The following is a 104,048-nucleotide window of genomic DNA, read 5'->3' as shown; positions in this document are numbered from 1 at the left end:
CGACACGAGGCCGGAAGCACCATCGCCCTCGAGATCGACCGCACATCCTGCCACCTCTTCAAGGCTTCGGGAGAAGCGCTGCCGTCCCGTGCCGGCAGCCCGAGGCCAGCGCCATCCTCGCCGGACCTCACCAGGGTGGCGTGAGCCCCGGCTTTCGGGGCTCTACCCCTGTCATGGCCGTCCCCGGACTTGATCCGGGGATCAGTCCCGGCCATCCCGATGCTGTGGAGCGCTGCGCCTTTCCGACCGGATCACCGGCACGAGGCCGGTGATGACGTCGAGGAACATAGCCAACACGGCTTCCCCGTCTCGACGCCGGGCCACTTCCCCTATACTGGCTGGAACAAGGCAGGGACGACGAGGAGGCCGCCCATGATCTCACGAGACGACGAACTGGTCGCCTTCATCGACGGACTGTCGCCCCGCGCCCGCCTCATGGGCCTCGATCTCGGCACCAAGACCATCGGGCTCGCCCTCTCGGACGTGGAGCGGCGCATCGCGACGCCTCTGGAGACGATCAAGCGGGTGAAGTTCACCCCCGACGTGGGCCGCATCAAGGATCTCGTCGCCCGCTACGAGGTCGGCGGCCTTGTCTTCGGCCTGCCGCTCAACATGGACGGCACGGAGGGCCCCCGCTCCCAGGCGACCCGCGCCTTCGTGCGCAACATGAAGCCCCTGCTGCCCCTGCCCGTCCTGTTCTGGGACGAGCGCATGTCCACCATGGTGGTGACCCGCACACTCCTCGACGCGGACACGTCCCGCGCCAAGCGAGCCGACGCCGTCGACAAGATGGCCGCCGCCTACATCCTCCAGGGCGCCCTCGACCGCTACGAGCGCATCGCGGCCGACGCGGAAGACGCCGCCGACGAAGCCGCCCTCCGGTCCGGCCTCGACCTGGATACCCCGCCGGAAGGTGGATCGCTCGATGATTAGCCGGAGACCCGTCCAGACCCCAATTCAAGGCTTGACGCGCCCCGAAAAGCCCCCTATCTCACCGCCAACCGCGACGCCGGTTTCGAATCCCCGCCTCCGATGCTGAGACAAAGCCTCAGGAAAGGCTAAGGGTTCGATGGCTTCGGTGGGGGATAGTTTAATGGTAGAACAGCGGACTCTGACTCCGTTAGTCTTGGTTCGAATCCAGGTCCCCCAGCCAGCCCTTCTTTCAAGCACTTAGCGGCAGTTCCTCACAAATCAGACTCGCGGGTTAGACACTCTGATCCGCGAAAGTTAGACAATCATGCCCCTCTCGCTTCTGGGAGGACGGCATGATCGGGCACAGCTTTGACGGCATAAGCTCCCACAACTTCGGCGGCGTCCAAGTCAGGACCGATGAGACCCTCGTCAACCTCGTGGAAGATTGGTCTAGGGTCCGCTCGCCTTCCCGGGCAGCCCGCCGCCGCAGGCAGGGTCATCGCCAGAACATCGCGCGCGTTCAGGTTCCGAAGCCGGATGTCTTCATGGTCGGCAACATCATGGTCGGCCACCCTGAGACGATAGCCAAGGTACTTGCTGCGGCTTCTCCCCGCCCCTCTCATGGCTTGGAGGAGGTGGAATGAGCGAGATGATTGAACGAGTGGCAAGGGCGATCCACGCCGGGGTTGGGTTCCACGGCGAGTATGGGCAAAGCCCGTTCTCGAAGGAGCAGTGCGACAGGGCGGCCCTAGCCGCCATAGAGGCCATGCGGGAGCCGACAAATGAGATGGTGGGGGCTGGTGTGGAGGGCTGGAAGGTCAACGGCTATGCCTCCATCCAGTTTGTGTGGCCCTTCATGATAGACGCCGCCCTCAGCGTCAGCGATGAGCAGCCGTAAGGCCGAAGACCCGGAGGGGCTGAGCCTGCAAGGTGCCAGCGCGGTGACCGCAGGTCAGACGCCCCTTCCCCAATCTCCTTCTCTTCCAGAGGAGGATAAGACACACTCCCCCAGAAAGGATTGTCCATGACAGAAGAAGAGATCGAGATCGTAGCGAGGGTTATTGCACGGGGCCTTGAGGGCATGCGGCAGCCGTTCTAGCTTCACCTGTCGGACAATGGAGATCGATAAATGACCGAACGCCCAGAACTGTCTTTAGCCGCGCTGGCCAAACGGATCGAAGATCTTGAAGCCGAGATGGAAGAACTTAAAGAGGAGGTGAAAGAGTTGCAGGAAGCAAACAGAGACACCAAGAGTACTGTGCGCTCCCTGAGACCCAAACCCGACCTTATGGACTAACTCTCTGCTATGAGGGCAGAGCCCTCCAGCGTTCAGCGCAAGAAAGTTGAGAGGCCTTGACGGAGCGGGATAAGGCCGCTACCGTAATATATAGATGCCGAAGTTTTAAGAGCATCGATTCCACCCCGCCGCGAGCGGGGTTTTTTGTGCCTAAACCTCAAGTCTTATTTTCATCCAAGCCGCTCCCGCCCGGGGCGGCTTTTTTCATTTCAGGATTACAAATGAAGAATTCTCAGCACGTAGAGATCGTGAACGCATACGCGCGTCTTATAGGCAACGTTGCCAAGGCCCTGGGGTATCTCTACCTCGCGGGGCTGCTGCACCCCGAAAGTCTCTCTTCACTTCTCCGTCTTATATCGTCCCCATGACCTACTCCCGCGAAACCACCACTATCTCCGAACTCACCGGTGAGGCCATCAGCACTTGGTCTGAGGAATGGCGGATTGAGACCGAAGCTCGAACCGTCCTGAAGATGTCCAAGCAGGAGCGGGATGTGTTCTTCAACGGCCGGAAGGACGAGAACGGGAAAACCATCGACCGGGGCGTGGTCGGCATCCGCGGGCCTCAGGCTGCCGAGGCCATTCTAGAAACGGCCCGGCGCCTCCAGGAAGCTCGCGACGCGAAGCGGTAAGCCCTTGCCATCCACTGTTTCCACAGCCTATCCCGGCCCTTCTTCCTAGGACTCGACTTCACTCCTGCTAAAGGCTCATGTTCGCCGTTCGTTCTCGTTGAGTCGAATACGGATGAGCAGGCCAAAAAAGAACTCCCACAAGCTGACCGTCGAGCAAGTTCTCGACATCCGACTGCACTATGCCGTCGGTGATCGCGAGTGGGCCAAGATTGGTCGGCTTCATGGCGTGAAGGCAGATGCCGTCCGGAATGCGGCTTTAGGCGTGTCCTATAAACAACTGCCGATGCCTCCAGGCTGGAAAGAATAAGGGCCCTGCCAGCCTAAGCCAGCGAGGCCTCACCAGCGGCAAGGCCGGTTAGTGCATCCGGTCGAGGATCCGCCCCAGCATGCTTTCGATCCTGCCATGGCTTTCCTTGATCGATCGGAGCTCGGCCAGGATCTCCCAATCGTGCTCCCGGTGATCGCGGGCGATCCGGTTCGCATCCTTCAGGGTGGCCGTGGCGTCGGCGATGACGGCATTGTCTGCGATGGTGAGTGAAGGGACCAGAACATCCTTGGAAGCCGGTGGGGCGCTTTCCTTTCGCCTCCCGAACCATTGCCCGAAGGCAGCCACCACGCCGAGGAAGCCGAGGCCGATGAATTGAAGAAAGGCAACCGTGTTCGGAGAGGTGAAGTCGATCATGCTGAACGTGCTGCCTTGATTGCCCCGACATCAACCCAGGCCCGCAGCAGGTTCCATGTCTCGAGGAGCATGAAGCCGCTGTAGGCCCAGAAGCCCGTCATGACGCCGCCGTTGTTCGCGACGGAGACGAGGATCCCCAAGGTGATCTGTCCCCAGAAGATGCAGATCACGAGCGAGGCGAGCCCGCGGAAGTGGGGCGAGTACGGGAAGCGAGCCTTGAAGGTGCCGTTGACTACAAGAGCGGCCAGCCGGAGGAAGGCGGCCAGGAAGCAGATCCACGACCATGTGATCTCGTCCGCCCACCGCGCCATCTCCGTAAACGAGGTGGACTTGTCGAAGGTGAGCGGGTCCAGCAGGAGGGTCCAGGCCCACCCCAGGAGCGGGACGAGCATGATCCATTCGGAGACGCGGACAGGGAAATGCTCGGCAATCCCCTGCCCGATGCGGAGAACGATGCGATGCGGCAAGGGTCAGCTCGACTTCTTCGGCAGGACAGTCTCTGCGATCGCGCGCTCGGCAATGGTCCGGACGGCGTCCCCGCTGCGCTTGGAGCCAGAGGAGCTGCCCAGCCAGTAGTTGATTACCTGGGTCATGCAGGCGCCGAGGACACCGAGAAGGATGTTGGCGACGGTCGCCTGCCGCTCATCGAGCGTGAGAGGCCTGCCGAGGACGAGATACAGGGCGCCGCCGAACATCAGCGTGACGAGGATCGAAACGGCCGGGGCACCCCAAGCCATCGAGGACCCGGTCTGAGCGAGGGTGATGGTCTGCTGACGGGCATCCTGAACGTCTTGGATCTCCAGCCGGAAGACCTCCAGGGCAGAACGGGACTGCTCGACGAAGACCTCGGCCAGTTTCGGGTCGGCCTCGATCTGCGCCTGGGCAGCCTTGGGGTCGTCCGTGCCGAAGATGACCTTTGCTGCGTCCACGACCTTGCCGGCAGCGGCTCCGGTCTTGTCGCCGGCGAACATGCCAATCAGCTCGGGGGCATATTGCAAGAGCAGTCCAATGATAGGAGGCATCATGCTTTCCTTCCGAAACGGGCTTCCAGGAAGCCTTTGAGGGCAGCAAAAAGCCCGCCTGATGTGGCGGGCTGGGAGACGGGAACCGGAGATGGTTCGATATCGGGAGGCGGCGGTACCGGTTCGGGCTCGGCCACCGGGATCGGGTTGAACGCCGGCGCGACGGCCGCCGCCAGTTCCTTCTTGACGCTGATCCGCTTGGCGCTGGCCCAGACCGGGGTGCTCTTCGCGGTGAGCCGGGTGTATTCCGTCATGGTGCCGTCGTTGCACCACTTGCCGTCGAAGAACAGATCCCGCTCCTTCTCCCGGCGACCGATGATCGAGGCCGGCTTGTTCCAGTCCATAAAGGCCTTGCGAGCCGCCGCGATGCTGCCGGCCTTCCACAGTTTCACCCAGGATGCGCGCTTGATGGCGCCCGTGTTCCAGTGGAACGACAGTGCCGCCGTGAACTGCGCCTTGGAGAGAGCAAATCCCTCGAAGGCCGCCAGGACGTCCTGGGCGTATTTGTCCAGAGCCCAGGCATAGACTGCCAGGCAGTGCTCAAGGGGCTGCGGCTTGCCGATATAGCGCGTCACGTTGTGGCCGGTGGCGCTGGTGAGGCCCACGCTCCAGGTCCACACCCCCTCGCTGTCCTTATAGGCTTGGCGGATGATGGACTCGTGGGAGGCGATCTCCAAAGCCACCTCATAATCGACGGTGGTCCAGCCGTGCGGGAGCGCCCGCCCGAGTGTTTCGGTGGTCATGATGTCCTCGTGATGTGCAAAAAGTCGCGTGAGTGCGCACCTGAACCGAATTGCGCTAAGCTCTCAGGAAGCTTAAAAAGCCGGGGCAACAGGGGGCTTCTATGGACGGTTCAGGATATTCTATACAGAGTGACAGAATTCGCGGCACGATGACTGTCGCGGACGTTCTTAAGCGCGAGAACAATAACTTCAATCTCGCCCGCCTGATCTTGGCCGTGAGCGTTATCGTGGGGCACGCCTATGCGCTCGCGCCTTCGCACAGGAAAGATATTATTGGTGTCTTACTTGGCTTTGACTATTCGGGATCTCTCGCCGTCAAGGGCTTTTTCTTCTTGAGCGGTCTTCTCGTCGCGAACAGTCTCTTGGTTCGGGCCGATGCCGCTGAGTACGTCAAAGCACGAGCCTTCCGTATCTTCCCCGCCCTCACCGTAAATGTCCTGTTCTGCGCACTTCTTCTTGGCCCCATCGTCACGGCCCTGCCGCTTCAAGAGTACCTGTCTTCGCCGGGAACCTTCCGGTTTATCTATGACAATGTCACCTTGAGCCTCTCGTACCGCCTGCCTGGGGTCTTTGATGATGTCCCATACAAGGGCGCTGTGAATGGCTCCCTTTGGACGTTGCCCTACGAGGTGGCTTGCTATCTCGTCCTGCTTGGTGCGTATCTCTGCGGGCTCATGCGCTCGCGCTACATCATCGCCGCCCTTTGTGTGGCCGTCATCGCGGACGGCTTCTTCCTCAAGGTCCTGTTCTCGTGGTCCAAGAACACGCAGATCTCAACGCTGCCCGCCTGTTTCGCCCTCGGTGTGCTGGCAGCTTGCTTCAAGGAGCGCATTACAGTTCAAAGTTCGGCCCTGATCGGCTTGGTGATCCTGGCCTATTTCGGCTGGGCCTCCCCAGCCAAGGTGCCGCTGTTCTATCTGGCCTTCTTCTATGGCCTGCTCGTGTTCTCATCGCAGGGGTTCGTGCGAGCCTTGGTCCTAAAATGGGATGTCTCCTATGGTGTCTACCTGTACGGTTTCCCGGTGCAGCAGGCCTTGAAGTGGGCCTTCCCTTCCATGGGAACACGGGAGAACATGCTCGCGGCCATTCCGATTGCGTTGGCTCTAGGGCTGGCATCATGGCTCTGGGTGGAAAAACCGGCCATGCGCTTATCCAAAGCCAAATTCAGGCGGACCGCCATGCGCGTCGGCGCCTGACGCCTATGGGTGGGCTGTGAAGTCAGTCCAGAAGCCAACCCCTGCGTTCGTCGTGATGCTGGCGATCACATCCCAATTCCCGGTTCCGGTGTTGTAGTTGATAGCCGTCACCGTAACATCCAAAAGGCTCGGAAGGACGATCGCGCCCCCGTTGATGGACCATCCATTCTCAGTGATGGCGTTTGACCGTTGCGTGAGGCCGCCGATCGCATCCACCGTGACAGTGCCTTGAGAGGAGCGGTTAGCCGCCCCCGGGTTGACTGAATGGATGCGCAGGAGAGACGGGCGGAAGGGGAAGGAGGCAATAACCTTGCCCGTTCCGGTCCCAAGTGTCCCGAGATTGGCGCGCGCCGTAACCGTGGCCTTGCTCGCTGCATCGTTTCGGGCGATTGCAACCGCGTCCGAGATCAGACCCGAGGCGCGATCAAGATAAATGTTGCGAACGACTGAGGTCGTGATGTGATTGTCCGAGAGGTCGCAGTCGGTGATCAGCCCCCCAGTCCCAACCTTGTAGATATAAAGGCCGTAATCCGAGGAGTTGGTGATCGTGTTGTCCTTGACTGCGCCGTAGCGGGGTGGCTGGGCGCTCGATGTCGAGATGATGCCGACGCCATATCGGTTGAAGCTAAGGACATTGCCCGAGACGTTGAAGAACTGCGTATCCTGAACCGATACGCCAAAAGCCCCGCAGTTCGTGATGGTGTTGCCGACGACTGTAATGTAGTTGCCGCCCACCTCCACCCCGGACGCCGAGATGTTCTGCATAGTCGTGCCGTCGATTGTATTGCCGACGACTGACACCTTCAGCGCGTTCGGATTGATAAAGATCGTACTCTCGCGTGTGGCCCTGAAGGAGTTGTCCACAATGCGGATGCGGATGCCGCAAGCATAGATGCCCGACCAGTACATGTCTTCGAATGAACAACCCTGGATGAGCAGGTCCGAGGTCGCCGTGTAATTGCCTGCGGAAGCATCGCTGATCCAGATCGCCGGATAGCTGGTCGCTCCCGAGGGGGTGTTGAGTTGCGCCGTGCGGGTAAAGCGGCAGGCGAGGATCTCGCCCCCCTTGAGCCCGCCCAGAACCAGGGCCATGCCGCCGAAATTGTCGAAGCTGCAATTCCTCCAGACGATCTTGTTCCGGTACGTGGCCGCATTATTATCAAGAATAACGCATGCCCCCGATGAACTGGTTGGGCGGCCGATGAAGTCGATGCCGTCAAAGGTGATGTTCTGGGTCCCCGCGGCCAGCGATACGATAGGCGAAGCGTCAGCGTCTTGAACAAGCGTAACGTTGCCGCGCGGCGCCTGATAGGTCGTGCCACTTTTCGGCACAAATCCTCGAAGCCTGTAAGTGCCGGGAGAGATCAGCACATTGCCCGATGGCAATGCGTTGAAAGCTGCGGTGTCGTTGGTAGCGTTGTCGCCTTTGGCGCCGAGCATGCGCGGATTGACCTGCACCTCGGCTAGATCCCACCAGGCCCCGTCAGCGCTCTGGAAATGACGTGCGGTCGGGGACGACGGCGCGGCGCCGAGGCGCTTGTAAAGCGCCCCACCTCCGTCTCCTACTGCGGCATAACCCGCCGTGCGGAGGTACTGGACAGGAGCCGGGATGTCCGCCGCCTGCGCAGCGGCTCGGCTGTCCCAGAGGGATTGCGTGGAGCCGGCAGCCGAGACGGCAACGTCGCGCGCCGCGACCGCCTCGTCACGCGCTTCTAGGGTCGTGACTTGGGCGGCATCGATAGCCGCCGCTGCGACGTCGACCGCCTGTCGGTTCGCATCGACGTCGCTGGCCGCCTGGGTGATGGTGGTCAGAGCCGAAGCGACTGCCGCCGCATCCGCCGCCACCTGTCCGCCGATTTCCTCGATGTTCTCCGGGATGGCCTTCAGCCTCGTCAAATAATCGGAGAGGCGAAGGGCATAGACTTTCGGGTCCGTGTGCTTGGTCCAGCGCACCATGAAGTACGGCACGTCCGTCAGCGTCGGCCCCGACCACGGCTTGGCAAGCCGGATCTGGTTCATGCCGAGCACTTCCTTGATCACGGACATTCCGGCCGTGCCATCGTTCGGGTAGACAAAATCAAACGGCAGGACAGCCGGATCCCAGGCGGTGAAGGTGCCTGTCGCGATATCCGAGCCGTTGGTCAGCGAGATCGTGCCGTCAGAATAGAAGAAATAGTCAGGATCGAGAGCCATCGGGGAACCTGCTCAGAGAGTGATGCCGTTTTGCGCGAGGATCTTGCGGATCTTCTCGGCCGTCAGGGCTTTGCGGATTTTCAGCTTCAGGGCGATGCGGTCGTCTTCCGTCGCCTCGTCGGCCTCAGCGAGCGCAACCACCTGGCGGGCGATGTCATCCGCCTTGATGTGCCGGCGCTGGGCCTCCTTGTTCAACATGGCGGACGGGCTGCCCGCGAGGTGGCGCCGCGCTTCGGTGACCTTGCGGGTGTAGAGCGCCATGCGCTCCCGCACCGGTTCGAAGTGCCGATCGACGGCGTCTTCGGCCTGCGCCCGCAGCTGCTCGAGGTTCGGGCCGAGTTCAAGCCGTGCCATGGGCCGCCTCCGCGCGCACATCGAACTCCTGCGGCTGGTAAGGCTCGGCCATGACCGTCACCCGGTAGCCGCCCGGCTGCTGGAACAGCAGTTCGACCGCCTCGCCATCCGCCTCAAGCTCGCCGCTGTCGGGGCCGGTCACGCGCACCATGGCGCCGGCCGGAATGCCCTCGATGACGAAGAGCTTGCCGCCGCTCTCGCTCTTCTCGCGAGTCGTCAGATCCAGGCGCGGACGGATCCGCAGCCCCTCGCCCGTCCGGTGCCAGTAGCGCGGCTCAAACGGCGGCACGTCCTCGACCGAGGCCGCCGTCGTCAGGGCCAGATCCAAGGTTTCTTGCGGGGCAGGATAGCCGACCGATGTGATCGAGCCGATCAGGCTCCCGTTCTCGTCAAATTGCAGGATCATCAGACCTCCAGCGCCTGCCAGCGCAGCCAAACGCCATTCGCGCAGTTGTTCGTCACAGTGATGCTTGTAGAGTTCCACGACAGCCACCAGCCGCCCCAGTTCGGGAAGCCGGCCCCGTCGTCGCCGGAGAACCGGAACGGTGTGCAGTAGCGGTCCCGCATGGTCGAATTGCCGAGATCCGTAAAGACGACGACGCGCTGCGTGCTCGGCGGGGCAAAAAGCGTATATCGCCAGTAGCGCCAATCAGACGGAGTCGAGCCGTCCGAATACTGCGCCTTCCCGATTGCCACGATGATGAAGGAGAGGCCTGCCGGGACGCCATGGGCGAACGTGGTGGTTTCGGGCTGGTTGGGCTGGCTCGTCTGAAACTGGTTCCACTCGCAGTAGCGCGCGCCCTGGGTGATGATCCTGCCGGGGATCGCATCGGCATCGAACAGGATCTGATCGAGCGGCGCGGTGTCGACATCATAGCCGGCTGCGCAGGAGCGGATGCGGAAGTCCCCGCCCGCGTCCCGGCCGATGAGAATACGTTTGCTCATTCGCTCTTCAGGAAAGCAAAATACTGCACGAACTTGCCGGCTGCGGGGTATTGCCCCTGCCAGTCGGCGGCCGGGTAGGCGGTGAAGCCGGTCGTATCGACGACAGCCCGCACAGGCGTCATTGACGGGCGCGGGTTGAAGTCTCCGCAGAGCACGAACGGCTTCTGCCCCGGACGCTGGGTGAAGTTGACCCGCACGCCGCTCCCCGGGTTGGTGAGCGAGCCGGTGAGCTGGATGCTGCCGGATTGCAGGATCATGAAGTGCCGACGCTGGTCCGAGAACAGCAACTGAGCCTCGGGCGCCGTATAGGCATCGATCCCGGGCTTGGACACATAGATGCCGACCCGCCCGGCGCTGTTGGCTCCGAAGATGACACGCCGCGCCATTACGCCACCGCCATGTAGACGAACTTGTCGCCGCTCGGGAGCGGCACGCCGAAGGGCGCCGCATTGGTCACCCGGATCGCGGTCGTCGTCACCACGGCGCAGTAGGGCGTGCCGTCCTGATAGCGCCCGCCGTTGCCCTGGATGCGTCGGTACTCGTCGATATAGGTGCCGCTGCTGCGCACGGTCCCGAACAGGACGGGCGGCTCGGCCGGGAAGACCTCAGAGAACGACACAGCGCTGTCGAGCGCATTGACGCTGCCGGCCGAGGCGACCCGCCCCATCACGTCGCGCGAGAGCGCGAAGCTGATCTGCGTCCGATCCGCCACGTTCGCCGTCATGGCGTCGACGCCCGGCCGTGAGATGCGGAAGTCGACCACGCCGCCCCCGAAGTGGCCTAGAACCATGCGCCGCGCCATCAGTCGTAAATCTCGATGCGGCCCGAAGCGCCGGTCAGGGAAATCACGCCGGCCGTGAGCGTCCCCATATTGGCCGAGAGCGCCGAGAGGCTGACAACGTTGATCTGGTTCGCATTGATGCTTCCGTCTGCGATGAAGTCGCCGCGCAGGACCATGCGCCCGATGCCGTTGCGGGTGCCGATAGAGAACACGGCCTCTGCCCCAAAGCCCGAGCCAGGAGCGCCGATGAGGAACTTGTCGGTGGCGATCTTGAACTCGCTGATCGGCTGGCCTTCGGGGCCCGTCGCGCCAACCAACTGGAAGCCGCCGAAGAAACCGTTGGTGCCGTTGATCTCGACTTTGTAAGCCCCGACGAGTTGCCCGGTGACATCCGCAACGGCCGTGAATTGCTGCCCGACCGTGATGCCGTTGTTGTCGAACTCCGCAATGACATCCGTGCCAAAGACGGCGAGCGCCTTATCGGCGGTGACCTTGACCAAGGCGGTTTCTTTGATCGCGGCTCGGGCGCGGTCATCTGCCTCTTCGGCCACGACACGGCCTTCGCCAGCCAGATCTGCAATCTGGTCCAGCAAGCCCATTCCGTCCAAGTCCCGGCTCAGTTCCGGCACAAGGTCATCCGGGCGGATCTTCATGATGAAGAACTTATCGTCCAGCACGAGCGGCGGCGGGTCGATCTCGATGATGCTGAAGACGCCCGTTACATTGCTGCCGGTGACACCGGCCACGCGCAGCCGGATCGTCTGAGCGCCCGCGACGATGGCTTCAAACGTGGTCGCATCGCCCTCATAGGCCCGCACCCACGTCCCGCCGCCGTCATAGGACACATCGGCAATGTACCGGATAGCGCCCTTGGCCGGCTGCCAGCCCGCCTGCAGGACGAGGTTCATGCCACGCTGGTAGACCTGGCCGGAAAGGGTCGTGACGATCGGGATCGCCTGCGAGAACACGTCGGGCGTGGTCGGCAGCGGCGTGACGCCCGTCTCGGTCACGTCATAGACGAGGGGATCGTCCAAGACGCCGGTCAGGGTGATGTGCTCGCCGTCCGTGTCGGGCGTGCCTTCGGTGATGAGCACGCGGAAGGAGCGCGGCTCGCCCGGGGAGAAGGCTGCGGTCGGGAAGTCCGCCTTCGGTGCCCGCGCCATGGCCTGGGCGAGGCTCCGGCCCTGCAGCGTGGCCTCGCTGGCGAAGTCCTGTGCGTTGACAATGGCGATGCGGGCCGAGGTGCCCCGCGTGACCCGTACTGGGCCCCACGGCTGGCCGTCCGCCGCGCGGATCTCGACATAGTGGTTGAGCGCGTTCGCATCCCAGTCGAGGTCATGGTCGAAGGTGATGCGGCGCGTGGCGTCGTCATAGGCCACGACCTCGGCCGACTGGCCCCAGGTTTCCGGCTCCTCGCAGGACAGCTTCACGAGGTCGCCGCGCTTGAGCAGGCGCCCTTCCGCGCGGGCCGTCCACGACACCGTGACACGCCGATACTGGTTCTCGCCCGCCATGAAGCGCACGAGGCCGGCCGCCTGCGACCGCTTCTGCACGCCGGGGAGCTGCACGCGGGCGGGCTTGGCGAGCGTCACGCCATCGGACGCCGAGGACACCTCGGCCAGCTTGAAGGTCGTCTCGTCGATGTACTCCCCGACGATGCCGTCCGCGATGTCGTCGTCGGCCAGGGTGTAATCGATCGTGAGGCTGTCGCGCACGATGTCGTAATCGGTGAAGATCATGCGCGGGATGCCGCGGGGCTCGTCGCGTACGATGGTCAGACGGTCGCCCACCGGTGCCGGCACTGCGCGGCCCGCCTTGAGCACCGTCTCGAGCGCGTCGTCCAGGCTCTGCGGTTCCTTGAAGGTGTAGTCGAAGTGATGGCCAAGCGAAGCCCAAAGCTGGTCGTAGGCGTAGAATGACTGGAAGTCGACCTGCTCCAGGCCAAGCCCTGCGCCGTAATCGGCATTGCGCCACATGTCGAGCGCCGCCCAGGCAATCGAGCGCGACGGCTGATCGACAAATCCCGAGCCGTTCCAGACCGGGATGATGCGGGTCGCGATGACGCCGATCTGCCCGTTCATCAGGCCCTGGAGCGCCTCGCTCGCCTTAACCCGGATGGCGATGGTCGTCACGCGCGGGAAGGCGTTCGGGCCGTCGATATGAGCCCGCAGCGCCGACCAGACGATGTCGTCGACACCGGAGACTTTGCCGCCGTTCAGCTGCTTGCCGGTGATGCTCTCGCTCGTGCGCCGCGCCCTGATTTCATAGCGGCCGGGCGGCATCTCGACCCGCTCGGTGACGCGGATCTGGCTGTTCTTGGTGTAGGTGAACGTCTTGTCGAGGATGCGGATGGACTCGCCAATCGGAGCGCCGGCATCGTCGACCGGTCGGGCGTGCACGAGGACCCGCACCGAGGCCGGGTACATCTCGCCCTTGTATTCCTGATACAGGCCAGACGGAAACACGAAGTCGAGCAGCAACTCCTTGGCGAGCGTGCCGGCCGCGTTCGCCGTGAAAGCGGGCGTGTCCGTCGTGTTCAACTCGATGCCGGTGACCTCGGAGGCCGTCACCACGTTGACCGGGAACAGCGTGACCTTTTGCCCGGGCTTGCGGATCTGGATCGTGATGCCGGGAAAGGACGGGTTATAGCCGCCGCTCTTCGTCCAGATGCGGGTGTCCGAGATGCGGACCTCTTCCACGTCGGCATCGCCACAGGTCAGGGCGAAGAGCCCGTATTCCGTCATCTTGTCGCCGTCGAACTCGGAATAGCGCGGAGCGGCGAAGTCGGGGAAGGACAGGGTGCGACCGTACAGGACCGGGATGGGCTGAAGTGGACGCGCTTGGTTGCCGCCGAGGCCAAAGGAGTAAAGCTCCTCCTTGCTGTCGGTCTTGCCGCCAGCCTTGGGCTTGAGGAAATGGCTGATCGCCATCGCCCCGCCCGCAATGAGCAGCGAGGAGCCGATCGAGGCGGCAATGCCCGTCAGGCCGATCGCGCCCATGGCCCAGGGAGCGAGTGCGGTGAGCGCCACCATGGCGACGATCGCGCCGATGCTCTTGGCCGTCGAGCCGCCGCCCTGCCCGCCCATGCCGCCGAGCGGACGGCTGACGAACTCGACGTTGTCGTTGGCGGTGAGCCGATGCGTGGCCCATTCCGTGCGAGAAAGGTACGCCCCGTTCACCTTGCAGACGGTCGGCAGATTGAATTGCCAGCCGGTCTCGGTGATGAGCTGCTCGATCGTCGGCTTGCGCTTGCGGGTCTTGTGCTCGGCAATGGGGAGCACAAGGCCAGCCTCGGGCACGCGAACGTCATCGCGCTCCGGGTCAAAGACCAGAAGGGAGTGTTTGACGGCTGATTTCATGGTCAGGATTTACGGCGCCAGAAACGCAAAAAGTTGAAGCCAGATGCCTTGAGGGCGGGGATGTCGTCCACGACCACGCCGGCCGCCTTGTCGATGTGGATCACCGCGCCAGCCGTGGCAGGCACGATGTAGGTGCCGAGATGAAAGTCCCGCTTAGCGACATTGCCCATGAGGACGAGATCAAGTTCACGCGCCTCGGCTTCGGGGATCTCCACCCATGCCTGGCGCTCGGGATGCGAGAGCATGGCCTCGGCCTGCGCCCGGGTCGTGGGCTCGGCAAAGGCGACATCCGGCATGGCAACGCCGGCCAGCTCAATCTGGATATGACGGGCGAGGCCGTAGCAATCGAAGGCCCCATCCTCACCACGCGCCCCGATCTTGTAGGGCTTGCCGATCAGGCTCTCATAGAAGGCGAGACGATCCATCACGACACCGCCAGGAGGCTCGGGAAGCGAACCATGTCATAGACCTCGCGCATCACGCGCATGTTCTGGGGTCGGGCAATGGCAAGCTGCCCCTCAAGCTGCCGCGCCGTACGCTTCACGTTGCGCAGGATCAGCTTGTAAGGCCCCTGCCCGACCGTGTTCGGGTCGGATGCCAAATAGCCGCGGAAGATCGCCTGAATGGGCGTGTTGAGCTTCACGGCCTCGCCCAGGTAGCGGGAGGCCTCACGGTTGACGTTGTCGAGCCGGATGGTGGCCTCGGCGCCGAGGTTGCCGATCCGGGGATAGTCGATCTCGAAGGGAATGGCCTTGAACGGGACGACCGTGCCGCCGCCAACCGGTGCGCCATCCTCCAGACGGAAAGACATGTCGACCGTGTTGCGGACGGCCCGAATGGGAGCAGGAGCGCCGTTCTCGACAAAGACGGGATGGATCAACTCAATCGTGATGAGCATGACCTCATCCTTGGGCGCGGAGGCGGCGGCCTCGGCCCAGGCTTGCGTTGCGGAAATCGGCACTTAGAGATCCCACACGTCGAGGGAGAAGGAGACGTGAATTTTGTTGCCCATGCGGTTCGCGGTGTATCGGCCGCCCTCACGGAGCTTGACCCGCTTCACCGGGCAGGCGGTCAGATCCCAGACCGGCATTTCGAACTCGGCCGAGCCATGCGAAAGGGTATCGCGCACGAAGGCCTTGAACGTGAGGAATTGAGCCGTGGTCATGGGGATCGTGCGCGGCACAGTGCCGATGACGGTTGTGAACTGACGCCGGCTGCGGGTGTTGCCGGCCGTCATTTCGCTTTCCAGCACGCCGCGATGCGGTTCATCGATCCCGTTGTCCGCCAGCGGCTTATGCGGAACCGTAGGGGGCCAGACAGGAAGCGCCATCAGCGGCCTCCCATGGGAGAGACGCCGAACCGCCCCTTGAGCGACTTGTCGAGCCGCCCGCTTGAAATCATGCCGCTGAGAGCCTGCTCAAGCTGCACCTCAAGGCGCGGCCCCTGCGGGCCGTTCGTCTGTCGCGTCTGCACTTCGGCGCCTGCGTTGTTGTTGATCACGACTTGCATGCCGCCACCGGACCCACCACGCGGGAGAGCATGGTTCGGGATCACTGTGCCATTGCGGCCGAACTGCACGAGTTCAGGGCCGTTCTCGCCCACGAGATAGGTGCCGCCCGACTGCACAGGACCACCCATTGCCCGCTGCCCAGTGAGACCGCCGAGAAGAGACGAGAAGATGTTGCCGCCGCCCCCTGCCCCGCCAAGGATGCCCTTGAGAGCGGAGTCGAGAGCCAAGTCGAGGAGGCGGTCACCTACCCTCTTGAGGGCATTCTGCAGGGCGTCGGCCGCGCTCACGCCATCCATGAGGTCGGAGACGAAGCCCTTGAGGGTGGAACTGGCAAGCTGCTGGAGTTCCTGCTGAGTGGCATTGGCCTCCTTCAGCTTCTCGCTCATCTGAGCGTAGGACTCGGCCAATTGCTCGACCGTGGCCCGCTGCCCCCCCGACAGCGTCACGCCCTCACGTTGGAGAGCGTTCTCAATCTGCATGATCTGGCGGGCTTTCTCCCGCTCGACATTGCTCTTGCCGCGCATCTCAAATTCAAGCTCAAGGGCGCGGGTGGCATTCTGGATGTCGGTGATCTCCTGGGCGTAGGCTTCACGCTTGCGCTCAGCATCGCTCTCAGCCCGTCGCGCAGCCTGCTCGGATTTCCGCTCAGCCTCTCGACGCGCCTTCTCGGCCGCCTCTTCGGCCTCACGGTCGCGGAGGCGCTGCTGTGCCTCAAGATAAGCGTTATCGGCCTGCGCCCGCTCGCCTGGCGTGCGGGCATTCTCCAGCGCTCGCTTGTAGGCCTCTTCGGCCCTGAACTCGCCGGTCGTCGGGAGCCCGATCCGTGCCAGGTCAGACAGAGCGTTCTTGAGTTCCTTGACGGAGCCAACCTGCCCCGCCGCCACGTCTCCAATCAGGCCAATGGCGCGGCGAGCCGTGGTGAGCGCGTTCTCAACGTCATAGGCTTGCTGCGACATGGCGAGGAGCTCGCCCGCGAGCTTCTGGATCTCCTTGTCGGATTGGTTGGCGTTGGCGATGGCCGAAATTGCCGCCTGGAAGGCCCTGATGTTCGGCTCGCCGTTCTTCGCCTCGTCCTGCAGCTTCCGGATGGCATCGGCAAAGGCCTGATACTTCGGCACCGCCTGATCGACGGTGCTTGTATCAACATCCATGATCCCGGCTGTCGGGTTCGTCGGCAGAAGCGTGGGCGACTGCATCAGCGAGCGGGACAGCGTCTTGGACAGCTTCGTGAGGTCTTCCTGAAGCTTCAGGATGGAGGCGCGGGTCTGCACCTCGAGGACGGCCGTGCTCTGCTTGGCATAGTCCTCCAGCCCCTCGGCCGCCTCGCCATAGGCGTCCTTGATCTGCTTGATCAGGTCAGCATGGATCTTCAGCCGGTCATCGAGCGTCTGAGTATCGCTCACCATGCCGGCGACATACTGGATCGCGGCACCGCCGAGCGCGATGATGCCGATCGTGGCAAGGCTGATCGGGCTCACCACCGAAGCGAAGGCGGAGCCAAGGGCCTTCACGGCGCCGGCTGCGCCACCCTTCGTCTCACCGAGAACCGCCGAAATCTGCGTGCCCTGCTGAAGGGCGACGGTGAGCGGAGAGGTGCCGCTCGCCAACTGCACGCCGATATCCTGAAACTGCGCCGCCAGGTTGGCCGTCTGACCCTGAAGGTTGTCGTTGACCGACTTGAAGCGGTCCCCGATCTTCTTGGTCTCTTTCTCGACCGATCCTGTAAGCTTCTGCAACTCCTTGTTGAAGGTCGTAAACCTCGCCTCCATGGAGACGACAAGGCGCTGCATATCGACGGCTTCAGCCATTGGATCCTAGCCTCTCCACGAGGTCGTAATATTCTTCAGCAGATGGAGCATCGATCGGCTCCTCGGCCCCTTGCGAGGTGTTCCAGCCATCCACGCAGGCGGCGAACTCCCAGAGGGTCATCGCCCGTACTTCGGAGGGCGTGAACCCTACGACTGCGCCTGTTCCGTAGAGGGCGGCGGCGGAGAGGCGTTCTGCCCCGGCGCTTCCGTCGCCGCGTCGTCTTTTCCCACTTGCTCGCGGGTGTCGCCTACGAGGGCCTTCAGCAGGATGGCCCGCGCCAGGACGGCCGCCTCGAGGAGCCGCCCGGGGGCGACATGCTCATCGACGAGAGCCTTGGCCCGCTTGGCATCCGTGCCGCCGCCCATGAGGCCGAGCCGGATAGGCTCCTTCAGGTCGGCAATGCGCCATTCGCCGGCGCCGATGCGGTTGAGCACAGACGCGCAGCCGCAGTCGAGTTTCTCTTCCAGGGCGAGCAACTCGCCAATGCCCAGGCGGAAGACGCGCTCGTCTCCCGCCCAGACCTGTTCGAACGATGCGTCGGAACTCACGGAGTGGTCACCACGTCGACAGGGCCATCCGAAACAAGCTCAATCTCGTACTGGATCAATCCGTCCTGCTCGCCAGTGAGGTTGAATGTCGTCATGTGGTACTTGCCCTGATAGGTGCGCGGCCCAACGGCATAGTCGATCTTGACGCGGATATTGCGGGACTCGACATCCTCGAAGAAGTCTTCCCAGAGGTCGATGCTCTCCTTGGCAAGAGTGCCCGAACCGCTGATGCCGGACGACAGCGCTCCCTTTGCCCGTTCCGTCCAGACGGGAGCGTCGGGGTCATCACAGTCCGGCACGTTGAACTCGTTCGTCGATGCCGACCGGTTGAAAGACTTCGTGCTCAGCGCGCACGGCGCAGCGAACACCTCGGGATCGGCACCATCACCGATCATGATAAGCAGCTTCGAGCCGCGCAAAGTCGTTGGGCGAGCCATAGCAGTTCTCCGTTTGAAGTGGGATCAGTCTGCGGGCTGGGTGAGAGCCCGGAGGGTCATTCGGGCGCGGCTCGTCAGGCCGTCAGGATCGCGCTCGAAAGTCGTGCTGGTGACCTTGAGGAGTTCCAGCGTATGGCCGATGAGGCCGATGTCCTTGTTGTGCAGCGCTTGGCGCACGGCCCAGGCAATGCGCTTCACCTGCGGGTAGCCTGGCTCTCTGGACCAGACATCGACCTGCATGAAGGTCTCGCTGCCTTCATAGCAGTCCTCGTCAGCAGGTATCGTCTGGCCGGACCCGACAGTGATGCGCGGGAAAGGATCGCGGGCAGGAACGGTATCGAAGACATCCTGGCCCGCTTCAGTTCCTGCAGCGCGTAGCGTGTTGATGACAGCCCCTTGGAGGGCAAGGCTTGGGTCGCTCATGGCGCTGAGGCTACCTTCTGGGCTGCTTTCCTGGTCGCCCTGGTGAGCCTCCCCCTGATCCGGCGCTTGTTTGCTCGCCACGCTGGATAGAAGAATGGGCGGGGAGAGCCGCCAGGGTGTGAAACCTGTTCGATCAGACGGCCATTGATGTTCAGCAGCCCGCCCGGTCGTTTCGACCTGATCGTATGCGCCGCGGTCCCGAACTCGACCAGGCGCGCGTACCAAGCCTTTTTGTCCCCGGCATGGATTGTGACGGTCAAATCTGGGTCGCCGTCACTTATCGTCGCCGACATGCCTCGGACATTGGAATTGTCGGGCCGGTATGTTCCGAACGTGTACCCTATGCTGTTGCGCAGATCGCCGCTTTCATAGGGAGCAAGCTGCTTCGCCATTCGGACAACTTCGCCCGCGCTCTTCTCAAGGGCTTCGCGAATTTCCTTTTTCGCCTCCTTGGGGAGCGCGCGGAGTTTCGCCCTCAGACGATCCATGCCCTTGACCGTGGCCATCGTCGCTAGTCCTTGGGCTTGGTCTTGTTCTCGGCCTTGACGATAGGCGCGGGCTCCTCGAGCGCGCCGGCAGCCTTGGCCGCCTCATAGTGGGCATCGGGGATCAAGCCCTCGTAGCCCCTCCGATAGGCCTTCTCGACACTATTGGAGATGCGGAAGGTATAGTCCCGAATGAAGCGAACTTTCTGAGCCATTGTGCTTCTCCTTAAGTGGCGGTGCCGAGACTGCATGTGAGGATGTTCCACTGCTTCCGGCCGTCAGGGTCGCGGGTGTCGTGGATGTTGTAGATCTCTGCCGGCCGCCTCGTGTTGATCAGGCGCCAGCTGGGGTCGATGGCTTGCGTCTGCTGAGACCAGCGGACGGTGATCTCCACTGGCCGAACACCTTGCAGACGCTGCGCGAGGACCTCTTCACGGCCGCGCGCAGGAGCAATGTTCGCCGCGATGGTGAACACATTCTCCCAAGCACCGGTTTGCTCGTTCCCATATTCATCCTGGGTTGAGCCCCGACGTTGCAGGGTGATGCGCTCGCGAAGTTGGCTTGCTTTGGGCATCAGACGCGCAGAGCCCTATACGGGTCGATCAGGTCCCGAGCGCCAAGCGTCCGCTCTCCAGTCGCGGAAGCATCGAATAGATCCTCCAGCTTCAGGAGGGCAGCCGTCTTGAACTGCTCAAGCGCTTCAGGATCGGTCGGCACGGCCAGCAAAGCGCAGTAGTCCAGCGTCCACCGCTGAGCCGCCCGGAGCAGGATGCCGAGCCGTGCGTCATCGTCAGTATGGTCAATGCGGAGGTAGGTTTTGGCCTCCTCCAACGAGACAAACGGCTCGGCCATTGGTTATTCGCCCTTCTCGCCGGCCTTGTAGCCGAGGTTCTTTGCGACAGCCTCAGATCCGCTCATGGTCGGATCGTTGAAGTCGATGCGGTTCTGGTCCTCGGTCGTGTCGGCACGCGGATTGTCATCGACGGCAGGATGGGACGGGTCCACGTCCGGCACGGTCTGAACCGGAGCGCCAGACGGAGCGAACTCGGTCGCAGGAGCGATGTTAGCCTTCTTCGCCTCGGTCTCGGCCGGGGCAGCGGTCTTCTTGGTAGCCATGGTTTTTCTCCTTCGAAGGGGTGAAAAGTCCACCTACAAAAAGGGCCCCGCGAAGGGGCCCTGATTGTCGTTGCTATGAGGCCGATTAGGCTGCGACCACGAGGGCGCGCATGGGCTCCGGGTTGTAGACGCCACCACCGACGCGCTTCGTGGTGTAGAAGTGCACGAAGGGCTTATTGGTAAACGGGTCGCGCAGGACGCGGATGCCGATGCGATCCACCACGAGGTAGGTCGCGTCCATGTCGCCGTAGAGCGCCGAGACAGCGCCCGCGCCGACAGCCGGCATGTCTGGGATCTCAACGATCTGCTCGCCTGCGAGGGTGGCGGGCTGACCGGCCGCGAAGGAAGGCTGCCAGAGGTAGTTGTTCTGGCCGTCCTTCAGCTTGCGCATGGCGGCCTGTGCGCCGCGGCTCGTGTAGAGCTTGGCATTCGCACGGAACTCGCTCGGCAGGTCGTAGATCAGATTGATGATGCCGTCCGAGGTGAGAGCCGCAGCCGCGCCGCTGTTCACGGTCTTGATTGCGCCCCAGGGGTGGCGAGCCGCGTTCGCGGCGCCCGTGACATAGGTCAGGATGCCGTGAGGCTTGTTCACGCCATCGCCGGAGAGGAAGGCAATGCCCTCCTGACGGGCGAACTCGGTGTCGACCTCATCAGCGAGCCACTGCTCAAGGTCGATGGCGGCGTCATCAAGGAGCTGCTGCGAGATTGCCGGGTTGGCGTAGATCTCGCCCAGCGGGAAGTCGAGCTGACCGATCTGCGGGGTAGAGGTCGCAGGACGGGCGGCCGTTTCACCCACCCAGCCGGAACCGACCGCGCGATCAGTAAACAGCTTCTTGAAGCCTGCCGAGGTGATCTGGATCACGCGGGCATTGGCACGGATCGGAGAGACCTGCTTGAGCTTCCCGGTGATGGTGCGGTCCCACTCCACCGGAGCGAGATAGCCACCATCCGGGTCGGAGCCCTTGGTCATGGCAGCCTGAACGTCGCCCTTGCGCATGTGAGCCTTGAAGGCCTTCACATACTCAGGATCAGCCGGCAGGTCGCCGATCACGCTGTCACCGAGGCCCGATGCCGCGATCTTGGCGTTCATCTCATCGATAGCCGCCTGGAAGTTGCCGACAGCGGCGTCGATGCGCTGGACCTTCTCGTCCAGAACGACGTCGGCCTTGGCCTTCAGCTTTTCATCATGGCTCTTCTTGAACTCCTCGAAGGCGTTCTGAAGGGCCGCGATCATGGCCTTGGGGTCGGAGGTGTCGGCGCGGACGGTGCCCGCGATGGCACGCGGCGTCACAAGCGCCGTCGCGCCCGCCAGAAGGGCGAGGGAACGAGTGTGCTTCATCTGAAGCTCCTTACGATTTCAGGGTTGCTAAAAGCCCGGCTAGGCCGGAGTAGTCTTCGCCGTCAGCGCCTGGCGTAACAGCGGGGTCAATGGCAGCGCCGGGCGTGCCCTTGATCTTGTTGATGCGGTCCCGCGCCTGAGAGCGCGTGAGGCCCGCCGAAACGAGTTGCAGCTCCATGGCGCGGAGCTCGTTGACGCGCCGGTCTTCCGCCTGCGCATCGGTGTCGGTCGTCAGCTTGTCAGCCGAGAGAAGAGCGTCAGCGAAGCCGCGCTCGATCGCCTGGGATCCGGACATGAAGGTCTCGGCATCCATCCACTTCGCGATATCCTCCGGCTTCTGACCGGAACGGGCTGCATAGACCTCGACCATGGCCGCATCGAACGGCTCCAGGAAGTCGGCGGTTTCCCGCATGTCGTGGCGGTTGCCGATCGCCAGCACCCAACAGTTATGGATCATCAGGAACGAGGCCGAGCCGATCTCGACCGTATCGCCCGCCATCGCGATGATGGAGGCAGCAGAGGCCGCCATGCCCATGATCTTCACCGTGACCGGCTGGGGGTGCTCCCGAAGGACGTTATAGACTGCAATCCCCTCGAACATGTCGCCGCCAGGCGAATTGATCTGCACTTCCACCGGGCGATCACCGATAGCCCGGAGTTGCGATGAAACCTTTTTCGCCGTGACACCGCCGCCGCTCCAGTAATCCTCACCAATGGCTTCGAACATCGTGATCACGTTGTCGCCGCGCTCCAAGGCGCGGATGCCGGCCGCATCCTGGGCCCATCTATCGAAAACCTGGGGCTTGGTGAGCGCCGATACGTCGCGACGGGCAGGCAGGGGCATCGCACCGGGGCGCCCTTCGCACTTCATCTTCATGCCGTCGTGCTTTTTCTTCTTTTTCTTGGCCTCCGGGTCATCCATGCCAGGCATGTCGTCACCGTCGCCTGTGCCAGAGCCAACTCGCTCCAGTTCGTCGGTCGTATACCATTTATGAATGCCCATAGATTCCATCCCATCGATCAGCACGCCGTAGGGCGTCTCTCCGCTGATCGTCTGGATGGTCCCGGTGGAATGCTCCGCGTCGTGCGGGTTCAGAATATTGACCCGATCTCCGATCTGGAAGGTTCTCCACGTCCCATCGGCACGAGGGCGTGCCATGGCAAACACGCGAGGACTACGCTGCTTGATCATTGCTGTTCCCGTCATCGAGAGCAGGGCCGCCGTTATGGCCCAGGAGTGAAGGAGGGATTTCACGCTCCGGAAGGTCCATGACATCGCGGACCTCATCGACATGCATCCAGGGCTGATGTCCGCCCGATCCGAGTGCCTTGGCGAGGAAGTCGGCCTGATCCTTGAGCGAGCCGCGGAGCAGAGCGCCCGGATTGAACTTGGCCTCATAGCGTTCGGCTTCCTCATCAGTGAGGAGAGAGCGCTCGATCGACTGCTGCCATGCCTCAAACCAGGGGTTCAGGGCATAGGCGACGAAAAACTGGCCGAGGGCCTCAATGCCGGAGCCCCAGGAGGTCTCATCGACCATCAGAAGCGGGCGCGGAACACCCGAAACGCGGCCGATTTCCTCGACCTGAAGCTTCCGAAGCTCGGTCATCTGCGCATCGCGCGCATTCTGGCCGAACTGCAGGTAATCCATCCCCTCTTCAAGGATGAGATTTTTCCCTGCGTTCTCGGCGCCTTCCTTATCTGAAAGGCTGGCCTTGAGCCGGTTGAAGGCTTCGTCGGAGAGCTTGCCCTTGTGCTTCAGGGCCCCGCCGACGAAAGCACCGTTCTTGAACAGGCGGCCAGCAGCAAGCTCTGCGGTCAATGCGAGGCCGATGGCCTCCTTCGCCTGCTCCACCAGAGAGAAACCATTGAGGCCATCAAGCGACAGGCCGCGAAGATGAAAAATATCCTTAGCCTGATAGACAATTTGGCTGCCTGTCTTGGGCTGGTACTTGTAGGAGACGGTCCAGTTATCGTTGAGGATGATCTCCATCCGCCTAGGGTCCAGCGGCACGAGCCGGATGATCTTTTCCCCGCGCGTGCGGATATCCCGAGAACGGACGATCAGGGCGAAGGCGTTGCGGTGGACCAGGGCCCGGAGTTGCATCAGGGCCCGGAAGTCGAAGGCGCTCTGCCAATCGTTCGGCTTGCGGTGCAGGAGTCGATGCAGCGGGTGCTCCGTCGCCTTCTCCTTGGTCTCCTTCTCAATCAAGTTGAGCGGCAGCATGCCGATCGAGTTCGAAATCAGGCTCACGGCGCGGAAGAACGCCGGGTTGCGCAGGGCCGTCTCCGGATTGACCGTAAAGCCGGCTGCCGAGAGGAAGCCGTCCCGCAGGATCTCAATCACGCGGGGATCGTCTAGCGAATAGACAACCGTTCCGCCGCTGATGTCGGAGCGAGGGCTTGCACCCTGCCCGGCCGCCTCCGGAGCGCGGCGGAATAGGTCCCAAAAGCTCATTCGCTATACCATCAGAATGCCGCGCTCTTCGTAGACGGAAGGTCCACCAGAGGCCTCGGGGTTACGGCTCATAAGAACGACAGCGTTGAAGCTGGCGACGAGCGGGTCGATTTTGGCCTTGCCGGCCGTCTGTTTGGTGATCAGCACGGCATTGCCGCGCTGCTCCGTCTTCGCATTGCCGACGCACCAAGCCATCATGTCCTGGCCCGAATGCCAGAGGGTGCCGTCCTTCAGTTTGCGTTCCATGCCCCAGACCGCCGACGACAGCCGGAAGCCCTGGGGAACGCCGGTCATCTGCTCGTCGGTGATCTCGCGGTCTGCAAGCTCGTCCACCATGGCTGCGACGCCCTGGGGGTCGAAGCCGACTGCATGCTTCTCCGGCAGAAGCCCCACCTTTGCGATCCGCTCCACGATGTCCGCGACCTCGCGAACGTCTTGGGTCGGGTCCTCGCACAGCGTCAAGGTGCCAGCCGCCATGAAGTCCTTCAGCCGCGGGGCGATCTCCTTACGCTCCTTGAACACATCGTCATGAGCCCAGGCGTGGTGCCAGAACAGCCAATCTCGCGTCACTTTGCACCGGCCAACGACTGCCATCCCGAGAAGGTCATCAAGGCCACCGCCGTCGATGCCGACCACCACGACTTCAGACCGCTCAAGCACTCGCTCTAGGGCCTCATCAGAGGAGAGCGAGGCTAATTCTGGATCTGCGGCACCTTGCCAGTACTTCGCCCCTATCCATGCGTTGTTGCGCATGGCGAGGCCGATCTCGACGTTCAGATGCTTGGCGTAGAAGGTCCACTTGGCCCCTTCATCGCCGGTCTGAGCCTTGATCAACTCGTCCTCAAGCCATTCCTGGCTCACTGACCTCCCGAGGTTCGGGTTGGTGATGTAGAGGTTCGCTGGATGGAAGCAGGACTTGTCTTCCACCATATGCGGCGGGAACTCGAAAAGGACGCCAAGGCTCTTCTTGTCCTTAATCAGCCCGTCACGGACGTTCCTGAAATACTCCAGTTTGGCCTTAAACACGCCAGCAGGCGGCTCGTCGCTCTGCGTGGACAGGTAAATCACGAAGCCTTCCGGCCTGGACACCAAGCCGCCCGTCGCCTCGCGGAGCATGGCATCGGCATTTGCCTTCTTGCCGAACACCCAGAGCTCATCGACCAGCACGAAGGCGGCTTTCTTGCCCGATACCGTGTCCGAGTCGGCGGCCACCACCTTCAGGAAGGCTTTTGTCGTCCTGTGGGTGATCGTCCGGACGTGATCCTGCACATGCAGGAGGGTCGATAGCTCCTCGTCGTGCCGCACCATGTCGGCGGCCGGCTTGAAGGAGTTGTCGGCAACCTCGATGGTGGGCGCCAGGATCAGCAGCTCGGCGGAAAGCCTCCAGTTTCGGATCAGGGCCGTGAGCATGATGCCCGCGGCGATGGTGGACTTGGAGTTCTTCTTGCTGATGAGCAGAAAGAACTCGCGGATCAGGCGCCGGGCGCTCTCGTGGTCATATGCCCCGAAGATCGCCGCGACGAAATCGAACACCCACTCTTCGCAGGCCTCTCCGAAGGTCGGAGGCCTGGGATCGCCCGTCTCAGGGTCGATGACATGCGGGGCGTCAACGATCTTGAGCGACTTGAAGACCGCCAGAGCCGCTTCGGCCTCGTCCGGAAAGAGCGGATCGAAGGGGATCAGCGATCGGCGGGCAAGAATGCGGCTCTCCCAATCAGGGCAAGCCGTGCTCCACTCCATCATCGGTTGTTTACGACCAGTTTCGGTGCGCTCGGGACACTGAACTTGCCGCCGACCTTCTCAGCCGCCGACTGACGCTGAGCCTTCTTGCCTTCCGGCATCGCCGTCTCGTTGAGGGTCTTCAGCGACATGCTGAGCGTCCGGAGCGTGTTGGCCCTCTCCCCCAGGGAAAGAGCCTTGAGGAGTGCCTGCCGGCGCCGCGGGTCGCTCTCCTCGGAATGGATCATCTCCTCGAGCTCGCCCACGTTCGCCGTAACCGCATCGAGTTCGTTCATGAGGCGGGCCGCCAAGCCTCGGCCGCGGTCGGCCAAGTCGGCCGGCGATACAGGCTCCGACGACGCAGGGGCCGGAACCTCTGCCTGGGCAGGAGCGGCACCCACGAGGGTCTTCTTCTGCTTCGGGCGAACCCAGCCTTCCGCCTTGGCCTTCTTATGGACAGCCGTATCCGAGATACCGTACCAGCGGGCGATCTCACGGACCCCCATGACGCCAGCGCAGTAATCCTTCTCAACTCCTTGCCAATCAATGGTTTTGTTACCGTTTTTCATGAACTGGTTTGCAAACTGGTTTGCAGTTGCAACCTCCAAACCGGAAATAATCTGCGAATGAGGGGGGCGCGGGTGCAGGGGCTTGAGCCGATCCTGAACTTTTGACGGGGGGTGGGGTCTCAGGCCTGCCCTCTTGCCCTTCGCGCTCTTGCCTGTGCCGTCTTCTTCTGATGGTGGGTGTGGCACAGGAGTTCGATGTTGTTCTCGTCTAGATCGGCCCCGCCGTCCTTGCGCTCGATGATATGGTCCGCGATCACTCTGTCACTAGATCCGCAACGCTGGCAGAAGTTGCCGCGCTTTGCCTTGATCCTCTTCACGAGGGCTCGCCACTCAGGTGATGAGTAGAACTCCTCTACGATCTTGGGCGGACTCTTCAGCCTGGGAGGAGTAGAGGAAAGCCGAGGCTTGATGTTGGTGAGCTTGCCCATTCAGGCAAGGGCCAACCGACGCCGATGCTTCGGGGTGAGCACCTTGGTCTTTGCCAGCATCATGTAGACTTGGTTGCGGCGCATCTCGGACAGTTGGAGTTCCGTCTGGTTTCCCCTGAGTGTCTGGGTGAGGAAGCGGTAGAGGATGTCCATGGCTAGGCGGCCTGTTCCGCCTTCGTGTCAGCATAGACCTTGTGAACGATCTCTAGCCATCTGGCGTCGTCCACCTTGGCGAGAGCCTCAAACATATCACCCAGCGCAGAGAGCGTGCCCTGCGTGAAGAGAGCCATGCCTGGGGCTATGGCATCCATCGCGCCGGACTGTTCCAGCATGGTCGCGTCTTCCGGGCTCGCTGCCGTGATGAACTCCCGAATGCCCTCTTCGGTGTAGACCTTTGCAGAGGAACGGAGGATCAGGCTTGCCACGAGGAGAACACCCTCGCGGTCGGTGAATAGGGGCGGACGCTCGGTCATTGCTACCTCAGGATGCCCATCCGCTCAGCCAGCGCCCTCGAGACCGGGTAGTCAGAAGCATGCTCCCCGACGAGATAAGGCTTGCCCGGGCCAACGATGCCGCCTGTTGCGGGGCGCAGAAGCCCTTGCCTCTCGGCGTAATCCTTAGACACCCACACGCCGGGGCTGATCTCGACCATGACGACGCCATCGTCTCGGGTGTATGTCTTGCGGGATTTGTGGGGCATGGGGCCGCAAAAAAGCCGCCTCGGGAGTGAACCGGGCAGCGGGTGTTAGAGACGCTAACGCAGTCCGGGTGCGCGGGGCTCTCGGACTGCTATGACGCTATAACTAGCGCAATACCCTATTCGTTGCAAGAGTCTTGCAGGTAAGCGATTGCCCTTCCTAACTTATCCACATCGTCACAGAACATGCCGATGCCGATGTTGCACTTCTGGCAGAGCAAGCCGCGCACCTTCCCGGTATCATGGCAATGGTCGATGTGCGCCGTGCGCTTGTACTGGTTCTCCTCGGATTTCAGGGCAATCGGGTCGTCACAGATGGCGCAGAGCCCTTCCTGCTCCTTGTGCATCTTGTGGACTTGCCACTCCTCAATGCTGTACTTCGGGAACCGACCTCGCCCTCGCGCTTGCTGCTTGGCGTCAGCCTCGCTGCACGCAAGACACTTGCCCGTCTTGGTCTCACGCTCCGAAACATACCCTCTGTTGCAGGGGTAGCCCGTGAAGAACCGTGGGAGCCCGTTTCGCAATGCCTCCCATCGCTCAACGATGCCATGGCGATCCCGAACCGCCTTACGCAAGACGCCCCTTGAAGTATCCGGCGACATTACGCTTTCCTCCATGCAGGCAGGCCATAGGAGAGCGCAGCGCAGGCATAGCCGACATATAGCGGCGCACCACCCTCTGACCAAATACGGATCTGATTAACTCCGCATCCGAGTTGCCTAGCGCACTCACGAGCGGACCATTTGCGGGTGGCTTTCATGTGCATCACCCATGCGGCGAAATCTTCAGCGCTCATTGCAATCATTCCGGTTTGGCTGTGGATTCTGGCGGGGACGGAAGCGCCATCCAGTGGGTGACTTCCCATGTGAGTTGCCCACCGCAACGGAACTGCCCCTTCCCGGCATCGTAGAAGCCGAGACGGATACCCCAGCCGCCACCATCGCGGGCGTCATAGTCGAGCAGGCCGCAATGTCCGTTGAGGAAGCACAACACATCCTCGCTGTCCTGCCCCTGCTCACCAGGGAGCCTGTCGTTTACGTCGATCCAAGCGGTCATCTTCTGCTCCTTAACGAGGAAGGCCGCTTACGCGGCCATCTTCAGGACTTCGAGGTAGGAGCGGATGCTGCTCATTTCGTTCTCCACCACCACATAGGCCGTTTCGCCTTGGGTGTAGTCACCGCCAGGACCGGGAACGAAGGTGGACTTTACAACTTCGATGCCCTTCTTCTTGAGAGCGGTCAGGGTCTTGCGGTTGAAGTGGCCGTGGATGATGTCCTGTGCGACGCTGGTCATTTGCTTGCTCCGTTGTTGATGGAGCAAATTTGTCACTGATTAGAGTCATTGTCAACACTGATCAGTGACGAATATGCATGTTTTTGTATTTTTCTCGTGCTACTCAGCAGCCTCCAGCCGCTGCAACTCCGTGGCCTTCAGTTTGACCCTCGCTCCACGCCCGAACATGTCGATGAGCACCTCTACCCTGCCCTTTGAGAGCATGGAGAGGACGAGGGCTTGCCGCCGTTCAAATGCCCAAGAGGTAACCACGACGGGCTCTCCGGGCTCAAATGTCGGCCCCTTCTCAGGCTCTCGGGCAAAGTCGAACTCTCCTGCCAACTCCCGCTCAAGCAGCCTTGCCAGCGGATGGGGAGGCGTTTCCTGCCCTTCCCGTGGCTCAGGAGCGGGGATGCGGGCCGGGACGCCGTAGCCATCCCTGACAAGGCCCTCAACGCCGTCCACGCCCCGCATCTTGAAGAAGTCCTGCCCCGGCTTGATGCCGATGAACAGATACCGCGGGAAGAGCGGGTTCTCCCGTTCCTCCTTCTTGCGGGCATGGACGACCCAGCGCTTGGTCTGGGGCAGATACGTCTGATACCCGGCACGACGGAGGCCGAGCTGCGCCCTCCTCTCGCACTTGGGATTGCAGACGACTACGAACCACGTGAAGCCTTCGAAGGTCTCCGGAGGCTCATGGTTCAGGATCGGGGCGGTGAAGTAGTGAGCCTGACCGGGATCGGCAGACAGGGCGAAGCGGGGGAGGTTCGTCATGCTGCTGCCTTCCATTCCATGCGGGCGAGAGCCTTAGAGACGGCTGGGGACGACACGCCGAGCTCCTGGGCTACCAGTTTCAGGCTCATGTGAACGCCGTAGAGGCGTAGGACTTCCGCATCGTCCAGTTGCTGGCTGGCCTTGAACCGGATCGAGGGCGGGAGCTTCTTGGCGTGATAGGCAACCGTCTGAAGCGTGACGCCGAAGTCGTCCGCGATCTGCGTCAGGGTTTCCTTTGTCTGCCGCCTGGCGGCGAGGCGCTCGTTGAGGCTCTTGATCCGAAGGCTGTTCAGTTTGTTCGGCTTGCGCTCGCGGGTGCTCATGCGGTGAACTCCGGAAAGGTGACGGGAGAGGAGCCCGCCTCCTGCATGTCTTCGTAGAGGGCCTTGCGCAGAGCCTTCCAGAACTGCGCTTGCATGGTGGCTTTCCTGCCTGGGCGGATCCTCATGACCGGGCCCCGTTGTGAAGGGCGTAATGGATGGCGCCATAGGTGACGCCCAGACGGGCAGCCGCCTCGCGGTAGGTCATGCCTCGCCCATCAACGAGAGCGGCGGCCTTCCGCCAGTCGAAGCTCTGCTTGCGGCCCATTGGCGGCTTGTTCGGCAGATCCAGATCGCGGACGTGATAGCGGACTGCGTTGTCCGTCACCCCGTAGTGGATCGCTAGATCCGTGATGCTCTCGCCGCGGAGGGCTGCGCGCCGGATGTGAGAGACCGCGCGGGCGGTAAGCTTGTTTGGCTCGCTCATGCTGCTTGCTCGTTCTTCTTGATGCCGAGGATTTTGGTGAGGGCGGGGCTGATTTGGACTGAGCCCCATCCTTCGGACTTGATGCGGGCGAGAGCGACTTGAGGGTCTTCAGGCGGGGCCTTCTGTTCCCTGGTAGCCATCTGGGGGCGGATCACCTCTTCCCAGTGCTTCACGGCCTTCGCCCTCTGCTCGGTGGTGGCTTCGTCACTGGGCTGCTGCACGTTCCGTCTCCTGCAATTCGCGAAGCCCTGCGAGGATGCCCTTGCCTGGGCTGTTGAGGATCTGATCCTTGCGGGCCTGCTCTTCAGGCGTCTCAGGCCGGCGCTTCAGGCTTCCAGGACCGCGATCCTCGGGGCTGACGCCCTCCGCGATGCTCCGGATGACCGTCTCCAGGCGCTGCCGTCGCTCCTGCATCTCGGCCTCGCTCGGCGGGCGATAGGCTTCCGCGTCGAGAACCATTTGCAGCCCGATGCGCTGGCCCATGGCGGCCATGGTGAGGTTCTTGGCGCAGTCATGCAGGACGCGCTCCGGAGGCGGGAACGAGGCGTCATACTCGCGGCCGATCTCGCCCTTGAGCCAGCGGGCGTAAGCCTCCCGAACAGCCCAAGCGGGGAAGTCCCGCAGGACAATCCGGTAGCCCTCGACACGCGCCCGCATCATCTCGTCGTCCTGGCGCGCGGTCATGTAGCGAAGCATCAGGGCGCCAATGGTCGCGTCGATCTCCTTGACCGGACCCGGCTGGGCCATCAGGTCGAGTTCTGCGACCCTACGCTCGATAAACGCCCGCTGCGTCGGGTTCGGCATCGAGGAAGCCGGAAGCGTGACGACCTTTCGGCCATGCGGCCCGATCCGATACGCGTCGTTCTTCCGCTGGGTCATCGCCTCCGTGTTCATCGTCGTAGCCCATGATGGCAGCGAGGCGAGATCCGGAGCTGCGGTGCTGAGCGGCGGAATGGGTTCGACCGTTGCGATTGCCTTGGTGGTCATTTTGGGGGCCTCGGGAGTTGAGCATCACGCTTCGGGCGTAGCTGAAGGGGTCGCGGGTTCCGGCATGCAGGGCGGCGTCGATGCCCTGCTTCACCACGTCGGGGGGATGGTCTTTCAGCGCCTTGCCGATCCACTTGCCGACAGCCGTCTCGGATTTTCCCGAGAGGTCGGACAGGGCGGCTTTCGAATTCCAGATTTGGTCGTTGATCGAAACTTCTGCCGGGTCGCTGACGGCAGGCAGCGCCGATGCGTCAGCATCGGAACTGGGGGAGGTAGGAGGGGGGTTAGAGTTATTATCATTGGGGGGAACCTTGGAGGGGGTGTCACGCTCCGTCACGCCCTGTAACGCGTTGTCACGCGTGACATGCGTGACAGGCTTGCGATCACGCTCTCTCTTCCGGCGCTGGCGCTCGGTTGCCTGCTCTCTCTTCGCTGCGCGGCGGGCTTCATCAGCGGCAGCCTGGGCAGCAAGTTGAGCCTTCACGAGGGCTGCCATTTGCTCAGCCGTCAGACCAGCAGCAACCATGGCGTCGATCATCTCGGGTGACAGTCCGCTCATGCTGCACCTCGCTTGCTGGCGACGAATGCGCGGACCTCTTCCTCGTTGGCCTTCAGCCAGCGGAGAGTTTCGACGGCGGCCTCAAGAGCCGGCTGCGACTTGAGGGTGTTCATGCGATCAAGCTCGATCGTCTGCCGCTCGTTGTCCTTGAGCTTGGGGCTCATCAGTCGACGCTCTGAGGCGTCGAGGAAGCCGCGCCGAGACAGCATGTCGGAGGCAACCGCACTGATCTGCTGATCGAGGCTCGGCTTCTCGCTCATTCGGCGGCTCCCAGGCGGAAGTCGGCGTACATGGTCTCGGCGGCATAGCGGGCGATCAGGGCGGCCTCGGCGCGCCCGTGATCCTTCTTGCGAGAGAAGCACGTGGCAGCCGGCCAGAGACGGGTTGCAAGCGCCCTCGCCTCTTCCTTGTCAGACGACAGGCGGAAGTGCTTCTTCCACTTGCCAGGGGTGACGAGGTGCATGGGGATGAAAGCGGCCCCAATCACGCCACGGACCAGACCGTAGGCAACGCCGAACTTAAAGGTGGAGGAGACGCCCTGCTTCGGCATGGCGCCGACGAGTTCGACCATCGCAACCGAGGGCCGGGCCTCTTCCAAGCGCCGGGCAAGGGCGGCCGGATTGATCGCGCCGTCAACGGTCGGAACGTCTTCGGCAATGATCGTGTGCGGAGCGGAGGGCCAGTACAGGGCGATTGCGCCCGAGGAGCCTGGATCCACGCCGAGAATGCAGATCTCGCTCATGCTCAGCCCTCACGCGTATGCGTATGCGCGTGAGGCGCGTTCGTGTAGGCGTCGAGATACAGATCGAACAACGACGAGCGCTCGGCCTGCTTCTCAGGGTTTTTCGCCTGCTTGCGGAGATGCGTGACGAGATCGCCCAAAGCAGTCTTGTCCAGGCCGTTGCCCTTGGCCTCGGCGTAAATATATTTGATGTCAGCCTTCAGCGTGTCCTCTTCCTCCTTGATGCGGAGAATGCGGTCCACGTAGGAGCGGATTAGATCGGGGGCCATGTCGCTCATGCAGCGCTCCTGCCAGTCTTGAGAGTGCGGTAGACGGCGGAATGTGCGCAGCCGAGGCGCTTGCCGATCCCGCGGTAGGTGAGGCCCTGGTCGAAGAGCGCCTTGCAGACGTTGAAGGCGATCTTCTTCTTGCCGCCCCGCTTGAGAGGACCGAACGGAAGCTGGATGCCCTGCACGTGGCGGTGAATGGTGCCCCTGCCCCGCACCTTCGTGAGCGCAGCAACTTCACTGATGCTGTGTCCCTTGGCGCGAAGGGTCTTGATGGTGGCAATCGTGTCGGCGGAAAGCGGCAGGCCTGGCATCAGCGTCCACCCTTCGCAGCGCGGGCCTTTGCAGCCTCTGTGAACTCATGCACCTCAGCGCCAGCCCTTAGACCAACAGCGGCGAGGCCCTCGGCTTCCTTGGGAGTGATCACGCCGTCCTTTGCGGCCTCGTAGAATGCCGACGCCATCTGACCAACCGCACCGATTGCTTCGACGGCCGCCGTGTCGAGAACAGGGAGCGGGTTCTCAACGGCCGCCTTCGGAACGGCGACGAAGCCAAGCGCGTCGGCATAGGCCATCAGGAACTCAGGGCGCCCGCCAGCGTCGACGACCGCCTTCTCGATCTCGTACATGATGTCGATCGGCGTGAAGACGCTCTCGTGCACCTGCCCGTAGCGCGACAGGAGCGACGCGCTGCCCCGGGTGATGTCCGCGCGTTCGACCGCCGAGACGCCGCCGAGGGTGTCGAGCAGCATGCGCCAGGCGGCTTTGAAGCCTGAGAATGGGAGGATGCGACCGCGATCTTGGGCCATGCGAGCGTTCCGTAACTGTTCTAGTTTCGATTGAAGATGAAATTCCCACCCAGACCGGCGATAACGGTAGGCGTGGAAGCGGGGGCTGAAACGAAAGCGCGGGCGGCTAAAGGATTGGCGTTTGAGCCGCCCGCGCTCTTCTCATCGGCAGCAAGGGAGGCGGTGCCGATGGAAGGGGAAAGGGACTGGAAAGAGCTCAAGCGGCCCTCTCCGTATTAGCCGTGGTCCCAGGCTCGTTGGCAGCGCTATCCTGATGCGGGGCAGAGGGACGAGCATGGGCAGCTACAAGCACCGCATAGGAGATCCCCTTGATGCGCCGCTTTTTGGCGGCATCCACCAGGGCTGGCCAGTGCTTCACTGGGATGGAGCCTCGGTGCTTCATCACCGTGGCATGGCTTTCCCGCTTCAGTCCGAGATCTCTGGCCAGTTCCGAAGCGGATGGCCACAAGGCGATGATGTCGTGAACAGTGCTCATACAGAACTAATACAATCTGTATTAGTCGAAGTCAACACCCATAGTAAGAATGATTTCGATACAACGGGTGTTATGAAAACACGTGGGGAACGCCTCCGGTGGGCGAGGCAACAAGCGGGGTATCGGTCGGCTCTAGCCGTATCGAAGGAACTCGGGATTCCCTATTCGACGTACAATACCCACGAACGAGCTGGCGAACCTGGCGGCCGTGATTTCACCCCAGAGCAAGCGGAAAGCTATGCCCGGAAGTTCCGCGTAGCCCATGCCTGGCTACTGACGGGGAAAGGCGACCCGAAGGCGGGCGGCGACCAAGTGCCACCTCAACTCCGCCCGGTCGATATGTCAGTGACGCAGTACGTTGTGGCTGGCTCCGTCGCGGCGGGGACCTTCCGCGAGGTTGCTGAATTCTTTGATGAGGAGCCGCCAAAGATTAGCGCTCCTGTTGATATGAAGTACCCGGACGCCCGCCATATGGCCTTCATCATCGAAGGCGACAGCATGAACAAGGCCAAGCCCCCCATGTTCGAGGGAGGCTATGTCCTCTGCGTCGATTATGAGGATCTGGAGAACCGCGTCCCTTTGCGGGACGGAATGAAAGTCGTCATTGAGCGTACAAAAGACGGCGGGCAGCTCCGCGAATGGTCGGTCAAAGAAGTTGAGCTCTACGAGGACCGGGTTGAGTTTCATCCCCGCTCCGACAACCCCAAGCATCGAGCTATCGTCGTGCCGAGAGACTTTCAACCGGATGACGGAACTGAGGTGAAAATCCTCGGCTTGGTCCGAAGCGTTCACTACCCTGCCGACTAATAGGGAACGTCGATCCATTCGACCTTCACTCCCGTAATCGTCCCAATCGGGCACTCACATTTCCCGCAAAGAAAAGCCTGCTTCGCCAGCAGGCCGCTCTCAATCAGATCATCCTCTGTCGTGATGTGAGATGGCACGGCCTGAAGGTATCGAGCGGAGGGACGCTGGCAATTGTAGCACGTGAGGAATAGCTGGAAGCGAGGCACTTCGCTTCGGCAATCATCCCCATACTCTGGAATCATCTGGCTCGACATCCGGGTCTCCTGTTCGCCCCGGTAAGCTGTCGCGCATTCTGGAACAAAGCAAGAACATGCCCCTGTGGATATCGGGGACTGTCACGTCTTTTAATCCTAAGTCACTGATCTCTCGCGCTAATACTTTTTGTAAAAATAACGCTTGACGTGTCACTAATACAGTTTGTATGAATAATCATCCAACGCCAATCGGATGACCCTTCATGCCCCTCCTCAAATCCATTGCCGCTACTGTTGGTGAGTTAGCCTGCCTCGGTATGTTCGCCGGGGCCGTGGCCCTCTGGTCGATGGTGGCCTGAGATGCGCCAGCGCTCCATCAATTTCGCTGCCGCGATGCGCGATATGCGCACCTACCGCAGCCCCGAGCAGATGCTCATCCGCGAAATGCTGGAGGTCCTGAAGGTCGTTGAGACCGACGTGCAGTGGCACGACGGCAGCCCGACGCTTCGCATGATCCGCAAGGTCATCGGCAAGGCGAAGGGGCACACCAATGGCTGATGTGATCTCCTTCCCCGCGAAGAGCCGCCCACGTCTCGTCTGCTCAGAGGTAATCCAGCAGGTGGCGCAGGATGTCGCCTTCCTAAACAGCGTACTTCAGCGCGGGGCAACCATCTCCTGCCCGACCTGCGAGGGCCGCGGTCACTTCGTCTACAAAGATCGGAATACGGGCCTTCTCGACTCTGCCCCCTGTCCTTGTGGCGGCACGGATGAAGACCGGCTCTCTCCTGATTTCGGAGGGGCTGCGTGATGCCGCACTTCTCCAAGGAAGAGCGCCAGGTGCTCATCCCAGCTGTGCATGCATTCGCTGAGCACTCGCCCGACCCAAAGGTTCGCGGCCTGTTCAAGAGGATCCTCAAGCGCCTTGAGGCCTCCGACCGCCACCACGCCAAGAAAGACGCCGAAGGGAGGAAGCAATGAGCCTCTCCAACTCTCGCTGCAAGGCCTACTGCCAACGTGTCGAGCAAGCCCTTTGGGTTCTCATGGCTCTCGTGATCTTCGGCCTCTGGTGCTTCTCCATCTTCAAGCTCGTGGAGGTCCTATGAAGCGCGTCCCGATCACCCTCAAGTGGCGTGGCCCCGAAACCAAGCGCGCTTCGCGCATCAAGGCGGACAAGACCGCTCAACTCTCTCGCGAATGCGGCTGGCAAAAGCCGCTCGTCAAAGTGGCGGGCAAGGAGAACCAGCGATGACAATCATCACCGCCTTTGAGCAGCAGGCGCGGGAGATCCTGCACAAGACGGAGCAGTTCCTTCGGTGCACTGAGATTGCATGCGCCTATGCGGCCGGAACCATGAACTCCCCCGGCGCCGAGGAGGGCAAGCTCCTCCTAGCAGCCGCCAACCTGGAGACCTCCGCCAGGAACCTTCGGCAACTCTGCACAGGCGTCCACGCCATGCGGCAGCAAGCCGAAACCGCTCAATCACTCCCCGTTCTCACTGTCGGAGCCTGAAATGCCCCAGACCCAAGTATCCACCGTCTCCGAGGCGGAAGTCATGGACCGGCTGCCGCAGCCGATTTCCGAAAGCGCGACCATCCTTCAGGTAATCGAGCGCGCCGCCCTGAACCCGAATGTCGATATCGACAAGATGGAGCGTCTGCTCGAGATGCAGCAGCGCATTGTCAGCCGCAATGCCCAAGCCGACTTTGCCGCGGCACTGGCTGACATGCAGGCTGAACTCCCGGTCATCAAGGAGCGCGGGAAGAACGCGAATACCGGCAGCCGGTATGCCCTCTGGGAAGACGTGAACGAGCAGATCAGACCCATCCTCGGCAAGCACGGCTTCTCCATCTCATTCCGGACAAAGACGGAGGGTGACTTCGTGGCCGTGACGGGCGTCCTGACCCATCGGGGCGGCCATTCCGAGGAAACGACCTTCAGTCTCCCTGTCGACAAAGGGCCCGGCCGGAACCTCGTGCAGGCTCACGGCTCGTCTATCTCCTACGGCAAGCGATACACGGCCGCCGCCCTCCTGAACCTGACCAGCCGGGGCGAGGATGACGACGGCAACGGGGCCGGCGCTCCTGCGGCCATCAGCGAGGAGCAGGTTCTGCAGCTGCGCGAACTGATCGAGTCGGTGGAAGCCGATGAGGCCAAGTTCTGCAAGTTCCTCAAGGTCGATAGCCTCGCAGCCCTGCCGGCGAAGAAGTTCGACACCGCCGTCAAAGAGCTTCAGGCCTTCGGCCGCAACAACGGCAAGAGGGTCTGACCATGGATGAGATACTCCAAGGCACACCCGAATGGTTCGCCGCTCGCCTCGGCAAGGTCACGGCCTCGCGCGTGGCGGATGTGATCGCCAAGACCAAGACCGGGTGGGGCGCATCTCGAGCAAACTACATGGCCGAACTGGTCGCGGAGCGGCTGACCGGCGCCAGCGCCGACAAGTTCAGCAATGCGGCCATGCAATGGGGTACGGAGCAAGAGCCGGAAGCACGTGCCGCCTATGAGTTTCGCGTCGGCGTCGACGTGGTTCAGGTCGGCTTCGTACCCCATCCTAGTATCCTGATGAGCGGGGCAAGCCCTGACGGGCTGATCGGAGAGGATGGGCTTGTCGAGATCAAGTGCCCGAACACCGCTACCCACATCGACACGCTCATCAGTCAGACAATCCCCGGCAAGTATGTCACGCAGATGCTCTGGCAGATGGCTTGCACCGGCCGTCAGTGGTGCGACTTCATCTCGTACGATCCGCGCCTTCCGCCGTCCATGCGTCTCTTCACGAAGAGGCTGGAGCGGGACGAGCCTCGCATCAAGGAACTTGAGAAGGACGTGTCCGAGTTCCTCGCCGAGGTTGAGCACAAGGTCAGCCAGCTCATGAGTCTCTATGAGCAGGAAGCGGCATGAGCACGGCCCCGATCGTCTTCCAGTGGTCAGGAGACGCGATGGTCCCGCATCATCGCTTCCAGCGGGAGTGTGATGCCTCGTTCGTAGTCGGGGAGAGCTACCGGCTTGCCGTGCAGGAACATCGTTCCCAGGCGAACCATAACCACTACTTCGCGGCCATCAACGAAGCATGGATGAACCTGCCGGAAGTCCTGGCTGAGCGGTTCCCCACATCTGAGCACCTCCGCAAGTACGCCCTTATCAAGGCTGGCTACCGCGATGAGCGCACCTTCCCGTGCGCATCAAAGGCAGAGGCGCAGCGTCTGGCGGCCTTTATCAGGCCCATGGATGACTTCGCCATCGTCACTACAGCGGAGGCCGTGGTCACCGTCTGGACGGCAAAGAGCCAATCGAAAGCAGCGATGGGCAAGCAGGTCTTTCAGGAAAGCAAGAACAAGGTTCTCGACGTGCTGGCCGAGATGATCGGCATTCAGCCTGAGACGCTGACGCGGAATGTCGGGAGGGCTGCCTAATGGCCTTCATTCACGAGGATGTCGGCACGACCAAGCGCAAGAAGATGACCAAGAGCCGCGCCCTCAAGATCTGGGAGGCTCACAAGGGCATCTGCGTCACCTGCAAGCAGGCCATCGACGCCACCCGCGAGGATTGGTTCGTTGAGCACATTATCGCCTTGGAACTCGGCGGCAAGGACGAAGACCCGAATTGTGGCCCCGCTCATCTGAGCTGCAAGAAGGACAAGGACGCAGCCGATCACAGGGCCGCAGCCCAGGCCAAACGGCGGAAGCAGCACCAGCTCGGCATCAAAGATCCAAGCCGGAAGCGCATTCCCCAACCTCCCCGCGCTCCCAAGAAACCCAGCCGGGAAATGCCGGCCCGTCGATCCCTCTACAAGGACGCATCCTAATGCCATCCGATACATTGGCCTCCCCCATGAATGATACTCATGGAATGGATCAGGGCGCATCCCTGACGGGAACGGGCTCTTGTCGTGCCGATCAAGACGCCTCCGGCGTCTTGCCCCTTACGGGCTGCGATCCCTTGCGCGGGGAAGCGTCTCACCCGGCTACCACGGAGGTGCTGCCGTGAGCTATTGGGATACCCCCGGCAAATCCGATGAATGGTACACCCCGGCTTACATCTTCGAAGCACTCGGATGCCGCTTCGATTTGGATGTCGCACATCCGAAAGATGCTCAGACGTTTGTCCCTGCCGACCGGTTCCTTTGCGAGGACAGCCTATCGCAAGAGTGGAGCGGATTTGTTTGGATGAACCCGCCCTTCGGTGGCCGCAACGCTCTGGAGCCGTGGCTAGACAAGTTCTTCGCTCATGGCAATGGCATCGCCCTTACGCCGGATCGCACCTCCGCACCATGGTTTCGATCCGCCTGGGTCCGCTCGGACGCAGTGCTCTTCATGCCGAAGGTCCGGTTCATCCGGCCTGATGGAACAGCGGGCAAATCGCCATCCAATGGAACATCTCTCTTTGCTGCTGGAGACCGCGCGGCGGCAGCACTTTCGCGTGCAGCTCGGAAAGGTCTTGGCATCCTCGGAATGCCGCTCCCGTCATCCCCAGTTCTTGAGGCAGCAGAATGAACCATAACCCATGCGTCAGCGATCAGCGCTGCGAAGCAGTCAAGACCGAAGGGCTTGATCCGAAGGACGCGAGCGCGGTCGGCATTCATGCCGAGACGCCCAATCACACTCCCCAAAATCCCCCTCCCACAGGAGAAGGAAAGGATCTGGTGGAGAGGCTGGCACAAGAGATCCAAGGCATTGCCGAGCAGTGGAAAGGCGCGAACGGCGGCATCTACGCGATCCGCGCGATGTCTCTTGATCTGGCCCGCGTCCTCTCCTCCCGTATCACTACACTAGAGGGAGAGAACGAGAAGCTCGAACGGGCTGTTGCCGCTCAAATCCAGCGGGGCAACGCATGGCGCACGGACAGCGAGATTGCGAACCGCCGCATCGCCTCCCTCACCACCACCCTTGAGGAGGTGACCAACATCCTAGACACCTTCGGCAACCTACCCGACGCCTTGATGTCCCCGGAGGCGTGGCGTCTGCACGATGCAGAAGGGGCAATTGCCCGCGCCCGCTCCGCTCTCCATCAGCCCAACAAGGAGGAGAGCCATGGCTAACCATTGCATTGATTGTGACTACTGCGGCGAGGACATGAGGAGCACGACCATGCGCATGTGCAAGAGCCATGAGGAGGCAAAGGATTGCTACCTCTTCAAGCGCATGAACGATGAGCCATTGTCGGACTCATCGACAAACCCTTCAACGACATTCGCCTTCGACGCGGCGACAGGCAAGCCGGTTGTGCCTGTCACGATTGTTCCCAATAGCGGGGCGGCTCAGTATCTCCGCCCCGAGGTTCTGGCCTTCGCCCACCTCATGGAGCAGCAGCTTCGCGCCAACGACCACAAGCCGGGGTGGAAGAACGACCGGCCTAAGCCGCTGGTCGACAGGCTCCGCGAGGAGACAGAAGAACTCATCGTGGCCATCCTTGATCATGGGCCTGAGCAGATCGGTAAGGAAGCCGCCGACGTGGCGAACTTCGCGCTCATGATCGCGGACGTGTGCGGGTGCTTGGGGGAGACGAAATGAACAACGTTATGGATCGTCTGTATCTGGAATTGGCCAACGTCGTCAGCCCCGAAACGAAAACGGCCCGTGAGTTGGCGCTTGAGGCCGAGAATGAACGGCTGCGAAAGGCGTTGGAGGCGGCTGACAGGGCGCTCTCCTTGCACGGTATCACCACCATAACCGAGCCGCGCCCTCAGATTTACGACGCCCTCAAGGGAGAGAAGACATGAGCATGCTGGACGCCCACTCAACCCAGATCCGGGATCTGGAACGTGACAACAAGCAGCTGCGCAAATCCCTGGAGGAGTCCCATAAGATAATCCGAGCTTATGAAGACGCGCGGCACGAATGGGGCGGCCAACAGTACGTCGAGGCCATCGCGAAGCTGCTCTGGCATCGCTTTGCACCCGCTCAACACATCGGCTGGGAGGATGAGCCTAACAAGGCTGAGTATCGCCTAGCGGCAGCCGACGCATTGGCCGTCGTGGCCGGGAAGATAGAAGTGTTGCCTGTCCGCTCCGCTCTCCATCAGCCCAACAAGGAGGACAACGCACCCTGCGCCTGGGCGGGTGGCAATGACACGAACTACTGCCGCATCTGCGGCCAGGAATACGACTACCGCACAGCAGAGCGCCCGCCATGCCCTCGCGCTCTCCATCAGCCCAACAAGGAGGAGAGCCGATGAGCTGCGTCCACGAACTCAAGACACTTGCGCCCTATTGGGACGCGGTAGAGCGGGGCGAAAAGACCTTTGAGGTTCGCCGCGATGATCGCGGGTTCCAGAAGGGGGATGTCCTCAAGCTCTACCGGATGGACGAGCACAACAACATTGCGTGGAAGACCGGACGCATGATCGAGCGTCAGGTGTCCTACGTCCTGACGGGCGGTCAATACGGCATCGAACCGGGCTTCGTCGTTATGGGACTGTCGTCCACCCTCACCCACACCAAGGGAAAAGACAATGACTAAGACGCTCAGACCCTACGACGTTACCGATACGGCACGGTTTCTCCAGATGGAGAGCGATAACCACCCGCAGGAATTCGGGCACTGGTCCATCCTACACAACGGCGATCATGTCAGCCTGCACGGGCCTGATGGTGGGTGGATCGAGATACCCCGCGATCAATTCAACGCCATCGTAGATTGGTACATGGCCCCGCAACCGCTGAAGGGAAAAGACAATGCAGACTGAGACCGCGATCAGGGAGGCACTGGAGGCTGTCGTCAACGACGCTGTTGTGATCCTCCAAGGCAAGGCCATAAAGGAATACGCCATTAGCGTTGAAACACTTCGGAAGGTCGAAGCCACCCTCTCCCAATTAAGCGGAGAGCGGGAATTTGATGTGCCCTCCGTCGCCTCTGATGAGGCTCCTAGGGAAAGCTCGATGGCAGGCGCAGCCAGTCGCTATGTCGCGCCGCCTAAGGGAGACAAGTAATGGACGACCTTTTCGCATCATCGGCTCTGCCTCCAGAGCGAAAGCACTACGACTTCTGGAGCATACATGCTCGCGAGAAGCTCGGGCTGCCGGACGACTGGCGCTGGTATCGGCTCGAAGCCAAGGGCGAGAACATCACCGTTGTGACCGGCGCGGTCTGCCATGAGGTCTACAAGGCCGGTAAGCATAAGGGACAGATCAACTGGGCAAAGCGGGACAAGGAAACGGACATTCCCGTACCGATCCGCAGGGACGAGCATAAGGCTTGGCTCCTGTCGTGGGAGTGCCGCTCGGGCGAGTGCCACGTCTGTCACGGCAATGGACAGCAAAGCGTCGGCTGGTCCCTCAAGGACGGCAGCAAATACCGGACCTGCACTCGCTGCAACGGCACAGGCGCCAGCGTCAGCGATGGAAGCCCCGAAGGGGTCAAGACCGGAACGGGCTTGATCGAAGACGACAGCGCGGCTGCGAAGCAGGACGCCCTTTCCACCCTTTCCAATCCCCTCCCCAAAGGTGAATAGATGAGCGCTCCAGCGATCAAATCAGATTTCGCCCTATTGGACGTTTTGGGAAAGAAGGCTTCGGAAGCCCTACTCCGCAGGATCAAGAAGAATGGGCCGGTCGATATCGTCATTCGTGGGCGGATCACGGGCGAGTTTGGCGGCTTCGACGGAGTCAGCCAGGAGTTCGAGGTTCAGGTTGCTCACCTCGATCTGTCGCCAAGCCCAAAGTCCTAACCCCCTAACCCACAACCCTTCTAGCGCAGAGCCTGAAGAGATCTGCGCCTTACCTACGGTCATGGATGATTGAGGAAGATGATGGGACAGGCACAGGTAAAGCCACCCGCAAAACGACTGCTCACCCGGGCAGAGGCCGCCGCCTATTGCGGCCTTGGTTCCTCCCTGCCTCCGGTGCGGCCAAAGCGCATTCGTCCCGGCAAGCAGGGGCTCCGCTACGACGTGCGGGATCTGGACGCCTGGATCGACAACCTAGACCGCACCGATGAAGCGGACGCTAACGATTGGCTGAACAGGCTCGATGACAAGGAAGATTAAGGTCCCGGGGATCAAGGCGTATGTGTCGAAGGGGACCGCCTACGCCTATGACCGGATCACGGGCACACGCCTGACCCCTCCCCACGCCATGTACTCCGAGGAATGGTTTGCGGCACTCAATGCCGCCCGTGCCAAGGTGAAGCCCATTAAGGAGAAGCCCGGTACATGGGGCGGCCTTGTGGTCCTCTACCGGGAGAGCGCCCGCTTCAGCGACTTGGCTCCGCGCACCAAGGCCGATTACCTGAAGGTCCTGGACTGGACGAAGCCGCTCCACGACATGCCGCTGGAGAAGTGGACGCGCGGTTTTGTGGCCGGGCTTCGGGACAAGGCCAAACTGAAGAAAGGCCGGCGCTTCGCCAACTATGTGCTCAGCGTCGTATCCGTGGTCTTCGAGGTCGGCATGGAGCGGGAATTCGAAGGGATCGACATCAACCCAGCCGCCAAGATGAAGAAGATCCGCAAGCCCAAGACCGAGCCGAGGGCGAACCGGCCTTGGGCGCCGGAGGAATGGGACGCTGTGCTTGAGGCGGCGCCGGATCATCTGAAGGCCCCGATCCTGCTCGGCGGCATTCTGGGCTACCGGCAAGGCGAGATCCTGTCCGCCCCTCGCACCTCCTACAACCCGAAGACCGGAATGCTGACCCGCATCTCGGCCAAGAGCGGCAAGGAGGTCAAGGTGAAGGCACCGAAGGCGATTGCGGCGGCCCTGGGCGCCCTGCCATCGCACGAGGAGAAAACGCTTTTCGTCAACTCGCGGGGCAAGCCGTGGACCGAGGACGGCTTCCGGTCGGTGTTCTTCAAGGTCATCCGCAAGCTGGAGGCGGCGGGCAAGGTGGACGCCGGACTGACCTTCCACGGGCTGCGCCACACGGCAGCGACCAAGATGCGCCAGCTCGGGTTCGACACCCGCACGATTGCCGACATGCTGGGGCAGGAGACAGAGGGGATGGCAAGTCATTACTCGCGCCAGGCCGACCTCGTTCCGAAGCTGCAAGGTGTCGTCGAAAAGCTGGATCAGGAAACGCAGGAAAAGGAGGCTAAATCGTTAGAAAAGATTGAAAATTCCTGAATAGTTCTGTAGCATGTTAGACATGAAAGAGAGAGGTTAAATGCTTACAACTACTGTAAAAACATCTGCCTCTGACTCCGTTAGTCTTGGTTCGAATCCAGGTCCCCCAGCCAAACTAAAGACTTGAAAAACAAAGATTTATTTTTGCTGTGTCACACGCACTTGCGGTTGTGTCACGCTGGTGTCACCGCTCCGCACAGCCTCGATCCTGCGCTGGAAACGTCGGATCCTTACCACTTGCAGGTTCGATGGACTGCCCTTAGAGGCGCGCGAGGAGTCTGGTACCAGGTCGACTCGCCACCAAAATGCAATACCTAAGCACTCCGAACACGAGAATCGAAAAGCGACATACGGGCAACCGTATCGGGAGCTCGAATCTCCGCCTCTCCGCCGTTTCAGACTGAAAATTAAGACCTTTTTGGCGCACCGGAAGTGCAGGCACTCATTCAGTCCCACACCTTGTGTGACATACCTCTACCCCTGCCCCCGAAGAGGCCCGCGTTCATACACAATACCTAAAATGCTGCTGGGGTAGACCGAGCGAGCCCTTCCACTGTGATTCGGCTAAGCCTCGAACGCTCCTGCCAAGCGTGGAAAATTCTGTCCGGCCAGACCTTAGATCAAGCCGAGTTGTTAGAAGCGCCTCATCGTTTCGGTGCTGTTAGTCCGAACAGGCTTGGTCTGGGAATGCTGTTACGCTTCAGCTATAAACCTTGGCGGCCAACAAATCGCCGTATTATGAATGTTATATAGGGGCTTTCAGGCATGGATAGCGAAGCTCAGCGCCGAGCGTTTGTAAATGCGCTATTCGGAATGGGCGGGTCGTCCAGTAGCGGCAAGCTCCGCGAGGTACTCGGCTGGGACGAGAGCGCCTATAGCGCTGTGAAGCAGGCGCTCGTGGACAGCGGTGTCGTCCGAAACGGGCGCGGGCGTGGTGGCTCTGTGGTGCTGGCCATGACCGAGGCGCCATCCATGTGGAGCGAGGAGGAGGCGAATACCGACACCGGGGTTAAGCGACAAGGCGCAGCGGCCGCCAGTGCAGATCGCCGAGTAAGCGCTAAACGAGACGAACTCGCTATCGAAGTGGAGCAGCCTCAGAACGGGGTGTCGAACCAGGTAGTCACGCTCGAAGATGGACGAGAGTTGAGATCTGCCCTTTGGGACGCTGCGAACACGCTGCGCGGGTCTGCTGTCGATCGAACGGATTGGAAGGGCTATATCCTTCCATTGCTCTTCTTCAAACGAATCTCGGATGTTTGGGACGAGGAGACGGCCGAGGCTCGCGAGATTTTCGGTGAAGCTGACCCGGCCCTCTTTCCGGAGGTGCACCGCTTCGTGCTTCCTGACGGCTGTCACTGGAGCGACGTTAGGGAAGTCCCGGCCAACGTTGGTGCCGCACTGCAAAAGGCTATGCAGGAGATCGAGCGGGCCAATCCCGACACGCTGTTCCGCGTCTTCGGGTCTGCTGATTGGGGCAACAAGGAAAAGTTCTCCGACGAGTTGCTGAAAGATCTGATCGAGGGGTTCTCAGAGGTCCAGCTCGGCAACCAGGCAGTTAGCACCGACGTACTCGGCGACGCCTATGAGTATCTGGTCGGCAAGTTCGCCGACGTGACACGCCGAAATAAGGCAGGTGAGTTTTATACCCCGCGCAGTGTAGTGCGGATGATGGTCGAGATCCTCGACCCCCAGGAAAGCGAGAGTATTTACGATCCAGCCTGCGGCACAGGTGGCATGCTGCTTGGAGCGATCGAGCACGTTGTCCGCAGGGGCGGCGATCCGCGAACCTTCTACGGCAAGATCTATGGTCAAGAGAAAAACCTAACGACGGCCGCAATCGCGCGGATGAACCTCGTCCTACACGGGATTGAGGATTTCCAGGTTGCCCGTGAGGACACCCTGCGCAACCCGGCCTTTACGGATTCCAGCACAGGCGGCCTCGCCACCTTTGATTGCGTGATCGCGAATCCGCCTTTCTCGCTCAAGGAATGGGGACGCGATCTCTGGGAGGCAGATCCATGGGGCCGCGCTCAATACGGCCTCCCGCCCGAGAACTACGGCGACTACGCCTTCGTCCAGCACATGATCGCCTCAATGGGGTCTACCGGAAACAGCCGCATGGCGGTTGTCCTGCCGCAGGGTGCGCTGTTCCGGAAGTCGGCCGAGGGGGCGATCCGGCAGGCCCTGCTAGAAAAGGATATGGTCGAGGCAGTTATCGGCCTCGCACCGAACCTGTTCTACGGCACGCAGCTGGCAGGCTGCGTGATGGTGCTGCGCCGCAAGAAGCCCGAAGCCCGCAAGGACAAGGTCCTGATCATCGACGCCTCCAGCCTGTTCCGCAAAGGTCGGGCGCAGAACTTCCTCGAACAGGAGCACAGTGACCAGATCGTCGCGTGGTATCGCGCCTTCGAGGATGTCGAGGATCGCGCCAAGGTCGCCACGCTGGACGAGATTAAGAAGGAAGGCTGGACGCTGAACATCTCGCGCTACGTCCTGCCGCCCATCGGGCAGGACATCCCGCCGCTGCCCGAGGCCGTGGAAGCGTTCAAGACCGCGCTGGCAGATGCCCGAGCGGCCGAGGATCACCTGCGCAAGGTGCTGGTCGAAGGGGGGTGGCTGCAATGAGCAGGCTGACACAACGCGAACTTGAAAACTATCTCTGGGGCGCGGCCACCCTGCTGCGCGGACTCATTGATGCCAGCGACTACAAGCAGTACATCTTCCCGCTGATGTTCTTCAAGCGCCTGTCCAATGTGTGGGACGAAGACTACCAACAGGCGCTCGATGAAACGGGCGACGAAGGCTATGCCACCGCTACGGCAAATGACCGCTTCGTAATCCCCGAAGGCGCGCACTGGAACGACGTGCGCGCCGCGCCGCGCGATGTCGGTCGGGCGCTGCTTTCGGCATTCCTTGCCATTGAGGCGGCGAACCCAAAACGCCTTCAGGGCGTATTCGGCAATGCGAACTGGACCGACAAGGCCCAGATGCCCGACAGCACGCTGAAGAATCTGATCGAGCATTTCTCCAAGCACGACCTCACCCTTGCCGCCGTGCCTGAGGACGAGCTTGGGAACGGCTACGAATACCTCATTAAGAAGTTCGCCGACGACAGCGGCCACACTGCGCAAGAGTTCTACACCAACCGCACACTCGTCCACCTAATGACGCAGATGCTGGAACCCCAACCGGGCGAGAGTATCTATGATCCGACCTGCGGCACCGGCGGCATGCTGGTTTCCTGCTTGGCCGAGGTGAAGCGGCGCGGCGGCGACACGCGCACCACCGGCCTTTATGGACAGGAGTTGATCACCATCACCGCAGCCATCGCGCGGATGAACCTGGTCATCCATGGCGTGGACGATTTCCACATTGCCAGTGGCAACACCTTGGCCACGCCCGCCTTCGTGAAGGGTGACCGGCTGCGCACCTTCGACGTGATCCTCGCCAATCCTCCCTATTCCATCAAGAAATGGAACCGCGGCGCATGGGAGAAGGATCCGTGGGGCCGCAACTTCCTGGGTACCCCGCCGCAGGGTCGGGCGGATTACGCTTTCTTCCAGCATATCCTGTCGTCGATGGACCCGAAGACCGGGCGTTGCGCGATCCTGTTCCCACATGGCGTGCTGTTCCGCAACGAAGAGGCCGAGATGCGGCGCAAGCTGGTTGAGGCCGATCTGCTGGAATGCGTGCTGGGGCTCGGTCCAGGGCTATTCTACAACTCCCCGATGGAAGCTTGCGTAGTGATCTGCCGGTCGCGGAAACCCGCGGCGCGGGCCGAGCGCATCCTATTCATCGATGCGCTGGCCGAGATCGCCCGCGAACGGGCGCAGAGCTTCCTGCGCCCTGAGCATCAGGCGCGGATCCTGTCGGCCTATCGCGCCTTTACGGATGAGCCGGGATTTGCCGCGGTGGCGCGGGTGGCCGATGTGCTGGCGGCTGACGGCAACCTGTCGATTGCGCGCTATGTGAAGCGACCTAAGGTGGCACTGGCGGGCGGGGACGCGACGCTGGCGGCAACCTGGACGAAGTTTGACGAGGAAGGACGCGACTTCTGGTCGGGCATGGATGCTCTGGTGGACATGCTCGATGGCCTGATGCCCGTGGAGGACGCCGATGCTTGAACGACCGATATCCAGGGCGGGGTGGTCGCGTGTGGCGTTTGGCGACGTGGTGCGCCTGTCGAAAGCGCGCGTGGCCGACCCGGAGGCAGCCGGCATCGAACGTGTTGTCGGGCTGGAGCATATCGAGCCGGGCGATCTGCGCATCCGCCGCTGGGGTGATGTGGCCGATGGCACGACTTTCACGACTCTGTTCAAGCAGGGGCAGGTTTTGTTCGGCAAGCGCCGCGCCTATCAGCGCAAGGTGGCGGTGGCGGATTTCGAAGGGGTCTGTTCAGGGGACATTTATGTGCTGGAGCCCGCGAATGACCGGCTAATCCCTGAGTTACTGCCGTTCCTATGCCAGACAGACGCCTTCTTTGATCATGCTGTCGGCACCTCGGCAGGGTCGCTGTCGCCGCGCACCAACTGGACCAGCCTTGCCAGCTTCAAGTTCCTCCTACCGCCCATTCAGGAGCAGGCGCGCCTGTTGGAGGCGCTTGTGGCGGCGAATGAGGTTCAGGATGGCCTCAGGAGTGTCGCTGATTCTGCGGCGATGGCAATGCGTTCGCTTTGCAAGAGTCTGTTCATTGAACAGCGGGAAGAGAGCGCAAGAACGCGCATTGGCGAGGTTGCAACAGTCCGAAATGGAACGACGCCCAGTCGTAAGAACCCGGACTTCTGGAAAGGCAATGTCCCGTGGCTGCCGACGGGAAAGGTTAATGAACGTTACATTGAATCCGCCGATGAGTGCATAACTGACCTCGCCTTGCGAAAATCCTCTCTACGAATGATCCCGGCTGGCTCGATCCTTGTGGCGATGATCGGCGAAGGAACGACGCGAGGAAAGGTAGCACTGCTGAGGATTGACGCGACGATCAACCAGAATTTTGCCGCGGTCTCACCGGGTGAATCCGTTGTTCCGGAGTTCCTCTTTTATCAGCTCGAGTCCTGCTACGAGCCGCTTCGCCACTGGAGCCACGGCACAAACCAACAGGCATTGAACACGAAGCTGGTATCTGATTTCCCGATCTGGGTTCCGTGCATCGACGAACAAAAGGAAATTGTTGCCGAGATAGCCGCGCTCGAAAGCCAGCGCATCTTAGCAGAAAGACGGCGCGATAGCTTCCAAGACGTCTATCGGAAGATTTCTGACAAGGTGTTGGGGGCGTGCTGGAAATGAAATTCAACGAGTCCAATACTGTCGAAGCCCATCTGCGCGACCTTCTCGCTGGCCCCGCCTCGACCCGCCCGTCGCACCTCTCGCCAGGTTTCGCCCGCATGGGAGGCAAGATCGCTGGCCTCGGCTGGCACTTTGTCGCCCCTGCCGACCTTCCCCGCCAGCCGCAGGAGGTGCTGGTCGAACCCTATCTGCGCGACGCCCTGATCCGCCTGAACCCCGAGATCGCCGCGAGCCCCGGCTGGGCCGATGACGTCCTCTACCGCCTGCGCGCCATCGTCATGGGTGCGCGGTCGGACGGGCTTGTGAAGGCGAACGAGGAATTTGCGGCGTGGCTGCTGGGCGAACGCTCCATGCCCTTCGGGGCGAACGGTGAACACGTCACCATCCGCCTAATCGACTTCGAGGGTATCGAGAAGAACAGCTTCGCCGTCACCCAGCAGTTCACAATTCGAGCCGGGAAAACCGAGAAGCGGGCCGATCTGGTTCTGCTGGTCAACGGCATTCCGCTGGTCCTGATCGAGGCTAAGACGCCGGTACGGTCCAGTCAGAGTTGGCTTGACGCCGCGCTGCAGGTGCACGACGACTATGAGAGGAATGTGCCAGAGCTGTTCGTTCCCAACGTCTTTTCAGTGGCCACCGAGGGCAAAGAGTTTCGCTACGGCTCGGTCCGGATGCCAGTCGACATGTGGGGCCCCTGGCGCGATGGCGACGGGCCGCAGGGGCTCGGTGCGGTGGAAAAGGCGGCCGCCTCGATGCTGCGACCGGCGATGGTGGTCGACCTGCTCGGCAGCTTCACGGCCTTCGCGACGCAGAAAGGCAAGCATCGCATCAAAATCATTGCCCGCTATCAGCAGGTGGACGGCGTCAATAAGATCGTGGCGCGCGTGGTGGCGGGCCAGCCGCGCAAGGGGCTGATCTGGCATTTCCAGGGGTCGGGCAAGTCCCTTCTGATGCTGTTCGCCGCGCGCAAGCTGCGGCTGCACCCGGCGCTGAAGAACCCCACGGTGCTGATCGTGGTCGACCGGATCGACCTCGACAGCCAGATCTCCGGCACCTTCTACGCCGCCGACATGCCCAACATGGTGCGCACGGAAAGCCGCAAGGAACTGGCTGACCTCCTGGGCAAGGACGCGCGCAAGGTGGTGATCACCACGATTCACAAGTTCGCCGAGGCCGACGGGGTGCTGAACGACCGCGACAACATCATCGTGCTGGTGGACGAAGCGCACCGCACGCAGGAAGGCGATCTGGGCCGCAAGATGCGGGAGGCGCTGCCGAACGCGTTCCTGTTCGGCCTGACCGGCACACCGATCAACCGTGCCGACAAGAACACCTTCTACGCCTTCGGCGCCGACACGGACGAGGGCGGCTACATGAGCCGCTACGGCCTGAACGACTCGATCCGCGACGGCGCTACAAAAGAACTGCATTTCGAGCCGCGTCTGGTGGACCTGCACATTGACCAGAAGGCCATCGCGGAAGCGTATGCCGAACTGACGCAGGGCCTGACCGACGAGGACAAGGATCGGCTGGGCAAAGCCGCGGCCAAGATGTCGATCCTTGTTAAGGCACCCGCGCGCGTCCGCGCCATCTGCAGCGACATCGCCAAGCATTTCCAAGAGAAGGTTGCCCCGAACGGCTTCGGCGCGCAGGTGGTGACCTTCGACCGCGAGAGCTGCCTGCTTTATAAGCAAGAGTTCGATCGGCACCTGCCTCCCGAAGTATCGGATATTGTGATCTCGGTAAACAGCGGCGAGCCGGAGTACGCGCCCTACAAGCGCGACCGGGATGCTGAGGAAAAGCTCCTCGACCGCTTCCGCGATCCCAAGGACCCGTTGAAGATCATCATCGTCACGTCCAAGCTGTTGACTGGCTTCGACGCGCCGATCCTGCAGACAATGTACCTCGACAAGCCGCTGCGCGACCACACGCTGCTGCAGGCCATCTGCCGGACGAACCGCCCCTATGGCGAACAGAAGACGCATGGTTTGATCGTTGACTACCTCGGCATCTTCGACGATGTCGCGCAGGCGCTGAAGTTCGATGAGGAGGGCGTGCAGAAGGCGGTGTCGAACATTGCCGAGCTGATCAACGCCCTCCCGACCGCTTTGCAGAAGTGCCTCGCCTATTTCGCGGGCGTGGACCGCAGCTTGACCGGGTACGAAGGGCTGATCGCCGCGCAGGAGTGCATTCCGAACAACGACCTACGCGACGCCTTCGCGGCCGATTTCAGCGTGCTGGCCCGGATCTGGGAGGCGCTGTCGCCTGATCCGGTGTTGACGCAGTACGAGACCGATTATCGCTGGCTGGCGCAGGTCTATGAGTCCTTGAAACCCTCCAGCGGCACAGGTCGGCTGCTTTGGCACCGGCTGGGCGCCAAGACCATCGAACTGATCCACGAGAACGTCCATGTCGACGCAGTCCGTGACGACCTCGACACGTTGGTGCTTGATGCCGATCTGCTCGAAGCAGTCCTCGTCAACCCAGACCCGGAAAAGAAGGCCAAGGAAATCTCCGTCAAGCTGGCGGGCCGCCTGCGGAAACACGCGGGAAATCCGAAGTTCAAAGCATTAGGCGAGCGCTTAGAGGACCTGAAGAACCGGCATCAGCAGGGCTTGCTGCTATCAATCGACTTCCTGAAAGAGCTTCTGGCACTGGCAAAGGACGTGGTGAAGACCGAACGCGAAACACCAGAGGAAGAAGACATCGACCGCGGCAAAGCGGCGTTGACTGCACTTTTCGAGGAGGCTCGGAACGGCGATACGCCTGTGATGGTGAAGCGGGTGGTGGACGACATCGACGAGATCGTGCGCGCGGTGAGGTTTGATGGCTGGCAGACCACGCATGCCGGCGAGCGCGAGGTCAAGAAGGCGCTGCGCCATACGCTTTTCCGCTATAAGATGCATCAGGATGCGGACCTGTTCGAAAAAGCGTACGGTTACATTCGTGAGTATTATTGACAATAGCGTTTGCGGATACCGTCTCGCTCGGAGAATGAGCAACCGTATCGGGAGTTCGAATCCCTCGCTGCCATTTGATCCTCAAGTTAATAATGCGCCCCATGGCAGAATTTGTCTCTTCCGCTCCAGTCGCACGTCGCAGTAGATATGCGCACCTGCGACCTGGGAATGTCGATCGCAAAGACTGAGCGGTATACGCAATGGCAAAGGCGAAATTCACAGCGGAGCAATGGCAGAAGCTCGGCGAGGAATGGTCTGCGGGCTCTTCCGTCTCTTCACTGTCCCTGAAATACAATGTTTCCCGCAAGGCTATCGACAATGCCGCCAGGCGTTATGGATGGGTCAAAAATCCGATCATCCGCGAGGCGCTGACTGTCGTCAGGCGCGGGAAGGCCGAGGGCGATCCTCGCACTGCAACCGAAAACGCGAGAGTCGTGCATGTCGCATGCGACCGGGCAACCCTGATCCTGCAGCATCAGGGGCAGTGGAGCGACATCTACGAGCTGCGCCAGGACGCCTTCCGCATGCTGCGCGGCGAGCCGATGCGGTTCGTCTCCAATCGGGACGTCCTGGACGAGAACGGCGACATGATCGAGAAGGCCGAGGCGCTGTCCCTGACCAAGCGCATCACGCTGGCGCACAAGCTGATGGCGATCTTCGAGGCCGATGCCCGCTCGATGATGACGGCCCAGGAAGGTGAGCGCCGCGCCCATGGCTTCGACTACAGGACGCAAGCCGAAGGCAACAGGGTCGACGAGGCCGAACTGCGCCGCCGTCGTGAGCTGACCGATTCCCTGGCTCAGATGGGCTCAAAGATCGCCCAGCTCGCCAACAGCGCAGGCCTTGGGGGCATGGCCGGTGTCTCGACGCCATCGCCGCAGCCGCCCTCGCAGCCGCCAACGATTGACGGAGAGGTGGCATAGCCGGCCATCGCTGGAATTGGCACACGAACACCTGCGAGGCCTGCGGCGTGACCAAGCAGGACATTGCTGAAGGCAAGGCCAGCGCGACCTGCTGAATCGTTCTGCCATGGTAAGGCGAGCATGAGCGATGACGTATGATGGTCTGGCAAGCTGGGCGATCTCGGCGATATCAAGTATGCCCTCTACTTCGAGGATCCGACGCCTGATCAGATCGCGAAGATGCCCGCAGAAATCGCACTCCTCCGCACTCCTCCCGCTCTTGAACGGTGGAGGCTAAACGCACTTCGTGCCCATAATCGTGGCAGGATAGCAGATGAGATCCAGTAGGCCCGGCCAATTCTGAGGCTGAGAGTTATGGCATTGGCAAGCCTCATCATTGGACTGCGGTGAAACTTGCCTCGGCCAATCTACCAACGGAAGTCGCGTGGCCGGCACGAGGCATAAGCGCATCGAAGGTCGGCTTAGGATCTGAAAAGCGGACGTTCCAGAAGCGCAGGGAATCTCGGCTCCTGACCCGTTCCGGACCTTCAGCGGCCATCGTATGAAACCGTACAGAGCGGCGCCAGAGGCGCTTATTCGCGTGACTGCACTCCCTATCCCCGCTTAGGGCATTCTCAACTGCTTGACCGATCAGTGGGGCAATAGCAGCCGAGGGACCAATGACCTTCCGCCCCGTTCCTGTGTGGCAGCCGTGGTTCAACCCGATCAGTCCTCCCTGCGCAATCAACTGCTCCGGGCCTTGGCCCCAGAGGACTTTGCGCTGGTCGGGCCGTACCTGGAACCAGTTGCGCTGCCCAAGGGCAAGGTCCTGATCGAGCCCAACCAGCCCATCGAGTACGTCTACTTTGCCGAGAGCGGGGTAGCCTCGGTGGTGGCTCTCAACTCAGACCACCGTCCGGTTGAGATCGCCATTGTCGGCTGGGAAGGGCTCGTTGGCCCGTCCATTGTCCTGGGCGTTGACCGCACGCCTCACCAGAGCTTCTTCCAGATGGAGGGAGGAGGCTACCGCATTGCCACCCCGCACTTGATCCGGGCTCTGGAGGCGAGCCGGACCCTGCATGATCTACTCTTGCGCTACATCTATGTGGTGACGGTGCAGACCGCCGCCACCGCAATGTCGAACGGCGACAGCGTCTTGAGCGAGCGGCTCGCCCGCTGGCTTCTCATGTGCCACGACCGTGTCGACGGCAACGAGTTGGCGCTCACGCATGAGTTTCTGTCCCTCATGCTGGCGGTCCGCCGCCCTGGCGTCACCGAAGCGATCCATCTGCTGGAAGGGACCGGCATGATCAGGGCGCGGCGCTCTCACATCACCATCCTTGACCGCGAGCGGTTGGAGGAGACGGCTGGCGACAGCTACGGCGTGCCGGAAGCAGAGTATGAGCGTCTCATCCCGAATCCTGAAGTGTCAGGTGGCAGCCATTCCAGGCGAGATCCACGCGAGATTGAGTGACCGCCTCCATGACCAAGTAAGGGCAGGCGAGCCTTAGGCGGCTTCATCGCCGGGTTCCTGGTGCAGGTAGGTAGGATCGAACTCGCCCGCTTGCTTGAGCCCCTCCCAGTCCAGGATTTTCAAGAGGTGCCCCTGCTCGCCAATCAGCCCTCGTGCCCGCAGCTCTTGCAGCGTGCGGTTCACATGGACGTTCGAGAGCCCCAGGGCGTCGGCCATTTCGCTCTGGGTGATTGGAAACTCGAATGCGTGGTCCGTCACCAGCCCAACAGCTTTGTGGCGCAGGAAGAGCTCGCATAGTAGATGCGCCATTCGGGCCGGCGCCGGACGTCGCCCGACATTGACCACCCATTCGCGGAAGATCGCCGCGTCGATCAGCGTTTCGCGCCAGAACACCTCGGAGAGGCGCGGGTGCTGCTGGAACAGACTACGTAGGCTCCGATGGGAAATGAAGGCAAGCTTGCAGGGAGTAAGCGTACTCAGTCCATGGTCCATCGTTCGCAGATGAAGGCTCTGGAGGTCCGGGATCTCGCCGGCGATATGGAAGGACATGATCTGTCGCTTGCCGTCTTCGGTCATCTTGAAGCGAAATGCCATGCCGCTGATGACGAGGCAGGACTCGGACGGGTGATCACCCTCGCGCACAATCACCTGATCGGCAGCAAACTCGCGGAGCATCAAGGGCAGATGGAGAAGAGCGTCCTTTTCCGACTGGGATAGATCGGTGATGCTCTCCAGCCTGCGGATCAGAGGGTGCGGTTCGTAAGCAAGGTTCATGGGGCACAGTCCAAGAGCATCAGGTCGGAACTGTACATTCGATCCGGACTCACCTCTATCTGTAATCCTGATCCGGCTAAACGTTGAGGCCGCTACGCTGCCAAAGTGAGAACCGTCCGATACCGTACAAAGGCAGCTCCTCTTAGGGTGTCCGCCGCTGGACCATGCGCTCACGCCCCAACCAACGAGGGCGTTGTGACCCAAAGCATTTCTTTTCAAATTCTTCCGATCCTGATCGACGGCCATGGCACGCAGGAACTGCTGGTCCTGTTCGATAGGCAGCTCGTGGCCGTGTTGTCCCGGGTTGACGGTGCAATCCATGATCAAGGGCAGAGAGGCCGCTGGCACCTGAAGCAGGGTTCGGCTACCGCCAGGACACAGGGCTGCTGTTCCTGAGCCATGAGGAGGTCGCTGCTTGGGTGAGACAGCAGACCCACGGCAAATCCGACATCGGCCTTACGCACCCTCGTGAGCGCTAGCGGAATGGGCCGATCAGACGTTCGTACTCGGCTTCCGGAACGCCATACGCATCTCCGGCGGTCTCTTCGAGCTTGCGCCGATCGAGCACGACAATGTTGCGGCGCTCGGTCCGGATGATGTCCGCTGTCTCGAGCTCCTGAAGGGCCTCTGTCACCCCGGGCCGGCGCACGGCGAGCATGACGGCAATGAACTCATGCGTCAGGGGCAGTTCATCCCCGTCCAGCCGGTCGTGGCACATCAGCAGCCAACGGGCCAATCGCCGGCTTACCTTCTGAGACCCGTTGCAGGCGGCGGTCTGAGCCGTCTGAAGGTGGAATACCTGGACGAAGCGCAACAGAAGCTTCTGTAGAGCAGGGCTCTGCTCCAAGGCCTGATGGAAGGCCTCAGCCCGCATGCGCAGGGCCGAGCCGCCCACCTGCATGAAGGTCTCATGCGGCGTCCGGTCGGCGCCCAGGAGGACCGGCACCCCGGCGAAGCCGTCCCGTCCGACCAGTCCGATCTCAATCCGACGCCCGCGAACCGTGCGGGTGACAATGGAGGTCACACCGGCCTCGAGGAAGTAGACATGCTCAATGGGTGCATTGGCCTCAACGATCACGTCGCTCCGGTTCAGGGTGACGGGATCAAGATGGTTCCGGATCCGGGCGAAATCGTCAGCCGGAAGAGCTGCCAGGAGCCGATTGCGAACAGAGCATTGGGAGAACTTAGACATAGAACCGCAGTAAATCGGAAAGCGCAGCCGAGCCGGCTACGCCAGTGTTGAACCCTGACCACAGCGAAGGTGGCGCAGGGAACAGCGTCCTTCAAGTCAGATGGAAAAGATGTTCATGAGGGGCCAGCGGCAAGAGGCAGAATCCGCCCGGGATCAACGCCCTAGCGATGCCTGTAACAGGATCTGCCGCTGAAGCTTGGCCAAGTGGTGGTGGAAGGGCTCACGGGCCAACCGGCACCGCCGGTCGCACTCGGCGAACCGGCGCTCCTGATCCGCCAAGGACCCAGGCCAAGCCTGGATCTTCTCGCGTTCGACCTTATGACGCAGCTCCACGTCGGCCAGTTCGGCCAAGGTATGCTGCAACTCACCCAGAAGATGGTCATCTTCTTTATCTGTCGCAATGACACTCGCCAAGCTTCGTCGCATCGGGTCGCTCCCTGCCTTCAGATCTCGTTCCAGCCGTCTTCGGTAGCTCACAGATTGCGGGGGTGTCGGCTGAACGGCCATGGGCCAGTCGTCGACCAGCGACCGCATGGGCTTGGAAACAGGCGACGCCTACAGCTCCGCGTCTGGCTGCAACCGGCGCTGCACGGGATTGGTGCTCTGTTGAGCCGGACTGGCGTTAGGCTCTGGTAAGGGAGCCATTGGGCTTCACACCATCTCCGGCCTGCTGAGGATGTCCTGCTCGGTCATCAGCGTGCCCCTGGCTGTTCCGGGGCATCGGGTGGCGCCGGCTTTTGTCGTCAACGGCTGGTGATTTGTACGGTTCCGTACAAAATGTCTGTTTACTCTTTAGAGGAGGCGCTGCAACCAGGAGCGAAATTGTACGTTCCCGTACAATGAGCAATCAGCGCCCCAATGGCCGTCCTGTCATTCTCCTGGTGGAGGATGAGCCGCTACTGCGCTTCTTCGTGTCCGACGTGCTGGAGGAAGCCGGCTTTGAGGTGATTGAAACCGGCAATGCCGAAGAGGCCTTGACCTGGCTCGAAGTGCGAGACGACGTGCGGGTGATCTTCACCGACATCCAGATGCCAGGGTCCCTGAACGGGCTTGATCTGATCAGTTGCGCCCACCAGCGTTGGCCTGAGGTCCTTGTCCTGGTTGTCTCAGGCGGGATCCGGCCGAGCGCGGCGGAACTCCCGGAGGGCGGCCGCTTCGTCGCGAAGCCTTATGAGGAGAGCTTGGTTCTGGGCCACCTGAGGGAGATGGTCGCCTCCGCGCCATAATCCGGTTCCGCGAGCGTTGATGGGCCGATCCATCACCTGCCAAGTCCCAAGACGGTCTCAGTCAAACGTCTTATGGGGGAGTGTCCGCGTATATTCCAGCGGCCTCAGATCCTCGGTCTGCGCGGGTCCGGCCAAGCGCTTTGGATATTTTCTCAGCGAACCGGGGCTCCGCGGCAACAGGGGGCCTCCTGTCCGCACAGGCGGCGAACTCGGCTTTGAGAACCAGACGCCTCCCTGGTCGTCATGCGTTTCGGGCGAAGGGCGAACGAGCCCAGCCAGGAGATCGGCACCCCAAAACAGCAGAAGCCTCTCCCGGTCGGGCGTTCCCTTAGCAAACGGGACAGGTTGATAGCTGAACATGGTCGTCATGACGATGTCTCCCCGTGCATGGCAGCGCACGTCGAGCGGCGTCTCCCCACCAGCAGCCGCAGAATGGGTAATTGTACGAAATCGTACAATGCAGCTCCGGGACGCGGCGTTCTCAACGCGAAAGGCCTGTCCTTCACCGTCCCGAAGGAGTAGAGTGCTTCCATCGCTTGCATGGTTTAACCAGGGCGCAAGCGACTGAGAGGAACGTGTTCTCCCGCCCCAACATGGGAGGACACCATGCAGCTTCAGCAGGTTCCCATCGGCAACCGGCTTCTCGCCTCCCTTTCCGCAGACGACCTCGCGCGCCTCCAGCCTCATCTGGAGCCAGTGTCACTCGCCCTGCGACAGGTTCTGATCGAGCCCAATATGCCCATCGAACACGCCTACTTCCCCGAGCAGGGCATGTCGTCGGTGACCAACAACAGCTCCGGCGGCAAGATCGAGGTCGGGGTGATCGGGCAGGAGGGCATGATCGGCTTGCCGATTGTGCTCGGGATCGACCAGACGCCTTACGAGCACTTCATGCAGATCCCGGGGCACGGCTGGCGCATCGCAGCGCATGATTTGGAGCAGGCTATGGCTCAGAGCCGGTCTCTGCACCGCCATCTTCTGCGCTATGTGCAGGCGTCCCATGTTCAGGCCTCCGAGACGGCCTTTGCCAACGCCAACAGTGACATCGAAGCCCGGCTGGCCCGTTGGCTTCTGATGTGCCACGACCGGGTCGACGGCGATGACATCCCGCTCACCCATGAGTTCATTGCCATGATGCTCGGCGTGCGCCGACCCGGCGTGACGGTGGCGCTCCATGTGCTCGAAGGCATGCGGGTTATCAGGGCGAAACGGGGATTGATCACCGTGCTTGACCGGGAGAAGCTGGAGGAACTGGCCGATGAAGCCTATGGTCTCTCGGAAACGGAGTACTCGCGCCTGATGAAGACGGAGGCGTGAGATGCCGCGTTACTTCCTCCACCTCCGGTATCCGGCATCCGAGGATGGCTTTGCTCGGGACGATGAGGGCGATGAACTCACCGATCCCGACGACCTGCGGCAGCACGTCGTGGACACCGCCCGTGACCTGATGAGGAGTGCGCGCCTGAAAGCGATTCCCGACTGGCTCCGATGCTCGTTTGAGGTGACGGACGAGGTTGGCGCGGTTGTGCTGACGCTGCCATTCTCAGAGGCGGTCAAGTAGCCGCTCGAAGCCCCTCCATTGCCTGATAATCGGTAAGCTCGACTGGAAGGCCCGAAAGGGCGTTAGCGCCTGGCCAGAGGCGTCAGGCAGCTTCGCCCCCTCTGCTCGGTCCGGATTTCCGCAACAGTCGTCTCAGCCTTACGCACCCCACCCAGAAAGCTGTCCGTCGTCCAATGTTTGCTCTCCCGATGCCGCTACACGGTCGAGCTCTTGTCGGATGACGCGCACTGTTATAGGGCCGAAGCCTTCGAACTGCTCAAGCTGACTGGCGACAGCCCTGAGCTGAGTGATTGTCTGGATGTTCTCTCGAAGGAACACGTCCCAGGCAAGCTGGGGCAAATAAAGACCCTCGATGGGTCCTGCGTAGGGTTCGAAATGACGGGGCATGTGCTGATCCTAGCCTTACAGGCGGGAGCGCACGCATCTCTCAGCCGTCGGTGCCTGGTCTCTCATGCCGGCGATGGCTGATTGTACGCCCACCCTAAACCCACGGCCAGCACTATCCCATCAAGGGACCTTAGGCGAAATCCGCGTCGCTTAGCGGATATAAGACGCGCTCTGGGAGCGCCTCTTTCACAGACACTGAATGCAGGTGGCGGCCCTGGTGATCCGTGACCACGATGGCCTCTACGGCGATGTCACGACCGAACTTGATCGCGTTGGCCACCAGACACCGAATGCCCCGCATGGCCTCCTCCTGGGCCGCCTCGAGGCTGGCCAATTCCGAACCCTCCCAGTCTTCAATCACAGACTGATCAGCGTGCTTCAGGTGCAGAAAGTACCGGGGCATCGCCAAATGCCTCCTTTGGACGATCCATCAACTCCGAACCGATTTCATTGTTGCTATACGAAATCAGACAGTCAATGTCCCGTGCCAGAGGCTCTCTTGCAAGAAACTCGGGACAGCCACAGTTACTTTGCTATCGCGCCCCGTCTGGGAGCAGGCGCTGATAGATCAGTCGGACCTTGCCGTAGCATTCGCAGGCTGTCTTTTCGAGGCCAGCCCGGTTGAGCACCGTGATGCTGCCTCTGGACTGCCGGATCAGCCCCGCCGTCTGAAGCGTGCGGGTCACCATGCTCACGCTGGAGCGCTGCACCGCCAGCATTTCAGCCAGAAACTCATGCGTGAGCGGCAAGGTATCCTGATCCGCCCGGTCGCGCATGCTGAGGATCCAACGGCAGCAACGGGATTCAACCGGATGAACCGCGTTGCAGGAGACGTTCTGAAGGGCCTGGGCGAGCAGAACCTCGCCGTAACGCATGAGCAGGTGTCGCAGGTTGGGGCGAGCGTTCCTCATCTCGTCCAGACGCTCGCATGAGATCCGCGAGGCCGCACCCGCCAACTGCACGACATAGCGTCCGAAGGCCTCGCGAGTGACCAGTGCGCTCAGCAGGCCCTCGCACCCAAACACTCCCACCTCAACCGTGCCGCCATCCTCCATGACATTCACGAGCGACACGATGGCGTCGTCGGGGAAGTAGGCGTGGCTGATAGTGCCGCCTGTGTCATAGAGCACTTGGCCCTGTGTCAGATGGACCGTTTCAAGGTGGGGCTCAAGGAGCGCAACATCCTCGGGCTCCAGAGCGGCGAGAAGCCAGTTCGTACGATGACTGGCGTTGGGAGGCTTGGCCATAGCGACGCTACCACTTCATCCAGATAACGCGGCTCGAGGAAGACGATCTCAGAGTGGTTAGGGCCCGAAAGAGCTCTGTCGGTCTGCCGAGAACGAGCTAAACGTCAGTTCAGAACTTCCAATTTTCGTCAGGCGCAATGCCTTGATCGTCGGCCGAGAAGCGGAGCTTGAGCACAGACTGTCCTGATGCATCGGTGACGTTCATCTGCCACTCGGTGCCGTTCCAGAACTGGTCGCCCTCATCGCGCAGGATGGAACCGGCCGTCCGGATTGCCTCGGCGCGGGCTTCTGTCAGGCCGGGAAGCACCGTCCCGTCATTGTCGATGATGTTACGCCCGTCGATGACGTGGAAAAAATAGCGGGGCACTAGGCGCTCCTTGTCCCTGTAGGCGGGAGCACACGGATCTCTCAGTCACCGACGCCCAGGTCATCCATGTCGATGGTAGAACTCAACGGCTCAGGAGGAGAATTGTTCGAAATCGTACAAATCTTTGTTGGCCTGGGTACCGTCGTTTCATAGACCGCTTATCAGCGAGGGAGCCTTTCGACGGGGCCTCCCCACAGGAACCGAGGTTGGTCTGACCCCAATACGGGTCTATGCAGGTGATGTCGGGCGCCAATTTCGGTCGATTGCTCATGAGCACCCGGCGGCTCAGTTTGACCCTGAGCAGACCTTGGCCGATCCGAGTTGAATGGCCGATGTGCAGAGCAATCGCGGCGGCGGGAGGCATCTGCGGCTCTGAGAACCGGCAACGCGATTCCCGCATTCCCCATTCAGTGCTCATGGAGCTTGGTTAGGGAGAGGACTCATTAATTACCGGTGAGAAATGAGTTCTGCTCGGGGCCTTCCGACGCAGCCTTGTTGACCTGTAGAAAGCAAAGTACATCTTGTCTCAAGCAGCCATGACAAGACCGACGGCCAACCGCTCACCCAGTCACGTCTGTCTCGGGCCGATCCTTTCCCAGAGACATCTCTTCGTGCCAGTCTCCGGCTTCGTCCTGGTACTCGATGTCTTCAGTCACGCCCGGCAGCCTCTGTTCAGCGGCCGCCCGCTCCGCAGCCTCGCGGGCTTCGTCATGGGTGGCGTAGCGCTCCGAGAATACATCTTCGAGTTTGTAGGCCCACCCACCCTCGTGCTCGACAATCCTGTAGTGAACATTGGCCATAGCTATTCTCCCGTTGAGCCGCGTTGAAACGGACGATAGGCGAGGAGAGGCAGTTGCATGCTCAGGTCCTGCGGTCCTCTGGGCTCCAGACAAACACCTCTTCACCACGCTCATCGACCACTCGGAGCGCATCCGGCTTTTGCGGCATGTCCAAGGTCTCGAAGAGCGAACGGGCTCTCACTTTCGCGTCCTCCAGCTCGGTGGTGTCATGTTCAACCCGGCCGAGAACGGCATGGGCCTGGTCCGCGTTCCGGACCCGAAAGAATTCGATGATAAACATTTCAGATGCACCACCTTGCTAGAAGAGTCGATAAGCCGTCCATGCCGCCTGTTCCTCAGCGACGATGTGATATTCCACCTCGATTAGCCCAGCGGCGCAGCCACGTAGGATGCCAACAGATTGCCGGAGTATTCTTAGAACTGGGAACTCATGGACTGCGTGCCTCCGCATCCGGCAGAGCCGCCGCATCGGCATCGTTGCGCGCGAGGAGCGCCTGCAAGACCGCCAGAGTGGCCTCATCCGCGGCTGCTGCCGCAAGCTCAAACACCGCAATAGCATACTCCTCCGCATCATGGGCGCGGACTTCCAGCAGATGTGGCTTATGGCGTTCTGTCCAAAGATCCACGCCTGAACCAGAGCCAGCCTTTGTCTCTGCGAGCCAGGTCTTGACCCGGATATTGGCCGCTTCAACGGTCACGCGGTTGTCGTAGATGCGCTGCTCGACGCGGTCGAGTTGGCTTTCAAGGACTTCCTGAGATTGGTCGAAGGTCGCTGCGCCGTTCGATTTCAGCGCCCCAAGGCGGCGGTCTATCCCGTGAAGTTTGATCCGGAGCTCGTCACATAGACGGCCCATCCGCTCACTCATACGCGTCTCCTGTAGGATCGTGCCGTGATGATCATGGCGAGGGCGAATTGGGACCAGCTTTCGACTGCCACTCCTGGCTAAACTGACTGACAATCCCTGTGCTGAAGACCTTGGCCCCTGGCCCGGCAGCCTGGGCTTCGGTCACTGCGGCGTTGATGGCCAAAAGGCGGGATTCATAGTCTCCATGGTGTTTGCCATTGACCCGGATGCGCCAGGAACCCTGATGTCGGACGACGTAAAACTCGTTTGCCATCAACGTCTCTCCACTGATTGTCAGTCCCGACTCGAAGGCACTGACATCGAATCCTGATCCAACAAGGGGGTAGAACGGCTTGCCTGCCCTTCAGCCTTCTCAAAGCTGCTTATCCAGGGCCCAGAACTCGACATCTCCGGCTGCCTGCTCGTGGGAGAGGCCGTAGCTCTCTTCAACCTTTTCGATGAGCTCCGACGTGGTTCGGACCCCGATCACCTCGACCATCGTGAGCCGATCCCACCTAGCCTGCATCATCGGCAGCGCGTGGAGCGTCAGTCCCGGACCGTCGCGGGCTTGATATTGCTGGAGATCAAACATGAAGCGGCTGTTCAAACACATGGGAACCTCCGCAATCGCTCTCGGATATCAACCTTGGCCGATTGCGAAGATCGCAAAGCCATAAGTCTATCTCAATTCTATATGGGGCAAATGGGCTTGTTTACATCGGGTGTAACAAATAAAATTCAAATAATTACGATTTAAGTATCTAAATTTTACACAAGCGATTACCGTGTATTTCATCAGGTTCTACAATAGGCAAGACTATTAACTTATCAGGAGCGATAGATTTTTAGGTGAGGAACAGAAAGATGCGCAGTCAAGCCGTCATCTCGGTTCTGCTCGCCGACGTGCGCGACTGGTCCCGGTGACAGATCAACAGGACCACCGGCTTCGCCCGAGTACAGGAAAGGATCCTGTCATGAGAACGCATCGCTACGCCGTCGGTCAGCATGTCAGCTATGCCGAAGACGCTTCGCGCACCAGGATTTGGCTCAGCGGGTACGAGATTGTTGTCTTGCTCCCCGCCGGCAACCGGGAGCCCCAGTATCAGATCCGAAGCGACGATCAGACCTATGACCAAGTTGTCTGGGAGTCCCAGTTGCGGGAGGAGTTCGGCAGGCGGACGATGCGCTTGAGCGAGCTTGGTATGCAAGCGACGACGATCTTGGCATCACCACCCCGGCGTGCTCGCCATCCGAAAAAGCCAAGCCAGCGCGAGGATCTCACAAGGTGGGATGATGAGGGTGGTGCGCCCCGATCAGGCCACCGCTTCAGTGAGCCACTTCCAGCGCGGCTCAAGGCAGAAACAACTCTCTACTATCTCAACATCCGGACTGAGAGCAGCCTTATGGAAGACCCCGAAGGAAACAGGTACCCTGACCTTCAGGCTGCGCGGGATTTTGCTAGTGTCATGGCGCGTGACATGATTGCGGAAGGCGATCAGAATGGCGAGGATCGACGAGGCTGGCACGTCGAAATTACCAACCGAGCCAATCAACCGGTACTGACGGTCGCGTTCGCGGAAGTCCTCGACGCTACAGCCGCCGGCTAGCGGCGACAAAGCGATTGCCGCAGCGCGGCCTCGGGGTCGGCAAGGGAGCCAACCATGAGCAAGAGCCCTCTCACCGCCACGCAGAAAATGGTGAACTTGGTTTGGAAAGCCGTGAGGATGCTGGACGATCGCCCTGAACCGCCCCCGAAGGTCAAACTCGACGGCCGACGGGGTTATGGGGACGGCGACATTCCCACGCCGCATCAAACTCCTGGCCGCGAATGATCCAAAGCCCGCGCCGAAACGAGACGCGATATGCCGAGGTCTCGCGTTCACGCTGGTATTGGCTCAGGGGTAAATGGCGAGCGCTCTACCAGGAGAACTTTGGCAGTCACGCCGAGGGATCGCAAGCCATCCAAAACCTTCCGCAACTGCTCGGATGCTTGCGCCCTGCGCGCGTCCTCCACGGTTCGGAACTCCAGCATGGTGATCGTGTCCGGGCTGGCCCCATCGGACGTGCGATAGGCCACAAACGATACCGCACCCGGGATTTGCAGAAGCTGCGTGATCCAATCCCGGACATGCTGGTTGTAGTCGTTCCAGTGATGCGAGTCGGTTGGACGGTCATACTGAAGCATGATGTAGGCCATGGGATATCTCCCCGAGGGCTCGTGCCATCACAACACACAAGAGCGAGCGTTCATAGCAATCGGATTGATACCCTCCATCCGCTTGCCTGAGCCTGGGTCAGTTGAAGCGACGGCTCGCCTTGAGTTCGTTGGCGTTGATCACGCGGGCCAGGAGATCTTGCAGGGTCTCCCGCTCGCGCTCCGAAAGCGACGCCATGACCTGATCCCGCACCGCAAGGATGGCTGGGTGGAGTCGTTCGAAAAGATCGAGCCCCGCCGGGGTGAGGCTCAGTAACCGCGTCTCGCTGCCGCGTTTCCCCCGTGTCCTGCTGACGAAGCCGCGGCGCTCAAGGTGCCGGACCATCCGCTGGGTGCTTGCAAGGTCAGCGCCGATCCGCTCGGCCAGCCGCCGCTCGTCGATGTCAGGGGCATCGTGAAGGGAGGCCAAAACCGCAGGCTCGACCAGCGTCAGGCCCTCCGGCCGCGTAACCTCCAGCAGCGCACGGTTCAGGATCGCGTGAAAGCGTCGCCCCAGGTTGAACTCGCTGCGGCGATGAACCGGAGGCAGGAATTGGAATGGTGGATGATCGGAGCCGTGGACGATATAGGCCCGTACGGGGGTGTCGAGACTTTTCACGGGCTGTGCCCCCAGGTCGTCGAAGGTCAGCGGCAACACCCTGGCCACGTAGGCGTGAGCGGCTTCCGACAGGCAGACGAATCCTGGCAGCGCCAGTTTCTCCATGCGGGCTGCAATGTTCACTCCATCCCCGAACATGTCGCCGTCTCGAACCATGACCTCTCCGACATGCACCCCGATCCGGAAGGTGACCCGCCGCTCCTCGGGCGTTTCCTCACTCGCCGCGGCAATCCTCTCCTGAACGCCGAGCGCGCATTGAACCGCCTCTATGACGCTTGGAAACTCAGCCAGGATGCTGTCGCCTGCGGTGTTGGCCGTGCGGCCTCTGTACTGGATGATCTGGCGATCCATGATGGCCCGATGGGAGTCGAGCAGACACAACGTTCCAGCCTCATCGGCATTCATGAGGCGCACATAGCCGGCCACGTCAGCGTAGAAGATGGCTGCGAGGCGGCGTTGCATGACTGAGGCGCGTTTGTTCATCTTCGAACACCGCCCTTCATGAGGCTGCCCAGACGCACGCGGTGCCCATAAACCCTTTGGGTTGTTAGCATCGCCGGCAGTGGTGGGTTTGACGCCCAGCGGACAGGCTGCGCCGGCCCGTTGCCCAGATTGGTGTTCTCTCACACGTGGTAGCGGATCGTCAGTGTGTAGATGGCGACAATGCCGGCCATCAGGAGGAATGCAATCAGCGCCTGGGAGAGCATTACATCACCCCCAAGATCACGGCCCCACAGAACAGAAAAGCCAGGGCTGCTGCAAAGAGCGCTTGGTTTTCGAAAGAAAATTGGGACATTATTTTCTGAAACATGACCTACTCCCAACTTTATCCAAGTATATACCTGCGGAGGACGTGAGTATACGATTATTTCGAGGGCAGAATTATTTATATTGGCCTTTCTAGTGGCATTCCATGTCGCTACCTAAATGAGTTACGCGCCCCACGCAGAAAGCTGTCCGTCATGAAACAATTGCTCTCCAGGTGCCGCTACGCGGTCGAGTTCTTGTCTGATGACGCGCACCGTTGTGGGTCCGAAACCTTCGAGCCGCTCGAGCTGGCCAGCAACTGCCCTGAGCTGAGCGATCGTCTGGATGTTCTCTCGATGGAACACGTCCCAGGCAAGCTGAGGTAAATAAAGATCCGCAATGGGGCCGGTGCAGGTTTGAGAATGACGAGGCATGTGCGGTTCCAAGGCCTTACAGGCGGGAGCGCGCGCATCTCTCAGTCGTCGGCGCCTGGGGCGTTTATACCGGCGATCCCTTTGTCTACACCCGACCCGAACCCACCGCCAGCGCTATTCCATAAAGGCGATGAGCCGCGCGGTATTCGCGCACCAATGAGATTGAGCCAGAGCGTCCATGAAAAAGGGCCGCGCCCGATCTTGTAACCGTGTTCGCGACCCTTGAGCCCGTATTTGCCCCTACGGTGACGCCTGCATATCGATCGTGTGCGAGGTCTGCAATAAGTACAAATCCCTATTGTCGGCCATTGCTGCGAAAATGCCGCACTCTGCAAAGAGCTGATAACCAAGACAGGAAGAGCTTTATGTGAGCAGGTGCATCCATCGGATCTGTTTTATTTGCCCCTACGGATCCGTAAACTCAAAGCGCCGTCTCCGGACAAGGCGCTTTTCTTTTTGATCTCGGACTTCAGCTTCAACTCTATAAAGCTGGTTACGTGCGAGTCTTGGCTCTGGTCAAGTGATTGCTATGGAGCCTTGCGATAGGCTTTCCACGGATAGCGAAAGCGTGATCCGCCAGACGATCTGTCCCACCGCGTTTTTGACATCGATGGTAAAATCGCGCCGCTCCCCATCTGACATTTCATCTTTCAAAAGATCGGGCAGGGCTTTCTTGACCCTAGCCTTGGCAGCCTCAACGTCCTTCAGTTCCGGTCATTGACGGTCCGGCGCGAAGACCCCGCTGTCATGGATGTCGAAGAAAAAGCGGGGCATGGGCGCTCCGGCGCTTGAGAACAATGGCAGTCAACGCCGTGGTGCTCCCCCCTTGTTCCACAAACGGACTCCGCAAAATTGATACGCCGGAACTTCTCGTAATGGCACAAGGCGGAAGTTACGTTTGGGACCGCTTAGCAGGTCGAAGCGGACATTCTTGTGAGCGGGAGCTCCACCAGGCGAGGACCCGGCGGGTCCCTCCATGAATCGTACCCTCGGCTTCCGAGGAACCAGGACAAGCTGCAAATCTCGGCGCTTAGATTCTCTCAAGGGGCCGTCTCACTCGTCCCTCACATGGTAGACTATATGTGTCCCTGTCGTCGGACCGCTGGAGGGCTGAAATCACACTGCCCGGTCCCGGTCATCGGACCGAAGGCGGTAATTTTCTTTCGTGGAGTCCTTAGCTGTCCCTCTGGTCGGACCGGCTGTCCCCTCTATCGGACCAGCTACAAATTTGGCTACGACAAGCGATACCGGCCGATTGCTGTCAGGCTCTCCCCTCGGGAGGATCCTCGTCATCAATCTGCATCTCGCACCAGAAAGATTGTAGATCCGTCTGCCGGTAGCGCAGGGCCGAGTCATGCTTTAGGGCCGACTGGCCAAGCCATTTCGAAATCGGGGCCTCTGGCCGGCTCCTGAATTCGAAGGGATATTGCGTCACGAATAGTCGCACCGCACCGGGATCTCACGTGCTACCGTCCTGCCTTAGTGCAAACCATCGGTGATCTGGCTTGGGTCCTGTCGAGCGTCCGGCTTGTGTTCGAGGCTATGCGATCGACAGGGCTTATCGCGCAAATTCTTCTTGGTCAGGTCGCGGCGCCGTAGCTCGATTGGGTTAACCTCGCACCGTCAGGTCCAGTCAGAGAGGCCGTGAACCCTGCCGTCAATCTTGGTAGTCTGGGTGAGGCTCTAGGCGCCAGGACTCTTCTGGAAGTTCAATCTCCACAACGTCCTTGAGACGGTAATAGGGATATGTGCCACGACGCCAGCCGCGCTCGATCGTGATGCCGTGCTTGAGAAGCCGTTGTACACGCCACCGCATATTTCCATGTGCTTCAACGTGTTGGATATTGTAACTCTTTGAGCAGAAAATTAGAGTGAGCATATCACACGTATTTGCTGCAACGGCCGGAAGCTCGGGACGACTGATGTTTCTTACCCAGATGCGGTACGGATTCTCTGTCATCCAGCGTTCTGCCTCTTCTGATGCGATGAGGTAACGGCCATTGGTCTTTTCAGCTTTGATCTCTCCCGCACGAACCAGCCGGCGCGCCCACGATGGGCTGATCTGATAGCGCGCGGAGAACTCATTAATGTCCATCATTATTCACTCCTTATGCTTATCCGGCGGTTGCTCTGCTCTAAAAATGCTCTTCATCCTGCGGTGCAGTCGACACTTGCACCTCTCGCCAAAGCATTTGTCCTTTTCCGTTCCTTCCACCCCAGCCCCCATCTGGCAGATTATGTGTGTCCCTATGATCAGACCGCTCGAGGACTTGAATAGGGCGTCACAGTCCCTGTCCTCGGACCGTGAATGGTAATTCTCTGTCGCGGAGCCCTGAACTGTCCCGGAGATCTGACCGGCTGTCCCTCCTATCAGACCGGTTACAGATTTCGGACTCGTCGGCATGCCAATGCATGAAGGCTTTCGTGGCCGTCTTGCCCGTCCGGTCGCACAGATACAGCGTCAGGCGGTACTCGCTGGCATGCGGGCTCTTGCGGTCAAAGTGGCCGCGCGAGCAACACTCAATGAAGCCTTTTGCAACGAGCTCAACAAATGCGCGAGCAGCCGTATCTTTCGAGCAACCGACAGCCTCTGCGGCGTCGCGTGCTGAGAGCGCAATGCGGCCATTGTTACTGCCGTTGTAAATGGCCGCAAGTTCAATGAAGACGGAGCGAGCAACCGGAGAGAGCGAGCGCCAAGCCCGTGAGCGGAGCATGTGATGCGGCAGCGAGACGAAGCGTTCCGTCGTGCTGCGTCCCCGCGCGTTGTGACGTCTAGGCATGAGATCTCCTATCCCCCTTTTAGGGGCTCAAGGACGGTCTTTTGGGTTCGGAATAGATCAAGGATTGATCGAAGCACCGACTCCGACAGAAATGCTTTGTCTGAGCAGGCTCAGGACGACGGAACGCGCCTCAAGGGTCTCGGCGGTGAAGAACCTGTGCTGGCAGTGCCCACCGGAAACGGCTTTGTGATAACCGTTTTGGTCGCCGCTCGGAGCTGCCCTTGCTCAGACGCTGTCGGCGGAACCGGCGCACGCGCCGGCATCGCTTGCGGAGGTAAGCGCGTTAACCGCTCGTCCTGGTACTCCATCGAGACAGTCTGGTCGGCACTCCCGAGGGTTTCCTCATGGCTCATACTGATCCGCACTCCTCTGCGATGCGCGTGCATCATGTCCCAATCGAAGATGCTCATCTGCCTCGAAGGTGCTCATCGCATCGGAATGCGCATCTTCGGTCGACGTGAGCACCTTCGGGTGCTCCGGCAGCATCCAGCGCCACTCGCCAGCCATTCCGGATTTTCTCGGTATGATACCCAAGACCGTCCTGGCGCGGCGAAGCGAAGCGGAGGAGATGCCTTTCGCTTGCGCCGCGGCTTGCACGTCCAATGCAGGCATTGCTCTATCGGCGAGGTAGTCCAGGAGAAAGTCCTTGGCCTCGTCCAAGGCGGGGCGAGCCTCTTTGCTGCGGGTTTCGTTCAGGGCCTCGTCAGCCGTAATGGCGACAGGCTCATCATCGAAGACAAGGCGGGGCGCCGTCCCCGTGCCGAAACTGACTCTCTCGACACAAAAGGACAGGCCCTGGCGATCCGCGCTGAGGTTGCTCTTGATCGGCAGAAGCAGGCGCCGGTCTGAGTCGACGGGATCCTTGGTGACGAGGAACGCGGCGCGGGCGACTGCCACGAATGCGAGCGAGCCAGTCGCCCGCGTCATGGCCGATCGTGACGCGCTCTTGTTCAGGTGCGAGATGACTACGACCGCGACTCCGGTCCGAGCCGCGAACTCCGCAAGACGGGTCATCACGGCTCGGACAGCGCTGGCCGTGTTCTGGTTCGCCCTGCCGAGGCAGGCAGTGATCGGATCAATGACAATGAGCTTGAGATCGCCAAGATCGGTCGCCGCCTGCTCGAGCGCCTCGATGTCGCGCGTCAGGTCCAGGCTGCAGGGGCCGCTGCCGTGTTCCGTCCCCTGGCACAGGTGTACTGCTTGCGTTTCGGCGCCAGCAGCGTGCAGGCGCGGCACGATCGTGTCGGAGATATCATCCTCTGTCGATACGAGCAGGACTGATCCTTTCGGCGCTGGGTCCGCTGTGATCGGCCAGAGCGCCCCCTGGGACACCGTCGCGGCCAGGTAAGCTCCCAACAGCGACTTGCCCAGTCCCGGATCACCGACAATGATCGTCAGCTTCCCAAGCGGGATCCGATCCGGCCAGAGCCAGGAGACCCGTTGCTGATTCACGTCGGCAGCGCGAATGGTCGATATCTGTGGCGCTCGCGGCTGCTGGAGCAGTTCAGATGCGGCAGACCGGCTGCCGCTGCTGCGAGCAGTCTCAAGCGGCGGCGGCATTGGCACCTCAGCCCCGTCGGCCAGCATGCTGCCTCGCAGAGCCTCTCCCGAAGGAGGGGCACGAACACCCTGTCGCTCCGCAGCGCGCTGGGTCTGGCCGTTTGTACGCGCCTCTTCCTCAGCAACCGGCAATGGGCCAGGAGCAGGATCGCCGGCGGGCTTCTCCTCAAGGGACGCGGACCTGCGGTTTTCCAGCGATCGGATTAGGGGCTTCCTCGGTCTTGGGATGGGCTGGTCAAAGGTAACGACCACCGGCACGAGGTCCCTGTCGCAAGTAAGGCTCGGGAGGGTCTCACCCGCAATCTGCTGCGGAGCCAGGGCAACGATGACTGCATCCGGACGGCCCTTCAGGCTGTTCGCAGCGATCGCGCCCCTGAACTCCGGAACGCGCCTGAATGACCATCTCTGCGCCCGGGCGCGGTTCTCGCCGTAGATCCAGACACCGATCTCCTCGGCTTCTCCAGAGCCATAGACGCACAGAAAGCCGATCCGTTGATCTGTCGCCTCGATCATGGGCCAGATGTACGCGGGGTTCTGTCGGCGGTGGGTCGTGTCAGGCCTCTCGGGAGCTGGAACGATTACGCGGAGGTCATCGAGCCGCGCGCCGAGCGCGATCGCCTCGGTTAAAGCCTTCACCGGTTCGCCTGCTGCAGACACGGCTGTCATGCTTCGCTCCTCGAACGTTGCGGCCTCGCGGCCAGGAGATGCCTCTTGAGGTTTGTGGTCATGCCGAAGCGGCGACCCAGTACCGGCGCGAGGCGGGCGCCCGTGTAGCGGCAGCGACTCTCGCGCCAGATGAGACCGCGGAAGGCGAATCGGGCCTGCGGCGAGAGCTGCTTCGACAGATATCGAAGGGTGCGCTCAACGTTGTAAGCTCGGCGCACGTCGACGGCCCCTGGCTGGGGCCACCATCGCTGTGCGGCGGCGGCGAATGCGCCCCAGACCTTGCGTGGGATATGTACGAGCAGGTGCACGTGCTCACGGTATTGCCCGATGAAGTTCTCCCGGACCCAGAGAGCGGTCCAGATGATATCGCGGCGGCGAAACCAGATGCCAAACCGGTTGATGACCTCACGCCGGAGATACCGGCCCGGATCGGCCGGGGGCGGCATGACGAGCCCGAAGTGGATCGTGACAAGCGCCGTGAACGGCAGACCCAGACGCTCCGCAGCGTGCGCGGTCTCGCTGAGCATCCGAACATCCGCAGGACCAAGCGCGTGGGAGAGCTTGCGCTGGTTCATCGGACCTGCTCCCTATGACGAGGTTTGTCCCTTAACCCTCTAAAGAGAGGGCTCCATGAGGAAAGGACCAGCAAAGTGGACAAATCCGCGAGGACTCTCAACACTTTGATGCCAACTGAAGAGGCCGAATGAATGATGACAGTTTGGACCGGAACCAGGGCGAACAGTTGTTCCGTGTCTCTGCCTTCGGTGACCATGGAAGCGCGGGGTCGCATGATCGGACCTTACATGGTCTGAGCATGACGGCGGTTGCCATCGGTGGTGTGACGAACCCGGCTCTCAATCCACTCAACGAGATCGGCATCCCGGTAGCGGACTAGGCCTCCAATCTTGACGAAAGAGGGGCCGCGACCGTTGGCACGCATGTTTCGTAAGGTAGCAGGCGCAAGGCCGAGGATATTTGCTGCATCCTGCTCTGTGTACAGGTGGGGAATACTGTTTTGCACCGGAGCACCTCATTGGCTGTGGGTGCCCTTTACATTCACGAAAAATCTCGCCCTGTCGTCGAGGTCACAAGAAGCTAATTTCGTGTTGAACTCTTCAACGCCTTCACGACCGCATCCCCAACGGCAGCCTCTGTGTCCTTGCGCTTTGCTAAAGGGAGGAGAGCCTGTGCAGAATAGACGAACCGTACGAAAGGGCCGACACCCCGTCCCTGCTTTGTTGAGTATCCTTTGTCTTTGCGGTGCCGCTTCCACACCCGATGGCAGGCAAAGATAAACTCGTCATAGCCCGCGATCCTACGCCCCGTGCCATGCTCAATCCTTGTAGCATGGTGAAGGATCTTTCTGACCCTAGTTTGCAATAAGGCAACATCCGAGACCACACGTGTGACGTATTCTCTCGGATCCCAGATGTAGCCGATCCGCTCGCCCTCTTCCTTATCCTCCGCAAGTGCATCGTCTAGGAATTTTTCGGCAAGATTACTCCGCCCGATTGGCATATCCTTCGGAACTGTGAGATCTAACCGCCCAATTGGTGTTCCCTTGGCAGCTTCGAATTGGACTCTGTTCAGGGCAGCAATAAGTTTAGAGGCGGCCTTATCGAAATCCTCCAAAGCCTCTCGGCTGTCGGTCGTTGGGGGTTCTTTGACAATCCCTAAGATGACTGTCATCGAAATTTCGGAGATATCTTGTTTGCTTAGATCGATACCTGTGGCCTCTAAGATAATCCTCGCGAACCTCGCTTCGGCCTCAGATGTGGTGGTCCGTAACCCGAGCAACTCATCAAGTATGGCGTTAGGAATATCCGCAGGGGCATTAGCCATCTCCCAACACCCTTCTCCCAAATGCGGCAGCACGCTCTGCTGCTATCCTCTGTCGCTTCTCGCTCGCGTGCAGATAGCCCTGCGTTGTACGCAAGTCCGAATGCCCCAGGAGTGCTCGGACTGCTGCTAAATCGGCCCCCGAGGCCAGGGCACCGGTAGCTGCACTATGCCGTAGATCGTAGGGCCGGAAACGCTCCACTTCTGCTTTCTCTTGCACTTTTCGGAGGACCTTATGGACTGCGGCTATTGGCTGGCCGTATCGACGGCCAGCAAATACGTATTCGCAGCCCTGAACCCGTGGCGTGGCCTCAAGAACTTGGACGGCGGCGTCGGTCAGGTGGATTTCCCGCTCTCCTGTCTTGCCGACGACGGTCAGCTTTCGCTTAGGCAGGTTTACCTTGGCCCATGTCAGCGTCCGGACCTCTCCGGGACGCAGTCCGCAGATCAGGGATAGGCGGAACAGGTTTGCTAGCCATGGCGACACCTCACCTGAACCCTCCATCTCAGCGAGGGCTATGCCGAACTTTGCGATGTCATCGGCCTCTAGCGCCCGGGCGGTAGTTGCGGCCTTGGCTCTGACCTTCATCCCGCCGGTAGGATTGCGGTGGGTTTCAGGAAGATAGTGTTTTTTGTCCCGTGCGAAGTTGAAGGTCTTTTTGATCAGCGCAACAATATACGCCTTGTTCCGCTCCCCGGTCGCTGATGCAACAACCTTTTCAACATGGGCAGGCGTCACATCGCAAATCAGCTTCTTGCCAAGGTCAGGGAGAATGAGACGGTTTGCTCGGTCCTCATAATCCTCGATCGTGGCAGGCGCCCGTTGAAGCCGGTCGAGGGCAATCATCTCCTCCCAAACCTCCTTGAACGTTGGCATGCCGCGTCGCTCATCGAGGGTCAGGTCGACGCCCTTCCTGCCTGCAACAATTATCTCCCCAGCCCGATCTCGAGCCGCATCAAATTTGAGGAGTGTAGTCGATCCGAGCGCTACCCTGCGCCGCCGGCCCGAGATCCTGAAATCTACAATGTAAGAGACGGACCCTTCCGTCACCCTTACCCCAAAGCCCGGCAAACTGTCATCCCATACGATCAGCCGCGGACCAGGCTTGATTGAGGCGACGGTGCGCTGGTTGAGCTTCATGGCTACCCTGGTGACACGAAGATTCCGGGAGGCACAGAAACTGTGCCGTGTCACCAACATGTCACCAAACAGACATGACATCAAGGGAGTTGAAGTGATGTAGAAGGACCATGCAATACTTATTTATCAATATCTTGTGCCTTTGAACGATGCCGCGAGACACTCAAGGATACCCAATTTACGGACTCTGACTCCGTTAGTCTTGGTTCGAATCCAGGTCCCCCAGCCAGCCCTCCTCTCAAGCACTTAGCGACAGGTCCTGCGACATCGGACCCCTGGGTTTGATACTCCAAGCTGTCGAACTTCGATGATGACCTCGAGCCCCGTGCCCTCTCGCGACTTCAAGGGCAGCGAACAAGCCCTATCCGGGCATCCGCTCCAGGAACAACCTGGCGGCGGTGCATGTCCTCCACGACAGGCCGGACGGAAGGTCCAGGTCTTCGTTGGGCAGACATCCTGGCACCGGAAAGGCTCTCTTTACTCTCGAGCTTTATAAGAACGCCCTGTCCCAGTCGCGCGAAACCTCGACACTAGGCCTAGTGCTAAGCCGTGGAGATGCGCTATAGTGCGGCCGAGGTAATCCCTAGGAAGGTATGCGCCATGGCGATCATCTATCCCGTGATGGCATTGGTCGGCGGTTTCGCCAGTTGCGTCCTGCTGTGGCCTTACGGGGCAACGGTCGCCCTGCTCAGCATGCCGTTTGCCGGGAGCCTGTTGGCTCTTGCCGCTGCGGTGCTGATCTACCGGCGCGACCAGGGCGAGAGGGGCGCAGGCCATCAGCCTACCGTCGGGATCGATCGAACCAGGAAGCTGCGGGTCACCGAAAGCCGTTGACGAGCCAGACCGGACGATCCGTCGACGCGCCCTCCTCATCGTTCAGACCCGCCCGATCTCCTCCCCGGCATGCGCAAAGCCGGGTCCACGTTTCACCAATGGTGCCGAAGGGTCTCTGACACGACCTCCCGGTCTGCACGATGCGCCCGATCGCGGACCGCAGCCCTTCGCGCCATTATTTGCGCGGGATGTTCCTCCATGGTGTCCTGTCGCTCCTGGAGGGTATAAGACCCTCTTCATCCCTTCATGTCATGCCATGGTGCCGCCCCAGAGGCGGCAGGCTGGAAGAAGGACAGGACCCGGCGCATGATGATGAACCGTCTGACGATCGCCATAGCCGTGGCCGGGTGGGCCCTGTTCGGCGTGTCGGTCCTGCTGCCCCGCTCGTCCGGCGCCGATGCCCAGGCCGAGATCGCTCGACTGCTGAAGGCGGCCGAGGGCGCGAACGCCGATCGTGAGGCGCTCGCCGCCGAGCTGGAGCAGTTCAAGGGTCAAAACCAGGACCTGCAGCATGTGCAGAAGCGAATCGCCGCCGCCACGCAGGAGTTGAAGCACCTGGAATATCTCCGTGGCCGAATCAGCGGCGAGATCGACGTGATGCGACCCCAACCCGCGAAGGCGCCCGCTCAGGCATCGCCCTCGATCGAGGCTCCCGCCGTCGCGGAGGCGGCAAGCGCCGGTCCCTCGAAGGACGAGATCGCCTATGCGCAGCAGGCACTGACGGCGCTGGGATTCGGCCCCTTGAAAGCGGATGGAGTCTCTGGCCCGGGCACACGCCGCTCACTCGAGGCGTTTCAGCAGTCCCGGGGGGTCGCCGTTACGGGAAAGCTCGATGCCGTAACCCTACGCGCCCTTCAGAGCAGCCAAACGGCCTTGCAGCCCTGATCCCGGGGGAGTCGAAAATCGACGCGCTAACGGCAGGCTAGAGCCTCGGACCCAAAAGTGGACACCACTTTTGGGATTCATCCGATGCTCCTTCTCTTGGCTGGCGCATCGGATGAGGAGGACCCAGAGGGCCGCGTCAGCGAAAACCGGGTCCACTTTTCCGTCCGATGCGCTAGTGCCGGGAGGTTTCGACGGTCTTGGCCTGATCGCTGGATCCCAGGCGAAGCCTCCGCTCCAGATCCTCGACCTGCCTGGCCACCGCATTGAGATTCGTTCTGATCACGAACAGGTCCGAGGCGGATACTCCGGACGCGCCGATCGCCGGTTTCAGATCGAGTGCTGGCTGGTCCTGCTGGTTCTTCGGCTTCGAACTGCTACCGGCAATCCAGCGCCAGGCGGCGCGAAAGAGCCAAGCCACCAGGACGAACAGGAGCAGTCCGACCGCCAAGACGAGACCCAGCGTCACGGCAGCGCCGAGTTGATCACCCCCACCCATTGAACACCCCCATACAAGTGGGAAATTCCTAGAACATCGATCCTGAAAGGGAAATCCATTTTTGCACCGGAGCGGCCGTTCCGTTGCAGCGTGATGCCCCAGGGCGGGCGCTCATCCACTACTACTTTTGTGCAAGGTCGAGATGCAGCTTTTCTGTTGCTGGGCTATCGAAGCCTGAATACTCTCCCCTCACAAGAAAAAGGGCCGCGACAAAGCGGCCCGAAGTTTAGGGAGGAAACGCCCAAGAAGGGCGAGCAGGACAGTGACGCCAATCACCGCACTGCATTGCAATAAAGTACTGTGTGCCGTAAAAGGCGGCAAGCATCAAAGGGCAGCGTCGCTGCCTTTTCTTTTTTCTGTATCCGTTAAGCCACAGTAATGGTCTCTCGTGACGGTCAGCGAATGCATTCCACAGGAACGCGGACATTGGAGCCGCCGATCAGCACGGTGCGGCAGGGCACGCCGTTGATGATCTGGACCTCATTCGGCATCGCATAGGGGAACAGCGCGTTGGGGCTGCCCGTCAGCGGCCGCCCGCTGACCATACGCGCACCTCCATCCTCGACGCGGATGCTCCCGGTTGTTCCCGGCTCAAAGGTCCCGGTCGGGGCCTGACCGGCGCATTCCACAGGAACGCGGACGTTGGAGCCGCCGATCAGCACGGTGCGGCAGGGCACGCCGTTGATGATTTGGACCTCATTCGGAGCCGCATAGGGGAATAGGGAACCGGGTGTGCCCTGGATGGCATTGGGCTGCGATTGCGCCTGCGCGGCCGCAATCACGGCAATGGACACAATCCCTGCGACGGACAGGATCGTCAGCGTTCTCATGGAGGCCTCCTTTCCGCAGACGACGGAAGATGCAGCATGCGACGGACGCTGCGGACGCCCCGTTGCACGATGTCGACGAATGTCGTCCGCCGAGCCCGAGGGCAGGCTCCACGGCTCGCGCGCGGCGAAGCCCACCAAGCCTGCCGTCATGCACGGCATCGCGAGACTCGGCTGAACCCGTCGATAAGGCCGCCCGGCAACGCACCGCTTCCCGACGCCCGGCCATGCCGGCCCAATCGTCAACGACAGGAGACGAGAGTTGATCGGCGCATGCGAAGATCGAGCGCCCAGCGAATACGCGGGATCGATCTTAAGCGGGTCGATCCGCTCTGCTTGATCGGTTGAGCCATTCACTTATCAGATCGGGACAGGGCCGCTTCAGCCCTGCCATCAGATGCACTCCCGCGCGGGAATACCCACAAAGGATGACCCGTCCGCATCGGCCCTCGCACCGGCGATTCCCGCCTTGACGCCGCGCATGGCCTCGGTTGCTATGACGAGGCTGGGAGACAAGAAGTCAGCAATCCAAGGGGGAACGATGCGTTACCTTCCGCAATGGTTGTCGTGTGTCCTCACGGTTCCGGCCGGGCTTCTCTTCGGCGGTGCGGGCAGCACCCTTGCCGCGGACCTCGCCCCACCGCCCGCTCCCGTGATCGAAGCCCCCGCCCTTCCCAGCTGGACCTATCGCTTCACGCCATATGGCTGGCTGACCGCGTTGAACGGCACCCAGACCATCCGCGGACGATCCGTGAAGGTCGATGCAAGCTTCGCCGACATCGTGGAGAAGTCGGACACGCTCGTGGCCCTGATGGGCGACTTCGAGGCCCGCAATGGCCCGCTCAGTCTTTTCACGGACGTGGTCTGGAGCAAGATCGGCTTCGATGGCGGCAACATCCGGAGCCGCACCCTGGCTCCGGGCGTCACGGGAACACTCGCCACGTCCCTGAGCCTCGATATCGAGATGGCCATCGTCGAGGTCGGCGCTGCCTACGAGGTGTACCGCACGGGACCGCTGGCGTTCGATGTGCTCGCCGGGGCGCGATACTGGCACCAGTCGGCGGATCTCTCGCTGGCCGTCGCAGGCGCGGTCTCGACGGCCGATCTCGACGTGGTGGGAGCCCGCGCGATCGCCCATTCGGGTTCGGTCGACTGGGTCGATCCGATGATCGGCGGTCGCATCCGCTACACCGTGGCGCCGGGGCATGAGCTCCTGCTACGCGGCGACATCGGCGGTTTCGGCCTTGGAAGCGACTTCTCCTGGCAGGCCATCGGCGCCTACGGGTTCGAGCTCGGCACTTACCAGGGCGTCACGTTCTCGGGCGTTATCGGATACCGCGCGCTCTACGTGGATTATGTCCAGGGCGAGGGCCGGCAGCGGTACCAGTTCGACATGCTCCAGCACGGGCCGGTGCTCGGCATCAGCGCGCGGTTCTGACCGCCGTCGTATCCTGTCCCCTTCTGTCAAGCAACGCCGTTCGAGCGGTGGCAATCTCTCCTGGAATCATCTGAGACCAGGAGAGATTGATGCGGCGTCTCATTTTACCCCTTGCACTCGCCGGCCTCGCCGCAGCGTCGCCGGTTTCGGCTCAGGGGCAAAAGCCCCGCCAGCCGCCGGTGCGCAACGGCGAAGTGGTGATCCCATCGGACAAGGCCCTCGAGCGGGATGCAACGACGCAGCCGCGCAACGACTTTTCGACGAACGACACGACGGCAACCCGGCAGATGAATCGCCAGAACCAGCGGATCGACAAGCTGCTCAAGAAGGGCATCTGCACCGATTGCCGCTGACGGCATGCGGGCGCCGGTGATCCTGGATGAGCGACAGTCCCTTGGGGCCATTCCGTTGTGCTCAGGCCATGGGAGAAGGAGGCAACTATGTCGCTTCGACTGTTCCGGCTCGGGTTTATCACATTGTTTGCGGCCTGGATAACCGCCGCCGTCGCGCAGACCGATCCCCTCCCGTCCTGGAACGACGCCGCCGCGAAACAGGCGATCATCGCCTTCGTCACGGACACGACCCGAGCGGGATCATCGGACTTCATTCCGGAGCCGGAGCGGATCGCCACCTTCGACAATGACGGCACGCTCTGGATCGAGCAGCCCGTCTATGTCCAGCTCGCCTTCGCCCTCGATCGCATCAAGGCACTGGCGCCGCAGCATCCGGATTGGAAGGACTGGCAACCCTTCAAGGCCGTGCTCGAAGGAGACATGACGGCGCTCGCAGGCTCCGGTGAGCACGGGGCCGTCGAGATTCTCGCCGCGACCCATGCGGGCATGACAACGGGGGAATTCCGCCAGATCGTCAAGGAATGGCTCGCGACCGCCCGACACCCGCGGTTCGATCGTCCTTACGAGGAACTCGTGTACCAGCCCATGCTGGAGGTATTGGCTTACATGCGCGCCAACGGGTTCAAAACCTTCATCGTCTCCGGCGGCGGAGCCGAATTCATGCGCGCTTTCGCCGAGGAGCGCTACGGCATTCCGCCAGAGCAGATCGTGGGCTCGCGCATCGTCACGAAGTTCGAGCGCCGTGACGGACAGCCGACACTGTTCCGTCTGCCCCAGATCGACTTCGTCGACGATGGTCCGGGAAAACCCGTCGGCATCGACCAGCAGATCGGCCGCCGCCCCGTCGCCGCTTTCGGCAATTCCGACGGCGATCTCGAGATGCTGCAATGGACGACAGAGACGGGGAAACGGCGGCTCGGCGTCATCGTGCATCACACGGATGGGGAGCGCGAATATGCCTATGAGCGCGGCCCGATCTTCGGCGGACTCGACAAGGCGCTCGAAGCCGCGGCCCAGGACCGGTGGGTCGTAGTCGATATGAAGAGCGACTGGAAGACCGTGTTCCCGCCCGAGAAGCGCTGACGAGAGGCTTTACGCAGCAATCGCCCAGCTCAGGATCGTAAGGGACGGGTCTCGAGATGCGTGTTGTGGTAGAGTGTCTTCGTTCGAGACAGGACCTTCGCAATGGCACAGGTTCAGTTGAACAACCCGCATCGTGGCAATCGGCTTCTGGCTGCTCTGGATGACGAGGACTTCGCCTTTCTGGAGCCGCATCTGACAACGGTCGATTTCCAGCGGGGCGCAGTGGTCTACGAGGCCGGGGAGACGCTCGAATATACCTACTTTCCCCATAGCGCCGTGATCTCTCTCGTGACCGTGATGCTCGACGGGAAGTCGGCCGAGATGGCGACGTTCGGGTGCGAATCTCTCGTCGGGTTCGTCAGCGCCTTCGTCTCTCGCAACTCCTTCGGGCGCTATATCGTGCAGATCGCCGGAACCGCCTCCCGCGTCGATCTCGACCGGATGCACGACGCCTTCAGGACGAGGCCCAAGATCCAGCAGCTCATCCTGCGTTTCACCGAGGCGCTTCTGGCGCAAACCCTGCAGAGCGTCGCCTGCAACGCCACGCACAGTGTCGAGGCGCGCTGCTGCCGCTGGATCCTCAACACGCGCGACCGCTGGGCTTCCGACGAGCTGCCTCTCACGCATGAATTCCTCGCGGAAATGCTCGGCGTCCAACGCTCCACCGTCAGCGCCGTCACACGCGCCCTCCACGAGGGCGGGCTCATCAACCGGAGCCGGGGGCTCATCACCATCGCCGATCGAAGCGGCCTCGAGGCCGCCGCCTGCGAATGCTACGAGACCATCCGGCGAAAATTCTCAGAGCTTCTGCCGCCATCGATATCTTAGCTTTATGGGACAAATGGGGTTGATCTGCCGATCGGCCACCACAGGTAAGTCACCTGGATCGCCTGAGTGAGCGGTGATTTGATCAAGCGCATGCCAAATCGCACTGTCCTGCCCGACCATGTCATCGACAAGGGATTGATCGCCACGGCGCTCACCGCCGCCCTGGCGGCTTTGTTGCTGTGCTATCAGCTTCCATGATGCCCCCGAGGGCCGCTGAGAGCATCGGGAGCGTCAGCCGATCTCGGAGCACGGAATGATCAGGACCGGGCGAAGATCCTCGCCGACGATCTCGATCATGATCTCGCTGCTGTACTGCGGCAACATGCCTGCCCAGCTTTTCAGGAGCCTTTCAGCGACCTTCGCGGCCTCGATCCTGGCAGCCTGCAGGTCCGGCAACTCGATTCCGCTCGGATCCTCGTCCGTGCAGAAATGGCTTTTGACATCAATGTAATAGCGGGGCACGACGCATACCCTCGGCAACCCTGGCATTGATCTACGTTAATTGATAAGGCCGGATCCCGAAAATGCCTCTGAATCCCCGCTCACTATTCCGGACAGGTCCCAGGCTGCGAAACTTTATGTCGCCACTCTGATTATATAGACCTGCTCTTCCACCGCACCTTTCAGGAGCCTCGATGCTTTTACCCTGGATGAAACTGACAACCGACACCACAATGTTGGCCGTCGAGTCCCAGCTCGTGATCTGGACTCGCCTGTCCCAAGCGGCCATGGGCCGGGGCTCCGCCGCGGAGAACCTGCTGATGGTGACGGAGAAGGTTACGGCCTTCGCGGAAGCGGCCGCGACCCTCGCGACGGGCGGATCGGCCCACAAGGTCGTTAGAGGATATCGCCGGAAAGTGCGCGCCAATGTGAAGCGTCTGAAGCGATAAGCCTCTCTCCCGCCCCAAGCTTGACTGTAAAAGGTACGTATTTCCCACTATTTCCGACCCGGGAGCGCTCATCTATAGAACGCTCCCATTGATGCGGATCATTTCAACACAACATTCACCAAAGATATATTTCACATCTTCCGTGCCTGAGGGGGCCAGTGCACGGGTTCGAGCCGCGGTTCGATCGCAAGATCGGACGCGGCTTTTTCTTTTCTGAAGCGCAACTCAGGCTTTGAGAAAGTCCGCAAGAGCCGTCTCAAGGCGCCGCCAGGCCTCCGCCGAGCCCGGCAGCCCGAACCGCAGGAGGCGGGGATCGGACTGGAAGCGGCGGACCCAGATGCCGTGGCGTCCCAGATGGGAGAACAGCTCCGGCGTGCGGCCGCTCTCCATGAGACGGTAGAGGATCGTGCCGCCGGTCGCCCGGTCCGACAGCGGAGCCAGGAGCACATCCAGGCGGCGGGCATCCTCCGCCCTCGCCTCCCAGGCGGACTCTCGCCAGGTGCGGTCGCGCAACGCGCGTCGCCCGACCTCAAGGGCCGGGCCTGAGACGGACCAGGGGCCAAGGGCCTTCCTCAACGTCCCGGCGAAGCCGGTCGCAGTAACGGCGAAACCGAGCCGGACGCCCGCGAGCCCGTAGGTCTTGCCGAAGGAGCGCAGGACGATGGCGTTGTCCGGCAGGACTGGAACAAGCGTCTCTTTGTCGTCGAAATCCGCGAAGGCCTCGTCGACCACGAGTCGGCCGCCACGGCGGCGAAGGCGCTCCGCCTGTTCGAGCAGCGCCTCGCGCCGCAGCGTGCGGCCATCGGGATTGTTGGGGTTCACCACGACGAGGATATCCGCCTCGTCGGCCTCATCGACCGTGCCCACCTCCGCGACTGCGTGCCCAGCCCCGCGCCAGGCATGGGCATGTTCGGCATAGGTCGGCCCGAGGATGGCGACGCGCGAGCGGGGCCACAGGGCCGGCAGCAGGCTGATGAGAACCTGCGTTCCCGGCGCCCCCAAGACCATGGCGGAATCCGCGGCCCCATAGGCCTCGGCGGCCGCAGCCTCCAAGTCCCTGTGGGCGGCCGGCGAAGGCAACCGCTCGAAGAGGGAGGCTGGCAAGGGAGGCATGGGATAGGCTATGGGGTTGATCCCCGTCGACAGGTCGATCCACGGCTCCGGCGCGTCCGGAAAGAGCCGTCGGGCCTCGTCCAGGTCGCCGCCGTGCCAGATCCGTGCCTCACTCATCCGATGTCCCCATGGCCCTCTCCGATAGCCTGCTCACCTTAAGCCTCGCCCTCGCGGCCGAGGCTGCCTTCGGCTATCCGCATCGCCTTTACACGTGGATCGGCCACCCCGTCACCTGGATCGGCGGGCTGATCAAGGGCCTCGACCGGCGCTTGAACCGGGAGACCTGGTCCTTCGCCCGGCGCCGCGCCGCCGGAATCCTGGCCCTACTCGTCCTCCTGGCCGTGACGGGCCTTGCGACGGGAGCGCTGGAGCACCTGCTTCTGCCGCTCGGACTCGTGGGCCTCGCCCTGCTCGCCCTTCTCTCCGGCACCTTCATCGCCCAGCGCAGCCTGCACGAGCATGTCGCCGCGGTGTCGAAAGGCCTGCGCGAGGGCGGACTCGAGGGAGGGCGTGCGGCCGTCGCGATGATCGTCGGGCGCAATCCGCAGAGCCTGGACGAGGCGGGCGTGTCCCGCGCGGCCATCGAGAGCCTCGCCGAGAACTTCTCGGACGGGATCGTGGCGCCTGCCTTCTGGCTCGGGCTCGGCGGCCTCACCGCCGCCGCCCTCTACAAGGCCACGAACACCGCCGACAGCATGATCGGCCACCGCACGCCCCGGTACGATGCCTTCGGCTGGGCGGCGGCGCGGTTCGACGATCTCGTGAACCTGCCCGCCTCGCGGCTCACCGCGCTCCTCATCGTCGCGGCCGCCGCCCTTCGCCGGGGAGCCTCCGCGCAAGGCGCATGGCGGGCGGTCCTGCGCGACGCCCCGCATCACCGTTCGCCCAATGCTGGCTGGCCGGAAGCCGCGATGGCCGGCGCCTTGGGCTTAAGGCTGGCCGGTCCCCGCGTCTATGGCGACGTGCGCGTCGATGATCGCTGGATGGGGAACGGACGCGCAGAAGCGAATGCGGACGACATCGACCGAGCGCTCGCCCTCTACCGAACTTCGTGCCTTTTGCTGTTTGCCCTTGCGGTAGGATTGGCTCTTGCAGTGGGGCTCATCGCGCGCTGAGGGCGAGCAGCCTGTCGCAATCGAGATGCGCCTCCAGGTGATCGGCGAAGCGGTCGAGAATGTCGTCGACGAGGGCTTCGTAAGCGAGATCGCTGGTCTGCGCCCCGATCAGGCCGAGCCACCGCGCCCGCTGCCGGTCATCGGCGAAGAGGCCGTGGACATAGGTGCCGGTCACGCGGCCGTCCGCCGAGACGGCACCGTCCCGTCGCCCGTTCGCCAAACGGGCGAAAGCCCGCGAGGCCGCATCCGGCCCCGACGTCTCGCCGATATGCATCTCGTATCCGGAGAAGGGCGTCTCGTCCCCCTGCGTGGTCCCTGTGACGGCTTCGAGCCGCTTGTGCGCGGTGAGCGTGGTCGCGACGTCGAGCAGGCCTAGCCCCTCGACAAAGCGGCCCGCCTCGCCTTCGATGCCGAGCGGATCGCCGATCCGCGTTCCCAGCATCTGGTAGCCGCCGCAAAGGCCGAGAACCCGCCCTCCCCGGCGAACATGCGCCTTCAGGTCGATGTCCCAGCCCTGCGCGCGCATGAACAGGAGATCGTCGATGGTGGTCTTGGAGCCGGGCAGCAGGACGAGCGCAGCCCCCGCCGGCAGCGGACGGCCGGGCTCCACCAGCACCACCTCGACGCCCGGCTCCTCGCGCAGGGGATCGAGATCGTCGAAATTGGAGATCCAGGGCGTCACCGGAACCGCGATCACGACCGAACCCTTTCGCCCTTCGCGCCGCAATCCCAGGCCGTCCTCGGCCGGAAGGCGCGCGGCGTCGGAAAAATGCGGCACAAGGCCGAGCGCCGGCCAGCCGGTGCGCTCGGCCACGAAACGCATGCCGCTGTCGAACAGGGCCGGGTCACCCCGAAAGCGGTTGACGATGAAGCCGCGGATCATAGCCGCATCAGCCTCGTCCAGAACCGCCTTGGTGCCGACGAGGCTGGCGATCACGCCGCCCCGGTCGATGTCGCCCACGAGCACCACGGGCACCTCGGCCGCGCGGGCAAAGCCCATATTGGCGATGTCGCCCGCCCTCAGATTCACTTCGGAGGCCGAGCCCGCGCCTTCGACGAGCACGAGATCCGCCTCGCTGGAGAGTCGCCCGAAGCTGTCGAGCACCGCCGCCATGAGGCGCGGCTTCCAGGATTGGTACTCGCGCGCCCTGGCGGTGCCGACCACGCGGCCCTGCACCACCACCTGCGAGCCGATCTCGCTCTGAGGTTTCAGCAGCACGGGGTTCATGTGAACGCTCGGCGCCACGCCGGCGGCGCGGGCCTGCAGGGCCTGGGCGCGGCCGATCTCGCCGCCGTCTCCCGTGACCGCCGCGTTGTTCGACATGTTCTGCGGCTTGAAGGGCCGGACACTCAGCTCCCTTCGTGCGAAGACCCGGCACAGGCCCGCCACCAGGAGCGACTTGCCCACATTGGAACCGGTGCCCTGCACCATGAGCGCGCGCATCAGAACTCGACGCCTTCCTGCGCCTTCACGCCGGCGGCGAAATGGTGCTTCACCAGGGTCATCTCGGTTACGAGATCGGCGGCCTCGATCAGTTCTGGCTTGGCGTTGCGGCCGGTGACGACCACGTGGAGATGGGGGCGGCGCTGCCGCAAGGTCTCGACCACCTCCCCCAGGGGCAGGTATTCGTAGCGTAGCGCGATGTTGAGCTCATCGAGCACCAGGAGGCGGATATCCTCGCGCGCCATCAGCTCCTTCGCCTTGGCCCAGGCGCGTTCCGCCGCCGCCACATCGCGGGAGCGGTCCTGCGTCTCCCAGGTGAAGCCCTCGCCCATGGTGTACCACTCGACCTGGTCGGAGAACCGGTCGAGGGCGAGGCGCTCGCCGGTTTCCCAGGCGCCCTTGATGAACTGCACCACGCCCACGTGGAAGCCCCGTCCCAGCGCCCGCAGCATGAGCCCGAAGGCGGCCGTGGACTTGCCCTTGCCGGGACCCGTGTGGACGATCAGGAGCCCCTTCTCGACCGTCTTCGAGGCGACCTCCCGGTCCTGGACTTCCTTGCGCTTGATCATTTTGGCGCGGTGGCGCGCCTCTTCATCCTGGGTCATTCCGAGCCTGCCTTCCCATGAGTGGGCCGCACCATGAACAGGCCGAGGTCCGATTTCAAGGCATCTAAGGGCAATGCCCAGGCTTGAAAGATGTCCGCCGCCCCGGTAAGCATGTAACGGACGGTGCCCCGGCAACGGGGTGAAAAGGGAATGCGGTGAGACACCGCGGCTGCCCCCGCAACTGTAAGCGGCGAGCCTTCGCTCCAAATGCCACTGGGCCGAAAAGCCCGGGAAGGCGGTAGCGCAAAGCATCGACCCGCGAGCCAGGAGACCTGCCGTCATCGTGCAACCCAAATGCCGCCGGAGGGGTGGCCAAGAGGTATTCATGTCGACGCTCACCAATCAAGCTTACGCCGCCACTCCGTCTCAACGCCTCGTGGCCATTCTCATCGCAGCAACCTTCGGCCTCGCCCTTGTGTTCATTTCGGGTTTCGCTTCGCCCGAGACGATCCACAATGCGGCGCATGACTGGCGTCACTCGCATAATTTCCCCTGCCACTAACAGGGGAATCCCATGATCCTGCGGGTTCTGAAAGCGGCCTTAGTCGCTGGGTTTCTGGCTGCCTGCGTGGCTGCGACCCTCCAAACTTTCCTGACATCTCCGCTGATTCTTCAAGCCGAGACATACGAGAAGGCCGCCGCGCCGGAAGCGCATGCTGCCGGTCTCGGCGGCCTGTTGCACCTGGCCCATGTGCAACATGCTCCGTCCGACTCTGCGGACGAGAGCGCATGGGAGCCAAGCGAAGGCTTTCCCCGAATCGCATTCACGGCTCTGGCCACGTTGGTCAGCGGCGTCGGCTATGCCTTGATCCTCGCGGCCTTGATCCTTGCGGCGGGTCGCCGGTTCGACATGCAGACGACCTTGCGATGGGCCATCGGCGGCTTCCTCGCCGCCAGTCTCGCGCCTGCTGTCGGGTTGCCCCCCGAGCTTCCGGGCATGGGAGGCGCGCATCTCGCCGAGCGCCAGATCTGGTGGATCTGCACCGCCGCCGGAACGGCCCTTGGCCTGTATCTGATTACGAATGTGCGTCACCATGCGGCGATCGGCATCGGCATCCTGGCGATCGTGCTTCCGCATCTGATCGGTGCGCCTCACGCGGAGGCCGCCGCGAGTGACGTTCCGGCCGTCCTGGCCGCGCAATTCGCAGCGCGCTCGCTTGCGGTGGCGTTCGCCTTCTGGGCAACCCTTGGACTTGGCCTCGGCTGGTACTGGACGCGCCAGGAAGACCGGACGAGATCGGGATTTCTCACTCAGGCGGCTTCGGTCACGGGCGAACGCAAGGCAGTTTAGCCCATGACCTCACATCCTGAGGAGATCTGCCTGCATGTCTGCGTCACCTGCCGTCAGGCGGGTGGCCCGGACGACAAGGCGCTCCGGCCCGGTGCGATCCTCCACCGGGCCCTCATGGACGCCCTCGGCCATCCCGATGCACCGAAGGTTCGCGTCGAGGCGGTCGAGTGCCTGTCCGTATGCAAGCGACCCTGCACCATCGCGGTCTCCGGTCCGGGACGCTGGACCTATATCTACGGCGACCTGAGCGCCGAGACATCGGTCGAGACGATCCTCGACGGATTGCGCCGCTATGCGGCCACGTCCGATGGGCTCGTGCCCTGGCGCGAGCGTCCCGAAGCGTTCCGCAAGGGCGTCGTCGCCCGCATTCCCCCGTTCAAGACCAACAACGCGGCTTAACGAGAGCCGCCGAAAGGCTCGACTCATGAGCGATCTCGCAAAGATCCCCTGCACCATCGTCACCGGATTCCTCGGCGCCGGCAAAACCACCCTGGTGCGTCACCTCCTCGAGAACGCAGGCGGACGCCGCCTCGCGGTCCTTGTCAACGAGTTCGGCGATCTCGGTTTCGACGGCTCCTTCATCGAGGGCTGCGGCATCGAAGGCTGCACGCAGGAAGACATCGTCGAACTCCCCAACGGCTGCCTGTGCTGCACGGTGGCGGACGATTTCGTCCCGGCCCTGAACACCCTGCTCAACCGGACGAACCCGCCCGAGCATATCCTGATCGAGACCTCAGGCCTCGCCCTGCCGAAGCCGCTCGTGCGCGCCTTCAACTGGCCGGACATCCGCTCGCGCGTGACCGTGGACGGCGTGATCGCCGTGGTCGACGGCCCCGCCGTCGCCTCGGGCGCCTTCGCGGACGATCCAGCGGCCCTCGAAGCCCAGCGTGCGACCGACACGTCAGTCGATCACGAGAACCCGCTGGAGGAAGTGTTCGAGGACCAGCTCCTCTGCGCCGACCTCATCATCCTCAACAAGACCGACCAGATGGCAGCGGGCGACAAGGGCAAGGTCCTTGCCGAGATCAACGAGCATCTTCCGCGCGCCGTGAAGGTCGTCGAGACGTCGCACGGCAAGGTGGATCCGATGGTTCTGCTCGGCCTCGGCGCGGCCGCCGAAGCCGATCTCGAATCCCGTCCCTCGCATCACGAGACCGCCGAGGATCACGACCACGACGATTTCGACAGCGTGGCGATCCCGGTCGCGCCCGTCGCCACCCCGGAGGCCCTCGTCGCCCGCGTCGAGCGCGCGGCGGAAGCGGCCGGCGTGCTTCGGATCAAAGGCTTCGCGCCCGTCGACGGCAAGCCCATGCGCCTCGTGGTGCAGGGTGTCGGCCAGCGTGTCGCGCATCATTTCGACCGGCCGTGGAAGGCTGGCGAAGCCCGCGACGGCCGCATGGTCGTGATCGGCCTGAAGGGCTTTGACCTGAAGGCCGTCGAGGCCGCCCTGCGCCAGGGGTGACATGCACCTCCTCCCGGTCACAGCGATCTCCCTCGACGAAGGCTCGGAGGCCACGGACCTCCAGCAGCCGCCGGGGGACATCGTCGTCCTTTCCTTTGCGGACAGTGACCTCGGAGCACTGGCGGCCGCGCAGCGTCTGAAGGCGGGCGGAGCATCGCTCCGCCTCGCCTCGCTGCGCCGCCTGCGCCATCCTCTTTCCGTCGATCTCTACAGCGAGAAGACCGCATCGAAGGCGCGCTTCGTCCTGGTGCGCTGCCTCGGCGGCCTCGATTACTGGCGCTACGGCGTCGAGCACCTGTCACGGGTCTGCCGGTCCCATGGGGTGAAGCTCGCGGTCCTGCCCGGCGATGACCGCCCCGATCCACGCCTCGCCGCCTATTCCACCGTGCCGCAGGCGCTCTGCGACGCGCTGGAGGCGTATTTCCAGGCCGGCGGCATCGACAACATGCGCCGCCTTCTCGCGCGCATCGAAGTCGAGATCGGCGGGACCGAGGGTGTCGTGGAACCGCCACGCGCGGTGCCTCGCGCTTTTACATGGGCGCCAGAAGGATCTCCTGCAGACAGACATTCCAATCACAGCCCTCATCCTGAGGAGCAGCCGCCAGGCTGCGTCTCGAAGGATCTTCCAGCGCACACTGAGCCCTCCTTCGAGACGCCTGCTGCGCAGTCTCCTCAGGATGAGGGTTGTGGCGCCTTTCCCTCACCATTGTGGGGAGGAGAGTCTGACGGCAGCATCGTCGAGCCGGAAGCCATCATCTCCCGCTTCTCCGACAACCGTCCCCTCGCCTATATCCTCGTCTATCGCTCCGCCGTTCTCGCGGGTGACACGCAGGCCATCGAAACATTGGCAGCGGCCCTCGCGCGGCGCGGCATCGACTCGCTCATCCTTGCCGTATCGAGCCTGAAAGACCAGGAAGCGGTTGCCGTGGTTCGACGCGCCATCCAGGCCCGACGTCCCGACATCATCGTCACGACGACCGCCTTCTCATCCAGAGACGACGAAAGTTTCGTCCTCGACGAAGCCGATTGCCCGATTCTGCAGGCGATCCCCGTGGGCAGCCCCCGGGAGGCCTGGGAGGCCTCTCCACGCGGGCTCTCCGCCGCCGATCTCGCCATGCAGATCGCGCTTCCGGAATTCGACGGCCGCATCGCCGCCGGTCCGATCTCGTTCAAGGCCGAAGAACCGGCCGATCCGTCGCTCGCATTCTCGCGCCGGGTCCAGGCGCCGGATGCGGGCAGCATCGATGCCGTCGCGGACATGGCGGCCGCCTGGGTGCGCCTGGCCCGCACGCCGCGTCACGAGCGGCGGCTTGCGCTCGTTTTATCCGATTATCCCGCGCGCGGCGGACGCGCCGGTTTCGCGGTCGGGCTCGATACCCCGGCCAGCGCCGGCGCGATCCTCGATCATCTCGAACAGGCGGGCTATGCGGCCGGGCGAAGTTTTCCGGCCGAAGACCTCATGCGGCGTCTGACCGAAGGCGAGGCTTCGTTCGAAGTTCCGCTCTCCTGCTATCGCGCATGGCTCGACACGTTGTCGACGGAACAACGCGCCGCCATCGACGAGCGCTGGGGCAGCCCTGAGACCGATCCCGCCTATGCGGACGGCGCCTTCCGCTTCCGCGCGGTTCGCGCCGGAAGCGTTCTCGTCGCGCTGCAGCCGGACCGAGGCCACGGCCTCGACCGAAAGGGGTTTTATCACGACCCCGAATGCCCGCCGAGCCACGGCTATCTCGCCTTCTATCGCGGCCTGAGAACGCTCGAGCGCATCCACGCCCTCGTTCATCTCGGCACCCACGGCACCACCGAATGGCTGCCCGGCAAGGCGGTGGCGCTCTCCACGGCCTGCTGGCCGCGCCTCGCCATCGGCGATGTCCCGGTGATCTACCCATTCACCGTCGACGATCCCGGCGAGGCCGCGCCCGCCAAGCGCCGGATCGGCGCCGTGACGGTCGGGCATCTCACGCCGCAGACGGTAGAGGCCGGCCTGCACGGCGAGGCTGGCGCCCTGCGCGAGCTGGTGGAGGAATTCTCCTCGGCCCAGGTGCTCCATCCCGGCCGGGCGGAGCTCGTTGCGAAGGAAATTCTCGATCGCGCCCGGACGAGCGGACTCGCAGTGGCCTGCGGGGTCGAAGACGGTATGCCAATGGACGAGGCGCTGACGCGCCTCGATGCTCATCTCTGCGATCTCGGCGAGGTGACGATCCGCGACGGGCTGCACGTCTTCGGCCATGCTCCCGACGGATTTGAGCCCTGCTCCACTGGCGAACGCGACGGTTTGCTGAAGGCTCTCGACGGGCGCTTCATCGTGCCCGGCCCATCCGGCTCGCCCTCGCGCGGACAGACGAACGTGCTACCCACAGGCCGCAACCTCGCGACCCTCGACCCACGGGCGATCCCCACCCGTGCCGCAACGGAACTCGGGCATCGCGCGGCGGCGGAAGTAGTGCGCCGCCATCTGCAGGAAGAAGGCGACTGGCCGCGGCGGATCGTGATGGACTTGTGGGCCTCCCCAACGCTGCGCTCCGGCGGCGAGGACATCGCCCATGCCCTGGCCCTCATGGGCGTGCGCCCGACCTGGGATCATGCCTCGACCCGCGTGACCGGTTTCGAGATCGTGCCGCAGCCCCTCATGGACCGGCCCCGCGCCGACGTGACCCTGCGTGTCTCAGGCGCCTTCCGCGATACCTTCCCGGACCAGATCGCGCTTCTCGACCAAGCCGCCCGCGCAGTCGCGGCGCTGGAAGAGGAGGACGAATGGAACGAGCTCGCCGCCGCGAGACGGCGCGGCGAGGCGATGTCCCGCGTCTTCGGCTCCGCGCCCGGCACCTATGGGGCGGGCGTATCCACCCAGGCGCTCGACGGCGAATGGACGGCGCGGCACGACCTTGGGCGCACCTATCTCAACGGCACGTCCCATGCCTTCGGGACCGGAGGCGAGGCACGGGCCGACGAGAGCTTCCCTCAACGGGTCGAGCGGGCCGAGGCCTTCGTGCATGTGAGCGATGTGGCCGAGCGCGACATCCTGGACGGCGACTCCGCCGCCGATGCCATCGGGGGCTTCGCAGCGGCCGCCCAATCACTCGGTGCTACGCCTGCCGTCTACAGCCTCGACACGAGCCGCCCGCAGCAGCCGAGGGCCCGCACCCTGCGCGAGGACATGGACCGCCTCGTGCGCGGCCGCCTGACGAACCCGCGCTGGATATCTGGTCAATTGCGCCACGGCTGGCGGGGCGCGGCCGAAATCGCGCAAGGCATCGATGCGCTCTTCGCCTTCGCGGCAACCACAGATGCCGTTACTTCAGATACCCTCGATCTCGTGTTCGCGGCCCTCCTCGCGGACGAGCCGACCTGGACGCGGATCGAAGCCGCCAATCCGCCCGCCGCGCAGGCCATCCGCGACCGCCTCGCCGATGCGCGCCATCGCGGCCTGTGGGCGAGCCGCCTCAATTCCGTTGCAGCCTTCTTCGACGATGGGCGCCAGGAGGCGGCCGAATGAACGCGCAGCCGAACAGCGAACGCCGCCGCGGATGGTGCCCCGGCGTGCGCCGTCCCATGGCGACCGGCGACGGGCTCCTCGTGCGTCTGCATCCGCTCAGTGGCAGGCTCAGCGCCGATCAGGCCCGCGTCATCGCGGAAGCCGCCCGCCAGCATGGCAACGGCCATCTCGACATCACCGCCCGCGGCAACCTGCAGATCCGGGGCGTGAGCGAAGAGACCTATCCCGCCCTGCTCGCCCTGCTCGAACGTGAAGGCCTCGTCGAACCCGAGGGCGGCGGCCCGAACCGCCTCACCGCCGTATCACCGCTCGCCGGTCTCGATCCCCTGGACCAGGGCGATCCTCTCGCCCTGGCGCGAGCCATCGAGGAGAATGCCTGGCACCTCGATGGGCTGCCGGCGAAATTCTTCGTCGCCGTCGATGGCGGCGGATCCATGCCGCTCGATGCTATGGGGGCCGATCTTCATCTCGTGGCGAGAGGTGATGCCGTCGCCTTCGGGCGCGCCACCACCGAGGGCTTGCAATGGATCGGCTCCTCCGACCCGGCCCGCGCTCCCGAGGCCGCCCTCTCCATCCTGGCGGGCTTCGCGGCCCTGCGCCTCTCGGGCGGGACCGGGGCGCGCCGGCTGCGCGATCTCGAGCCTGACCTTGCCGACGAACTCGCCGCCCCGGCGGCCCTCGCCCCCGTCACGCCGCCCCAAAACCGCCCCGCCGCGCCTCGCGCGGGCCGGTTTGCCACCGCTGGCAAGGAGGCCATCCTTCTCGCCCTGCCCTTCGGCCGCTGCCGGAGCGCGCAACTGGTCGAAGCCGCCGCATGGAGCGAACGCTTCGGCTGCGGCGAGATCCGCCTGTCCTTCACCCGTGGCCTTCTGCTCCCCGGCATTGCGGAAGAACAATTGCCCCTGCTGATGGAGCAGGCCGCCGGTGCCGGCTTCATCACCGAGGCCGATGATCCCCGCCTGGCGCTGATCGCCTGCCCGGGCAAGCCTGATTGCGCGAGCGGCTTGACGCCTGCCCCTGCGGACGCCCTGCGGATCGCCGAAACCTGCGGCGATAGCCTCGCTCAGGGGATGTTCGTTCATGTCTCAGGCTGCCCGAAAGGCTGCGCCCATCCGGGAAAGGCCGATCTGACCCTGGTGGGACGCGCCGATGGCGGCTATGACGTCGTGCCCCACGGCTCCACCCGCGATGTTACCTCTCTTGCTCTCTCCCTCGACAAGATTATGCTCTCTCCCTCGACAAGATTATGACCCGTTTTTTGCCGAAGACGTCCGACGTTTCGAACCCCGCCTTCCCGGAGCGCACCCGATGAACCAGCGCGCCTATATCCGCGAGGGCGCGGAGATCTATCGCCGCTCCTTCGCGATCATCCGATCCGAGGCCGACCTGACGCGGTTTTCCGGCACGGCGGAGCGGGTGGTCGTGCGCATGATCCACGCCTGCGGCATGACGGACCTGCAGAAGGATGTCGATCTCTCGCCGGACTTCGCCGAGGCGGCGGAAGCGGCCCTCAAACGCGGCGCGCCGATCCTGTGCGACGCCAAGATGGTGGCGAACGGCATCACCCGGGCTCGGCTGCCCGCGAACAACGAGGTGATCTGCACCCTCGACGATCCGCGCGTCCCAGCGCTGGCTGCCGACCTCGGCAACACCCGCTCGGCCGCCGCCATGGAGCTGTGGCGCGAGCGCATGGGCGGCGGCCTCGTGGTGTTCGGCAATGCGCCGACGGCCCTGTTCCACCTGCTCGAGATGCTCGATGCCGGCGCGCCAAAGCCGGCGGCCGTCATCGGCATTCCGGTCGGTTTCATCGGCGCGGCGGAATCGAAGGAAGCCCTCGCCCGCGACGGCCGCGTGCCGTACCTCGTTGTCCATGGGCGTCGCGGCGGCAGCGCCATGGCGGCCGCTGCGGTCAATGCGCTCGCGAACCCGGTCGAGTGAGCCGATGACCATGCATGATCCCATCCGCCTCTTCGGCCTCGGCCTCGGCCCCGGCAACCCTGACTACATGACCGTGCGCGCCCGCAAGCTGCTGGAGAATGCCGATCGGCTCGTCCATTTCTGCAAGCGCGGACGGCGCGGCAATGCGCGGACCATCGCCGACGCCGTCGTCGGCCAGAACCCGGAGCGCGAGATCGCCCTGGCCTATCCGGTGACCACCGAGATCCCGGCCGATCATGCGGATTATGCCGCCGCCCTCAACCCCTTCTACGAGGAAGCGGCGGCCCGCCTCCTCGCCGAGGTCGAGGCGGGCCGTACAATCGGCGTCCTCTGCGAAGGCGACCCGTTCTTCTACGGGTCGTTCATGCATCTCTGGTGGCGCCTGAAAGACCGGATACCAATCGAAGTGGTACCAGCTGTCACGGCCATGTCGGGAGCCTGGACCCGTGCCGGTGCGCCGATCACCTGGGGCGACGACGTGCTCACGATCGTGCCGGGCACGCTGCCGGAGGTAGAGCTGGTGCGCCGTCTCTCCGGCACCGACGCCGCCGTAGTGATGAAGCTCGGAAGCCACCTGCCGAAGGTCCGCGCGGTGCTGAAATCCACCGGCCTGTTCGCGCGCGCCATCTACGTGGAACGCGCCACCATGGCGGAGGAACGGATCGTTCCCCTGCCCGACCTGCCCGAGGATTGGAACGCGCCGTACTTCTCCCTCATCATCGTGCCAGGGCAAGGGAGGCGCGTATGACGGGCGTCCTCACCATCGTCGGCCTCGGCCCAGGCGATCCACGCTACCTGACACCCGCTGCCTCGGAGGCGCTCGCCTCGGCCACCGACATCGTCGGCTATGGTCCCTATGTGGACCGCGTGTCCGAGCGGCCGGGCCTGCGGCGGCATGCCTCGGATAACCGCGTCGAGCTGGACCGCGCCCGCTTCGCGCTCGATCTCGCGGCGAAAGGAGCCCACGTCGCCGTGGTCTCCGGCGGCGATCCCGGCGTTTTCGCCATGGCGGCCGCCGTGTTCGAGGCTGTGGAGAACGGCGATCCGTCCTGGCGCGGCCTCGACATCCGCGTCGAGCCCGGCATCACGGCAATGCTCGCGGCGGCTGCCCGCGTCGGCGCACCGCTCGGCGGCGATTTCTGCGCCATGTCGCTCTCTGACAACCTGAAGCCTTGGGAGGTCGTTGCATCGCGCCTGAGAGCTGCGGTTTCGGCCGATTTCGTGGTGGCGCTCTACAACCCGATCTCCTCCGCCCGCCCCTGGCAGCTCGGTGCGGCCTTTGAGATCGTCTCCGAGACGCGTGGCCCCGACACGCCGATCGTCCTGGCCCGCGCGGTCGGGCGGCCCGACGAGCGGACCCGAATTGTGCGCCTCGCCGAGGTAGAGGCCGCCATGGCTGACATGTCGACTCTCGTGATCATCGGAGCCTCCACCACCCGGCTGATCGAACGGCCCGACAGTGCGACGCCTTACGTCTACACGCCGCGCTTCTACGGAGTGCGACCGTGACGGTTCTCCAGCCAGTCGTGCGCCGCATCGACGCTCGCGACCTCCTCGACATTGTGAGGCTTCTCAGGCCGCGCAACCACAACAACAGGAAGGCCGAGCGACCGCGCCGCCGCGATCTTGGGATAGGTTGCCGATCCGCCGGAATTCTTGGTCACCACCACCTCAACGCGTTCGCGCTGCATCAGCATGCGCTCCGCATCCTCATGGAAAGGTGCGCGATCCTGAACGGCGACGACGTTCGGCACCGGCAGGGCCTCACCGATGGGCTCGATGGTCCGCACGAGATAGGTGTGCTGCGGCGCCGCCGCAAAGGGGGCGAGTTCGAGCCGCCCTACCGTAAGGAACACGCGCCGCGGAGCCTCGCCAAGCGCCCGAACGGCCGCCGCCATCGAGGGCACCTCGATCCAGTGGTCACCTGCCTGCAGAGTCCAGGCTGGACGGCGAAGGGCGAGCAGCGGTACCCGGACTTGCGCACAGGCCTCGGCGGCGTTGCGGGACATCACGGCCGCGAAGGGATGCGTCGCGTCGATCACCGCCTCGACACGCTCCTCGCGCAGGAAACCGGCGAGCCCCGCCACGCCGCCGAAGCCGCCGATGCGGGTCGGGATCGGCATGGGGCGCGGATCGCTGGTGCGGCCGGCCATGGACAGGAGCGGGCTGACATCGGAACGGCCGGCGAGCCGCGCCGCGAGCGCGGAGGCCTCCGTGGTGCCGCCCAGAATGAGGATGCGCATGGGCACCTTTTCTCCGAATTTTGAGCGGGAGTCGAGCATGGCGCCGAACAGACCCTGGCTCACCATCATTGGCATCGGCGAGGATGGGCGTGCAGGGCTGTCCCCCGCGGCCCTGGCGGCGCTCGATGGAGCTGCGCTCGTCATAGGCGGCACGCGCCATCTGGAGCTGGCCGCGCCCCTCGTCTGCCGGTTTCAACCCTGGCCTAGCCCCTTCGCGGAAGCCTATGCGCTAATCCTCGCCCGTCGCGGCGAACCGACCTGCGTTCTGGCAACCGGCGACCCGTTTCATTACGGTGTTGGAGCGGAGCTTGCACGGCTCATCCCGGCGGAGGAAATCGCCTGCTTTCCGCAGCCTTCCGCCTTCAGCCTTGCGGCGTCGCGCCTGGGCTGGTCGCTGCCGGAATGCGATTGCGTGAGCCTGCACGGACGGGCGCTGGAGCGGATCGTCCCCCATCTGCAGCCGGGCGCCCGCTTCCTCGCCTTATCCTGGGATGGCACGACACCGGGCAAGCTCGCGGAACTGCTGACGGCGCGCGGGTTCGGCGCCTCGATGATCACCGTGTGCGAAGCCATGGGCGGCCGGCGCGAGCGCATCCGCCGCGCGCAGGCCGCCGACTTTACCCTTGGAGAGATCGATCCGCTCAACACCGTCGCCATCGAGGTCATGGCGACCCGGGATGCGCGCATCGTCACCCTCGCACCGGGCCTGCCCGATGCCTTCTTCGAGAATGACGGCCAGCTCACCAAGGCGGAAATCCGCGCCCTCACCCTCGCGGCGCTTGCGCCGAGAGCCGGTGCGCTTTTGTGGGATATCGGCCTGGGGGCCGGCTCAGTCGGCATCGAATGGTGCCTGCGCCATCCCCGCAACCGCTGCATCGGGATCGAGGAGCGTCCCGAGCGGGCCGAGCGCGCCCGCCGCAATGCGCTAGACCTCGGCGCGACGGCACTGGACATCCGCGTCGGACGAGCACCGGAAGCCTTGTGGGACCTGCCGGCGCCGGATGCCGTCTTCATCGGAGGCGGCGCCTCGGAGCCGGGCGTGTTCGACGCCGCCTGGAACGCGCTGAAACCCGGCGGGCGCCTCGTCGTCAACGGCGTCACCCTGGAAACCGAGACCCTGCTCGGCACACTCTATGCGCAGCATGGCGGCGTGATGCGACGCCTCGCGGTCTCGCGCCTCGAACCCGTCGGCGGCATGCATGGCTGGCGGGCGGCGATGCCCGTCACGCAATGGTTGGTGGTGAAGCCATGATCGTGGCAGGGGTCGGTTTCAGGCGCGGCGTCGCCGCCGAGGAGATCGTGGCGCTTGTGGAGCAGGCCCTGGAGCGTGCCGCACTCACGCGGGGCTGGCTGACGACACTCGCCACGATGAAAGCTCTGGCCGACCTGCCCGCCTTCACGGAAGCCGCCCACAGGCTTGCGGTCCCCGCGACTGCGGTCGATGAGAGCGCCCTCTCGGCGGCGGTGCCTCGTGTGCGGACGCAATCGGCCCGTTCCATCGCCGCTCATGGCGTCGGCTCCGTCGCAGAAGCGGCAGCTCTCGCGGCCGCCGGTCCGAACTCCGACCTCGTTCTGGCGCGCATTGCCTCCGCGTCCGCCACCTGCGCCCTTGCGCGCCTGGAGACCGCCCCATGACCGTTCACTTCATCGGAGCGGGCCCCGGTGCCGCCGATCTCATCACTGTACGCGGCCGCTCGCTCGTCGAACGCTGCCCTGTCTGTCTCTATGCTGGCTCCATCGTGCCTCCGGAGATCCTGTCCTGGTGCCCGCCCGGCGCGCGGCTCGTCGACACCGCTCCCCTGGATCTTGATGCCATCACGGCCGAATACGTGCGGGCCCACGAGAGCGGCGAGGATGTGGCGCGGCTTCATTCGGGCGATCTGTCGATCTGGAGCGCTATGGGGGAGCAGCTGCGGCGCCTCGATGCGCTGGGTATTCCCTACACGATTACGCCCGGCGTTCCCGCCTTCGCGGCCGCCGCCGCAGCCCTGGGACGCGAGCTTACGGTGCCGGAGGTCGGCCAGTCGCTTGTCCTGACCCGCACCTCGGGCCGCGCCTCCGCCATGCCGGAAACGGAGCGCCTTGCCGCCTTCGCGCAGACGAAGGCGACGCTCGCCATCCACCTCTCGATCCACGTGATCGAGCAGGTGGTTGAGGAGCTGCTGCCCTCCTACGGAGCGGATTGCCCCGCGGCGGTGGTCTGGCGCGCGACTTGGCCGGACGAGCGGGTGATTAAGGGAACGCTATCCACCATCGCCGCTATGGTCCGGGCAGAGAAGCTGGAACGCACCGCCCTGATCCTGGTCGGGCTTACTTTGAACGCGAAGGATTTCCGCGAGAGCGCCCTCTACTCGACCGATTACGATCGCCGCTTCCGTCCAGGCGGGATTAGCCGATGAGCCGCGCGACGTCAGGCGACCGGATGGAACGGCATGCGGCCGACGAGCTGTCCGTTTCGGTCGAACACCACGATCTCGAGGGCGATTTCCGCCCCGCGCAGGGCCTTGGCAGCCGTGCGCCAGGCATGCTGCGCCACAACATCTCCCAGCGGCAGGCCACAGCTCTTCGCTATGTCCAGCACTTCGAGCGCCGTATTGGCGCCCCGCGCCGCCTCCGCGAGGTCTGGCTCGGCACCGGCGTCGGCCAGGCGCTCGGCCAGCCAGGCGAGATCGACCGCGCCGGAGCGCGAATGGAGGTCGAGCAGGCCTTGGCCGAGCTTTGTCATCTTGGCGATGCCGCCCGCGATGGTCACGCGCGGGACCGGGTTGCGGCGCAGGTATTTCAGCATGCCGCCGGCGAAGTCGCCCATGTCGATGAGGGCATGGTCCGGCAGGTCATGCAGGATCTGCACAGCCTTCTCGGAGGTCGAGCCGGTGGCGCCCGCCACATGCTCGATGCCGCCCGCGCGGGCGACGTCGATGCCCCGGTAGATGCTGTGGATCCACGCAGCGCAGGAATAGGGCACCACCACGCCGGTGGTGCCGAGGATCGACAGCCCGCCCAGGATGCCGAGGCGTGGATTGAGGGTCTTCTGCGCGATCGCCTCCCCGCCCGGAATGGAAATCTCGACTTCGACATCAACAGGCCCACCGACGCTGCGCGCTGCCTCCTCCAGGTTGTCGCGGATCATCTGGCGCGGCACCGGATTGATGGCCGGCTCGCCCGGCGGCAGGGGCAGTCCGGCGCGGGTGACCGTCCCGACTCCCTCGCCGGCGCGAAACGTGACGCCGGAGCCTGGCGTGCCCGGCCGGATGGTCGCGACCACCAGGGCGCCATGCGTCACATCTGGGTCGTCGCCCGCATCCTTGACGACACCGACGCGCGCGCCGCCCTCGCAAAGTTCATGCAAGGCCAGGGAAAAGGCCGGCCGCGCTCCGCCCGGAAGCACGATCTCGACCGGGTCCGGCCAATCGCCTGTCCGCCAACCCAGATACGCCGCCTTGGCCGCCGCCGTGGCGCAGGCGCCCGTGGTCCAGCCACGGCGCAACGATCCGGCGGGTTTACTCTCGTCCATACGCCCTCTTACATCGTCCCCATGAATTCCAACAGCCGCATCATGGCCGCCGGTCAAGTCCGGAGGCCCGCATGACTTCCCTGTCCCGCCTCTCGCCGCCCTTCGCGCCAGGCACGGTCTGGCTTGTCGGGGCCGGTCCGGGCGATCCCGGCCTGCTCACGATCCATGCCCTGAACGCCCTCGCGGCGGCCGATGCCATCGTGTACGACGCCCTCGTCGATCCGGCCGTGCTGGCCCTGGCTCGCGAGGGAGCCACCCTCGAATTCGCCGGCAAGCGCGGCGGCAAGCCCTCCGCCGTCCAGCGGGACATCTGCGAGCGGCTGGTCCAGCTCGCACGCGAAGGCAAGCGGGTGCTGCGGCTCAAGGGCGGCGATCCCTTCATCTTTGGGCGCGGCGGCGAGGAAGCGCTGGCCCTGTCGGATGCCGGGATCTCCTTCCGCATCATCCCGGGCGTGTCGAGCGGCCTCGCGTCACTGGCCATCCACGGCGTTCCGGCGACCATGCGCAAGGCGAACCATGCGGTCATCCTCGCCACCGGCCATGCCGCTCCGGACTCGGAAATCGAGTGGGCCTCGCTCGCCCGCACCGGCGCTCCCATCGTGCTCTACATGGCAGTGTCGAGCCTGCCTTCCATCGTGGAGCGGCTCATGGAAGGCGGCCTCGCGGGCGATACTCCCGCCCTCGCCGTGCATGGGGCGACGACCGCCAAGGAAAGCGTGGTGGAAGGAACCCTCGAAACCCTGCCGAAGCTGGCGGAGAAAGGGCTCATCCGGTCGCCCGCCATCGTGGCCATTGGGGCCATTGCGGCCTTTCGCTCGGCCATCGCCAATCATCTGCTCGAATTCGGCAGCGAGGCCGCCCAATGAGCCTCGCTCCCGGCCTCCTCGTCGCCGCGCCTCGCTCCGGCTCCGGCAAGACCACCATCGTGCTCGGGCTCCAGCGCGCCCTGGCCCGCCGGGGTCTCAAGGTACGGGGCATGAAATGCGGGCCGGATTACATCGACCCAGCCTTCCATGCCGCCGCCACGGGCGCGCCGAGCTTCAACCTCGACAGCTTCGCCATGGCTCCGGCCCTTCTGGAAACGCTTGCCTCCCAGACCGCCAGCGACGCGGATCTTGTCCTAGCGGAAGGCTCCATGGGGCTCTTCGACGGCATCCGCCAGGAGACCGGCCGAACCGGCGCCAGCGCCGATATCGCGGCCCTGTTCGGCTGGCCGGTGATCCTCGTCCTCGACGTGTCGGGCCATGCGCAATCAGCCGCCGCCGTCGCCCTGGGCTGCGCCCGATTCGACCCACGGATCGATGTGGTCGGCGTGGTGCTGAACAAGGTCGCGAGCGACCGCCACCGAAGGCTGGTGGAGGACGGGATGACGAGGATCGGGCTGCCGGTCCTCGGCGCGATGGCGCGCGATACCGATCTCGTCCTACCGGAGCGTCATCTCGGTCTCGTCCAAGCCGGGGAGACCGACGAGCTTGGCATGCGGCTGGAAGGACTTGCCAATGCGGTTGAAATCTCGCTCGACATCGACCGTCTGATCACCCTCGCGGGCCCGACCCGGCTTCGCTCCTCGGGAGGCGCCCCGCTTCTGCAGCCGCCGGGCCAGCGCATCGCCCTGGCCTCGGACAAGGCCTTCTCCTTCGTCTACCCGCATGTGCTGTCGGGCTGGCGCGCCGCCGGGGCGGAGATCGTCCCCTTCTCGCCCCTGGCCGACGAATCGCCCCCGCCGGATTGCGACGCCTGCTGGCTGCCGGGAGGATACCCCGAGCTTCACGCCGGGCGTATCGCTGGAGCGCACCGCTTCCTCGAAGGGCTGCGCCGTTTCGCCGAAAGCCGGCCGGTCCACGGGGAGTGCGGCGGCTACATGGTGCTGGGCCGCACCCTGGAGGATGGCGACGGGACCACGCATCTCATGGCGGGCCTCCTGCCGGTCGAGACGAGCTATGCCAAGCGCAAGATGCATCTCGGCTACCGGGTCGCGCATCTGCTCGGGGACGGCGCCATGGGCCGGGCGGGACAGCGCCTCGTCGGGCATGAATTCCACTACGCCTCGGTGACGCAGAGCGATCCCTCGCGGGAAGCCGCCTTCGCGGCGATCACGGATGCCGAAGGCAGCGATTTGGGTACGACCGGCCATCGCGTTGGGAAGGTCACCGGAAGCTTCTTCCACGTCATCGCCCACGGCTGACGCCATCGGGACGCGGCCCCGGCGGGAACTGCCGAGCCGCCATCGTTTCGCCTCAAGGGTCCGTCTTGATCCGTTCGAAGCCTGAAAGGGGTCGGGGAGACCATGCAGGCTTGATGGGTTTCGCGGCGGCATTCGCGGTCGCCCGGCATCCGCCAAGCTCCCGCTCATCGTATCCCAAGGGGTTGGAGGAGTCGATGAAAGAGGCATTCCATATCGGACAGCTCGTCCGGATCTCCCGGTCGTCCTCAGGCAGCTCGGACCACCGCATCTATTGCATCGTCTGCCTCATGTCGGACGAGGACGAGGCACGGCTCTACCGGATCAAGAACACGGTCGGCATCGAGCGTGTCGTCAAATCCTACGAGATCGAACCCGCCGCGCTGACCGCCGTGCCGTAACGGACGTGCCCTCCCGTACAGAGGCCGCCGCTTAGCACCGTCTCTGTATTAGCCCATGGTAGCGGTGGCCGGCACCTTGCCGTCCCCTGACTAGCGCGACACAATACCCTCCACGAAGCCCGAAACGGGCAAGCCGACGACAGATCGGCGAAAGGCATGGGGGAACAACCTCCATGCACCAGAGGAAGCGAAGCCATACCACGCGTCTCGACGCGCGGCTGCCAGGGAGGTTGACGTCGTTGACGACGGCTGCGGATTCGCGCGCGGATACATTCCCG

The 104,048-nt window shown here is 62.7% G+C and carries 142 protein-coding genes, 1 tRNA gene and 1 riboswitch (2 of these 144 cut by a window edge); of the genes, 67 read left to right on the top strand and 76 right to left on the bottom strand.

Annotation, left to right across the window (positions count from 1 at the left end; translation table 11 throughout):
- The 8 genes from OC446_RS00975 to OC446_RS00940 form a co-directional block, all read left to right on the top strand.
- On the top strand, positions 1-144 hold the final stretch of the coding sequence (locus OC446_RS00975) for an ABC transporter ATP-binding protein (RefSeq protein ID WP_262027170.1). Its footprint begins 990 nt before the window's first position; only the last 144 of its 1,134 coding nucleotides appear in the window; the start codon falls outside the window, past its left edge; the stop codon is at positions 142-144.
- Positions 145-372: 228 nt separating this feature from the next.
- Positions 373-933: a Holliday junction resolvase RuvX gene (gene ruvX, locus OC446_RS00970; RefSeq protein ID WP_262027169.1), complete on the top strand. Its 561-nt coding sequence runs from the start codon at positions 373-375 to the stop codon at positions 931-933.
- Positions 934-1,079: 146 nt separating this feature from the next.
- Positions 1,080-1,153, top strand: a tRNA-Gln gene (locus OC446_RS00965).
- A gap of 112 nt (positions 1,154-1,265) precedes the next feature.
- A complete protein-coding gene (locus OC446_RS00960; RefSeq protein ID WP_262027168.1) occupies positions 1,266-1,556 on the top strand; it encodes a hypothetical protein in 291 nt (96 codons plus the stop codon).
- Complete coding sequence (locus OC446_RS00955) at positions 1,553-1,810, top strand: hypothetical protein (RefSeq protein ID WP_262027167.1); 258 nt, start codon at positions 1,553-1,555, stop codon at positions 1,808-1,810. The genes OC446_RS00960 and OC446_RS00955 overlap by 4 nt, the downstream gene beginning before the upstream one ends.
- A gap of 231 nt (positions 1,811-2,041) precedes the next feature.
- Positions 2,042-2,209, top strand: coding sequence for a hypothetical protein (locus OC446_RS00950; RefSeq protein WP_262027166.1), 168 nt, complete (start codon positions 2,042-2,044; stop codon positions 2,207-2,209).
- Positions 2,210-2,573: 364 nt separating this feature from the next.
- Complete coding sequence (locus tag OC446_RS00945; protein ID WP_262027165.1) at positions 2,574-2,840, top strand: hypothetical protein; 267 nt, start codon at positions 2,574-2,576, stop codon at positions 2,838-2,840.
- 112 nt (positions 2,841-2,952) lie between these two features.
- Positions 2,953-3,147 carry a hypothetical protein gene (locus OC446_RS00940; protein WP_262027164.1) on the top strand — a complete coding sequence of 65 codons (195 nt, stop codon included), beginning with the start codon at positions 2,953-2,955 and terminating at the stop codon, positions 3,145-3,147.
- Positions 3,148-3,195: 48 nt separating this feature from the next.
- Here the strand turns inward: OC446_RS00940 and OC446_RS00935 are convergent, their stop codons facing one another.
- The 4 genes from OC446_RS00935 to OC446_RS00920 are packed head-to-tail and all read right to left on the bottom strand — an operon-like array spanning position 3,196 to position 5,287.
- Positions 3,196-3,522, bottom strand: a complete 327-nt coding sequence (locus tag OC446_RS00935) for a hypothetical protein (RefSeq protein ID WP_262027163.1) — start codon at positions 3,520-3,522, stop codon at positions 3,196-3,198.
- A complete protein-coding gene (locus OC446_RS00930) occupies positions 3,519-3,989 on the bottom strand; it encodes a hypothetical protein (protein ID WP_262027162.1) in 471 nt (156 codons plus the stop codon). Before OC446_RS00930 ends, OC446_RS00935 begins: the two co-directional genes overlap by 4 nt.
- A gap of 3 nt (positions 3,990-3,992) precedes the next feature.
- Complete coding sequence (locus tag OC446_RS00925) at positions 3,993-4,547, bottom strand: hypothetical protein (RefSeq protein WP_262027161.1); 555 nt, start codon at positions 4,545-4,547, stop codon at positions 3,993-3,995.
- Positions 4,544-5,287 (bottom strand): lysozyme, encoded by a 744-nt coding sequence (locus OC446_RS00920; protein ID WP_262027160.1) that lies wholly within the window; start codon positions 5,285-5,287, stop codon positions 4,544-4,546. The genes OC446_RS00925 and OC446_RS00920 overlap by 4 nt, the downstream gene beginning before the upstream one ends.
- Before the next feature lie 101 nt (positions 5,288-5,388).
- On the opposite strand from OC446_RS00920, the gene OC446_RS00915 reads away from it, so the two are divergent.
- A complete protein-coding gene (locus OC446_RS00915) occupies positions 5,389-6,483 on the top strand; it encodes an acyltransferase family protein (protein ID WP_262027159.1) in 1,095 nt (364 codons plus the stop codon).
- Between the two features lie 3 nt (positions 6,484-6,486).
- Here OC446_RS00915 and OC446_RS00910 read toward each other — a convergent pair whose 3' ends face one another.
- The 42 genes from OC446_RS00910 to OC446_RS00705 all read right to left on the bottom strand — a co-directional run bounded on the left by OC446_RS00910 (position 6,487) and on the right by OC446_RS00705 (position 33,806).
- Positions 6,487-8,502 carry a right-handed parallel beta-helix repeat-containing protein gene (locus OC446_RS00910; protein ID WP_262027246.1) on the bottom strand — a complete coding sequence of 672 codons (2,016 nt, stop codon included), beginning with the start codon at positions 8,500-8,502 and terminating at the stop codon, positions 6,487-6,489.
- Between the two features lie 186 nt (positions 8,503-8,688).
- Positions 8,689-9,030, bottom strand: a complete 342-nt coding sequence (locus OC446_RS00905; RefSeq protein WP_262027158.1) for a hypothetical protein — start codon at positions 9,028-9,030, stop codon at positions 8,689-8,691.
- Positions 9,017-9,436 (bottom strand): hypothetical protein, encoded by a 420-nt coding sequence (locus OC446_RS00900; protein ID WP_262027157.1) that lies wholly within the window; start codon positions 9,434-9,436, stop codon positions 9,017-9,019. Before OC446_RS00900 ends, OC446_RS00905 begins: the two co-directional genes overlap by 14 nt.
- Entirely contained in the window at positions 9,436-9,975 is a 540-nt protein-coding gene (locus OC446_RS00895) for a hypothetical protein (protein ID WP_262027156.1), read from the bottom strand. Before OC446_RS00895 ends, OC446_RS00900 begins: the two co-directional genes overlap by 1 nt.
- Entirely contained in the window at positions 9,972-10,361 is a 390-nt protein-coding gene (locus tag OC446_RS00890) for a hypothetical protein (protein ID WP_262027155.1), read from the bottom strand. Before OC446_RS00890 ends, OC446_RS00895 begins: the two co-directional genes overlap by 4 nt.
- Positions 10,361-10,777 (bottom strand): hypothetical protein, encoded by a 417-nt coding sequence (locus OC446_RS00885; protein ID WP_262027154.1) that lies wholly within the window; start codon positions 10,775-10,777, stop codon positions 10,361-10,363. Before OC446_RS00885 ends, OC446_RS00890 begins: the two co-directional genes overlap by 1 nt.
- On the bottom strand, positions 10,777-14,115 hold the full coding sequence (locus OC446_RS00880; protein ID WP_262027153.1) for a host specificity factor TipJ family phage tail protein: 3,339 nt from the start codon (positions 14,113-14,115) through the stop codon (positions 10,777-10,779). The genes OC446_RS00885 and OC446_RS00880 overlap by 1 nt, the downstream gene beginning before the upstream one ends.
- Positions 14,116-14,117: 2 nt before the next feature.
- Positions 14,118-14,540, bottom strand: a complete 423-nt coding sequence (locus tag OC446_RS00875; protein ID WP_262027152.1) for an NlpC/P60 family protein — start codon at positions 14,538-14,540, stop codon at positions 14,118-14,120.
- Entirely contained in the window at positions 14,540-15,076 is a 537-nt protein-coding gene (locus OC446_RS00870) for a DUF1833 domain-containing protein (RefSeq protein WP_262027151.1), read from the bottom strand. Before OC446_RS00870 ends, OC446_RS00875 begins: the two co-directional genes overlap by 1 nt.
- Entirely contained in the window at positions 15,077-15,445 is a 369-nt protein-coding gene (locus OC446_RS00865; protein ID WP_262027150.1) for a hypothetical protein, read from the bottom strand.
- Positions 15,445-17,433, bottom strand: a complete 1,989-nt coding sequence (locus OC446_RS00860; protein WP_262027149.1) for a phage tail length tape measure family protein — start codon at positions 17,431-17,433, stop codon at positions 15,445-15,447. The genes OC446_RS00865 and OC446_RS00860 overlap by 1 nt, the downstream gene beginning before the upstream one ends.
- Before the next feature lie 147 nt (positions 17,434-17,580).
- Positions 17,581-17,982, bottom strand: a complete 402-nt coding sequence (locus tag OC446_RS00855; protein WP_262027148.1) for a gene transfer agent family protein — start codon at positions 17,980-17,982, stop codon at positions 17,581-17,583.
- Entirely contained in the window at positions 17,979-18,419 is a 441-nt protein-coding gene (locus OC446_RS00850) for a phage tail protein (protein WP_262027147.1), read from the bottom strand. Before OC446_RS00850 ends, OC446_RS00855 begins: the two co-directional genes overlap by 4 nt.
- A gap of 24 nt (positions 18,420-18,443) precedes the next feature.
- A complete protein-coding gene (locus tag OC446_RS00845) occupies positions 18,444-18,842 on the bottom strand; it encodes a DUF3168 domain-containing protein (protein ID WP_262027146.1) in 399 nt (132 codons plus the stop codon).
- On the bottom strand, positions 18,839-19,348 hold the full coding sequence (locus OC446_RS00840; RefSeq protein ID WP_262027145.1) for an HK97-gp10 family putative phage morphogenesis protein: 510 nt from the start codon (positions 19,346-19,348) through the stop codon (positions 18,839-18,841). The genes OC446_RS00845 and OC446_RS00840 overlap by 4 nt, the downstream gene beginning before the upstream one ends.
- Before the next feature lie 5 nt (positions 19,349-19,353).
- The gene (locus OC446_RS00835; protein ID WP_262027144.1) at positions 19,354-19,542 is read right to left on the bottom strand and encodes a hypothetical protein; all 189 of its coding nucleotides are present in this window, start codon (positions 19,540-19,542) and stop codon (positions 19,354-19,356) included.
- Between the two features lie 11 nt (positions 19,543-19,553).
- The gene (locus OC446_RS00830; RefSeq protein WP_262027143.1) at positions 19,554-19,901 is read right to left on the bottom strand and encodes a phage head closure protein; all 348 of its coding nucleotides are present in this window, start codon (positions 19,899-19,901) and stop codon (positions 19,554-19,556) included.
- Positions 19,901-20,179, bottom strand: a complete 279-nt coding sequence (locus OC446_RS00825) for a head-tail connector protein (RefSeq protein WP_262027142.1) — start codon at positions 20,177-20,179, stop codon at positions 19,901-19,903. The genes OC446_RS00830 and OC446_RS00825 overlap by 1 nt, the downstream gene beginning before the upstream one ends.
- Before the next feature lie 3 nt (positions 20,180-20,182).
- Positions 20,183-20,443 carry a hypothetical protein gene (locus tag OC446_RS00820; protein ID WP_262027141.1) on the bottom strand — a complete coding sequence of 87 codons (261 nt, stop codon included), beginning with the start codon at positions 20,441-20,443 and terminating at the stop codon, positions 20,183-20,185.
- Positions 20,444-20,528: 85 nt separating this feature from the next.
- The gene (locus OC446_RS00815; protein ID WP_262027140.1) at positions 20,529-21,782 is read right to left on the bottom strand and encodes a phage major capsid protein; all 1,254 of its coding nucleotides are present in this window, start codon (positions 21,780-21,782) and stop codon (positions 20,529-20,531) included.
- A gap of 10 nt (positions 21,783-21,792) precedes the next feature.
- Entirely contained in the window at positions 21,793-22,941 is a 1,149-nt protein-coding gene (locus OC446_RS00810) for a head maturation protease, ClpP-related (protein WP_262027139.1), read from the bottom strand.
- Between the two features lie 16 nt (positions 22,942-22,957).
- A complete protein-coding gene (locus OC446_RS00805) occupies positions 22,958-24,238 on the bottom strand; it encodes a phage portal protein (RefSeq protein ID WP_262027138.1) in 1,281 nt (426 codons plus the stop codon).
- Positions 24,239-24,241: 3 nt separating this feature from the next.
- The gene (locus OC446_RS00800; protein ID WP_262027137.1) at positions 24,242-25,981 is read right to left on the bottom strand and encodes a terminase large subunit; all 1,740 of its coding nucleotides are present in this window, start codon (positions 25,979-25,981) and stop codon (positions 24,242-24,244) included.
- Complete coding sequence (locus tag OC446_RS00795; RefSeq protein ID WP_262027136.1) at positions 25,978-26,526, bottom strand: hypothetical protein; 549 nt, start codon at positions 26,524-26,526, stop codon at positions 25,978-25,980. Before OC446_RS00795 ends, OC446_RS00800 begins: the two co-directional genes overlap by 4 nt.
- 119 nt (positions 26,527-26,645) lie before the next feature.
- Positions 26,646-26,954, bottom strand: a complete 309-nt coding sequence (locus tag OC446_RS00790) for an HNH endonuclease (protein WP_262027135.1) — start codon at positions 26,952-26,954, stop codon at positions 26,646-26,648.
- Positions 26,955-27,107 (bottom strand): hypothetical protein, encoded by a 153-nt coding sequence (locus tag OC446_RS00785; protein ID WP_262027134.1) that lies wholly within the window; start codon positions 27,105-27,107, stop codon positions 26,955-26,957.
- Positions 27,108-27,109: 2 nt separating this feature from the next.
- A complete protein-coding gene (locus tag OC446_RS00780) occupies positions 27,110-27,427 on the bottom strand; it encodes a hypothetical protein (protein WP_262027133.1) in 318 nt (105 codons plus the stop codon).
- Positions 27,428-27,429: 2 nt separating this feature from the next.
- Positions 27,430-27,654 carry a hypothetical protein gene (locus OC446_RS00775; protein ID WP_262027132.1) on the bottom strand — a complete coding sequence of 75 codons (225 nt, stop codon included), beginning with the start codon at positions 27,652-27,654 and terminating at the stop codon, positions 27,430-27,432.
- 116 nt (positions 27,655-27,770) lie between these two features.
- Positions 27,771-28,253, bottom strand: a complete 483-nt coding sequence (locus tag OC446_RS00770) for an endonuclease VII domain-containing protein (RefSeq protein ID WP_262027131.1) — start codon at positions 28,251-28,253, stop codon at positions 27,771-27,773.
- Positions 28,254-28,452: 199 nt separating this feature from the next.
- Positions 28,453-28,707 carry a DUF551 domain-containing protein gene (locus OC446_RS00765; RefSeq protein ID WP_262027130.1) on the bottom strand — a complete coding sequence of 85 codons (255 nt, stop codon included), beginning with the start codon at positions 28,705-28,707 and terminating at the stop codon, positions 28,453-28,455.
- Positions 28,708-28,734: 27 nt separating this feature from the next.
- A complete protein-coding gene (locus tag OC446_RS00760; RefSeq protein ID WP_262027129.1) occupies positions 28,735-28,944 on the bottom strand; it encodes a hypothetical protein in 210 nt (69 codons plus the stop codon).
- A gap of 99 nt (positions 28,945-29,043) precedes the next feature.
- Positions 29,044-29,697: a transcription termination/antitermination protein NusG gene (locus tag OC446_RS00755; RefSeq protein WP_262027128.1), complete on the bottom strand. Its 654-nt coding sequence runs from the start codon at positions 29,695-29,697 to the stop codon at positions 29,044-29,046.
- On the bottom strand, positions 29,694-30,020 hold the full coding sequence (locus OC446_RS00750) for a hypothetical protein (RefSeq protein ID WP_262027127.1): 327 nt from the start codon (positions 30,018-30,020) through the stop codon (positions 29,694-29,696). The genes OC446_RS00755 and OC446_RS00750 overlap by 4 nt, the downstream gene beginning before the upstream one ends.
- 121 nt (positions 30,021-30,141) lie before the next feature.
- On the bottom strand, positions 30,142-30,444 hold the full coding sequence (locus OC446_RS00745; protein WP_262027126.1) for a hypothetical protein: 303 nt from the start codon (positions 30,442-30,444) through the stop codon (positions 30,142-30,144).
- A complete protein-coding gene (locus OC446_RS00740; RefSeq protein ID WP_262027125.1) occupies positions 30,441-30,665 on the bottom strand; it encodes a hypothetical protein in 225 nt (74 codons plus the stop codon). The genes OC446_RS00745 and OC446_RS00740 overlap by 4 nt, the downstream gene beginning before the upstream one ends.
- The gene (locus tag OC446_RS00735) at positions 30,649-31,248 is read right to left on the bottom strand and encodes a hypothetical protein (RefSeq protein ID WP_262027124.1); all 600 of its coding nucleotides are present in this window, start codon (positions 31,246-31,248) and stop codon (positions 30,649-30,651) included. Before OC446_RS00735 ends, OC446_RS00740 begins: the two co-directional genes overlap by 17 nt.
- Entirely contained in the window at positions 31,211-31,990 is a 780-nt protein-coding gene (locus OC446_RS00730; RefSeq protein ID WP_262027123.1) for a hypothetical protein, read from the bottom strand. The genes OC446_RS00735 and OC446_RS00730 overlap by 38 nt, the downstream gene beginning before the upstream one ends.
- Entirely contained in the window at positions 31,987-32,250 is a 264-nt protein-coding gene (locus OC446_RS00725) for a hypothetical protein (RefSeq protein ID WP_262027122.1), read from the bottom strand. Before OC446_RS00725 ends, OC446_RS00730 begins: the two co-directional genes overlap by 4 nt.
- Positions 32,247-32,732 (bottom strand): hypothetical protein, encoded by a 486-nt coding sequence (locus OC446_RS00720; protein WP_262027121.1) that lies wholly within the window; start codon positions 32,730-32,732, stop codon positions 32,247-32,249. Before OC446_RS00720 ends, OC446_RS00725 begins: the two co-directional genes overlap by 4 nt.
- Positions 32,733-32,734: 2 nt before the next feature.
- The gene (locus OC446_RS00715) at positions 32,735-33,010 is read right to left on the bottom strand and encodes a DUF2312 domain-containing protein (RefSeq protein WP_262027120.1); all 276 of its coding nucleotides are present in this window, start codon (positions 33,008-33,010) and stop codon (positions 32,735-32,737) included.
- The gene (locus OC446_RS00710) at positions 33,007-33,312 is read right to left on the bottom strand and encodes a hypothetical protein (protein WP_262027119.1); all 306 of its coding nucleotides are present in this window, start codon (positions 33,310-33,312) and stop codon (positions 33,007-33,009) included. Before OC446_RS00710 ends, OC446_RS00715 begins: the two co-directional genes overlap by 4 nt.
- Positions 33,312-33,806 (bottom strand): hypothetical protein, encoded by a 495-nt coding sequence (locus OC446_RS00705; protein ID WP_262027118.1) that lies wholly within the window; start codon positions 33,804-33,806, stop codon positions 33,312-33,314. Before OC446_RS00705 ends, OC446_RS00710 begins: the two co-directional genes overlap by 1 nt.
- A gap of 274 nt (positions 33,807-34,080) precedes the next feature.
- Between OC446_RS00705 and OC446_RS00700 the strand changes: the two genes are divergently transcribed.
- The 27 genes from OC446_RS00700 to OC446_RS00570 all read left to right on the top strand — a co-directional run bounded on the left by OC446_RS00700 (position 34,081) and on the right by OC446_RS00570 (position 54,953).
- Positions 34,081-35,088, top strand: a complete 1,008-nt coding sequence (locus OC446_RS00700) for a helix-turn-helix transcriptional regulator (RefSeq protein WP_262027117.1) — start codon at positions 34,081-34,083, stop codon at positions 35,086-35,088.
- A 554-nt stretch (positions 35,089-35,642) separates the two neighbouring features.
- A complete protein-coding gene (locus OC446_RS00695) occupies positions 35,643-35,840 on the top strand; it encodes a hypothetical protein (protein WP_262027116.1) in 198 nt (65 codons plus the stop codon).
- A gap of 416 nt (positions 35,841-36,256) precedes the next feature.
- The gene (locus tag OC446_RS00690) at positions 36,257-36,385 is read left to right on the top strand and encodes a hypothetical protein (RefSeq protein ID WP_262027115.1); all 129 of its coding nucleotides are present in this window, start codon (positions 36,257-36,259) and stop codon (positions 36,383-36,385) included.
- A complete protein-coding gene (locus tag OC446_RS00685) occupies positions 36,382-36,531 on the top strand; it encodes a hypothetical protein (RefSeq protein WP_262027114.1) in 150 nt (49 codons plus the stop codon). Before OC446_RS00690 ends, OC446_RS00685 begins: the two co-directional genes overlap by 4 nt.
- Positions 36,528-36,791 (top strand): hypothetical protein, encoded by a 264-nt coding sequence (locus OC446_RS00680; RefSeq protein WP_262027113.1) that lies wholly within the window; start codon positions 36,528-36,530, stop codon positions 36,789-36,791. Before OC446_RS00685 ends, OC446_RS00680 begins: the two co-directional genes overlap by 4 nt.
- A 1-nt stretch (position 36,792) precedes the next feature.
- Entirely contained in the window at positions 36,793-37,548 is a 756-nt protein-coding gene (locus OC446_RS00675) for an ERF family protein (RefSeq protein ID WP_262027112.1), read from the top strand.
- Between the two features lie 2 nt (positions 37,549-37,550).
- Positions 37,551-38,183 carry a lambda exonuclease family protein gene (locus tag OC446_RS00670; protein ID WP_262027111.1) on the top strand — a complete coding sequence of 211 codons (633 nt, stop codon included), beginning with the start codon at positions 37,551-37,553 and terminating at the stop codon, positions 38,181-38,183.
- Entirely contained in the window at positions 38,180-38,695 is a 516-nt protein-coding gene (locus OC446_RS00665) for a hypothetical protein (RefSeq protein ID WP_262027110.1), read from the top strand. Before OC446_RS00670 ends, OC446_RS00665 begins: the two co-directional genes overlap by 4 nt.
- Positions 38,695-39,087 carry an HNH endonuclease gene (locus OC446_RS00660; RefSeq protein ID WP_262027109.1) on the top strand — a complete coding sequence of 131 codons (393 nt, stop codon included), beginning with the start codon at positions 38,695-38,697 and terminating at the stop codon, positions 39,085-39,087. Before OC446_RS00665 ends, OC446_RS00660 begins: the two co-directional genes overlap by 1 nt.
- A gap of 178 nt (positions 39,088-39,265) precedes the next feature.
- Positions 39,266-39,775 carry a phage N-6-adenine-methyltransferase gene (locus OC446_RS00655; protein ID WP_262027108.1) on the top strand — a complete coding sequence of 170 codons (510 nt, stop codon included), beginning with the start codon at positions 39,266-39,268 and terminating at the stop codon, positions 39,773-39,775.
- The gene (locus tag OC446_RS00650; RefSeq protein ID WP_262027107.1) at positions 39,772-40,320 is read left to right on the top strand and encodes a hypothetical protein; all 549 of its coding nucleotides are present in this window, start codon (positions 39,772-39,774) and stop codon (positions 40,318-40,320) included. The genes OC446_RS00655 and OC446_RS00650 overlap by 4 nt, the downstream gene beginning before the upstream one ends.
- Complete coding sequence (locus OC446_RS00645) at positions 40,313-40,792, top strand: hypothetical protein (RefSeq protein ID WP_262027106.1); 480 nt, start codon at positions 40,313-40,315, stop codon at positions 40,790-40,792. Before OC446_RS00650 ends, OC446_RS00645 begins: the two co-directional genes overlap by 8 nt.
- Positions 40,789-41,001 (top strand): hypothetical protein, encoded by a 213-nt coding sequence (locus OC446_RS00640; RefSeq protein WP_262027105.1) that lies wholly within the window; start codon positions 40,789-40,791, stop codon positions 40,999-41,001. Before OC446_RS00645 ends, OC446_RS00640 begins: the two co-directional genes overlap by 4 nt.
- The gene (locus OC446_RS00635) at positions 40,998-41,456 is read left to right on the top strand and encodes a hypothetical protein (protein ID WP_262027104.1); all 459 of its coding nucleotides are present in this window, start codon (positions 40,998-41,000) and stop codon (positions 41,454-41,456) included. The genes OC446_RS00640 and OC446_RS00635 overlap by 4 nt, the downstream gene beginning before the upstream one ends.
- Positions 41,453-41,740: a DUF3850 domain-containing protein gene (locus OC446_RS00630; RefSeq protein WP_262027103.1), complete on the top strand. Its 288-nt coding sequence runs from the start codon at positions 41,453-41,455 to the stop codon at positions 41,738-41,740. The genes OC446_RS00635 and OC446_RS00630 overlap by 4 nt, the downstream gene beginning before the upstream one ends.
- Positions 41,733-41,966: a hypothetical protein gene (locus tag OC446_RS00625; RefSeq protein ID WP_262027102.1), complete on the top strand. Its 234-nt coding sequence runs from the start codon at positions 41,733-41,735 to the stop codon at positions 41,964-41,966. Before OC446_RS00630 ends, OC446_RS00625 begins: the two co-directional genes overlap by 8 nt.
- The gene (locus OC446_RS00620; RefSeq protein WP_262027101.1) at positions 41,956-42,210 is read left to right on the top strand and encodes a hypothetical protein; all 255 of its coding nucleotides are present in this window, start codon (positions 41,956-41,958) and stop codon (positions 42,208-42,210) included. The genes OC446_RS00625 and OC446_RS00620 overlap by 11 nt, the downstream gene beginning before the upstream one ends.
- On the top strand, positions 42,210-42,731 hold the full coding sequence (locus tag OC446_RS00615) for a hypothetical protein (RefSeq protein ID WP_262027100.1): 522 nt from the start codon (positions 42,210-42,212) through the stop codon (positions 42,729-42,731). The genes OC446_RS00620 and OC446_RS00615 overlap by 1 nt, the downstream gene beginning before the upstream one ends.
- The gene (locus tag OC446_RS00610; RefSeq protein ID WP_262027099.1) at positions 42,732-42,947 is read left to right on the top strand and encodes a hypothetical protein; all 216 of its coding nucleotides are present in this window, start codon (positions 42,732-42,734) and stop codon (positions 42,945-42,947) included. It begins immediately after the preceding gene.
- Between the two features lie 78 nt (positions 42,948-43,025).
- Positions 43,026-43,265, top strand: a complete 240-nt coding sequence (locus tag OC446_RS00605; RefSeq protein WP_262027098.1) for a helix-turn-helix transcriptional regulator — start codon at positions 43,026-43,028, stop codon at positions 43,263-43,265.
- Positions 43,249-44,334, top strand: a complete 1,086-nt coding sequence (locus OC446_RS00600; protein WP_262027097.1) for a tyrosine-type recombinase/integrase — start codon at positions 43,249-43,251, stop codon at positions 44,332-44,334. Before OC446_RS00605 ends, OC446_RS00600 begins: the two co-directional genes overlap by 17 nt.
- Positions 44,335-45,099: 765 nt before the next feature.
- On the top strand, positions 45,100-46,959 hold the full coding sequence (locus OC446_RS00595; RefSeq protein ID WP_262027096.1) for a type I restriction-modification system subunit M: 1,860 nt from the start codon (positions 45,100-45,102) through the stop codon (positions 46,957-46,959).
- A complete protein-coding gene (locus OC446_RS00590) occupies positions 46,956-48,458 on the top strand; it encodes a class I SAM-dependent DNA methyltransferase (protein ID WP_262027095.1) in 1,503 nt (500 codons plus the stop codon). The genes OC446_RS00595 and OC446_RS00590 overlap by 4 nt, the downstream gene beginning before the upstream one ends.
- Positions 48,451-49,617 (top strand): restriction endonuclease subunit S, encoded by a 1,167-nt coding sequence (locus OC446_RS00585; protein WP_262027094.1) that lies wholly within the window; start codon positions 48,451-48,453, stop codon positions 49,615-49,617. The genes OC446_RS00590 and OC446_RS00585 overlap by 8 nt, the downstream gene beginning before the upstream one ends.
- Entirely contained in the window at positions 49,614-52,577 is a 2,964-nt protein-coding gene (locus tag OC446_RS00580; RefSeq protein ID WP_262027245.1) for a type I restriction endonuclease subunit R, read from the top strand. The genes OC446_RS00585 and OC446_RS00580 overlap by 4 nt, the downstream gene beginning before the upstream one ends.
- Positions 52,578-52,777: 200 nt before the next feature.
- Positions 52,778-53,500: a hypothetical protein gene (locus OC446_RS00575; protein ID WP_262027093.1), complete on the top strand. Its 723-nt coding sequence runs from the start codon at positions 52,778-52,780 to the stop codon at positions 53,498-53,500.
- 691 nt (positions 53,501-54,191) lie between these two features.
- Positions 54,192-54,953: a Crp/Fnr family transcriptional regulator gene (locus OC446_RS00570; RefSeq protein ID WP_262027092.1), complete on the top strand. Its 762-nt coding sequence runs from the start codon at positions 54,192-54,194 to the stop codon at positions 54,951-54,953.
- 33 nt (positions 54,954-54,986) lie between these two features.
- Here OC446_RS00570 and OC446_RS00565 read toward each other — a convergent pair whose 3' ends face one another.
- The 3 genes from OC446_RS00565 to OC446_RS00555 all read right to left on the bottom strand — a co-directional run bounded on the left by OC446_RS00565 (position 54,987) and on the right by OC446_RS00555 (position 57,345).
- A complete protein-coding gene (locus OC446_RS00565; protein WP_315986470.1) occupies positions 54,987-56,048 on the bottom strand; it encodes a Crp/Fnr family transcriptional regulator in 1,062 nt (353 codons plus the stop codon).
- A gap of 154 nt (positions 56,049-56,202) precedes the next feature.
- A complete protein-coding gene (locus OC446_RS00560) occupies positions 56,203-56,919 on the bottom strand; it encodes a Crp/Fnr family transcriptional regulator (protein WP_262027091.1) in 717 nt (238 codons plus the stop codon).
- 153 nt (positions 56,920-57,072) lie between these two features.
- Positions 57,073-57,345, bottom strand: a complete 273-nt coding sequence (locus OC446_RS00555) for a hypothetical protein (protein ID WP_262027090.1) — start codon at positions 57,343-57,345, stop codon at positions 57,073-57,075.
- 413 nt (positions 57,346-57,758) lie between these two features.
- On the opposite strand from OC446_RS00555, the gene OC446_RS00550 reads away from it, so the two are divergent.
- The 3 genes from OC446_RS00550 to OC446_RS00540 all read left to right on the top strand — a co-directional run bounded on the left by OC446_RS00550 (position 57,759) and on the right by OC446_RS00540 (position 59,706).
- The gene (locus OC446_RS00550) at positions 57,759-58,145 is read left to right on the top strand and encodes a response regulator (protein WP_262027089.1); all 387 of its coding nucleotides are present in this window, start codon (positions 57,759-57,761) and stop codon (positions 58,143-58,145) included.
- A 606-nt stretch (positions 58,146-58,751) separates the two neighbouring features.
- The gene (locus tag OC446_RS00545) at positions 58,752-59,462 is read left to right on the top strand and encodes a Crp/Fnr family transcriptional regulator (protein ID WP_262027088.1); all 711 of its coding nucleotides are present in this window, start codon (positions 58,752-58,754) and stop codon (positions 59,460-59,462) included.
- A gap of 1 nt (position 59,463) precedes the next feature.
- The gene (locus OC446_RS00540) at positions 59,464-59,706 is read left to right on the top strand and encodes a DUF6894 family protein (protein WP_262027087.1); all 243 of its coding nucleotides are present in this window, start codon (positions 59,464-59,466) and stop codon (positions 59,704-59,706) included.
- A 138-nt stretch (positions 59,707-59,844) separates the two neighbouring features.
- On the opposite strand, the gene OC446_RS00535 is transcribed toward OC446_RS00540, so the two are convergent.
- The 9 genes from OC446_RS00535 to OC446_RS00495 all read right to left on the bottom strand — a co-directional run bounded on the left by OC446_RS00535 (position 59,845) and on the right by OC446_RS00495 (position 63,965).
- Complete coding sequence (locus OC446_RS00535; RefSeq protein WP_262027086.1) at positions 59,845-60,093, bottom strand: hypothetical protein; 249 nt, start codon at positions 60,091-60,093, stop codon at positions 59,845-59,847.
- A 130-nt stretch (positions 60,094-60,223) separates the two neighbouring features.
- Positions 60,224-60,496: a DUF6894 family protein gene (locus OC446_RS00530; RefSeq protein WP_262027085.1), complete on the bottom strand. Its 273-nt coding sequence runs from the start codon at positions 60,494-60,496 to the stop codon at positions 60,224-60,226.
- Positions 60,497-60,626: 130 nt separating this feature from the next.
- Entirely contained in the window at positions 60,627-61,340 is a 714-nt protein-coding gene (locus OC446_RS00525) for a Crp/Fnr family transcriptional regulator (protein WP_262027084.1), read from the bottom strand.
- Between the two features lie 109 nt (positions 61,341-61,449).
- Entirely contained in the window at positions 61,450-61,707 is a 258-nt protein-coding gene (locus tag OC446_RS00520) for a DUF6894 family protein (RefSeq protein ID WP_262027083.1), read from the bottom strand.
- Between the two features lie 560 nt (positions 61,708-62,267).
- Positions 62,268-62,507 carry a DUF2188 domain-containing protein gene (locus tag OC446_RS00515; RefSeq protein WP_262027082.1) on the bottom strand — a complete coding sequence of 80 codons (240 nt, stop codon included), beginning with the start codon at positions 62,505-62,507 and terminating at the stop codon, positions 62,268-62,270.
- 61 nt (positions 62,508-62,568) lie between these two features.
- The gene (locus OC446_RS00510) at positions 62,569-62,787 is read right to left on the bottom strand and encodes a hypothetical protein (RefSeq protein ID WP_262027081.1); all 219 of its coding nucleotides are present in this window, start codon (positions 62,785-62,787) and stop codon (positions 62,569-62,571) included.
- Between the two features lie 148 nt (positions 62,788-62,935).
- Entirely contained in the window at positions 62,936-63,373 is a 438-nt protein-coding gene (locus OC446_RS00505; protein WP_262027080.1) for a hypothetical protein, read from the bottom strand.
- Between the two features lie 31 nt (positions 63,374-63,404).
- Positions 63,405-63,626 carry a hypothetical protein gene (locus OC446_RS00500; protein ID WP_262027079.1) on the bottom strand — a complete coding sequence of 74 codons (222 nt, stop codon included), beginning with the start codon at positions 63,624-63,626 and terminating at the stop codon, positions 63,405-63,407.
- A 99-nt stretch (positions 63,627-63,725) separates the two neighbouring features.
- A complete protein-coding gene (locus OC446_RS00495; protein ID WP_262027078.1) occupies positions 63,726-63,965 on the bottom strand; it encodes a hypothetical protein in 240 nt (79 codons plus the stop codon).
- Between the two features lie 361 nt (positions 63,966-64,326).
- On the opposite strand from OC446_RS00495, the gene OC446_RS00490 reads away from it, so the two are divergent.
- Positions 64,327-64,959 (top strand): DUF6894 family protein, encoded by a 633-nt coding sequence (locus OC446_RS00490; RefSeq protein WP_262027077.1) that lies wholly within the window; start codon positions 64,327-64,329, stop codon positions 64,957-64,959.
- A 54-nt stretch (positions 64,960-65,013) separates the two neighbouring features.
- Positions 65,014-65,184 carry a hypothetical protein gene (locus tag OC446_RS00485; protein ID WP_262027076.1) on the top strand — a complete coding sequence of 57 codons (171 nt, stop codon included), beginning with the start codon at positions 65,014-65,016 and terminating at the stop codon, positions 65,182-65,184.
- A gap of 47 nt (positions 65,185-65,231) precedes the next feature.
- Here OC446_RS00485 and OC446_RS00480 read toward each other — a convergent pair whose 3' ends face one another.
- The 8 genes from OC446_RS00480 to OC446_RS00450 all read right to left on the bottom strand — a co-directional run bounded on the left by OC446_RS00480 (position 65,232) and on the right by OC446_RS00450 (position 72,927).
- The gene (locus OC446_RS00480) at positions 65,232-65,549 is read right to left on the bottom strand and encodes a DUF1330 domain-containing protein (protein ID WP_262027075.1); all 318 of its coding nucleotides are present in this window, start codon (positions 65,547-65,549) and stop codon (positions 65,232-65,234) included.
- 97 nt (positions 65,550-65,646) lie between these two features.
- Positions 65,647-66,627 carry an adenylate/guanylate cyclase domain-containing protein gene (locus OC446_RS00475; RefSeq protein ID WP_262027074.1) on the bottom strand — a complete coding sequence of 327 codons (981 nt, stop codon included), beginning with the start codon at positions 66,625-66,627 and terminating at the stop codon, positions 65,647-65,649.
- A gap of 470 nt (positions 66,628-67,097) precedes the next feature.
- A complete protein-coding gene (locus OC446_RS00470; RefSeq protein ID WP_262027073.1) occupies positions 67,098-67,346 on the bottom strand; it encodes a hypothetical protein in 249 nt (82 codons plus the stop codon).
- Between the two features lie 516 nt (positions 67,347-67,862).
- A complete protein-coding gene (locus OC446_RS30965; RefSeq protein ID WP_410054986.1) occupies positions 67,863-68,054 on the bottom strand; it encodes a DUF6894 family protein in 192 nt (63 codons plus the stop codon).
- 949 nt (positions 68,055-69,003) lie between these two features.
- A complete protein-coding gene (locus OC446_RS00465) occupies positions 69,004-69,444 on the bottom strand; it encodes a helix-turn-helix domain-containing protein (RefSeq protein WP_262027072.1) in 441 nt (146 codons plus the stop codon).
- 184 nt (positions 69,445-69,628) lie between these two features.
- On the bottom strand, positions 69,629-70,126 hold the full coding sequence (locus tag OC446_RS00460) for a helix-turn-helix domain-containing protein (protein WP_262027071.1): 498 nt from the start codon (positions 70,124-70,126) through the stop codon (positions 69,629-69,631).
- 342 nt (positions 70,127-70,468) lie between these two features.
- Positions 70,469-72,352, bottom strand: coding sequence for an AAA family ATPase (locus OC446_RS00455; RefSeq protein WP_262027070.1), 1,884 nt, complete (start codon positions 72,350-72,352; stop codon positions 70,469-70,471).
- Complete coding sequence (locus tag OC446_RS00450; RefSeq protein WP_262027069.1) at positions 72,349-72,927, bottom strand: hypothetical protein; 579 nt, start codon at positions 72,925-72,927, stop codon at positions 72,349-72,351. The genes OC446_RS00455 and OC446_RS00450 overlap by 4 nt, the downstream gene beginning before the upstream one ends.
- 128 nt (positions 72,928-73,055) lie before the next feature.
- Between OC446_RS00450 and OC446_RS00445 the strand changes: the two genes are divergently transcribed.
- Positions 73,056-73,247, top strand: a complete 192-nt coding sequence (locus OC446_RS00445) for a hypothetical protein (RefSeq protein WP_262027251.1) — start codon at positions 73,056-73,058, stop codon at positions 73,245-73,247.
- Positions 73,248-73,447: 200 nt separating this feature from the next.
- On the opposite strand, the gene OC446_RS00440 is transcribed toward OC446_RS00445, so the two are convergent.
- Complete coding sequence (locus OC446_RS00440; RefSeq protein ID WP_262027068.1) at positions 73,448-74,194, bottom strand: hypothetical protein; 747 nt, start codon at positions 74,192-74,194, stop codon at positions 73,448-73,450.
- Positions 74,187-75,332 carry a site-specific integrase gene (locus OC446_RS00435; RefSeq protein WP_262027067.1) on the bottom strand — a complete coding sequence of 382 codons (1,146 nt, stop codon included), beginning with the start codon at positions 75,330-75,332 and terminating at the stop codon, positions 74,187-74,189. Before OC446_RS00435 ends, OC446_RS00440 begins: the two co-directional genes overlap by 8 nt.
- Before the next feature lie 600 nt (positions 75,333-75,932).
- Here OC446_RS00435 and OC446_RS00430 point away from each other — a divergent pair.
- Positions 75,933-76,166 (top strand): hypothetical protein, encoded by a 234-nt coding sequence (locus OC446_RS00430; RefSeq protein ID WP_262027066.1) that lies wholly within the window; start codon positions 75,933-75,935, stop codon positions 76,164-76,166.
- A 306-nt stretch (positions 76,167-76,472) separates the two neighbouring features.
- Positions 76,473-77,051 carry a peptidoglycan-binding domain-containing protein gene (locus OC446_RS00425; protein WP_262027065.1) on the top strand — a complete coding sequence of 193 codons (579 nt, stop codon included), beginning with the start codon at positions 76,473-76,475 and terminating at the stop codon, positions 77,049-77,051.
- A 172-nt stretch (positions 77,052-77,223) separates the two neighbouring features.
- On the opposite strand, the gene OC446_RS00420 is transcribed toward OC446_RS00425, so the two are convergent.
- Entirely contained in the window at positions 77,224-77,547 is a 324-nt protein-coding gene (locus tag OC446_RS00420; protein WP_262027064.1) for a hypothetical protein, read from the bottom strand.
- 395 nt (positions 77,548-77,942) lie between these two features.
- On the bottom strand, positions 77,943-78,377 hold the full coding sequence (locus OC446_RS00415; protein WP_262027063.1) for a hypothetical protein: 435 nt from the start codon (positions 78,375-78,377) through the stop codon (positions 77,943-77,945).
- A 538-nt stretch (positions 78,378-78,915) separates the two neighbouring features.
- Here OC446_RS00415 and OC446_RS00410 point away from each other — a divergent pair.
- The 5 genes from OC446_RS00410 to OC446_RS00390 all read left to right on the top strand — a co-directional run bounded on the left by OC446_RS00410 (position 78,916) and on the right by OC446_RS00390 (position 82,274).
- Entirely contained in the window at positions 78,916-79,812 is an 897-nt protein-coding gene (locus OC446_RS00410) for a hypothetical protein (RefSeq protein ID WP_262027062.1), read from the top strand.
- 89 nt (positions 79,813-79,901) lie between these two features.
- Positions 79,902-80,165, top strand: coding sequence for a hypothetical protein (locus OC446_RS00405; protein ID WP_262027061.1), 264 nt, complete (start codon positions 79,902-79,904; stop codon positions 80,163-80,165).
- 87 nt (positions 80,166-80,252) lie between these two features.
- Complete coding sequence (locus OC446_RS00400) at positions 80,253-81,248, top strand: HAD family hydrolase (RefSeq protein WP_262027060.1); 996 nt, start codon at positions 80,253-80,255, stop codon at positions 81,246-81,248.
- 102 nt (positions 81,249-81,350) lie between these two features.
- The gene (locus OC446_RS00395) at positions 81,351-82,076 is read left to right on the top strand and encodes a Crp/Fnr family transcriptional regulator (protein WP_262027059.1); all 726 of its coding nucleotides are present in this window, start codon (positions 81,351-81,353) and stop codon (positions 82,074-82,076) included.
- 66 nt (positions 82,077-82,142) lie between these two features.
- Positions 82,143-82,274: a hypothetical protein gene (locus tag OC446_RS00390; RefSeq protein WP_262027058.1), complete on the top strand. Its 132-nt coding sequence runs from the start codon at positions 82,143-82,145 to the stop codon at positions 82,272-82,274.
- Positions 82,275-82,307: 33 nt separating this feature from the next.
- Here OC446_RS00390 and OC446_RS00385 read toward each other — a convergent pair whose 3' ends face one another.
- Positions 82,308-82,538 carry a DUF6894 family protein gene (locus OC446_RS00385; RefSeq protein WP_262027057.1) on the bottom strand — a complete coding sequence of 77 codons (231 nt, stop codon included), beginning with the start codon at positions 82,536-82,538 and terminating at the stop codon, positions 82,308-82,310.
- Positions 82,539-82,711: 173 nt separating this feature from the next.
- Here OC446_RS00385 and OC446_RS00380 point away from each other — a divergent pair, with 173 nt between their 5' ends.
- The gene (locus OC446_RS00380) at positions 82,712-82,966 is read left to right on the top strand and encodes a hypothetical protein (protein WP_262027056.1); all 255 of its coding nucleotides are present in this window, start codon (positions 82,712-82,714) and stop codon (positions 82,964-82,966) included.
- A 225-nt stretch (positions 82,967-83,191) separates the two neighbouring features.
- On the opposite strand, the gene cobD is transcribed toward OC446_RS00380, so the two are convergent.
- A complete protein-coding gene (cobD, locus tag OC446_RS00375) occupies positions 83,192-84,196 on the bottom strand; it encodes a threonine-phosphate decarboxylase CobD (protein ID WP_262027055.1) in 1,005 nt (334 codons plus the stop codon).
- 11 nt (positions 84,197-84,207) lie between these two features.
- Between cobD and cbiB the strand changes: the two genes are divergently transcribed.
- Complete coding sequence (gene cbiB / locus OC446_RS00370) at positions 84,208-85,194, top strand: adenosylcobinamide-phosphate synthase CbiB (RefSeq protein ID WP_262027054.1); 987 nt, start codon at positions 84,208-84,210, stop codon at positions 85,192-85,194.
- Here cbiB and OC446_RS00365 read toward each other — a convergent pair.
- Positions 85,181-86,626, bottom strand: coding sequence for a cobyric acid synthase (locus OC446_RS00365; RefSeq protein ID WP_262027243.1), 1,446 nt, complete (start codon positions 86,624-86,626; stop codon positions 85,181-85,183). The genes cbiB and OC446_RS00365 overlap by 14 nt on opposite strands.
- A gap of 11 nt (positions 86,627-86,637) precedes the next feature.
- Positions 86,638-87,243, bottom strand: a complete 606-nt coding sequence (gene cobO, locus OC446_RS00360) for a cob(I)yrinic acid a,c-diamide adenosyltransferase (RefSeq protein WP_262027053.1) — start codon at positions 87,241-87,243, stop codon at positions 86,638-86,640.
- A 104-nt stretch (positions 87,244-87,347) separates the two neighbouring features.
- Positions 87,348-87,538, top strand: a riboswitch (cobalamin riboswitch).
- Positions 87,539-87,568: 30 nt separating this feature from the next.
- On the opposite strand from cobO, the gene OC446_RS00355 reads away from it, so the two are divergent.
- The 9 genes from OC446_RS00355 to cobJ are packed head-to-tail and all read left to right on the top strand — an operon-like array spanning position 87,569 to position 96,939.
- Positions 87,569-87,745, top strand: a complete 177-nt coding sequence (locus tag OC446_RS00355; protein WP_262027052.1) for a CbtB domain-containing protein — start codon at positions 87,569-87,571, stop codon at positions 87,743-87,745.
- A 12-nt stretch (positions 87,746-87,757) separates the two neighbouring features.
- Positions 87,758-88,534: a CbtA family protein gene (locus OC446_RS00350; RefSeq protein WP_262027051.1), complete on the top strand. Its 777-nt coding sequence runs from the start codon at positions 87,758-87,760 to the stop codon at positions 88,532-88,534.
- Between the two features lie 3 nt (positions 88,535-88,537).
- A complete protein-coding gene (locus OC446_RS00345; protein WP_262027050.1) occupies positions 88,538-88,933 on the top strand; it encodes a DUF1636 domain-containing protein in 396 nt (131 codons plus the stop codon).
- A gap of 25 nt (positions 88,934-88,958) precedes the next feature.
- Positions 88,959-89,996, top strand: coding sequence for a cobalamin biosynthesis protein CobW (gene cobW / locus OC446_RS00340; protein ID WP_262027049.1), 1,038 nt, complete (start codon positions 88,959-88,961; stop codon positions 89,994-89,996).
- A 1-nt stretch (position 89,997) separates the two neighbouring features.
- Positions 89,998-93,492: a cobaltochelatase subunit CobN gene (gene cobN, locus OC446_RS00335; protein WP_262027048.1), complete on the top strand. Its 3,495-nt coding sequence runs from the start codon at positions 89,998-90,000 to the stop codon at positions 93,490-93,492.
- Positions 93,489-94,742: a precorrin-3B synthase gene (gene cobG / locus OC446_RS00330; protein WP_262027047.1), complete on the top strand. Its 1,254-nt coding sequence runs from the start codon at positions 93,489-93,491 to the stop codon at positions 94,740-94,742. Before cobN ends, cobG begins: the two co-directional genes overlap by 4 nt.
- 58 nt (positions 94,743-94,800) lie before the next feature.
- The gene (locus OC446_RS00325) at positions 94,801-95,430 is read left to right on the top strand and encodes a precorrin-8X methylmutase (RefSeq protein WP_262027046.1); all 630 of its coding nucleotides are present in this window, start codon (positions 94,801-94,803) and stop codon (positions 95,428-95,430) included.
- A gap of 4 nt (positions 95,431-95,434) precedes the next feature.
- Positions 95,435-96,178 carry a precorrin-2 C(20)-methyltransferase gene (locus OC446_RS00320; RefSeq protein WP_262027045.1) on the top strand — a complete coding sequence of 248 codons (744 nt, stop codon included), beginning with the start codon at positions 95,435-95,437 and terminating at the stop codon, positions 96,176-96,178.
- On the top strand, positions 96,175-96,939 hold the full coding sequence (gene cobJ / locus OC446_RS00315) for a precorrin-3B C(17)-methyltransferase (protein ID WP_262027044.1): 765 nt from the start codon (positions 96,175-96,177) through the stop codon (positions 96,937-96,939). The genes OC446_RS00320 and cobJ overlap by 4 nt, the downstream gene beginning before the upstream one ends.
- Here the strand turns inward: cobJ and OC446_RS00310 are convergent.
- Positions 96,921-97,673, bottom strand: coding sequence for a cobalt-precorrin-6A reductase (locus OC446_RS00310; protein WP_262027043.1), 753 nt, complete (start codon positions 97,671-97,673; stop codon positions 96,921-96,923). The two genes, cobJ and OC446_RS00310, sit on opposite strands and share 19 nt — an antisense overlap.
- 37 nt (positions 97,674-97,710) lie before the next feature.
- On the opposite strand from OC446_RS00310, the gene cbiE reads away from it, so the two are divergent.
- The 3 genes from cbiE to cobM are packed head-to-tail and all read left to right on the top strand — an operon-like array spanning position 97,711 to position 100,072.
- Complete coding sequence (cbiE, locus tag OC446_RS00305) at positions 97,711-98,925, top strand: precorrin-6y C5,15-methyltransferase (decarboxylating) subunit CbiE (protein ID WP_262027042.1); 1,215 nt, start codon at positions 97,711-97,713, stop codon at positions 98,923-98,925.
- Entirely contained in the window at positions 98,922-99,308 is a 387-nt protein-coding gene (locus tag OC446_RS00300) for a cobalamin biosynthesis protein (RefSeq protein WP_262027041.1), read from the top strand. Before cbiE ends, OC446_RS00300 begins: the two co-directional genes overlap by 4 nt.
- Positions 99,305-100,072, top strand: coding sequence for a precorrin-4 C(11)-methyltransferase (gene cobM / locus OC446_RS00295; RefSeq protein WP_262027040.1), 768 nt, complete (start codon positions 99,305-99,307; stop codon positions 100,070-100,072). Before OC446_RS00300 ends, cobM begins: the two co-directional genes overlap by 4 nt.
- An 11-nt stretch (positions 100,073-100,083) precedes the next feature.
- Here cobM and OC446_RS00290 read toward each other — a convergent pair whose 3' ends face one another.
- A complete protein-coding gene (locus tag OC446_RS00290) occupies positions 100,084-101,187 on the bottom strand; it encodes a cobalt-precorrin-5B (C(1))-methyltransferase (RefSeq protein ID WP_262027039.1) in 1,104 nt (367 codons plus the stop codon).
- 71 nt (positions 101,188-101,258) lie between these two features.
- Between OC446_RS00290 and cobA the strand changes: the two genes are divergently transcribed.
- From cobA to OC446_RS00270, 4 genes are all read left to right on the top strand, one after another.
- Positions 101,259-102,053: a uroporphyrinogen-III C-methyltransferase gene (gene cobA, locus OC446_RS00285; RefSeq protein ID WP_262027038.1), complete on the top strand. Its 795-nt coding sequence runs from the start codon at positions 101,259-101,261 to the stop codon at positions 102,051-102,053.
- Positions 102,050-103,372 (top strand): cobyrinate a,c-diamide synthase, encoded by a 1,323-nt coding sequence (locus tag OC446_RS00280; protein WP_262027037.1) that lies wholly within the window; start codon positions 102,050-102,052, stop codon positions 103,370-103,372. The genes cobA and OC446_RS00280 overlap by 4 nt, the downstream gene beginning before the upstream one ends.
- A gap of 194 nt (positions 103,373-103,566) precedes the next feature.
- Positions 103,567-103,770 (top strand): hypothetical protein, encoded by a 204-nt coding sequence (locus OC446_RS00275; RefSeq protein WP_262027036.1) that lies wholly within the window; start codon positions 103,567-103,569, stop codon positions 103,768-103,770.
- A gap of 173 nt (positions 103,771-103,943) precedes the next feature.
- On the top strand, positions 103,944-104,048 hold the 5' end (the start) of the coding sequence (locus OC446_RS00270) for an AMP-dependent synthetase/ligase (protein ID WP_262027035.1). The gene runs 1,944 nt beyond the window's last position; the window shows 105 of its 2,049 coding nt (coding positions 1-105); the start codon lies at positions 103,944-103,946; the stop codon falls past the right edge of the window.

This window comes from Microvirga sp. Mcv34, from assembly GCF_024519725.1.
In the GTDB taxonomy this organism is placed as follows: domain Bacteria; phylum Pseudomonadota; class Alphaproteobacteria; order Rhizobiales; family Beijerinckiaceae; genus Microvirga.
The sequence above is the reverse complement of the archived record's forward strand: the minus strand, read 5'-3'. Positions and strand labels throughout refer to the sequence as shown.

Excerpts from the sequence above, each read along its gene's own strand:
- OC446_RS00845 (WP_262027146.1), bottom strand. The coding sequence starts at position 18,842 with ATGAGCGACCCAAGCCTTGCCCTCCAAGGGGCTGTCATCAACACGCTA.
- cobD (WP_262027055.1), bottom strand. The coding sequence starts at position 84,196 with ATGAGTGAGGCACGGATCTGGCACGGCGGCGACCTGGACGAGGCCCGA.
- OC446_RS00300 (WP_262027041.1), top strand. The coding sequence starts at position 98,922 with ATGATCGTGGCAGGGGTCGGTTTCAGGCGCGGCGTCGCCGCCGAGGAG.
- OC446_RS00595 (WP_262027096.1), top strand. The coding sequence starts at position 45,100 with ATGGATAGCGAAGCTCAGCGCCGAGCGTTTGTAAATGCGCTATTCGGA.
- OC446_RS00780 (WP_262027133.1), bottom strand. The coding sequence starts at position 27,427 with ATGACCGAGCGTCCGCCCCTATTCACCGACCGCGAGGGTGTTCTCCTC.
- OC446_RS00505 (WP_262027080.1), bottom strand. The coding sequence starts at position 63,373 with ATGAGTGAGCGGATGGGCCGTCTATGTGACGAGCTCCGGATCAAACTT.
- OC446_RS00805 (WP_262027138.1), bottom strand. The coding sequence starts at position 24,238 with ATGAGCTTTTGGGACCTATTCCGCCGCGCTCCGGAGGCGGCCGGGCAG.
- OC446_RS00530 (WP_262027085.1), bottom strand. The coding sequence starts at position 60,496 with ATGCCCCGGTACTTTCTGCACCTGAAGCACGCTGATCAGTCTGTGATT.
- OC446_RS00730 (WP_262027123.1), bottom strand. The coding sequence starts at position 31,990 with ATGAGCGGACTGTCACCCGAGATGATCGACGCCATGGTTGCTGCTGGT.
- OC446_RS00585 (WP_262027094.1), top strand. The coding sequence starts at position 48,451 with ATGCTTGAACGACCGATATCCAGGGCGGGGTGGTCGCGTGTGGCGTTT.
- OC446_RS00840 (WP_262027145.1), bottom strand. The coding sequence starts at position 19,348 with ATGGCCACGGTCAAGGGCATGGATCGTCTGAGGGCGAAACTCCGCGCG.
- OC446_RS00880 (WP_262027153.1), bottom strand. The coding sequence starts at position 14,115 with ATGAAATCAGCCGTCAAACACTCCCTTCTGGTCTTTGACCCGGAGCGC.
- cbiB (WP_262027054.1), top strand. The coding sequence starts at position 84,208 with ATGGCCCTCTCCGATAGCCTGCTCACCTTAAGCCTCGCCCTCGCGGCC.
- OC446_RS00940 (WP_262027164.1), top strand. The coding sequence starts at position 2,953 with ATGAGCAGGCCAAAAAAGAACTCCCACAAGCTGACCGTCGAGCAAGTT.
- OC446_RS00665 (WP_262027110.1), top strand. The coding sequence starts at position 38,180 with ATGAGCACGGCCCCGATCGTCTTCCAGTGGTCAGGAGACGCGATGGTC.
- OC446_RS00835 (WP_262027144.1), bottom strand. The coding sequence starts at position 19,542 with ATGGCTCAGAAAGTTCGCTTCATTCGGGACTATACCTTCCGCATCTCC.
- OC446_RS00455 (WP_262027070.1), bottom strand. The coding sequence starts at position 72,352 with ATGACAGCCGTGTCTGCAGCAGGCGAACCGGTGAAGGCTTTAACCGAG.
- OC446_RS00475 (WP_262027074.1), bottom strand. The coding sequence starts at position 66,627 with ATGCAACGCCGCCTCGCAGCCATCTTCTACGCTGACGTGGCCGGCTAT.
- OC446_RS00590 (WP_262027095.1), top strand. The coding sequence starts at position 46,956 with ATGAGCAGGCTGACACAACGCGAACTTGAAAACTATCTCTGGGGCGCG.
- OC446_RS00535 (WP_262027086.1), bottom strand. The coding sequence starts at position 60,093 with ATGCCCCGTCATTTCGAACCCTACGCAGGACCCATCGAGGGTCTTTAT.
- OC446_RS00695 (WP_262027116.1), top strand. The coding sequence starts at position 35,643 with ATGCGCCAGCGCTCCATCAATTTCGCTGCCGCGATGCGCGATATGCGC.
- OC446_RS00895 (WP_262027156.1), bottom strand. The coding sequence starts at position 9,975 with ATGAGCAAACGTATTCTCATCGGCCGGGACGCGGGCGGGGACTTCCGC.
- OC446_RS00830 (WP_262027143.1), bottom strand. The coding sequence starts at position 19,901 with ATGCCCAAAGCAAGCCAACTTCGCGAGCGCATCACCCTGCAACGTCGG.
- OC446_RS00715 (WP_262027120.1), bottom strand. The coding sequence starts at position 33,010 with ATGAGCGACATGGCCCCCGATCTAATCCGCTCCTACGTGGACCGCATT.
- OC446_RS00465 (WP_262027072.1), bottom strand. The coding sequence starts at position 69,444 with ATGATGGACATTAATGAGTTCTCCGCGCGCTATCAGATCAGCCCATCG.
- OC446_RS00320 (WP_262027045.1), top strand. The coding sequence starts at position 95,435 with ATGACCATGCATGATCCCATCCGCCTCTTCGGCCTCGGCCTCGGCCCC.
- OC446_RS00510 (WP_262027081.1), bottom strand. The coding sequence starts at position 62,787 with ATGTTTATCATCGAATTCTTTCGGGTCCGGAACGCGGACCAGGCCCAT.
- OC446_RS00310 (WP_262027043.1), bottom strand. The coding sequence starts at position 97,673 with ATGCGCATCCTCATTCTGGGCGGCACCACGGAGGCCTCCGCGCTCGCG.
- OC446_RS00450 (WP_262027069.1), bottom strand. The coding sequence starts at position 72,927 with ATGAACCAGCGCAAGCTCTCCCACGCGCTTGGTCCTGCGGATGTTCGG.
- OC446_RS00550 (WP_262027089.1), top strand. The coding sequence starts at position 57,759 with ATGAGCAATCAGCGCCCCAATGGCCGTCCTGTCATTCTCCTGGTGGAG.
- OC446_RS00600 (WP_262027097.1), top strand. The coding sequence starts at position 43,249 with ATGACAAGGAAGATTAAGGTCCCGGGGATCAAGGCGTATGTGTCGAAG.
- OC446_RS00765 (WP_262027130.1), bottom strand. The coding sequence starts at position 28,707 with ATGACCGCTTGGATCGACGTAAACGACAGGCTCCCTGGTGAGCAGGGG.
- OC446_RS00355 (WP_262027052.1), top strand. The coding sequence starts at position 87,569 with ATGTCGACGCTCACCAATCAAGCTTACGCCGCCACTCCGTCTCAACGC.
- OC446_RS00935 (WP_262027163.1), bottom strand. The coding sequence starts at position 3,522 with ATGATCGACTTCACCTCTCCGAACACGGTTGCCTTTCTTCAATTCATC.
- OC446_RS00785 (WP_262027134.1), bottom strand. The coding sequence starts at position 27,107 with ATGGACATCCTCTACCGCTTCCTCACCCAGACACTCAGGGGAAACCAG.
- OC446_RS00395 (WP_262027059.1), top strand. The coding sequence starts at position 81,351 with ATGGCACAGGTTCAGTTGAACAACCCGCATCGTGGCAATCGGCTTCTG.
- OC446_RS00680 (WP_262027113.1), top strand. The coding sequence starts at position 36,528 with ATGACAATCATCACCGCCTTTGAGCAGCAGGCGCGGGAGATCCTGCAC.
- OC446_RS00705 (WP_262027118.1), bottom strand. The coding sequence starts at position 33,806 with ATGGCCCAAGATCGCGGTCGCATCCTCCCATTCTCAGGCTTCAAAGCC.
- OC446_RS00925 (WP_262027161.1), bottom strand. The coding sequence starts at position 4,547 with ATGATGCCTCCTATCATTGGACTGCTCTTGCAATATGCCCCCGAGCTG.
- OC446_RS00540 (WP_262027087.1), top strand. The coding sequence starts at position 59,464 with ATGCCGCGTTACTTCCTCCACCTCCGGTATCCGGCATCCGAGGATGGC.
- OC446_RS00720 (WP_262027121.1), bottom strand. The coding sequence starts at position 32,732 with ATGAGCGAGATCTGCATTCTCGGCGTGGATCCAGGCTCCTCGGGCGCA.
- OC446_RS00575 (WP_262027093.1), top strand. The coding sequence starts at position 52,778 with ATGGCAAAGGCGAAATTCACAGCGGAGCAATGGCAGAAGCTCGGCGAG.
- OC446_RS00955 (WP_262027167.1), top strand. The coding sequence starts at position 1,553 with ATGAGCGAGATGATTGAACGAGTGGCAAGGGCGATCCACGCCGGGGTT.
- OC446_RS00280 (WP_262027037.1), top strand. The coding sequence starts at position 102,050 with ATGAGCCTCGCTCCCGGCCTCCTCGTCGCCGCGCCTCGCTCCGGCTCC.
- OC446_RS00860 (WP_262027149.1), bottom strand. The coding sequence starts at position 17,433 with ATGGCTGAAGCCGTCGATATGCAGCGCCTTGTCGTCTCCATGGAGGCG.
- OC446_RS00685 (WP_262027114.1), top strand. The coding sequence starts at position 36,382 with ATGAAGCGCGTCCCGATCACCCTCAAGTGGCGTGGCCCCGAAACCAAG.
- OC446_RS00325 (WP_262027046.1), top strand. The coding sequence starts at position 94,801 with ATGAACCAGCGCGCCTATATCCGCGAGGGCGCGGAGATCTATCGCCGC.
- OC446_RS00500 (WP_262027079.1), bottom strand. The coding sequence starts at position 63,626 with ATGGCAAACGAGTTTTACGTCGTCCGACATCAGGGTTCCTGGCGCATC.
- OC446_RS00545 (WP_262027088.1), top strand. The coding sequence starts at position 58,752 with ATGCAGCTTCAGCAGGTTCCCATCGGCAACCGGCTTCTCGCCTCCCTT.
- OC446_RS00405 (WP_262027061.1), top strand. The coding sequence starts at position 79,902 with ATGCGGCGTCTCATTTTACCCCTTGCACTCGCCGGCCTCGCCGCAGCG.
- cobG (WP_262027047.1), top strand. The coding sequence starts at position 93,489 with ATGAACGCGCAGCCGAACAGCGAACGCCGCCGCGGATGGTGCCCCGGC.
- cbiE (WP_262027042.1), top strand. The coding sequence starts at position 97,711 with ATGGCGCCGAACAGACCCTGGCTCACCATCATTGGCATCGGCGAGGAT.
- OC446_RS00675 (WP_262027112.1), top strand. The coding sequence starts at position 36,793 with ATGCCCCAGACCCAAGTATCCACCGTCTCCGAGGCGGAAGTCATGGAC.
- OC446_RS00580 (WP_262027245.1), top strand. The coding sequence starts at position 49,614 with ATGAAATTCAACGAGTCCAATACTGTCGAAGCCCATCTGCGCGACCTT.
- OC446_RS00440 (WP_262027068.1), bottom strand. The coding sequence starts at position 74,194 with ATGGCTAATGCCCCTGCGGATATTCCTAACGCCATACTTGATGAGTTG.
- OC446_RS00865 (WP_262027150.1), bottom strand. The coding sequence starts at position 15,445 with ATGGCGCTTCCTGTCTGGCCCCCTACGGTTCCGCATAAGCCGCTGGCG.
- OC446_RS00640 (WP_262027105.1), top strand. The coding sequence starts at position 40,789 with ATGAACAACGTTATGGATCGTCTGTATCTGGAATTGGCCAACGTCGTC.
- OC446_RS00770 (WP_262027131.1), bottom strand. The coding sequence starts at position 28,253 with ATGTCGCCGGATACTTCAAGGGGCGTCTTGCGTAAGGCGGTTCGGGAT.
- OC446_RS00900 (WP_262027157.1), bottom strand. The coding sequence starts at position 9,436 with ATGATCCTGCAATTTGACGAGAACGGGAGCCTGATCGGCTCGATCACA.
- OC446_RS00885 (WP_262027154.1), bottom strand. The coding sequence starts at position 10,777 with ATGGCGCGGCGCATGGTTCTAGGCCACTTCGGGGGCGGCGTGGTCGAC.
- OC446_RS00635 (WP_262027104.1), top strand. The coding sequence starts at position 40,998 with ATGAGCATGCTGGACGCCCACTCAACCCAGATCCGGGATCTGGAACGT.
- OC446_RS00645 (WP_262027106.1), top strand. The coding sequence starts at position 40,313 with ATGGCTAACCATTGCATTGATTGTGACTACTGCGGCGAGGACATGAGG.
- cobO (WP_262027053.1), bottom strand. The coding sequence starts at position 87,243 with ATGACCCAGGATGAAGAGGCGCGCCACCGCGCCAAAATGATCAAGCGC.
- OC446_RS00415 (WP_262027063.1), bottom strand. The coding sequence starts at position 78,377 with ATGAGAACGCTGACGATCCTGTCCGTCGCAGGGATTGTGTCCATTGCC.
- OC446_RS00435 (WP_262027067.1), bottom strand. The coding sequence starts at position 75,332 with ATGAAGCTCAACCAGCGCACCGTCGCCTCAATCAAGCCTGGTCCGCGG.
- OC446_RS00660 (WP_262027109.1), top strand. The coding sequence starts at position 38,695 with ATGGCCTTCATTCACGAGGATGTCGGCACGACCAAGCGCAAGAAGATG.
- OC446_RS00650 (WP_262027107.1), top strand. The coding sequence starts at position 39,772 with ATGAACCATAACCCATGCGTCAGCGATCAGCGCTGCGAAGCAGTCAAG.
- OC446_RS00790 (WP_262027135.1), bottom strand. The coding sequence starts at position 26,954 with ATGGGCAAGCTCACCAACATCAAGCCTCGGCTTTCCTCTACTCCTCCC.
- cobW (WP_262027049.1), top strand. The coding sequence starts at position 88,959 with ATGAGCGATCTCGCAAAGATCCCCTGCACCATCGTCACCGGATTCCTC.
- OC446_RS00445 (WP_262027251.1), top strand. The coding sequence starts at position 73,056 with ATGAATGATGACAGTTTGGACCGGAACCAGGGCGAACAGTTGTTCCGT.
- OC446_RS00525 (WP_262027084.1), bottom strand. The coding sequence starts at position 61,340 with ATGGCCAAGCCTCCCAACGCCAGTCATCGTACGAACTGGCTTCTCGCC.
- OC446_RS00710 (WP_262027119.1), bottom strand. The coding sequence starts at position 33,312 with ATGCCAGGCCTGCCGCTTTCCGCCGACACGATTGCCACCATCAAGACC.
- OC446_RS00945 (WP_262027165.1), top strand. The coding sequence starts at position 2,574 with ATGACCTACTCCCGCGAAACCACCACTATCTCCGAACTCACCGGTGAG.
- OC446_RS00795 (WP_262027136.1), bottom strand. The coding sequence starts at position 26,526 with ATGAAAAACGGTAACAAAACCATTGATTGGCAAGGAGTTGAGAAGGAT.
- OC446_RS00620 (WP_262027101.1), top strand. The coding sequence starts at position 41,956 with ATGCAGACTGAGACCGCGATCAGGGAGGCACTGGAGGCTGTCGTCAAC.
- OC446_RS00560 (WP_262027091.1), bottom strand. The coding sequence starts at position 56,919 with ATGTCTAAGTTCTCCCAATGCTCTGTTCGCAATCGGCTCCTGGCAGCT.
- OC446_RS00690 (WP_262027115.1), top strand. The coding sequence starts at position 36,257 with ATGAGCCTCTCCAACTCTCGCTGCAAGGCCTACTGCCAACGTGTCGAG.
- OC446_RS00400 (WP_262027060.1), top strand. The coding sequence starts at position 80,253 with ATGTCGCTTCGACTGTTCCGGCTCGGGTTTATCACATTGTTTGCGGCC.
- OC446_RS00755 (WP_262027128.1), bottom strand. The coding sequence starts at position 29,697 with ATGACGAACCTCCCCCGCTTCGCCCTGTCTGCCGATCCCGGTCAGGCT.
- OC446_RS00515 (WP_262027082.1), bottom strand. The coding sequence starts at position 62,507 with ATGGCCAATGTTCACTACAGGATTGTCGAGCACGAGGGTGGGTGGGCC.
- OC446_RS00915 (WP_262027159.1), top strand. The coding sequence starts at position 5,389 with ATGGACGGTTCAGGATATTCTATACAGAGTGACAGAATTCGCGGCACG.
- OC446_RS00345 (WP_262027050.1), top strand. The coding sequence starts at position 88,538 with ATGACCTCACATCCTGAGGAGATCTGCCTGCATGTCTGCGTCACCTGC.
- cobA (WP_262027038.1), top strand. The coding sequence starts at position 101,259 with ATGACTTCCCTGTCCCGCCTCTCGCCGCCCTTCGCGCCAGGCACGGTC.
- OC446_RS00670 (WP_262027111.1), top strand. The coding sequence starts at position 37,551 with ATGGATGAGATACTCCAAGGCACACCCGAATGGTTCGCCGCTCGCCTC.
- OC446_RS00425 (WP_262027065.1), top strand. The coding sequence starts at position 76,473 with ATGATGATGAACCGTCTGACGATCGCCATAGCCGTGGCCGGGTGGGCC.
- OC446_RS00480 (WP_262027075.1), bottom strand. The coding sequence starts at position 65,549 with ATGGCCTACATCATGCTTCAGTATGACCGTCCAACCGACTCGCATCAC.
- OC446_RS00890 (WP_262027155.1), bottom strand. The coding sequence starts at position 10,361 with ATGGCGCGGCGTGTCATCTTCGGAGCCAACAGCGCCGGGCGGGTCGGC.
- cobJ (WP_262027044.1), top strand. The coding sequence starts at position 96,175 with ATGACGGGCGTCCTCACCATCGTCGGCCTCGGCCCAGGCGATCCACGC.
- OC446_RS00615 (WP_262027100.1), top strand. The coding sequence starts at position 42,210 with ATGGACGACCTTTTCGCATCATCGGCTCTGCCTCCAGAGCGAAAGCAC.
- OC446_RS00760 (WP_262027129.1), bottom strand. The coding sequence starts at position 28,944 with ATGACCAGCGTCGCACAGGACATCATCCACGGCCACTTCAACCGCAAG.
- OC446_RS00850 (WP_262027147.1), bottom strand. The coding sequence starts at position 18,419 with ATGGCTCGCCCAACGACTTTGCGCGGCTCGAAGCTGCTTATCATGATC.
- OC446_RS00350 (WP_262027051.1), top strand. The coding sequence starts at position 87,758 with ATGATCCTGCGGGTTCTGAAAGCGGCCTTAGTCGCTGGGTTTCTGGCT.
- OC446_RS00290 (WP_262027039.1), bottom strand. The coding sequence starts at position 101,187 with ATGGACGAGAGTAAACCCGCCGGATCGTTGCGCCGTGGCTGGACCACG.
- OC446_RS00725 (WP_262027122.1), bottom strand. The coding sequence starts at position 32,250 with ATGAGCGAGAAGCCGAGCCTCGATCAGCAGATCAGTGCGGTTGCCTCC.
- OC446_RS00810 (WP_262027139.1), bottom strand. The coding sequence starts at position 22,941 with ATGGCACGCCCTCGTGCCGATGGGACGTGGAGAACCTTCCAGATCGGA.
- OC446_RS00815 (WP_262027140.1), bottom strand. The coding sequence starts at position 21,782 with ATGAAGCACACTCGTTCCCTCGCCCTTCTGGCGGGCGCGACGGCGCTT.
- OC446_RS00565 (WP_315986470.1), bottom strand. The coding sequence starts at position 56,048 with ATGGATTGCACCGTCAACCCGGGACAACACGGCCACGAGCTGCCTATC.
- OC446_RS00605 (WP_262027098.1), top strand. The coding sequence starts at position 43,026 with ATGATGGGACAGGCACAGGTAAAGCCACCCGCAAAACGACTGCTCACC.
- OC446_RS00630 (WP_262027103.1), top strand. The coding sequence starts at position 41,453 with ATGAGCTGCGTCCACGAACTCAAGACACTTGCGCCCTATTGGGACGCG.
- OC446_RS00910 (WP_262027246.1), bottom strand. The coding sequence starts at position 8,502 with ATGAACCAGATCCGGCTTGCCAAGCCGTGGTCGGGGCCGACGCTGACG.
- OC446_RS00625 (WP_262027102.1), top strand. The coding sequence starts at position 41,733 with ATGACTAAGACGCTCAGACCCTACGACGTTACCGATACGGCACGGTTT.
- OC446_RS00745 (WP_262027126.1), bottom strand. The coding sequence starts at position 30,444 with ATGAGCGAGCCAAACAAGCTTACCGCCCGCGCGGTCTCTCACATCCGG.
- OC446_RS00485 (WP_262027076.1), top strand. The coding sequence starts at position 65,014 with ATGAGCAAGAGCCCTCTCACCGCCACGCAGAAAATGGTGAACTTGGTT.
- OC446_RS00470 (WP_262027073.1), bottom strand. The coding sequence starts at position 67,346 with ATGCCTCGTCATTCTCAAACCTGCACCGGCCCCATTGCGGATCTTTAT.
- OC446_RS00410 (WP_262027062.1), top strand. The coding sequence starts at position 78,916 with ATGCGTTACCTTCCGCAATGGTTGTCGTGTGTCCTCACGGTTCCGGCC.
- OC446_RS00380 (WP_262027056.1), top strand. The coding sequence starts at position 82,712 with ATGCTTTTACCCTGGATGAAACTGACAACCGACACCACAATGTTGGCC.
- OC446_RS00495 (WP_262027078.1), bottom strand. The coding sequence starts at position 63,965 with ATGTGTTTGAACAGCCGCTTCATGTTTGATCTCCAGCAATATCAAGCC.
- cobN (WP_262027048.1), top strand. The coding sequence starts at position 89,998 with ATGCACCTCCTCCCGGTCACAGCGATCTCCCTCGACGAAGGCTCGGAG.
- OC446_RS00775 (WP_262027132.1), bottom strand. The coding sequence starts at position 27,654 with ATGCCCCACAAATCCCGCAAGACATACACCCGAGACGATGGCGTCGTC.
- OC446_RS00275 (WP_262027036.1), top strand. The coding sequence starts at position 103,567 with ATGAAAGAGGCATTCCATATCGGACAGCTCGTCCGGATCTCCCGGTCG.
- OC446_RS00555 (WP_262027090.1), bottom strand. The coding sequence starts at position 57,345 with ATGCGACGAAGCTTGGCGAGTGTCATTGCGACAGATAAAGAAGATGAC.
- OC446_RS00875 (WP_262027152.1), bottom strand. The coding sequence starts at position 14,540 with ATGGATCGTCTCGCCTTCTATGAGAGCCTGATCGGCAAGCCCTACAAG.
- OC446_RS00825 (WP_262027142.1), bottom strand. The coding sequence starts at position 20,179 with ATGGCCGAGCCGTTTGTCTCGTTGGAGGAGGCCAAAACCTACCTCCGC.
- OC446_RS00800 (WP_262027137.1), bottom strand. The coding sequence starts at position 25,981 with ATGATGGAGTGGAGCACGGCTTGCCCTGATTGGGAGAGCCGCATTCTT.
- cobM (WP_262027040.1), top strand. The coding sequence starts at position 99,305 with ATGACCGTTCACTTCATCGGAGCGGGCCCCGGTGCCGCCGATCTCATC.
- OC446_RS00920 (WP_262027160.1), bottom strand. The coding sequence starts at position 5,287 with ATGACCACCGAAACACTCGGGCGGGCGCTCCCGCACGGCTGGACCACC.
- OC446_RS00820 (WP_262027141.1), bottom strand. The coding sequence starts at position 20,443 with ATGGCTACCAAGAAGACCGCTGCCCCGGCCGAGACCGAGGCGAAGAAG.
- OC446_RS00365 (WP_262027243.1), bottom strand. The coding sequence starts at position 86,626 with ATGGTGCAGGGCACCGGTTCCAATGTGGGCAAGTCGCTCCTGGTGGCG.
- OC446_RS00750 (WP_262027127.1), bottom strand. The coding sequence starts at position 30,020 with ATGAGCACCCGCGAGCGCAAGCCGAACAAACTGAACAGCCTTCGGATC.
- OC446_RS00610 (WP_262027099.1), top strand. The coding sequence starts at position 42,732 with ATGAGCGCTCCAGCGATCAAATCAGATTTCGCCCTATTGGACGTTTTG.
- OC446_RS00490 (WP_262027077.1), top strand. The coding sequence starts at position 64,327 with ATGAGAACGCATCGCTACGCCGTCGGTCAGCATGTCAGCTATGCCGAA.
- OC446_RS00960 (WP_262027168.1), top strand. The coding sequence starts at position 1,266 with ATGATCGGGCACAGCTTTGACGGCATAAGCTCCCACAACTTCGGCGGC.
- ruvX (WP_262027169.1), top strand. The coding sequence starts at position 373 with ATGATCTCACGAGACGACGAACTGGTCGCCTTCATCGACGGACTGTCG.
- OC446_RS00735 (WP_262027124.1), bottom strand. The coding sequence starts at position 31,248 with ATGCCGAACCCGACGCAGCGGGCGTTTATCGAGCGTAGGGTCGCAGAA.
- OC446_RS00950 (WP_262027166.1), top strand. The coding sequence starts at position 2,042 with ATGACCGAACGCCCAGAACTGTCTTTAGCCGCGCTGGCCAAACGGATC.
- OC446_RS00700 (WP_262027117.1), top strand. The coding sequence starts at position 34,081 with ATGGGCAGCTACAAGCACCGCATAGGAGATCCCCTTGATGCGCCGCTT.
- OC446_RS00905 (WP_262027158.1), bottom strand. The coding sequence starts at position 9,030 with ATGGCACGGCTTGAACTCGGCCCGAACCTCGAGCAGCTGCGGGCGCAG.
- OC446_RS00460 (WP_262027071.1), bottom strand. The coding sequence starts at position 70,126 with ATGCCTAGACGTCACAACGCGCGGGGACGCAGCACGACGGAACGCTTC.
- OC446_RS00430 (WP_262027066.1), top strand. The coding sequence starts at position 75,933 with ATGGCGATCATCTATCCCGTGATGGCATTGGTCGGCGGTTTCGCCAGT.
- OC446_RS00420 (WP_262027064.1), bottom strand. The coding sequence starts at position 77,547 with ATGGGTGGGGGTGATCAACTCGGCGCTGCCGTGACGCTGGGTCTCGTC.